General features: G+C 42.1%; 83 protein-coding genes and 2 pseudogenes. 78 read left to right on the forward strand and 7 right to left on the reverse strand.

Translation table 11 applies throughout. The features are described 5' to 3' along the window. Positions 1 to 106 precede the first annotated feature (106 nt). On the reverse strand, positions 107 to 2,410 hold the full coding sequence (locus EP58_RS02445) for a GW domain-containing glycosaminoglycan-binding protein (protein WP_036089610.1): 2,304 nt from the start codon (positions 2,408 to 2,410) through the stop codon (positions 107 to 109). A 454-nt stretch (positions 2,411 to 2,864) separates the two neighbouring features. On the opposite strand from EP58_RS02445, the gene EP58_RS02450 reads away from it, so the two are divergent. From EP58_RS02450 to gorA, 7 genes are all read left to right on the forward strand, one after another. After that, positions 2,865 to 3,782 (forward strand): diacylglycerol kinase, encoded by a 918-nt coding sequence (locus EP58_RS02450; protein ID WP_036089614.1) that lies wholly within the window; start codon positions 2,865 to 2,867, stop codon positions 3,780 to 3,782. 498 nt (positions 3,783 to 4,280) lie between these two features. Then, entirely contained in the window at positions 4,281 to 5,135 is an 855-nt protein-coding gene (fba, locus tag EP58_RS02455; RefSeq protein WP_036065624.1) for a class II fructose-1,6-bisphosphate aldolase, read from the forward strand. Between the two features lie 272 nt (positions 5,136 to 5,407). Further along, a complete protein-coding gene (locus EP58_RS02460) occupies positions 5,408 to 6,553 on the forward strand; it encodes an FAD-dependent monooxygenase (protein WP_036089618.1) in 1,146 nt (381 codons plus the stop codon). Positions 6,554 to 6,846: 293 nt separating this feature from the next. After that, complete coding sequence (locus EP58_RS02465) at positions 6,847 to 8,118, forward strand: UDP-N-acetylglucosamine 1-carboxyvinyltransferase (RefSeq protein ID WP_036089621.1); 1,272 nt, start codon at positions 6,847 to 6,849, stop codon at positions 8,116 to 8,118. 345 nt (positions 8,119 to 8,463) lie between these two features. Continuing rightward, positions 8,464 to 9,735 carry a transcription termination factor Rho gene (rho, locus tag EP58_RS02470; protein ID WP_036089624.1) on the forward strand — a complete coding sequence of 424 codons (1,272 nt, stop codon included), beginning with the start codon at positions 8,464 to 8,466 and terminating at the stop codon, positions 9,733 to 9,735. 102 nt (positions 9,736 to 9,837) lie between these two features. Next, complete coding sequence (locus tag EP58_RS02475) at positions 9,838 to 10,083, forward strand: type B 50S ribosomal protein L31 (protein ID WP_036065627.1); 246 nt, start codon at positions 9,838 to 9,840, stop codon at positions 10,081 to 10,083. A gap of 595 nt (positions 10,084 to 10,678) precedes the next feature. After that, positions 10,679 to 12,031: a glutathione-disulfide reductase gene (gene gorA, locus EP58_RS02480; RefSeq protein WP_036089627.1), complete on the forward strand. Its 1,353-nt coding sequence runs from the start codon at positions 10,679 to 10,681 to the stop codon at positions 12,029 to 12,031. A gap of 47 nt (positions 12,032 to 12,078) precedes the next feature. On the opposite strand, the gene EP58_RS02485 is transcribed toward gorA, so the two are convergent. Then, positions 12,079 to 13,455: an MATE family efflux transporter gene (locus tag EP58_RS02485; RefSeq protein WP_036089629.1), complete on the reverse strand. Its 1,377-nt coding sequence runs from the start codon at positions 13,453 to 13,455 to the stop codon at positions 12,079 to 12,081. 16 nt (positions 13,456 to 13,471) lie between these two features. Then, the gene (locus EP58_RS02490; RefSeq protein ID WP_036089632.1) at positions 13,472 to 13,903 is read right to left on the reverse strand and encodes a MarR family winged helix-turn-helix transcriptional regulator; all 432 of its coding nucleotides are present in this window, start codon (positions 13,901 to 13,903) and stop codon (positions 13,472 to 13,474) included. Positions 13,904 to 14,157: 254 nt separating this feature from the next. Between EP58_RS02490 and EP58_RS02495 the strand changes: the two genes are divergently transcribed. The 31 genes and pseudogenes from EP58_RS02495 to EP58_RS02645 all read left to right on the forward strand — a co-directional run bounded on the left by EP58_RS02495 (position 14,158) and on the right by EP58_RS02645 (position 42,682). Next, the gene (locus tag EP58_RS02495) at positions 14,158 to 15,444 is read left to right on the forward strand and encodes a homoserine dehydrogenase (RefSeq protein ID WP_036089635.1); all 1,287 of its coding nucleotides are present in this window, start codon (positions 14,158 to 14,160) and stop codon (positions 15,442 to 15,444) included. Between the two features lie 3 nt (positions 15,445 to 15,447). Further along, complete coding sequence (gene thrC, locus EP58_RS02500) at positions 15,448 to 16,506, forward strand: threonine synthase (protein ID WP_036089637.1); 1,059 nt, start codon at positions 15,448 to 15,450, stop codon at positions 16,504 to 16,506. Next, the gene (thrB, locus tag EP58_RS02505; RefSeq protein ID WP_077917801.1) at positions 16,506 to 17,372 is read left to right on the forward strand and encodes a homoserine kinase; all 867 of its coding nucleotides are present in this window, start codon (positions 16,506 to 16,508) and stop codon (positions 17,370 to 17,372) included. Before thrC ends, thrB begins: the two co-directional genes overlap by 1 nt. Positions 17,373 to 17,579: 207 nt before the next feature. Next, positions 17,580 to 18,152 carry a thymidine kinase gene (locus EP58_RS02510; RefSeq protein ID WP_036089648.1) on the forward strand — a complete coding sequence of 191 codons (573 nt, stop codon included), beginning with the start codon at positions 17,580 to 17,582 and terminating at the stop codon, positions 18,150 to 18,152. A 33-nt stretch (positions 18,153 to 18,185) separates the two neighbouring features. Beyond that, a complete protein-coding gene (gene prfA, locus EP58_RS02515; protein ID WP_036089652.1) occupies positions 18,186 to 19,262 on the forward strand; it encodes a peptide chain release factor 1 in 1,077 nt (358 codons plus the stop codon). 1 nt (position 19,263) lies between these two features. Continuing rightward, positions 19,264 to 20,109, forward strand: coding sequence for a peptide chain release factor N(5)-glutamine methyltransferase (gene prmC, locus EP58_RS02520; RefSeq protein ID WP_036089655.1), 846 nt, complete (start codon positions 19,264 to 19,266; stop codon positions 20,107 to 20,109). Positions 20,110 to 20,420: 311 nt separating this feature from the next. Continuing rightward, positions 20,421 to 21,467, forward strand: a complete 1,047-nt coding sequence (locus tag EP58_RS02525) for an L-threonylcarbamoyladenylate synthase (protein WP_036089658.1) — start codon at positions 20,421 to 20,423, stop codon at positions 21,465 to 21,467. 1 nt (position 21,468) lies between these two features. After that, positions 21,469 to 21,870 (forward strand): low molecular weight protein arginine phosphatase, encoded by a 402-nt coding sequence (locus EP58_RS02530; RefSeq protein WP_036089659.1) that lies wholly within the window; start codon positions 21,469 to 21,471, stop codon positions 21,868 to 21,870. A gap of 23 nt (positions 21,871 to 21,893) precedes the next feature. Next, positions 21,894 to 22,415: a VOC family protein gene (locus EP58_RS02535; protein ID WP_036089661.1), complete on the forward strand. Its 522-nt coding sequence runs from the start codon at positions 21,894 to 21,896 to the stop codon at positions 22,413 to 22,415. Between the two features lie 328 nt (positions 22,416 to 22,743). Then, on the forward strand, positions 22,744 to 23,985 hold the full coding sequence (gene glyA, locus EP58_RS02540) for a serine hydroxymethyltransferase (protein ID WP_036089663.1): 1,242 nt from the start codon (positions 22,744 to 22,746) through the stop codon (positions 23,983 to 23,985). A gap of 132 nt (positions 23,986 to 24,117) precedes the next feature. Next, complete coding sequence (gene upp / locus EP58_RS02545; RefSeq protein WP_036089667.1) at positions 24,118 to 24,747, forward strand: uracil phosphoribosyltransferase; 630 nt, start codon at positions 24,118 to 24,120, stop codon at positions 24,745 to 24,747. A gap of 61 nt (positions 24,748 to 24,808) precedes the next feature. Beyond that, positions 24,809 to 25,951, forward strand: coding sequence for a non-hydrolyzing UDP-N-acetylglucosamine 2-epimerase (wecB, locus tag EP58_RS02550; RefSeq protein WP_036089672.1), 1,143 nt, complete (start codon positions 24,809 to 24,811; stop codon positions 25,949 to 25,951). An 881-nt stretch (positions 25,952 to 26,832) separates the two neighbouring features. Further along, a pseudogene (locus EP58_RS02555) lies at positions 26,833 to 27,232 on the forward strand (ATP synthase subunit I). 6 nt (positions 27,233 to 27,238) lie between these two features. Continuing rightward, positions 27,239 to 27,955, forward strand: a complete 717-nt coding sequence (gene atpB / locus EP58_RS02560) for a F0F1 ATP synthase subunit A (protein WP_036089676.1) — start codon at positions 27,239 to 27,241, stop codon at positions 27,953 to 27,955. Between the two features lie 104 nt (positions 27,956 to 28,059). Further along, the gene (gene atpE / locus EP58_RS02565) at positions 28,060 to 28,278 is read left to right on the forward strand and encodes a F0F1 ATP synthase subunit C (RefSeq protein WP_036065649.1); all 219 of its coding nucleotides are present in this window, start codon (positions 28,060 to 28,062) and stop codon (positions 28,276 to 28,278) included. Positions 28,279 to 28,351: 73 nt separating this feature from the next. Beyond that, complete coding sequence (gene atpF, locus EP58_RS02570) at positions 28,352 to 28,888, forward strand: F0F1 ATP synthase subunit B (RefSeq protein WP_052164766.1); 537 nt, start codon at positions 28,352 to 28,354, stop codon at positions 28,886 to 28,888. Continuing rightward, positions 28,885 to 29,424: a F0F1 ATP synthase subunit delta gene (locus EP58_RS02575; protein ID WP_036089681.1), complete on the forward strand. Its 540-nt coding sequence runs from the start codon at positions 28,885 to 28,887 to the stop codon at positions 29,422 to 29,424. The genes atpF and EP58_RS02575 overlap by 4 nt, the downstream gene beginning before the upstream one ends. 28 nt (positions 29,425 to 29,452) lie before the next feature. Continuing rightward, the gene (atpA, locus tag EP58_RS02580) at positions 29,453 to 30,964 is read left to right on the forward strand and encodes a F0F1 ATP synthase subunit alpha (RefSeq protein ID WP_036089684.1); all 1,512 of its coding nucleotides are present in this window, start codon (positions 29,453 to 29,455) and stop codon (positions 30,962 to 30,964) included. Positions 30,965 to 31,006: 42 nt separating this feature from the next. Then, positions 31,007 to 31,870: a F0F1 ATP synthase subunit gamma gene (locus EP58_RS02585; protein ID WP_036089685.1), complete on the forward strand. Its 864-nt coding sequence runs from the start codon at positions 31,007 to 31,009 to the stop codon at positions 31,868 to 31,870. Positions 31,871 to 31,939: 69 nt separating this feature from the next. Further along, complete coding sequence (gene atpD, locus EP58_RS02590; RefSeq protein WP_036089688.1) at positions 31,940 to 33,358, forward strand: F0F1 ATP synthase subunit beta; 1,419 nt, start codon at positions 31,940 to 31,942, stop codon at positions 33,356 to 33,358. Positions 33,359 to 33,379: 21 nt separating this feature from the next. Next, entirely contained in the window at positions 33,380 to 33,784 is a 405-nt protein-coding gene (locus EP58_RS02595; protein WP_036076640.1) for a F0F1 ATP synthase subunit epsilon, read from the forward strand. Between the two features lie 156 nt (positions 33,785 to 33,940). Further along, a complete protein-coding gene (locus EP58_RS02600; RefSeq protein ID WP_036089689.1) occupies positions 33,941 to 34,180 on the forward strand; it encodes a DUF1146 family protein in 240 nt (79 codons plus the stop codon). Between the two features lie 181 nt (positions 34,181 to 34,361). Beyond that, a complete protein-coding gene (gene murA, locus EP58_RS02605) occupies positions 34,362 to 35,651 on the forward strand; it encodes a UDP-N-acetylglucosamine 1-carboxyvinyltransferase (RefSeq protein WP_036089691.1) in 1,290 nt (429 codons plus the stop codon). A 166-nt stretch (positions 35,652 to 35,817) separates the two neighbouring features. Beyond that, positions 35,818 to 36,813 (forward strand): rod shape-determining protein, encoded by a 996-nt coding sequence (gene mreB, locus EP58_RS02610; RefSeq protein ID WP_036089693.1) that lies wholly within the window; start codon positions 35,818 to 35,820, stop codon positions 36,811 to 36,813. Between the two features lie 18 nt (positions 36,814 to 36,831). Next, positions 36,832 to 37,278: a GNAT family N-acetyltransferase gene (locus EP58_RS02615; RefSeq protein ID WP_036089694.1), complete on the forward strand. Its 447-nt coding sequence runs from the start codon at positions 36,832 to 36,834 to the stop codon at positions 37,276 to 37,278. 1 nt (position 37,279) lies between these two features. Continuing rightward, complete coding sequence (gene fabZ, locus EP58_RS02620; RefSeq protein ID WP_036089696.1) at positions 37,280 to 37,711, forward strand: 3-hydroxyacyl-ACP dehydratase FabZ; 432 nt, start codon at positions 37,280 to 37,282, stop codon at positions 37,709 to 37,711. Positions 37,712 to 37,995: 284 nt separating this feature from the next. Then, a complete protein-coding gene (locus EP58_RS02625) occupies positions 37,996 to 38,364 on the forward strand; it encodes a single-stranded DNA-binding protein (protein WP_036089793.1) in 369 nt (122 codons plus the stop codon). Between the two features lie 411 nt (positions 38,365 to 38,775). Continuing rightward, on the forward strand, positions 38,776 to 39,591 hold the full coding sequence (locus EP58_RS02630) for a LysM peptidoglycan-binding and 3D domain-containing protein (RefSeq protein ID WP_036089698.1): 816 nt from the start codon (positions 38,776 to 38,778) through the stop codon (positions 39,589 to 39,591). A gap of 166 nt (positions 39,592 to 39,757) precedes the next feature. Continuing rightward, positions 39,758 to 40,489 carry a WecB/TagA/CpsF family glycosyltransferase gene (locus EP58_RS02635; RefSeq protein WP_036089699.1) on the forward strand — a complete coding sequence of 244 codons (732 nt, stop codon included), beginning with the start codon at positions 39,758 to 39,760 and terminating at the stop codon, positions 40,487 to 40,489. Positions 40,490 to 40,496: 7 nt separating this feature from the next. Continuing rightward, positions 40,497 to 41,622: pseudogene (gene menC / locus EP58_RS02640) on the forward strand (o-succinylbenzoate synthase). Between the two features lie 22 nt (positions 41,623 to 41,644). Next, positions 41,645 to 42,682, forward strand: a complete 1,038-nt coding sequence (locus tag EP58_RS02645; RefSeq protein ID WP_373862733.1) for a glycosyltransferase family 4 protein — start codon at positions 41,645 to 41,647, stop codon at positions 42,680 to 42,682. Positions 42,683 to 42,743: 61 nt separating this feature from the next. On the opposite strand, the gene EP58_RS02650 is transcribed toward EP58_RS02645, so the two are convergent. The 3 genes from EP58_RS02650 to EP58_RS02660 form a co-directional block, all read right to left on the reverse strand. Then, positions 42,744 to 43,784 carry an LCP family protein gene (locus tag EP58_RS02650; RefSeq protein ID WP_036089706.1) on the reverse strand — a complete coding sequence of 347 codons (1,041 nt, stop codon included), beginning with the start codon at positions 43,782 to 43,784 and terminating at the stop codon, positions 42,744 to 42,746. 249 nt (positions 43,785 to 44,033) lie between these two features. Next, complete coding sequence (locus EP58_RS02655; RefSeq protein WP_052164767.1) at positions 44,034 to 44,576, reverse strand: GNAT family N-acetyltransferase; 543 nt, start codon at positions 44,574 to 44,576, stop codon at positions 44,034 to 44,036. Beyond that, positions 44,577 to 45,212 (reverse strand): YigZ family protein, encoded by a 636-nt coding sequence (locus EP58_RS02660; protein ID WP_036089708.1) that lies wholly within the window; start codon positions 45,210 to 45,212, stop codon positions 44,577 to 44,579. A 411-nt stretch (positions 45,213 to 45,623) separates the two neighbouring features. On the opposite strand from EP58_RS02660, the gene EP58_RS02665 reads away from it, so the two are divergent. The 22 genes from EP58_RS02665 to phoU all read left to right on the forward strand — a co-directional run bounded on the left by EP58_RS02665 (position 45,624) and on the right by phoU (position 71,036). Then, positions 45,624 to 46,310 carry a response regulator transcription factor gene (locus EP58_RS02665; protein ID WP_036087343.1) on the forward strand — a complete coding sequence of 229 codons (687 nt, stop codon included), beginning with the start codon at positions 45,624 to 45,626 and terminating at the stop codon, positions 46,308 to 46,310. A gap of 24 nt (positions 46,311 to 46,334) precedes the next feature. Then, on the forward strand, positions 46,335 to 47,186 hold the full coding sequence (locus tag EP58_RS02670) for a DegV family protein (RefSeq protein WP_036089710.1): 852 nt from the start codon (positions 46,335 to 46,337) through the stop codon (positions 47,184 to 47,186). A 298-nt stretch (positions 47,187 to 47,484) separates the two neighbouring features. Then, a complete protein-coding gene (locus tag EP58_RS02675; RefSeq protein WP_052164769.1) occupies positions 47,485 to 48,765 on the forward strand; it encodes an ATP-dependent helicase ComFA in 1,281 nt (426 codons plus the stop codon). 145 nt (positions 48,766 to 48,910) lie between these two features. Further along, positions 48,911 to 49,444: a ComF family protein gene (locus EP58_RS02680; RefSeq protein WP_159106205.1), complete on the forward strand. Its 534-nt coding sequence runs from the start codon at positions 48,911 to 48,913 to the stop codon at positions 49,442 to 49,444. Between the two features lie 215 nt (positions 49,445 to 49,659). Further along, on the forward strand, positions 49,660 to 50,223 hold the full coding sequence (gene hpf, locus EP58_RS02685; protein WP_036089716.1) for a ribosome hibernation-promoting factor, HPF/YfiA family: 564 nt from the start codon (positions 49,660 to 49,662) through the stop codon (positions 50,221 to 50,223). 327 nt (positions 50,224 to 50,550) lie between these two features. Continuing rightward, positions 50,551 to 53,064 (forward strand): preprotein translocase subunit SecA, encoded by a 2,514-nt coding sequence (secA, locus tag EP58_RS02690; protein WP_036089718.1) that lies wholly within the window; start codon positions 50,551 to 50,553, stop codon positions 53,062 to 53,064. Between the two features lie 124 nt (positions 53,065 to 53,188). Beyond that, a protein-coding gene (gene prfB, locus EP58_RS02695; RefSeq protein ID WP_103034995.1) for a peptide chain release factor 2 occupies positions 53,189 to 54,290 on the forward strand; the annotation gives its coding sequence in 2 pieces (ribosomal slippage) (positions 53,189 to 53,260 and positions 53,262 to 54,290; 1,101 coding nt in all). Between the two features lie 9 nt (positions 54,291 to 54,299). Next, positions 54,300 to 55,169, forward strand: a complete 870-nt coding sequence (locus EP58_RS02700) for a YitT family protein (protein ID WP_036089724.1) — start codon at positions 54,300 to 54,302, stop codon at positions 55,167 to 55,169. 553 nt (positions 55,170 to 55,722) lie between these two features. Continuing rightward, on the forward strand, positions 55,723 to 56,409 hold the full coding sequence (ftsE, locus tag EP58_RS02705; RefSeq protein WP_036089727.1) for a cell division ATP-binding protein FtsE: 687 nt from the start codon (positions 55,723 to 55,725) through the stop codon (positions 56,407 to 56,409). Next, positions 56,399 to 57,286 (forward strand): permease-like cell division protein FtsX, encoded by an 888-nt coding sequence (gene ftsX / locus EP58_RS02710; RefSeq protein WP_036089728.1) that lies wholly within the window; start codon positions 56,399 to 56,401, stop codon positions 57,284 to 57,286. Before ftsE ends, ftsX begins: the two co-directional genes overlap by 11 nt. Before the next feature lie 98 nt (positions 57,287 to 57,384). Next, on the forward strand, positions 57,385 to 58,653 hold the full coding sequence (locus EP58_RS02715; RefSeq protein ID WP_036089730.1) for a C40 family peptidase: 1,269 nt from the start codon (positions 57,385 to 57,387) through the stop codon (positions 58,651 to 58,653). Between the two features lie 132 nt (positions 58,654 to 58,785). Continuing rightward, positions 58,786 to 60,156 (forward strand): murein hydrolase activator EnvC family protein, encoded by a 1,371-nt coding sequence (locus EP58_RS02720; protein ID WP_036089732.1) that lies wholly within the window; start codon positions 58,786 to 58,788, stop codon positions 60,154 to 60,156. Positions 60,157 to 60,271: 115 nt separating this feature from the next. Continuing rightward, the gene (cls, locus tag EP58_RS02725) at positions 60,272 to 61,723 is read left to right on the forward strand and encodes a cardiolipin synthase (RefSeq protein ID WP_036089735.1); all 1,452 of its coding nucleotides are present in this window, start codon (positions 60,272 to 60,274) and stop codon (positions 61,721 to 61,723) included. A gap of 12 nt (positions 61,724 to 61,735) precedes the next feature. Continuing rightward, the gene (locus tag EP58_RS02730; RefSeq protein ID WP_036089737.1) at positions 61,736 to 62,908 is read left to right on the forward strand and encodes a PDZ domain-containing protein; all 1,173 of its coding nucleotides are present in this window, start codon (positions 61,736 to 61,738) and stop codon (positions 62,906 to 62,908) included. A gap of 298 nt (positions 62,909 to 63,206) precedes the next feature. Next, on the forward strand, positions 63,207 to 63,920 hold the full coding sequence (locus tag EP58_RS02735; protein ID WP_103034994.1) for a response regulator transcription factor: 714 nt from the start codon (positions 63,207 to 63,209) through the stop codon (positions 63,918 to 63,920). Further along, on the forward strand, positions 63,917 to 65,689 hold the full coding sequence (gene pnpS, locus EP58_RS02740; RefSeq protein ID WP_036089741.1) for a two-component system histidine kinase PnpS: 1,773 nt from the start codon (positions 63,917 to 63,919) through the stop codon (positions 65,687 to 65,689). The genes EP58_RS02735 and pnpS overlap by 4 nt, the downstream gene beginning before the upstream one ends. Positions 65,690 to 65,908: 219 nt before the next feature. Then, entirely contained in the window at positions 65,909 to 66,814 is a 906-nt protein-coding gene (locus tag EP58_RS02745) for a phosphate ABC transporter substrate-binding protein (protein WP_036089743.1), read from the forward strand. A 103-nt stretch (positions 66,815 to 66,917) separates the two neighbouring features. Then, complete coding sequence (gene pstC, locus EP58_RS02750) at positions 66,918 to 67,838, forward strand: phosphate ABC transporter permease subunit PstC (RefSeq protein WP_036089745.1); 921 nt, start codon at positions 66,918 to 66,920, stop codon at positions 67,836 to 67,838. Beyond that, on the forward strand, positions 67,835 to 68,719 hold the full coding sequence (gene pstA, locus EP58_RS02755) for a phosphate ABC transporter permease PstA (RefSeq protein ID WP_036089747.1): 885 nt from the start codon (positions 67,835 to 67,837) through the stop codon (positions 68,717 to 68,719). Before pstC ends, pstA begins: the two co-directional genes overlap by 4 nt. A gap of 45 nt (positions 68,720 to 68,764) precedes the next feature. Continuing rightward, on the forward strand, positions 68,765 to 69,565 hold the full coding sequence (pstB, locus tag EP58_RS02760; protein ID WP_036089800.1) for a phosphate ABC transporter ATP-binding protein PstB: 801 nt from the start codon (positions 68,765 to 68,767) through the stop codon (positions 69,563 to 69,565). Between the two features lie 25 nt (positions 69,566 to 69,590). Then, entirely contained in the window at positions 69,591 to 70,364 is a 774-nt protein-coding gene (gene pstB / locus EP58_RS02765; RefSeq protein WP_036089749.1) for a phosphate ABC transporter ATP-binding protein PstB, read from the forward strand. A gap of 12 nt (positions 70,365 to 70,376) precedes the next feature. Then, positions 70,377 to 71,036, forward strand: coding sequence for a phosphate signaling complex protein PhoU (phoU, locus tag EP58_RS02770; protein ID WP_036089752.1), 660 nt, complete (start codon positions 70,377 to 70,379; stop codon positions 71,034 to 71,036). Between the two features lie 48 nt (positions 71,037 to 71,084). Here phoU and EP58_RS02775 read toward each other — a convergent pair whose 3' ends face one another. Beyond that, a complete protein-coding gene (locus EP58_RS02775; RefSeq protein WP_036076692.1) occupies positions 71,085 to 71,480 on the reverse strand; it encodes a helix-turn-helix domain-containing protein in 396 nt (131 codons plus the stop codon). A 235-nt stretch (positions 71,481 to 71,715) separates the two neighbouring features. Between EP58_RS02775 and EP58_RS02780 the strand changes: the two genes are divergently transcribed. The 18 genes from EP58_RS02780 to EP58_RS02865 all read left to right on the forward strand — a co-directional run bounded on the left by EP58_RS02780 (position 71,716) and on the right by EP58_RS02865 (position 90,610). Continuing rightward, complete coding sequence (locus tag EP58_RS02780) at positions 71,716 to 72,024, forward strand: ArsR/SmtB family transcription factor (RefSeq protein ID WP_036089755.1); 309 nt, start codon at positions 71,716 to 71,718, stop codon at positions 72,022 to 72,024. 18 nt (positions 72,025 to 72,042) lie between these two features. Then, a complete protein-coding gene (locus EP58_RS02785) occupies positions 72,043 to 74,130 on the forward strand; it encodes a heavy metal translocating P-type ATPase (protein WP_036089757.1) in 2,088 nt (695 codons plus the stop codon). Between the two features lie 142 nt (positions 74,131 to 74,272). Next, positions 74,273 to 74,656: a hypothetical protein gene (locus EP58_RS02790; RefSeq protein WP_036089760.1), complete on the forward strand. Its 384-nt coding sequence runs from the start codon at positions 74,273 to 74,275 to the stop codon at positions 74,654 to 74,656. A gap of 13 nt (positions 74,657 to 74,669) precedes the next feature. Further along, a complete protein-coding gene (locus tag EP58_RS02795) occupies positions 74,670 to 75,320 on the forward strand; it encodes an HD domain-containing protein (RefSeq protein ID WP_036089763.1) in 651 nt (216 codons plus the stop codon). Between the two features lie 21 nt (positions 75,321 to 75,341). Further along, complete coding sequence (locus EP58_RS02800; protein ID WP_036089765.1) at positions 75,342 to 75,584, forward strand: CsbA family protein; 243 nt, start codon at positions 75,342 to 75,344, stop codon at positions 75,582 to 75,584. 181 nt (positions 75,585 to 75,765) lie between these two features. Then, positions 75,766 to 77,742, forward strand: coding sequence for an excinuclease ABC subunit UvrB (gene uvrB, locus EP58_RS02805; RefSeq protein WP_036089768.1), 1,977 nt, complete (start codon positions 75,766 to 75,768; stop codon positions 77,740 to 77,742). A gap of 6 nt (positions 77,743 to 77,748) precedes the next feature. Continuing rightward, positions 77,749 to 80,616 carry an excinuclease ABC subunit UvrA gene (uvrA, locus tag EP58_RS02810; RefSeq protein WP_036089771.1) on the forward strand — a complete coding sequence of 956 codons (2,868 nt, stop codon included), beginning with the start codon at positions 77,749 to 77,751 and terminating at the stop codon, positions 80,614 to 80,616. 369 nt (positions 80,617 to 80,985) lie between these two features. Then, the gene (locus EP58_RS02815; RefSeq protein ID WP_036089773.1) at positions 80,986 to 82,209 is read left to right on the forward strand and encodes a DUF4097 family beta strand repeat-containing protein; all 1,224 of its coding nucleotides are present in this window, start codon (positions 80,986 to 80,988) and stop codon (positions 82,207 to 82,209) included. A gap of 71 nt (positions 82,210 to 82,280) precedes the next feature. Next, positions 82,281 to 83,567, forward strand: coding sequence for a PspC domain-containing protein (locus EP58_RS02820; protein ID WP_036089775.1), 1,287 nt, complete (start codon positions 82,281 to 82,283; stop codon positions 83,565 to 83,567). 21 nt (positions 83,568 to 83,588) lie between these two features. Next, positions 83,589 to 83,780 carry a PspC domain-containing protein gene (locus EP58_RS02825; RefSeq protein WP_036089778.1) on the forward strand — a complete coding sequence of 64 codons (192 nt, stop codon included), beginning with the start codon at positions 83,589 to 83,591 and terminating at the stop codon, positions 83,778 to 83,780. Between the two features lie 9 nt (positions 83,781 to 83,789). Next, entirely contained in the window at positions 83,790 to 84,143 is a 354-nt protein-coding gene (locus tag EP58_RS02830) for a phage holin family protein (RefSeq protein WP_036089780.1), read from the forward strand. A gap of 196 nt (positions 84,144 to 84,339) precedes the next feature. Then, entirely contained in the window at positions 84,340 to 85,278 is a 939-nt protein-coding gene (gene hprK, locus EP58_RS02835) for an HPr(Ser) kinase/phosphatase (protein ID WP_036059725.1), read from the forward strand. 30 nt (positions 85,279 to 85,308) lie between these two features. Beyond that, positions 85,309 to 86,142, forward strand: coding sequence for a prolipoprotein diacylglyceryl transferase (gene lgt, locus EP58_RS02840; protein ID WP_036089803.1), 834 nt, complete (start codon positions 85,309 to 85,311; stop codon positions 86,140 to 86,142). A 21-nt stretch (positions 86,143 to 86,163) separates the two neighbouring features. Further along, positions 86,164 to 86,814, forward strand: coding sequence for a pyrophosphatase PpaX (gene ppaX, locus EP58_RS02845; RefSeq protein ID WP_036089783.1), 651 nt, complete (start codon positions 86,164 to 86,166; stop codon positions 86,812 to 86,814). Beyond that, positions 86,814 to 87,302, forward strand: a complete 489-nt coding sequence (locus tag EP58_RS02850) for an acyltransferase (protein ID WP_036089786.1) — start codon at positions 86,814 to 86,816, stop codon at positions 87,300 to 87,302. Before ppaX ends, EP58_RS02850 begins: the two co-directional genes overlap by 1 nt. A 65-nt stretch (positions 87,303 to 87,367) precedes the next feature. Next, entirely contained in the window at positions 87,368 to 88,843 is a 1,476-nt protein-coding gene (locus EP58_RS02855; protein ID WP_052171327.1) for a tetratricopeptide repeat protein, read from the forward strand. A 67-nt stretch (positions 88,844 to 88,910) separates the two neighbouring features. Beyond that, the gene (trxB, locus tag EP58_RS02860) at positions 88,911 to 89,867 is read left to right on the forward strand and encodes a thioredoxin-disulfide reductase (RefSeq protein WP_036089788.1); all 957 of its coding nucleotides are present in this window, start codon (positions 88,911 to 88,913) and stop codon (positions 89,865 to 89,867) included. Positions 89,868 to 90,019: 152 nt separating this feature from the next. Next, a complete protein-coding gene (locus EP58_RS02865) occupies positions 90,020 to 90,610 on the forward strand; it encodes a hypothetical protein (protein WP_036089791.1) in 591 nt (196 codons plus the stop codon). Positions 90,611 to 90,717: the final 107 nt, after the last annotated feature.

The raw sequence follows: 90,717 nt of genomic DNA on the forward strand, positions 1-90,717 counted from the left end.
AAATGATACATCATATTTTGCCACAGCAAAACACCCCAAACGTTAGATTTTTGGTCTAACTTTTGGGGTGCACATCATTTTTTCGTGGATTTACTGCTTTTTTATGTTATTTCAGGTTTGCTAGTAATGTCCAACCGATAACGACATTGCCATTCTTGAGGCGGTACCATACTTTTCCTTCGATATTAGCTTGACGATCTGCGGTTAATGTTTTGCCAGCAAAATTAGCGAGCGTTCCAACTTTAATCGGAGGATCATCGACAGGGAATGAGTAGAGTACACCAGCAGTATTAGCTACTTTTTTCGTTAAGTTCACTGGTTTTTCAGCAATTGCGCCATCATAAAATTTCGTCAGGGCACTTGCATTAACCCAACCAAGAAGTTGACCGTTTGAACTGATTTGGTAGTATAAGCCGCCAGTTGTTTTGGCTTCACGCAAGATACGGAGCTTTTTACCACTGTAATTGGAAAGTGGTGCAATTTTTGAATTGATACCGTATGTGTTCGGAACTAATTTCCAGATGTATTGATTTGCTGTCGTTTTTGTTTTACCGTAAGCGGTCAATGTTTTGTCGTAAACGGGTTGGTCGTAATTAGTCGGCGTAACGCTCACTGCGCGAACCCAACCAATCGACTCTGCGCCGTTCATTAGGCGGAACCAGAGTGTACCGTTAACCGTCATTTGTTTGTGAACAGTTAGTTTTAAGTTCAGATATTTCGTCAAATCGCCTTTACGTGTCGAACTGTCAACCACTGGGAAGTAGTAAATAGAGTCTTTTGGAAGCGCGACATAACGCGGCAGATTCGCCGTTTGTTCCATACTTGGTGTATAGAAAATCGATACGGCTTTGCTGTCTACCCAACCAATCGTTTTCCCATCAATGGCAAATTGGTACCAGATGCCTTTGCTTGTTTTCGCTTCACGAATGAGTTTTAAATTCTTACCGTTATAGGTAGAGAGGGGGTTGACAACTTTGGCGCCGAGTGTTCCGCTTGGTACAGTCCAGACGTTGTTGCCAGCAGCAGTTTTGACGCTAGCATAGGTTGTAGCTCCCATTACCTTGTCATAAGCGATTTGATCAAAAGCTGTGGCGGTAAGGCTTGAAGCGCGAACCCAGCCGACTGCTTCGGAACCGTTCATTAGGCGATACCATAATGTACCGTTTAGCGTGATTTGTTTGTTCGCAAGCAATGGTTTGTTCGTATAAGACGCTAATGTTCCTTTACGCACCGAGCTGTCAATCACTGGGAAATAATAAACGGATTCAGTTGGAACGTTGACGTAGCGAGTTAGATTTGCGGTTTGTTCCATGCTTGGTGTGTAGAAAGCAGTAACGGCTTTATTTTCCACCCAACCAATGATTTTCCCGTCAATGCTAAATTGATACCACGTGCCACTTTGCGTTTTTGCTTCGCGTAATAGTTTCAAATTTTTGCCAGTGTAGGCGGATAGTGGATTCACTTCGTTGGCTCCTGCTGTATTGAAAGGTGCTGACCAAACCGTGTTGCCAGCCGCTGTTTTGACATTAGCGTAAGTTGTAGCTGCGAATGGGACATTAGAAATAATTGTATCTTTACTCATCGCGTTGTATTTCTCAGTCACGAGTGCTAGGAACTCATTATAGCTGTAGCCCCATTTGTTGAAATAACCAATCGGATCGGTATGCGTTGTGCCACCTAGGTATTTACTGACTGCATTATGTGTCCAAACAGTTCCAACGCCATCTGTTTCAGCGCTATCAATCGGCAGTTTATATTTATCTAGAATGTAGGCTGTATAATAGGCATAATTATTAATCGAACGCGCAAACTCGTCAAAAGTCTTGTGCTCTACCAGTTCGTACTGAACAAAACGAGCGTTGGCAAAACGTCCTGCTCCCCAAACACCATAATCGGTCGGGTGAATTTGAATAATATTGCCTTTATCGACAAAACTATGCACAAAAGCGTTCTCCCAATTGCCACTCATGTAGTCAATCTCATTCTGAATGGTCGAATTTGGATTAGCCGTTTCATGCAAAACAACACCTTCTGGCTTGCCATAACCATTGCGATAGTTGAATTTCGTGAATTGCGACTGAATTTGGCTACTCAACTTTGCATTTGTAAAATTATTGGATTTGATATAGTTATTCACATTTGGATAGGCTGCTTTTGCATTTAAAACTCTGCTACGATCAGGAATTGGTGCATCCTGGTCTTCATCGGCATGTAAATCTCCAGTGAATGTGCCTTCCCGTTCTGCTTTTGGTACGTAGATTGAATTATCATCAATCGTTTGCGACCCGTCTTTTGCAGTGACTGCGCTAATATTATCAGCAGGTTGTTGTTCATCAGCCAGGACAGATATCGGTAAAACAACAGTTGTAAGCCCGACCGTCACAATAGCTGATTTTAATAAAGTCTTCAATTTTCCATCTCCATTCTAAAAAGTCCCCTTTGGTATTAAAAAGTACACGGTATGAACGCGATTGCTCCCAGTCTATTCCCAATGTACACAATGAATACTCCTATTATGTAGAAAATCAAGAAGAGAGTCAATAGAGTTTCCCTATCTTGGGCGCAATTTGAGCGAATGTATCTACTGTTTATGACAAAAATAGTAAGTGGTAGCAACATCTTTAGGACATTTAACTCGAATATTGACAAATTACCTACAATTCTATGTCGAAATAGCGTCAAAAAAGTCATTTAGTAAGTAATGTTACAACAAAATATTCCTGTATGCGTTTTAACTTGAAAAGTGAGCTATTCGGTGTACTAATTTTTGCATCAAAAAAGGTGGATTCGAGGCGCCCAATTTGACAAGAAAGAAGGAAAATAAGAAACTAAGATTATCACTGCATGAGAGAAGGGGAAAACTGTTGTTAAAGCGAATGTTAATCATCTATAATCCTGTTGCTGGGCAGCGCAAGTTTCACAAATTGATGCCGGTTGCAGAACAAGTTTTGGAAGAGGCGGGGTTTGATGTTACCTTGATTCCAACGACCGACCAGGCGAAAAGTGCGACTAAAATCGCGAAGCAAGGCGTATTGGACGGTTTTGAATTTATTGTTGCGGCAGGCGGAGATGGCACGGTAAATGATGTTGTCAACGGTTTAATGCAAGCGCCAACGCAGACCATTTTTGGGGTATTACCAGTGGGAACAACGAACGATTTCGCGCGCGCACTCGGGATGGCAAAAGATCCGGTGGAAGCCTTGCATATCATTGCAACCGGCGCGACGGTAAAAGTTGATGTGGGTCAAGCAAACGATCAATATTTTATCAACAATGCGGCGGGTGGAAAAATTACCGAAATCACGTATGCTGTCAAAGAATCCATGAAAAACAAAATTGGACGCTTAGCCTATTTGGCGAGCGGTATAAAGTTACTACCAAAATTAGCTCCAAAACAAGTAAAAATCTCACACGATGAAGGCGTATTTGAAGGTGAAATCTTGTTGTTATTTGGCGCGTTAACAAACAGCGTCGGAGGTATGGAAAAACTGTGCCCACCAGCAATACTAAACGACGGATATATGGATTTGCTCATCTTGAAAAAAGTTTCGCCCGCAAAATTACTCAAATTACTTGCTTCTATTAAAAATGGTTCTCATCTCCAAAGCGAAGATGTCGTATACGTCAAAACAAAATACGCAGATATCGAATGCGAGGCGGGTTTGAACATAAGTTACGACGGCGTATATGGAGGAGAGACACCCTACAGATTGGAAGTCTTACCAGAAAAACTAGCAATTTTGGCAGATGCAGCCCGAATCGAGCACCGCATCCAGAAATAAAACGATTACATCAAAAATATCGACCTTCACTATGGTAAACCACTCACAAATCTGGTATTATTACAGTGTTAGGAAAAATAGCAATCGTTATTTTTCACAGCAGAAAATCAAATTTTGTAAGAGTCTGGAACTAAGCTCGAATGAAGCCGAAGAACTCCGAGCCCTATTTCTTTTTGGGTAGGATGAAGACTCGGCTTTATACAAATCGAGCGAAAGCGTTTGTATTCCGCAAGTTTCGCGGAAGCCGGAAGCGGAGTGTACGACTGTACATGATGACTGAAAGTAGGGAGGGAGTCATATCCCCGACCATGCGAGAAGTTAAGCGAAACTGTCCTTGTGTAGCAGAACCGGTGGATGGATTAACCGTTCACTACGTTCACGCTTATATTGGGACTGTAACTCATTACATGTCGAACAGTCCCAACAATGCGAACGCTTGCCGCCGATTTCCCCGGCTTATGCTCCACACTTTTATATTCCTGAGGAGGAAATTGTATTATGCCTATCGTTAGTATGACTGAAATGTTGAACAAAGCGTTAGCTGGTAAATATGCTGTAGGTCAATTCAACATCAACAACCTTGAATGGACTCGCGCTATTTTAGAAGCTGCAGAGCAAGAAAAAGCCCCTGTAATCCTTGGTGTTTCTGAAGGAGCAGCGAAATACATGGGTGGATTTACGACAGTAGTTAAAATGACTGAAGGACTTATGCATGACCTAAAAATCACTGTACCAGTTGCAATTCACTTGGATCACGGTTCATCTTTTGATTCTTGTAAAGCTGCAATTGATGCAGGATTCTCATCTGTTATGATCGATGGTTCTCATCACCCAATCGATGAAAACGTTGAAATGACTAAAAAAGTTGTTGACTACGCACATCCAAAAGGCGTTTCTGTTGAAGCCGAAGTTGGAACTGTTGGTGGCGAAGAAGACGGCGTAACAGGCGGAATCAACTATGCTGATCCTGCTGAATGTCTACGTGTTGTTAAAGAAGCTAACATTGATGCACTTGCTGCAGCATTAGGTTCTGTACACGGTCCTTACCACGGCGAGCCAGTTTTAGGATTCAAAGAAATGGAAGAAATCTCGAAATTAACAGGTGCTCCTCTAGTACTTCACGGTGGTTCTGGAATTCCTGAACACCAAATCAAACAAGCAATCGAACACGGTCACAGCAAAATCAACGTTAACACGGAATGCCAAATCGTTTGGACAGCCGCTGTTCGCGAAAAATTAGCTACAGATGATAAAGTTTACGATCCACGTAAAGTTATCGGACCTGGTAAAGATGCGATTGTTAAAACAGTTGTTGCTAAGATCCAAGAATTTGGTTCAAACGGCAAAGCATAATTTTATACTTAACGATGATAACGAGCCTAAATCTGGGCTCGTTATTTGTTGAGGTTGTTATGAGGCATCCCCCCAGCAGCCGAGCCAAGACAATAGACGAAACCAGCAGATATGAGGAAACTAAGACAGAGCATATACCCCAAATCAAATAAATAGCAGAAAATCAACTCCTCTCCTATTCTCCAAATACATAAATCAAAAGTCCGATACCCAATCTCCACAAAGCTTGATAAAATTAAAAGAAAACGCATACAAGAAATGAGGCGCAGAAAATGGCAAATAAATTTTTAATTATAGGCGGAGGAATCGCTGGTTTGATGACAGGAATAGCGCTTCAACAAGCCGGTTTTTCCGTAGAAATTTTTGAAAAGGCAGAGGAAGTTAAGCGGGTTGGCGCAGGGATTACCGTTGCACCGAACGGGATGGCAGCGCTTGAACAGCTCGGTTTGGCGGAACGAGTAAAGGCGATGGGAAATGTTAGCTCCAAAGGAATTGCGATTGTGGATGAGGTTGGCAAAGCTATTACAAAGCTAGACGATGAAAAATATGCCTTCCCGATTTACGCAATACATAGAGCCGATTTGCAGACAATTTTGCTAGGTGCTCTTCAAGAAAGTACATTAAAACTAGGTAGCAAATGTCACGATTTGATACAGGATGATTCGGGAGTTGTCGCTCAGATGGAGGACGGTTCTGAGGTTCGCGGAGACTACGCAATCGTTGCAGACGGGATCCATTCTATCGCGAGGAACTGTATTTTTGGCAAACAACCGCTCCGTTATGCGGGTTACACGTGTTGGCGTGGCATTGCTGAAACTTGGCCGAAAGATGCAGATCCTAAGTTATTCACAGAAACTTGGGGCACAAAAGGGCGCATTGGAATTGTCCCATTGGCAAACAAGGAAACATATTGGTTTGCGGTAGTTGGGGCGTCCGAGAATAGCATCGCCCATCAAACATATGAATTATCGCATTTAATAGAACGTTTTGGTCCTTACCACAAGCCGATTCGCGAAGTATTGGAAGCTACAAATCCAGATAAAATAATACGCGGAGATATTTTTGATTTGGAACCGATGAAAAGTTTTGCAAAAGGGCGCGTGGTTTTGATAGGAGACGCGGCACATGCGATGACGCCGAATTTGGGACAGGGCGGCTGTCAGGCGATGGAAGACGCGATTATTTTGCGGAACTGCTTGAAAAAGAATCATGATGTGGAGCAGGCTTTTGAGGATTTCAGTCTGGCTAGAGTTGGCAGAACAAAGAAAATTACAGAGCGCTCACGATTGATTGGAAAAATTGGGCAGTTGGAGGCGTCGTTTGTATGTAAGACGCGGAATATGGGAATGCGTTTGGCACCCGCGACGCTGCAACGAAAGCAGTTGGATTATTTGTATGATGTGGATTTGGATGGGTGAGGGAGTTAAGAAGCGAAGTCGAGCTGAAAATAGACCTCCAATATGCATGAGAACGAAGTGGGCATGTAATCTATGCGCCGCGTTATGTTCAGCGCCTCCGGATCTAGCTTCAAGAGCCAGCCTCTCGGAAATTTCGTGGCCTCCGCAAAAGTCAAAGGAGGACTTTTACTGCGCCCCCTAACAATTTCTGTCGAGGCTAACGGGCTCTTTCAGCTTTTCGATTTGCAAATTTCCTCAATATCAGGGATAATTAGCAACAAGTGAAATCTTTTTAATTAGAAAGAAGGAACGGTATGATTGAGAAATTAGTAATACAAGGTGGAAAAGAGCTATCAGGGACGTTGCGTGTGGATGGGGCTAAGAATAGTGCTGTGGCGCTTATTCCTGCTACAATTCTGGCCGATTCAGACGTTACCATTGAAGGTTTACCTGATATATCCGATGTACACACATTATATGCCATTTTAGAAGAACTTGGCGGAACGATTCATGCGGATACAGATGCTGTAACGATTGATCCGTCTAATTTAATTGATATGCCACTACCAAATGGCAATGTAAAAAAATTACGCGCTTCCTACTATCTCATGGGTGCGATGCTAGGCCGTTTCAAAAAAGCGGTTATCGGACTTCCAGGTGGATGCTATTTAGGTCCGCGTCCCATCGACCAACACATTAAAGGCTTCGAGGCGCTTGGAGCTACAGTCACAAATGAGCAAGGCGCTATCTATTTGCGTGCCGACGAACTAAAAGGTGCCCGTATTTATCTGGACGTCGTGAGTGTTGGTGCAACGATTAATATCATGCTTGCTGCTGTTAAAGCAACTGGTAAAACTGTCATCGAAAACGCAGCCAAAGAACCCGAAATTATCGATGTCGCAACCCTCCTTACAAGCATGGGTGCAAAAATAAAAGGCGCAGGCACAGACACCATCCGCATCGAAGGCGTTGAAAAACTTCACGGATGCCGCCACACCATTATTCCTGACCGCATTGAAGCCGGCACTTTCATGATTTTAGCAGCCGCAGTCGGTTCTGGAATCAAGGTCGAAAACATCATTCCAGCCCACATGGAAGCCGTGAAAGCGAAACTCGTCGAAGCTGGCGTATCCATCGAAATGGATGAAGATTCTGCCTATATCAGCAAAAGTGGTTCACTAAAAAAAGTAGATATCAAAACCTACGCCTATCCAGGTTTCCCAACCGATTTACAACAACCAATGACCGCATTATTAGCCGGTGCCCACGGAAGTAGCGTCGTAACAGACACTATCTATCCAAGCCGTTTTAAACATATCGATGAGCTAAAACGCATGGGTGGTCGCTTCAAACTTCAAAGTCGCGCAGCCATTGTGACAGGCCCAACGCAGCTTAGAGGAGCAACAGTTACCGCGTCGGATTTACGCGCAGGTGCCTCGCTTGTTATCGCAGGCCTTGCTGCAGACGGTGTAACAGAAATCCACGGCGTCGAACATATTGAAAGAGGCTATGGCCGTATTATTGAAAAATTAGAAGGTATTGGCGCTGATATTTGTAAGGTGTCACACGCCTCCGAAATCGTCTAGTCGTTCAGCGGAGCGACAAGCACTCATTTTTGTTGAGGTTGTTCGAAGTAAAGCGAGTTACAACCTCAATATGCAAAGGAACAAAGTGAGTTTGTAGTCCCACTATAAAGCCTGTGCGCTGGTGCTCATGTACCCAAGTACCCAAGTACATTCCGCTCCGGTACTCGGCTTTGCCTAGAATCTGAGCACTTGTCGCTCCGCTGAGGCTCGGCGGGAGATTGTGAAATGCGTAAAAACATCAGTTTCTTGAATTCGAGTTTTATTAGTAAATCATGAAAGAACGTTCTTAATCCTCAGCTCTCCTAAAATCCTCTTTACAAAAAATCCAAAAGGTGGTCAAATTATATGCCGGACATATCCATTTCCTATCTGGAAAAACTGACAATTAAAGAAATTTATGCGCTTGCAAAGGAACATAAGATTCCCTATTATAGCAAGCTCACGAAACGAGAACTCAGCTTTGCTCTGCTAAAGGCAAGTGCTGAAAAACAAGGCTTCTTCTTCATGGAAGGCGTTCTTGATATTATTGCCTCGGAAGGTTTTGGCTTCCTGCGCCCCATCAACTATTCCGCGAGTTCCGAAGACATCTACATATCAGCTTCCCAAATCAGACGTTTTGATCTAAGAACAGGTGATAAAGTTTCAGGAAAAGTCCGTCCTCCAAAAGAGAATGAACGCTATTTTGGCTTGCTTCACGTCGAGGCGGTTAACGGTGAAAATCCAGAAGTCGCGAAAGATCGTGTCCATTTTCCCGGCCTAACGCCGCTTTATCCTGATCGCCAAATACGTATGGAGATTGGTCAAGAGCCGATTTCAACGCGTATGATTGACATGATTGCGCCGATTGGTTTTGGTCAACGTGGACTCATTGTAGCCCCGCCTAAAGCTGGTAAAACGATTCTTTTAAAAGAAATTGCTAATGCGATCACAGAAAATAGTCCAGATGCAGAATTGATTGTACTACTAATCGATGAACGTCCAGAAGAAGTAACCGATATTGAACGCTCCGTCAAAGCAGAGGTTGTTAGCTCGACGTTTGACGAAGTTCCAGAGAATCACATCAAAGTTGCAGAACTCGTCTTAGAACGGGCAATGCGCCTTGTAGAGCAGAAGCGTGACGTTATTATTTTGATGGATAGCATTACGCGTTTAGCCAGAGCCTATAATCTCGTTATTCCACCGAGCGGTCGAACGCTGTCAGGTGGTATCGATCCAGCCGCGTTCCACAGACCGAAGCGCTTTTTCGGGGCTGCTCGAAATATCGAAGAAGGCGGAAGTTTAACAATCTTGGCGACGGCGCTTGTTGACACCGGTTCGCGGATGGACGACGTTATCTACGAAGAATTCAAAGGAACCGGAAACATGGAGCTTCATCTCGATCGCGCGATGGCAGAACGCCGCGTCTTCCCAGCCATTGATATTCGCCGCTCAGGAACGCGTAAAGAAGAACTCCTACTTCCAAAAGAAAACCTCGAACAGCTTTGGAAAATCCGTAAAATTATGCCGATTCAAGGCGATGCACTAGACATTTCAGAACGCTTTATTCGCTATTTGAAAAAGACGCCGACGAACGCAGATTTTTTCGAAGTTATCCAAACAGAAATGTTTAAAAAATAAGCCTTGCTAAATTAGAAAAGCATTGTTATAATGAGTTTACTGTGTGCAATTGTGCAGAAATTACTCTGTTTCAGATGATTCAGGGCGAAGGAGTTGAAAACAATGAAAGCTGGAATTCACCCGGAATACCGTCAAGTGGTATTTCTTGATACTAGTACAGATTTCAAATTTCTTTCTGGTTCTACTAAGGGCTCGAACGAAACTATTCAATGGGAAGATGGCAACGAGTATCCATTACTACGTGTCGAGATCAGTTCTGATTCTCACCCATTCTATACTGGTAAACAAAAACATGCGACAGCCGACGGACGTGTCGACCGTTTCAACAAGAAATACGGCATCAAATAAAAAAGTCACCCTCGGGTGGCTTTTTTATTTGATGCCTTGAGCCTATGCGGGGTAAATCGGAGGCAAGCGCTCGCATTGTTGGGGCTGTTCGAAATGGAATGAGTTACAGTCCCAATATGCCTAGGAGCATCGCGAATAGGCGTTCCTTCTGGAGATGTATAACAAGGATGCGGTACATCTTTACGGTTCTGCTACACAAGAGCCGTTTCGCTTAACTTCTCGCCTGGTCGAGGAAACTACTCTCTCCCTGCTTTCAGTCATCACGTACGCCAGTACACTCCGCTTTGTTGTGGTTCTTTGAAGCAAAGCGAATTAGAACCTCAATATGCAAAGGAATGAAATGAGTTTGCCATCCTTTTTCACCAAATCACCTGATTGCAATCGCTTTCGCTCGATTTGCGTAAAGCAGAATGTACGTCTTACGCAGAAAAAGAAAAAATTAGTGGACCATTGGAGAATTTTTAGTTCTTCTTTGTACAAAGCCCGAATCAAAGTGAGAAAAACATAAAACCGCGCAACAAAATCCAAACATTTTCATTTCAATCTTGCTTGGGGTAGAATTGGAGGATAGAGAAATAAATGAGGAGGTTTTCATATGGTGGAACATTATGATTATATAGCGATTGGTGGAGGTAGTGGCGGGATTTCTTCGGTGAATCGTGCGGCTAGTTATGGGAAGAAATGTGCGCTTGTGGAGCCGAAACATCTTGGTGGGACGTGTGTGAATGTTGGCTGTGTTCCTAAAAAAGTGATGTGGTACGGGGCTCAGATTTCAGAGGCGATGCACAAATATGCGCCGGATTATGGGTTCGATGTGAAACAGGAGCGTTTTGATTTTGCGAAGTTGGTGGAAAATCGGGAAGCGTATATTGAGCGGATTCATGGTTCGTATCAGCGCGGACTCGATCATAATAAGGTCGATATTTTGAAGGGATACGCATCGTTTGTGGATGAGCACACGATTGAGGTGAACGGCAAGCATTATACGGCGGATCATATTTTGGTCGCGACTGGTGGGAAGCCTGCTTGGCCGGACGTTCCTGGTGCGGAATTGGGGACGGACTCGGATGGCTTTTTTGCGTGGACGGAGTTGCCTAAAAGCGTGGCGGTTGTTGGTGCTGGCTACATTGCGGTGGAACTTGCGGGCGTATTGCAGGGCTTTGGTGTAGAGACGCATTTATTTGTTCGGAAACACGCGCCATTACGCAATTTTGACCCCTTATTAGTGGAAACTTTGGTGGAGGTCATGAAGGAACAGGGACCGACGCTTCATACGGAGGCGATTCCTAAGGAGGTCACGCAAAATGAGGACGGCTCGGTGACGCTTCATTTGGAGGATGGCCGGACGCAGACGGTGGAGAAATTGATCTGGGCGATTGGCAGAACACCGGTGACCGAGACGCTGAATTTGGCGGCAACGGCTGTGGAGCTGGATAAAAAAGGCTACATTAAAGTGGATAAATTCCAAAATACGGCGGTTCCAGGAATCTATGCGGTCGGGGATATTACGGGGCATATCGAGCTGACCCCGGTTGCGATTGCGGCTGGGCGTCGCTTGTCTGAGCGGTTGTTTAATGGGAAATTGGATGAGCATCTGGATTATAATCTGATTCCGACGGTTGTTTTTAGTCATCCGGCGATTGGGACGGTTGGTTTGACGGAACCGGAAGCGATAGAGAAATATGGGGAGACGCAAGTGAAAGTGTATACGTCCTCGTTTACCTCGATGTACACGGCGATTACAGAGCACCGCGAGCCTTGCCGAATGAAGTTGGTTTGTGCTGGTGATAATGAGAAAGTGGTCGGCTTGCACGGCATCGGAACGGGTGTTGATGAAATGATTCAAGGCTTTGCGGTTGCGATGAAAATGGGCGCGACGAAAGCTGATTTTGATAACACGGTTGCGATTCATCCGACGGGTTCTGAGGAATTTGTGACGATGCGTTAATTAGATACTTTAAAAGCGCCATTCCGAGCTGGGAACGGCGCTTTTTTTTAGGAAGCTGTACTTATTTTGACTCCGGTCACAGCGGGTGTTTTTAATTTTTTCTGGAAGGCAATGAAGAAGATAAGCCCCATCACGGCGGTTATGATTTCGGTGATTGTCATGGACCAAATGACGCCGTGGAGGCCAAGTGTTGCGTGTAGAATCAGAATCATTGGGATGTAAAGGACGCCTTGTGTGATGGACATAACCATCGTCGCTGTACCTTGTCCGGTTGCTTGGAAAAGACTGATGAATAAGCCAGTAAAGCCGTTGAATATTGCTGATACAAGCATAGCCACGAGAATGTAGGTGCCAACGCTTAGAACGCTCGGGTCGTTGGAGAATAGGTGGATAATCGGCGCCCTAAATAGGTAAACGAAGCCGACGAACGTAACGGAAATGATGCCGATATAAAGGGACGCTTGTTTCATACCAGCTTTAAATCTCGGAATATTCTTACTAGTAAAATTAAAGGCGAAGAATGGAATGAGACCAAAGAACAGTCCCATAGCTAAAAATTCTGGGATTTGAACGATGCGTAGTGCAATTCCGAATCCAGCGATAACATTATCGCCATATTGGATCGCAAAATTGTTGAGTAGTAAGGTTGTTACGATTAAAAAGGCTGATTGTAATAGTTCGGAGACGCCAATTTTATAAATTTCGAGTTGGTCTTTGATGGAGATTTTGAAGTGTTTCAGGAAGCCTTGTAAATGTTCGCTGCGTTTTTCTAGGAAGTAGAGGTAGTAAATGGCGGAACCGAGTTGGGATAAGACCATAGCTAGTGCGGCTCCGGCAACGTGCCAGCCTAGGCCTAGAATCAAAATAGGATCGAGAATGAGGCTGAGGCCGGTGCTGATGAAAATGCCGTACATGGATTCTTTGGAAGCGCCGCCCGACCGGACTAATTGTTCCAAAGCGAAGTTCAGTATGACGATGAAACCGCCTGCGAATAAGGTTAGCGCATAAGTTTTGGCGTAATCAAAGGTTGCTGCATCAGCACCGAGTAGTTGGGTAATAGGATTGATTAAAAAGAAAGCAAGGAGTGCGAGTAAAAGTCCGGCAATAATGCTGGCGTAGAATGTGTAGCCGGCGATGCGCTTGCCTTTTTCGGTGTCTTTTTGGCCATTGAGGCGGGTGATAAATGTGCCACCACCGACACCGAATACGTTACCGAAAGCCATGAGAACGGTGAAAATTGGTAAGCCGAGCGTGATCGCGGAGAGCATGCTGGTATCGTGCAGCAATCCGATGAAATAGGCGTTGATGACGTTATAAATAGTGCCGACAGACATCCCGATCATCATGGGGATCGATAAATGGGCGATGGCTTTTTTCACGGGTGCGGTTTCTAAATAATATTGATCTGAAAATTTCTTGGTCATGTTCTTTCCTTCTTCCTTATAGGCTATCTTGTACTTTTTCCAAAAGCGATTTTAATTGTTCGGCTTCGGTAGCGGTGAGGTCTTGCGTGATGCTGGCTTCGATTTCGGCAAAAATGGTGTTGAATTCTTCTATTAATGCCACGCCTTTATCTAGGACGTAGATTTTTTTTTGGCGTTCGTTGTTTTCTGGGATGACGCGTTTGATGTAGCCTTTTTTCTCGAGGCCTTGTAGCATGCTCGTGATGCTGGCGCCTTTACGGTTGAATTGGGTGGCGAGATCTTTTTGAATAACTCCGCGGTCCTGGTTCTCAAAAATATAGCCAATCATGCGTCCTTGCTGGCCGTTGAGGTCTAGTTCGCGAAGTCTGGCATCGGCGGTCATCTTGATTTTCATCCCAACGCCTCGGAATAAATCGGAATACGGGGTGTTTAGTGGTTGATTGCTCATTTTAATTCGACTCCTTATAGTTAGAATTCTAACTTAATAAAGTGATTATAATCGATAGAATTCTAACTGTCAAGTCTCTAATTTAAACAAGATAGAGATGCAGCCTTTTTTACGTTTCTCTCCCTAGATGTGATAGTCTTGTGAACATTGTCCTAAATGAATATTCTGATATGTCAAATAATCCTTTGCTTTATGATAAGAAATTGCGTATAATAAGCATAATTACATGGTTTTATAACTAAGGAGGTTGACAAGTGGAAGCGAAATTAGAAGTTGGGATTTTAGGATTTGGAACAGTTGGGAGTGGTGTCATTCATATTTTAGAAGAGCATGCAGAGAAAATTAGTCAAATGACTGGCTACCAAGTGAGCGTCAAAACGGTGCTCGTGCGCGACTTAGAGAAAAATCGTCGTTACGAGACGAAGGGATTTAGCTTGACCACGGAACCTTCTGACATTTTAAATGATCCAGCCATTTCGGTGGTTGTGGAAGTTATGGGAAGCATTGAACCGGCGCGTGAGTATGTCTTACAGGCGCTTAATGCTGGGAAACATGTTGTGACGGCGAACAAGGATTTAATCGCGTTGCACGGGGACGAACTGATTGCTGTTGCGCAGGCGAACCAATGTGATTTATTTTACGAAGCGAGCGTTGCTGGTGGAATTCCGATTTTGCGCACGATTGTGAACGGGCTCGCGGCTGATAAAATTCAGAAAGTTATGGGAATCGTGAACGGTACGACGAACTTCATGTTGACGAAAATGAAGACGGAGAAGCGAAGTTATGAGGATGTTTTGAAAGAGGCGCAGGACTTAGGTTTTGCGGAATCTGATCCAACGAACGATGTGGACGGAATCGACGCGGCTCGCAAAATGGTTATTTTGACGCGATTGTCATTTGGCATGAATGTGGACTTGGCGGACGTGGATACGGTTGGTATTCGTGGGATTGCGCCGCGGGATATGGAAGTTGCGGAGCAGTTGAAATACGTGATTAAATTGGTCGGTACGGCGGAAGAGAAGAACGGTTCGGTCGCGGTTAGCGTTGGGCCAGTGCTCTTGCCGAAATACCACCCGATGGCGGGCGTGAACAACGAGAATAATGCGGTGTTTGTAACGGGTGCTGCGGCTGGAGAGACGATGTATTACGGGCCTGGTGCTGGTGAATTACCTACGGCGACGAGTGTTGTCAGCGATATTATTACGGTTGCCAAAAACAGCAAGTTAGGCATTAACGGCAATGTATTTAATAGTTATAAACATGATACGAAGCAGACGGTACCGGAAGAAATTTTCTCGAAATATTATTTGCGGATTGTCATGGATGATAAAACGGGAACGTTCCTGAAGTTAACGCAGATTTTTGCGGAAGCGGGCGTTGGTTTTGATAAAATTTTGCAGGAACCGCTGGATGAGTTTACGGCGACGGTTGTTGTGGTGACGCATGTGACGAGCAAGGCGCAACTGGAACAAGCGATCGAAAAAGTGAAACTGGAACCGCAAATGCAAGTCGAAGCGAAATATCAAGTTGTGGAGGGATAAAGCATGTATGAAGGATTATTGAAACGATATAAGGATTATTTACCGATTACGGACAAAACACCGATGATTGGCTTGGCGGAAGGGAATACACCGCTTATTCCGTTACCGAATTTGTCGAAGGAACTTGGCGTGACGTTATATGGGAAATATGAAGGCTTGAATCCGACGGGGTCGTTTAAGGATCGCGGAATGGTGATGGCTGTTGCAAAAGCGAAGGAAGAGGGCGCGACGGCGGTCATTTGTGCTTCTACTGGGAATACGTCGGCGGCAGCGGCTGCGTACGCGACTCGCGCGGGGATGAAGGCGTATGTCGTGATTCCAGATGGCAAAGTGGCGCTTGGTAAATTGGCGCAGGCAGTGATGTATGGCGCGGATATTATCGCGATTCAAGGGAACTTTGATGAAGCTTTGGACGCGGTTCGTGAGCTTGCGGAAACGGAAGCCGTGGCGCTTGTTAACTCGGTGAATCCGTATCGTTTGGAAGGCCAGAAGACAGCGGCGTTCGAGATTTGCGAACAATTAGGTGGGAAAGCGCCAGACGTGCTTGCGATTCCGGTTGGGAACGCGGGGAACATTTCGGCGTATTGGAAAGGTTTCAAAGAATGGGACGGTCATTTTGGCGTTGGTTTACCGCGGATGCATGGTTTTGAAGCGGAGGGTGCGGCGGCGATCGTTCAAGGTGCGCCAATCAAGAATCCTGAGACGATTGCGACGGCGATTCGGATTGGTAACCCTGCAAGTTGGGGCTTGGCTGAGGCTGCGCGTGATGAGTCTAAGGGTTATATCCATTCGGTGACGGACGACGAGATTGTGAATGCTTACAAAAAAGTCGCAGCGCAAGATGGTGTGTTTATTGAGCCAGGCTCGGCGGCATCGCTTGCTGGCGTAATTCAACACGTGAAAAGTGGCGCGATCAAACAAGGCGAAACGGTCGTGTGTGTGTTCACTGGAAACGGCTTGAAAGACCCGGATACGGCGATGAGCGTGCATGAAGTTCCAATTTCGCATGTGGAAGGCGTGGACGCAATGCGTGATTACTTGCGCGGAGGCGTGACGAAATGATTAGAATCCAAGTTCCGGCTACAACAGCGAATCTTGGACCAGGCTTTGATTCGTGTGGTCTTGCGTTATCGCTTTATTTGACGCTAGAAGTTTTGGAGCCAGCAAAAGAGTGGCATATCGCGCATGATTTAGGCGACGGAATCCCGATGGACGCGTCAAACGTCATCGTCGAAACCGCGCTTAGCATCGCGCCAAATCTCGAACCACACAATTTGAAAATGCTCTGCGATATCCCAGCGGCGCGCGGACTTGGAAGTAGTTCGGCGGCCGTTGTGGCAGGCATTGAGCTTGCGAATATACTCGCGAATTTGGAGTTGACGCCAGAACGCAAAGTCGAGATTGCCGCGGAAATCGAAGGCCATCCGGATAACGTTGCCCCAGCCGTGCTCGGTAATTTTGTCGTTGGTGCAAAATTGGATGGTGAAGATTTCTACGTGAGGCATCTTTTCCCAGACTGCGCGCTGCTCGCGTTTATTCCGCAAGAAGTACTCCTAACGAGTGAGAGTCGCGGTGTTTTGCCGGATCAGCTTCCGTACAAAGAGGCGGTCAAAGCTAGCAGTATTGCCAATGTGATGATCGCGGCGCTTTTGCAAAATGATTTGAAACTCGCAGGTGAGATGATGGAACGCGATTTATGGCATGAGAAATATCGTGCCAAACTTGTGCCTCATCTGAAGCCTTTGCGTGAATTGACGAAAGCGAACGGTGCCTACGCTGCGTGTTTGAGTGGCGCGGGTCCAACGATTCTAATCTTCGCTCCAAAAACGGAAAGCGAGAATCTGATACGTGTTATGAAGGAATTCGATCAAACGGCGACGGTCCTTTCATTAACTGTAGAAGGAAATGGCTCGACGATATTTTCATGAATAAACTACAAGTAAAGTATCGTTTTTACGCTTTACTTGTAGTTTTTTTTGCCATGCGCATTTAAGAATCTTGCATAGAAAGTTACCTTCAGAATGAGGCTGTTGCTACTTTTACACATTCTCCAAAACAATACCTGTTGTCCCAAATTACGCGCTATGATAGAATGAAAAAGAGTTTTTAACATGGGAATGCGAGGTTTTGAGTGAATGGCACAGCTTTTCTTTAGATATGGTTCAATGAACAGCGGTAAAACAATTGAAATTTTAAAAGTGGCACATAATTACGAGGAACAAAATAAGCCGGTCATGATTTTTACGTCAGGTATCGATGATCGCGATCAAGTCGGCATCATTTCGAGTCGGATTGGCTTAAAACGCGAGGCAACACCAGTATTTTCAGCGACGAATCTGTATGAAGAAGTCGCAAAAATCGAGCCAAAACCGTATTGCGTACTACTCGATGAATCGCAATTTTTGGAGAAAAAACATATCCTGCAACTAGCGCAAATTGCAGACGGACTCAACATTCCCGTCATTGCTTACGGCCTAAAAAACGATTTTCAAAATGAACTTTTCGAAGGTTCCAAGTATTTATTGCTTTACGCAGACAAAATCGAGGAAATGAAGACGGTTTGTTGGTTTTGCACGAAAAAAGCAACGATGGTTTTGCGTGTGGATGAAGAGGGGAAACCGATGTATAAAGGCGACCAAATCATGATTGGCGGCAACGATCGTTACTATCCAGTATGCCGAAAATGTCACGCCAACCCATCAATTTAACGTCTTAACAACTAAAAAATGAGGTGAACTTAAATGTATGATCGTTTACAAGCGGTGGAAGATCGCTATGATGAATTGAACGAATTGCTGAGCGACCCGAACGTGGTCAGTGACGCGAAAAAGCTCCGCGACTATTCCAAAGAGCAGTCTGGCATCACTGAAACAGTCGAGACATATCGCGAGTATAAAGAAGTGACCGCGGGACTTGCGGAAACGCGCGAAATGATGAACGAGAAGCTCGACGATGACATGAAAGAAATGGTGAAAGAAGAATTTAATGAATTAACGCAAAAAAAAGCCGAACTGGAAGAAAAACTGAAATTATTGCTCGTTCCAAAAGACCCGAATGACGACAAAAACGTTATTATGGAGATTCGCGGAGCTGCGGGTGGCGATGAAGCCGCTCTATTTGCTGGCGACTTATTCCGGATGTACTCACGTTACGCCGAATCTCGCGGTTGGAAAGCCGAAGTTATGGAAGCGAACGCGACGGGAATTGGTGGTTATAAAGAGATCATCGTATTGATTAACGGCGCTGGCGCTTACTCACGTCTGAAATACGAAAATGGCGCGCATCGTGTACAACGTGTTCCAGAAACCGAATCAGGCGGTCGAATCCATACATCGACGGCGACCGTTGCGATTTTGCCAGAAGCAGAAGATGTGGAAATCGACATTAAAGATAACGAAATTCGGACGGATACGTTCGCTTCGAGTGGTGCGGGCGGACAGAGTGTCAATACGACGATGTCAGCCGTACGTTTGACGCATATTCCGACGGGGATTGTTGTTTCGATGCAGGATGAACGTTCCCAAATTAAGAATAAAGAAAAGGCGATGAAAATTTTGCGTGCTCGGATTTTTGATAAATTTGAGCGTGAAGCACGTGAGGAATACGATACACATCGGAAATCGGCAGTTGGTACCGGTGACCGTTCTGAGCGGATTCGGACGTATAATTATCCACAAAACCGTGTGACAGACCACCGCATTGGTTTGACGATTCAAAAGCTCGATCAAATTATGGAAGGCAAGCTGGATGAAGTGATCGACGCGCTTATTATGGAAGATCAAACGAGCCGACTCGACCACCTAAGCGACGGTATGTAAGATGACAATTGCCGAAATCTTGCACCAAGCAAAAGCCGAATTAAGCGCTCGCGATTTAGACCTCAACATCGCAGAAATTATCATCGAAACGCGGCTTGACCTGACACGATCCGAGCTATGGATGTCAACGAACCGCGAGCTAAATCCGAGCGAAAAAGCCCAGTTTGACAACGATTTCGCACGTTATATAAACGGAGAGCCAGTTCAGTATATTTTAGAAGTGGCTCCTTTTTATGGTCGCGATTTCTATGTCACACCGAGTGTCCTAATTCCTCGTCCAGAAACCGAAGAACTCGTGTACGCCGCCGAAAAATTTATCGAAAAAAATCCAGCGCGAATCCAGCGTATTTTGGATGTTTGCACAGGTAGCGGAATTATCCCCATCACACTAAAAGCAACATTTCCCGAGTGTTCGGTGACCGGTTCCGATATTTCCGCCGAAGCCCTCGAAGTCGCAGGACAAAATAAGACCCGCCTAAAAAAAGATGTCCGATTTATCCACAGCGATCTCGTAGACTATTTCCAACAAAATGGCGAAAAATTCGATATGATTCTGGCAAACCCGCCGTATATTGCGGATAGTGAGCGCGTGGAAATGTCGAATTACGTCTTAGATCACGAACCAGAACTAGCCCTATTCGCGCCAAATGACGGTTTAGCCATTTACGAACGGTTGATTCAGGATTTACCAGATATTGTGGATAACTTGTTTTGGATTGGGATGGAAATAGGTTATACACAGGGTTCCGCAGTAAAAAAGTTTTTCAAAAAAAGTTTTCCACAGGCAAATGTCATCATCAAGCAAGACATCAACGGGAAAGATCGAATGGTAATTTGCCATAACTAATTGATATAGAAGCATTTCTAATGAAGAAGTGCTTTTTTATTCGCATTATTTATCCACAGCATTGGGGATAAAACTTTGTGCAAAAAAATATTTTTAATCAAATCTTAATAATTAAAACCCAGTTATCAACACACTTATTCACATTATCCACAGGTTCACAATTAGTTATCCACATTGACAAAGTTATTATCCACAGTTTGGGGATAACTTCGTGGATGAAAGCCATTTTTCAAATAAATCGATCTCACACTGTAAAAAAAGCGTCAGAACCGTTAAAATAAGATTAAAGCAATGTAAAGGAGCAATTCCTAATGGAAACAAAGATTTGGCATATCACAAAGGAAAATGAAATTCAGACGTACCTCGAAGCCGCGAAACTTTTGCAAGCGGGAGAAACTGTGGCTTTCCCAACCGAAACGGTATACGGTATCGGTGCGGACGCTACAAACGAGCAAGCCGTCGCTAAAATATACGAAGCAAAAGGCAGGCCATCTGATAACCCGCTCATCGTCCACATCGCGGATCAGTCTCAAATTCATGAATTCGTCCAGAAAGTTCCGAGCAACGCCAAAAAACTGATGCGGGAATTTTGGCCGGGACCGTTAACGATTATCTTGCCATTACAGCCTGGTCGATTAGCTACCAATGTGACGGCAGGCCTCGATAGTGTGGGTGTACGCATGCCGGAACATCCTGTTGCACTTGGTCTTTTAGCGGTAGCGGGCATTCCTGTGGCAGCTCCAAGTGCGAATCGATCGGGAAAACCGAGCCCAACATCTGGGGAACACGTCGAGGAAGATTTATCGGGACGAATTGCGGGTATTGTTTTTGGTGGGAAAACTGGCGTTGGTCTGGAATCCACGGTGATTGACTGCACACTTGAAATCCCAGCCATTTTGCGACCAGGCGGCGTTTCACAAGAGGAAATAGAAGCGGTGATTGGTTCCGTTATTTCAGAAGCGAAAGAAGTCGCGCAGCAAGAAGCCCCGAAAGCGCCCGGAATGAAATACACGCACTATGCCCCGAAAGCCCCTGTGGCCATTATTGAGGGCGATGCAGCATTTTTCCAAAAACAGATTGACTTGGCCGAAAAACGCGGAGAAATCGTCGGTGTGCTCGTTTCAGATGAGCTAGAGGCGCAGTTGCGAAAGTCAGATTATATGGTGGGGCTTGGCAGTAAGGCTTATCCGGAAGAAGTCGCCTACCGCCTATACGACCGATTACGCCATTTTGACCACACACCTGTGACGCTAATTTACGCCGAGCCTTTTGCAAAAACGGGTATCGGAGAAGCGGTAATGAATCGTCTTGATAAGGCAGCAGGCGGACATTATATTAAGCAAAGCGAGGAACGTTAGAATGAATATCTTATTTGTGTGCACTGGAAATACATGCCGAAGCCCAATGGCCGAAAAAATGTTACAGTGGTTCAAGCCAGAATGGGAAATCCGCTCTGCCGGACTTGCAGCACAGACCGGCGCACCAATGTCGATACAATCAAAAGAAATATTGCAAGAACATGGCTTACCGACCTATCATCTTGCAAAATTGCTAACCCCTGACTTAGTAGAAGAAGCCGACAAAATTTTTGTGATGACAGAACAACATCGGCGCACCCTTGTGGATAAGTTCCCAAACAAAAAAACAGAGCTGATTTCCCCATACGATTTTGATGTGGCCGATCCGTACGGTGGGAGTAAGGCGGATTACGAATATACGTTTGCAGAGTTGGAAGAGATGATTGCGCGACGATTTTTGTGAAATAATCGGAGGAGGGAAATAGTATGACAAAGCCAAACGTTCCTAAAGCACCAGAAGGTTATCAAACGGTGAATTCATTTATCATCACGAAAGATGCCGAAAATGTGCTCCAATTTTTAAGAAAGGTATTCCATGCCAAAGAGCTAGTTGACGCTAGGACGGTGGATACAGATGGTCTGATACTACATTCTGAGGTGATCATTGGTGACTCTATTGTAATGGTTGCGGATAGAAAAGCAGATTGGCCATACACTCCAAGTTTGCTTCGTGTATATGTGGAAAACATGGAAGAAACACTAAGAGAAGCACAGCATTTAGGTGCGAAAATTGTAACAAACCCGACTGATTTTTATGGCGATACATTGTCTCGAATACAAGATAAATGGGGAAATGTTTGGTGGATTTATGAGCATCAAGAGCAGGAAGTTTCATGGGAAGCAAGCGAGGATTCTGATGAAAGTTGGGATTTTGAGCCAAGCGAGGAATTAACGTATATTCATGATAGTTTGTTGACCACAATGCGAAATCTAAAAGCAGAGGAATAAGTCTAGCATTGGGACGGGATACGCCGAAAAATAGCTGATTCCGTCTTTCGTCTAGTCCTATTAGCCAGCCTTTCGGAAATTGCTGTGGTTGTTAGGAAGTTAAAACCTCAATATGAGTGTGAAGGCAGTGAACATTCGTTCCTCGCCCCCTAACAATTTCTGTCGAGGCTAACGGGCTGACTCCGCTTTTCGTTCTTGTGAATTACCTCACTATTTAGAATTAAGCTAATCTTGCGCGAAAATACTTGCAATTTAAGCTGGAATGAGAGATTATTAAACCATGTACGAAGCTTTACTAATCATTTGAGAAAAGGATGGGGATCCACACATGGTTTATCTACAAAAGCACGACAAGGCAGTTTTTGATGCAATTGAGTTAGAGTTAGGCAGACAACGCAGTAATATCGAGTTAATCGCATCGGAGAATTTCGTAACCGAACAAGTTATGGAAGCGATGGGATCTGTTTTAACGAACAAATACGCAGAAGGTTACCCTGGCAAACGCTATTACGGCGGTTGTGAATATGTTGATATTGTAGAAAACTTAGCCCGTGATCGCGCGAAACAATTATTTGGCGCCGAATATGCTAATGTTCAACCTCACTCTGGTGCACAAGCAAACATGGCGGTTTATCACGCTACGCTGAAACCAGGAGACGTCGTTCTTGGAATGAATTTATCTCATGGTGGGCATTTAACACACGGCAGCCCAGCTAATTTTAGTGGTGAATTGTATAAATTCGTGGCTTACGGTGTGGATGAAGAGACGAAACAAATTGATTATGACAAAGTTCGTGAAATTGCCCTAGAACATAAGCCAAAAATGATCGTGGCGGGAGCAAGTGCTTATCCACGTGCCATTGATTTCGCTAAATTCCGTGAAATCGCGGATGAAGTTGGCGCATACTTAATGGTTGACATGGCCCATATCGCCGGTCTTGTTGCAACAGGTCATCATCAAAACCCGGTTCCATATGCAGACTTCGTAACGACGACAACGCATAAAACCTTGCGCGGTCCACGTGGCGGTATGATTTTAGCAAAAGCTGAATGGGAAGCGAAACTAAACAAAGCCATTTTTCCAGGAATTCAAGGCGGTCCATTAATGCACGTTATCGCGGCAAAAGCAGTTGCATTTGGCGAAGCATTACAACCCGAATTCACAACATACAGCGAAAATATCTTAAAAAATTCCAAACAATTGGCGAAAACATTGCAAGAAAACGACGTAACAGTCTTAACTGGCGGTTCCGATAATCACTTGCTACTAATCGACTTGAAACCACTGGGCTTAACTGGAAAAGCAGCAGAAGCAGTGCTTGACGATGTCGGCCTTACTGTAAACAAAAACACCATTCCATTCGAAACAGAAAGTCCTTTTGTAACGAGCGGTATTCGTGTTGGTGTTGCAGCAGTAACAACGCGTGGTTTCGATGAAGAAGCTATTGCTAGAGTCGGAAAACTGATTGCAAAAGTGTTGCATAACTTAGAAGACGAGGCTGTTCTTGCAGAAGTGAAACAAGAAGTAGCTGAAATCACAGCGGAATATCCATTATATCCATCACTATAAACAGAGAAAGCCTTGCTAGCAATTTAGTAGGGCTTTTTTTGTAGCATTTTTTACGAAACGATTTAATACTTGCACAAGCGCGATTCTCTGATACAATAAGAGAAGGAAATTTACCTTAAAGGAGCGAATACAATGGCAAAAGTACACGTAATAGATCACCCATTAGTTCAGCATAAATTAACAATTATCCGCGACAAAGACACAGGAACGAAAGCATTCCGTGAACTAGTAAACGAAGTCGCGACATTAATGGCGTATGAAATTACACGCGACGTCGAGCTAGAAGACACATTTGTTGAAACACCGCTACAAAGAACACCCGCAAAAACAATCGCAGGTAAGAAATTAGGCGTGGTTCCAATTTTGCGCGCAGGTCTTGGCATGGCAGACGGAATTCTAACACTAATTCCCGCTGCAAAAGTGGGGCATGTTGGGCTCTACCGCGATCATGACACATTAGAACCAGTCGAGTATTTCGTGAAACTACCATCTGACGTGGAAGAGCGTCTATTCATCGTAGTTGATCCAATGCTTGCAACTGGTGGTTCCGCAATCATGGCCATCGACTGCTTGAAGAAACGTGGCGCGAAAAACATGAAATTCATGTGTTTAGTTGCCGCTCCAGAGGGAATTAAAGCATTACAAGAGGCACATCCAGACGTGGATATTTTCGTTGCCGGCTTAGATGAAAAACTCGACGAACACGGCTACATTATTCCAGGCTTAGGCGACGCTGGTGACCGCTTGTTTGGTACAAAATAATAGAGATTCAAGAACGGGGAAGCAGAGGTTTCCTCGTTTTTTCAGAAAGGGTTGGGGAACGATGAGTAAAATTAAAGTAATGAGTGTTTTCGGAACACGACCAGAAGCAATAAAAATGGCACCACTAGTTTTAGAATTTGAGAAACAAAAAGAGTTTTTCGAGTCCCGCGTAGTCATCACCGCGCAACATCGCGAAATGTTAGACCAAGTGTTGGATATTTTCAACGTGCAACCCGACGTAGATTTAAACATCATGCAAAAACAACAAACGTTAACCGACATTACAACACGCGCGATGCAAGGTTTGAATGAAGTAATCGCCGAAGAAAAACCAGATATCGTCCTAGTTCACGGCGACACGACAACAAGTTTTGCGGCGGCACTGGCAGCTTTCTACAACCAAACAGCTATTGGACACGTAGAGGCAGGCTTGCGGACATGGAATAAATACTCACCATTTCCAGAAGAGATGAACCGTCAATTGACAGGCGTTATGGCGGATTTACATTTCTCGCCGACGTCACAATCGAAGCAAAACCTGCTAGATGAAGGTAAGAATCCTGATACTATTTTTGTCACAGGTAATACCGCGATCGATGCACTGAAAACAACAGTTCAAGAAGACTACCATCATCCAATTTTAGATGGGCTAGGCGATAACCGCTTAATTCTAATGACGGCACATCGTCGTGAAAATCTAGGGGCACCGATGCAAGGTATTTTTGAAGCCGTTCGTGAAATTGCCGAGTCGCGCGAAGACGTTGAAATCGTATACCCAATGCATATGAACCCTGCCGTTCGTGAAAAAGCAACGGCAATTCTTGGTGGGCATCCACGCATCCATCTCATCGAGCCACTAGACGCAATCGATTTCCACAATTTCTTGAAAAAATCGTATCTTGTCTTTACCGATTCAGGTGGCGTACAAGAAGAAGCGCCTGGAATGGGAGTTCCCGTTTTAGTGCTACGCGATACAACCGAGCGTCCAGAAGGCGTGGAAGCAGGAACGCTGAAACTTATCGGCACGGCCAAAGAAGACCTGAAAAAAGAAGCGTTCGATTTACTGGACAATAAAGATGCCTATCTTAAAATGGCGAATGCAAGCAATCCATACGGAGACGGCGAAGCATCCGCACGAATTTTAGAAGCCATCAAGTTCCATTTCCAAAAAACAACTGAACGCCCATCAGACTACACCGTATAAAAAAGAATCCGATCATCTTTCGTTTCAAAATTTTACGCGAAAGATGGTCTTTTTATTTTCTATGAATAATCCGTTTTATTACGCCTAAAAACCTATGAAAAAACAAGAAATCCCAATGGAAGCGCATCATTATTACAGATATATTACGAGGCAAGTTTTCGCTAGAGCTTTACAGCGGATTGTGTTAAGATGAACAATGTTATTACAAAAGAGCATGAGATTTAGCTGTTCATGAAATGCGTAAGGGATAATTGCTGCAAGTCAGCACTGTCTCAATCCCGCCGACGTCCGAAAATAAGGGCGTGGACAGAATTGACCCAAGTGTGCTGGGTAATTATAACTTCATATTCAAGTCATACGTGTCTAGCTATTTTTTTCACTGGAAGGAGCTTTCGCAAACACGTATCTTGCCGAAAGTCTTTTGCCAAGTCAGGTGAGAGCTTTTTTTGTACAATTTATGTGAAAGTCTAAACAACATCTAAGCTTTCTAAGGAATATGGAGGTGTAGCGTGCGATAAACTACTCTGAAATCAAATCCAAATAATGCCTGTACTAGCGAAATCAGAGCAACCTATATGATTTTTCAAAAAAATGTTAAAAATCAATTCGCATTATTTCCTTGAAGCAGTGTTATTGTGGTAGAATTGTTATCAAGTAGGTACGGAATTTGTGAAAAGATATTGACTTTTTACTTTTGCCTATTGTATGCTAAAAACTAACGCACTGATAAGGCTTACAGCTGTGTTTAATTTTTTGTTAGCAAACGGGTAATGTGTAAGAAATCACAAACTCCAAGCTTACTTCTGTCTTAAAATCCGAGTCACATTTTACAGACGGGGAGCAAGAAATACCAATAACATTAAGAAAGGACATCTGCCGGAATGTTAGAATCACTAATAGGAATGTATCATCGTCATCAGAAATACATCATTGCTTTTGTTGGTATATGTGTAGCTGGATGGTTACTAACCCCACATGTACATATTTTTTTGGGGCTAAAACTGGGGATTATTGTAGGTTGGTTTAACTACTGGCTGTTGATGAGACGTACACAGGCCATGACGAAAGCGATTGCCGAGAAGCGAACCTTTTATGGCATGGGCACAACAGCAAGAATGGGAAGCGTTCTACTTGCAACAATCATTGCGACACAAGTACCGGATTTCTTTCACGTTTATAGTATGGTGATTGGTTTGGGCATTGTTTATTCCGTGGTTTTCTTGGATTTTGTTATCTATTCCATCTACCGGAAGAAAAACGCTTAAAAAGAGAGAGGGGTGAACCAAATTGGAAGAGGAATTTCCAATATGGTACTTAGGGAAATTAGCATTTAACTTGTCTAATGTCCTGATGATCACAGTCACATGTGTTATCGTACTGTTTATTGCAATCTTTTGTACGAGAAAGCTACAAATGCGTCCCACAGGAAAACAGAACTTTATTGAATGGGTAATGGACTTTGTTAAAGGCATTATCAACAGTAATATGGACTGGAAAACTGGCGGGAGATTCCACGTATTAGGAATTACGCTGATATTCTTTATCTTCGTAGCTAATATGTTAGGATTGCCAATGCAGATAGCTGTTGGTGGCGAAGTATGGTGGCGTTCACCTACTGCCGATCCGATTGTAACACTAACCTTGGCCGTACTCATTATCGGGTTGACTCATTATTATGGAATCAAACTTAGAGGAGTCAAACATTACGTTGTTGGAACTTACTTTAGCCCAATGAAATTTTTATTCCCATTGAAGCTAGTGGAAGAATTCGCCAACACATTGACACTCGGTTTGCGTCTATACGGTAACATTTTTGCAGGGGAAGTATTGCTAAGTATTATCGCAATACAATTAGCACATATTAACCCAGTAGTTGGCGTATTTGCAATCATTCCAGCTGTGGTTTGGCAAGGGTTCTCCGTATTTATCGGTGCTATCCAAGCCTACCTATTCACCGTGCTGACCATGGTTTACATGTCGCACAAAGTAAGTGACGAACACTAAGCAACACTCGCCACACCTAAGTTAAGTCAGAGCTATGAGGCAAAACTCATAATCTTTTTATAAACAAAAATAATTTAGAAGATAATTCGAGGAGGATATTTATTATGTCATTAGGTGCAATTGCAGCGGCTATCGCCGTAGGTTTAGGAGCTTTAGGAGCAGGTATTGGTAACGGACTTATCGTATCAAAAACAGTTGAAGGTGTTGCTCGTCAACCAGAAGCACGTTCTATGCTACAAACAATCATGTTCATTGGTGTTGGTTTGGTTGAGGCCCTTCCAATCATCGCTGTTGTTATCGCGTTCATGGTAATGAATAAGTAATTAGAAAACGTGGCGGGGCCAACTCGCCATTCCTTTATGTGTCAAAAAACATGAAACGATAAAAAGCGAATGTATGGAAAGGAGTGAATCGAACGTGCTAGGATTTAATATTGCACTAGGTTCAGCCGTTTTTACAGCTGGTGATTCTATTTTTACCGTCGTAGCATTCTGTATTTTGTTAGTCCTAATCCGTATTTATGCTTGGAAACCTTTGATGAATATCATGAAGGCCCGCGAAGAGCACATCGCATCGGAAATCGACTCTGCAGAAGAAAGTCGTGTACAAGCAGAAGCCCTGTTAGCCGAACAAAAAGAAGTTCTTCAACAAGCTCGTTTAGAATCTCAAACAATGATTGAGAACGCTAAACAACTTGGTGAAAAAGAACGCGAAGAAATCATCAAAGTTGCGCGCGCTGAAAGTGAACGCATTAAAGAAGAAGCCAAAAGCGACATTACTCGCGAAAAAGAAGATGCTATCAAAGCGCTTCGTGAACAAGTCGGCTCCTTGTCTGTGCTAATCGCATCCAAAGTTATTGAGAAAAACTTGGACGAAGAAGCGCAAACAGCACTTGTACAAGAGTATATCGGAAAGTTAGGCGATGACAAATGAGCAAAGATTTCGAAGTTGCGAATCGTTACGCCGTAGCACTTTTTGAAGTTGCCAAAGACGAGCAATTGATCGACCAGTTCGATACGGAGCTCGCGGTTGTGAAGGAATCGATAGAACAAAATACCGATTTCGCCACACTAATCGAAAATCCAACGCTCACAGATGATGCTAAGAAAAATATGATTGCAACTGTTTTTAGTGGTTTAACGCCAGTATTACAAGATTTCATTTTTCTGCTAATCGACCGTGGACGCGAGGATTATCTAGTAACTATCATTGATCGCTATCTACAAAAAGTAAAAGACGCTCGTGGCATTGCTGACGCCGATGTATATTCCGTAATCCCGCTTTCTGAAGCAGAAGAAGCAGAATTATCCAAAGCGTTTGCAGCAAAAATGGCTAAAAACGAGTTAAATATTCATAATCATATCGATCCGTCCCTTCTTGGAGGCGTGCGGGTAGTTATTGGAAACCGTATCTATGACGGCAGTCTAAAATCTAAACTAAGAGACCTGGAGCGACAAATTAAATTGTAGGCTTTCAGTGTAACAAGGGGTGAATTTGATGAGCATAAAAGCTGAAGAGATTAGTTCTCTCATAAAGCAACAAATTGAAAATTATCAATCGGAGCTAAAAGTTAGCGATGTTGGAACAGTTACCTATATTGGTGATGGTATCGCGCGTGCTCACGGATTAGATAACGCAATGGCTGGAGAGCTTCTCGAGTTCTCAAACGGCGTTATGGGTATGGCTCAAAACTTAGAAACCAATGATGTTGGTATCATTATTTTGGGACCTTATACTGAAATCCGTGAAGGCGATGAAGTTCGTCGTACAGGAAAAATCATGGAAGTTCCAGTTGGCGAAGGTCTTATCGGTCGAGTTGTCAACGCACTTGGACAACCTGTCGATGGCTTAGGTCCAATTGAATCAACGGGTACACGCCCAATCGAAGCAATTGCACCAGGCGTTATGCAACGTCAATCCGTTAATGAACCACTTCAAACAGGAATTAAAGCTATCGATGCCTTAGTACCAATCGGTCGTGGTCAACGTGAGCTAATCATCGGTGACCGCCAAACTGGTAAAACAACGGTTGCTATCGATACAATCCTAAATCAAGCAGACCAAGATATGATTTGTATCTACGTGGCTATTGGGCAAAAAGAATCAACAGTTCGTACAGCAGTTGAAACATTGCGTAAACACGGAGCGCTTGATTACACAATCGTTGTAACAGCATCCGCATCTCAACCAGCTCCATTACTATACTTAGCTCCATACGCTGGTGTCGCGATGGCCGAAGAATTCATGTATAACGGCAAACACGTTTTGATTATCTATGATGATTTATCGAAACAAGCTGCTGCTTATCGTGAACTTTCCTTGCTACTTCGCCGTCCTCCAGGTCGTGAAGCATATCCAGGGGATGTATTCTACTTGCACTCCCGCTTATTAGAACGTGCTGCAAAACTAAATGATTCATTAGGTGGCGGCTCGATCACAGCCCTACCGTTCGTAGAAACGCAAGCCGGAGATATCTCTGCTTACATTCCTACAAACGTTATCTCGATAACAGATGGTCAAATTTTCTTGCAATCCGATCTATTCTTCTCTGGTGTTCGTCCCGCAATCAACGCCGGGTTATCCGTATCCCGTGTCGGTGGATCAGCACAAATCAAAGCCATGAAAAAAGTTGCCGGAACGCTTCGTTTAGATTTAGCATCTTACCGTGAGTTAGAATCCTTCTCACAATTTGGATCTGATCTTGACGCAGCGACACGCGCGAAACTAGAACGTGGTAAACGTACAGTAGAAGTCCTAAAACAAGATTTACACAAACCACTAAAAGTTGAAAAACAAATCCTAATTCTATACACATTAGTTCACTCCTTCTTGGATGATATTCCTGTAACAGATGTGTTGCGTTTCGAAAGTGAAATGAATACGTGGTTCGATCACAACCGTCCAGAACTTCTGGAAACGATCCGCACGACGAAATCATTGCCTGACGAAGCAGAGTTAGATAGTGCGATTAAAGAATTCAAAAATACATTTGTTCCTTCAGAAGCCTAACCCGTTTTTGACCGACAAACGAAACAAAGGTGGTGAAAATCTTTGGCATCTTTAATAGATATTAAACAGCGAATCACTTCTACAAAGAAAACCAGTCAAATTACAAAGGCCATGCAAATGGTTTCTGCATCCAAACTCGGTCGTGCAGAAGAAAAAGCAAGAGCCTACGCACCCTACGTAGAAAAAATTCGAGATGTTGTAACCCATGTTGCTTCTGGTAACAGTGCAGACCATCCGATGCTAGTAACGCGAGCAGTCCACAGAACGGGCTATATCGTAGTCACTTCGCATAAAGGTTTGGCAGGCGCTTATAACAGTAATGCTATCAAAGAAGTGTACAAACAAATTCAAGAAAAGCATACTTCCAGCGATGAATATGCAATTATCGCTTTGGGAAGAGCTGGCGCAGACTTTTTTAAAGCCCGCAGTATGAATGTTGTTTTAGAGGTACCAAGTATTTCGGATCATCCAATTTTTGCTGAGATTAAAGATGTTGCGCGCAATACGGTTCAAATGTTCGAAGATGGCGTTTTCGATGAAGTATTCATCGTCTATAACCACCATGTGAACTCAATTTCTCAATCGATAAGAAACGAGAAATTGCTGCCACTGACAGAGTTTCATGAAAATGAGACAGAACACGATTTGACGACATATGAATTCGAGCCTTCAGAAGGTGAGATTTTAGAAGTATTGTTACCGCAATATGTTGAAAGTTTGATTTTCGGTGCTATTTTGGATGCTAAAGCCGCGGAACATGCTGCTCGTATGACAGCGATGAGAAGCGCGACTGACAACGCAACCGATATTATTGATGATCTGTCATTACAATATAACCGTGCTCGCCAAGCTGCGATTACGCAAGAAATAACTGAAATTATTGGTGGTGTAGCGGCTCTTGAATAAACATTTAAGAGCGCGTCTATCCACCCCTAAAGTTCCCAATCAGGGAAAGCAAGTGAGGAGGAAAATCGCATGACTGAAGGACGAATAATCCAAGTTATGGGTCCCGTTGTAGACGTAAAGTTTGATAATCACTTACCTGAAATCTACAACGCGCTTAAAGTTGAATATAAAGCACTATCCGAAGAGGAAAAAAGTGTGGAACTTACGCTTGAAGTAGCTATCCATTTAGGCGACAATGTCGTTCGTACCATTGCGATGGCTTCGACAGACGGTGTTCAAAGAGGCATGACAGTAATTGATACTGAAAGCCCAATCACAGTTCCAGTTGGAAATATAACTCTTGGACGTGTATTCAACGTACTTGGAGATACAATTGATTTAGACGAACCGATCGCGAGTGACGTTCAGCGCAATAAAATTCACCGTTTAGCCCCAACATTTGATGAACTTTCCACTACGACTGAAATCCTGGAAACAGGAATCAAAGTAGTTGATCTTTTAGCCCCTTACGTTAAAGGTGGTAAAATTGGATTGTTCGGTGGTGCCGGTGTAGGTAAAACAGTACTTATTCAAGAGCTCATTCATAATATTGCCCAAGAACACGGCGGTATTTCGGTATTTGCCGGCGTAGGTGAACGTACTCGTGAAGGTAATGACCTTTACTTTGAAATGAAAGACTCAGGCGTTATCGAAAAAACAGCCATGGTATTTGGACAAATGAACGAGCCACCAGGCGCACGTATGCGTGTTGCTTTAACAGGCTTAACAATTGCTGAATATTTCCGTGATGTAGAGCATCAAGATGTGCTGCTATTCATCGATAACATTTTCCGCTTTACACAAGCTGGTTCAGAGGTTTCTGCCTTGCTTGGTCGTATGCCATCTGCCGTAGGTTACCAACCAACATTGGCAACTGAAATGGGACAATTGCAAGAACGTATCACATCCACAAACGTTGGATCCGTTACATCTATTCAAGCAATCTACGTTCCAGCCGATGATTACACCGATCCAGCACCAGCAACAACATTCGCCCATTTAGATGCAACAACGAACTTGGAGCGTAAATTAACAGAGCAAGGTATTTACCCAGCGGTAGATCCACTTGCATCGACTTCACGTGCACTTGCGCCAGATATCGTTGGTGAAGATCACTATGAAGTGGCAACGCAAGTACAACAATTATTACAACGCTATAAAGAATTACAAGATATCATTGCGATTCTAGGTATGGATGAATTATCTGATGAAGATAAACAAGCTGTTGGGCGTGCTCGTCGCGTACAATTTTTCTTGAGTCAAAACTTCCATGTTGCCGAACAATTTACTGGTCAAAAAGGTTCTTATGTACCAGTCAAAGAAACGGTAAAAGGATTCCAAGATATTCTTGCAGGTAAATACGATCATCTTCCTGAGGATGCATTCCGCTCGTTAGGACGCATTGAAGAAGTTATCGAAAAAGCCAAAAGCATGGGCGTTGAAGTTTAATAAAAACAGGAGGAGGTACACATGGGCATTTTAAATGTAAGTATTGTTACTCCAGATGGTCCTGTTTTCAGCGGTGAAGCGAGCATGGTTATCGCAAGAACAAAAGCCGGCGAATTAGGTATTTTACCTGGCCATGTTCCTTTAGTAGCCCCTCTCAAAATTGATGTGGTGCGTTTAAAGCACGATGGCAAAGAAGAATGGGTTGCAGTAAATGGCGGCTTTATGGAAGTAAATGGTGAAGAAGTAAACATACTAGCAGACACTGCAGAGCGAGAAGAAGAAATTGATATCGTTCGCGCAGAAGCTGCTAGACAACGTGCAGAAGATGAACTGAGAGAGGCGAAGAGCAAGCAAGTGGACGAACTAAAAGCAGAGATAGCTCTTCAAAAAGCAGTAAATCGAATTCACGCTTACAACAAAAAGTAAGACAGAATGAGTTTGGAGTAAACCATTTTAGAATGGATATGACTCCAAGCTCATTTACTTCATTCTCTGAAAAGAAACAATAAAAGCATATAAAATTGTTATTCAGCGATAATACTGGTAGAATGATAGAGGCTGATAAAATTTTGGAGGTAATAGATGTATACAGTTATTGGACAACAAGCAATTATTGTTATGGTTTCACATTTACTTTTCATCGTTATTGCTTTTTGGGCACTCCAAGCACTTCACTTTGAAAAACTAATACGCCGAGATCATGTGATACAAGCAAGAATATTATATTTACTCCTTGCTGTAGCCTTAGGAGTTACAATTAGTAATTTCTTTCTAGACTACTTTATATCAGCGAGACAACTAGGTAATTTGTTCGGAAATTGATTAAAAATGTTTATACATGTTCGCAATTGATATAACTCTCTTAAAATTAGTGTTGAAATGTAGTAGGCATTAATGGTAAAATGTTCAGAGTATGAGTAAAGATAAGAATACATTTCAGGATTAATTTTAAGCGATGTATATCAAATAGGAATAGAGTAATTAATACGCGGAGGGGTTCGTTTTGGAAAAAATTATTGTCCGTGGTGGGAATAAATTACAGGGAACAGTGAAAGTAGAAGGCGCCAAAAATGCTGTTTTACCTGTTATAGCCGCTACCTTATTAGCTAGCAAAGGAACAAGCACGTTAAGAAATGTACCACGTTTATCTGATGTCTACACAATTAATGAAGTGCTAAAATACTTAAAAGCAGATGTATCTTTCGAAGATGATGTTGTTACTGTGAATGCTACAGGAGATATCTTATCGGATACACCATTTGAATATGTTCGTAAAATGCGTGCTTCCATCGTTGTTATGGGGCCACTTTTAGCTCGTACAGGTTCAGCAAGGGTAGCACTTCCAGGTGGTTGTGCAATAGGTTCACGCCCAGTAGATTTACATCTAAAAGGATTCGAAGCGATGGGTGCAAACGTAAGAATTGAGAATGGCTACATTGAAGCGACTGCTGAGAAATTAGTAGGAGCTAAAATATATTTGGATTTCCCAAGTGTTGGAGCAACTCAAAATATTATGATGGCTGCAACATTAGCTGAGGGCACAACTGTTATTGAGAACGTTGCAAGAGAACCTGAAATTGTTGATTTAGCTAACTTCTTAAACCAAATGGGTGCTCGAGTTATTGGTGCAGGGACTGAAGTTATTCGCATAGAAGGCGTAAAAGAGCTCACCGCAACAGATCACTCTATTATTCCTGATCGAATTGAAGCCGGAACATTTATGATTGCAGCGGCAATTACGGAAGGAAACGTGTTTATTGAAGATATGGTTCCAGAACATATCAGCTCACTTATTGCTAAATTAGAAGAGATGGGCGTTAAAATCATTGAAGAAAACAATGGCGTGCGTGTTATTGGACCTAAACATTTGAAGGCTGTCGATGTGAAGACTTTACCTCACCCGGGATTCCCGACTGATATGCAATCTCAAATGATGGTTATCCAAATGTTGAGTACAGGTACTAGTGTTATGACAGAGACTGTTTTTGAAAACCGATTTATGCATGTTGAAGAAATGCGTAGAATGAATGCAGATATGAAAATTGAAGGCCATTCTGTTATCATTTCTGGTCCAGCTAAGCTTCAAGGAGCTGAGGTAGCTGCAACTGATTTACGTGCAGCAGCAGCATTAGTTCTTGCTGGTTTGGTGGCCGATGGATACACACAAGTAACTGAACTTAAATACTTAGATAGAGGCTATCATAATTTCCATGTTAAGCTTAAGGCTCTAGGCGCAGATATCGAACGTGTGGCCGATTCTGAACAAGTTAACGTAAAAGAAACAACAAAATAAATGAACGAACTAGGTCTTAACTGATCTAGTTTTTTATTTGTAAAAATATTTTTCTTACTTAGAATTAGGGAAAAGATATATATGTTAAAAGAAATATGCTATAATGCAAAAGAGGTAGTATGAGGCAATACATATGAAACAACACAGAAAGGGGTCATTGTAAATTATGGCGAAAGATGTTGGGATAGATTTGGGTACTGCGAATGTCCTGATTCATGTGAAGGGGCAAGGTATTGTATTAAATGAACCATCTGTTGTAGCAATCAATAATATTACAAATGAAGTTTTAGCAGTTGGGACGGAAGCACGAAATATGGTAGGGAGAACTCCGGGTAATATAACTGCAATTAAACCAATGAAAGACGGTGTGATTGCTGATTTTGATATTGTTCAAGAAATGTTACGTATTTTCCTACAAAAACTAGATTTAAAAGGATTTTTCTCTAAGCCAAGAGTTTTAATCTGCTGTCCAACAAATATAACTTCAGTGGAGCAAAAAGCTATACGACAAGCAGCTGAGCAAAGTGGCGGGAAACAGGTATTTATGGAAGAAGAGCCTAAGGTAGCTGCAATTGGTGCCGGTATGGATATTTTCCAACCAAGTGGAAATATGGTTATTGATATTGGTGGTGGCACAACAGATATAGCGGTTCTTTCTATGGGAGATATTGTTACCAGTAAATCTGTGAAACTTGCAGGGAACCAGCTGGATGGCGACATTCTACAATATATTAAGCGCCAATACAACCTTCTAATAGGAGAGAGAACATCAGAAGAATTAAAAATCAATGTTGCAACTGCATCAGCGGGAACAAGACAAGAATCCATGGATATCCGAGGACGTGACTTAGTTACAGGTCTACCTAAAACGGTAACAGTAACCAGCGAAGAAATTGAGTTGGCCCTAAGAGAGTCTGTTCATGTTATTGTTCAAGCCGCAAAACAGGTATTAGAGCAGACACCGCCAGAACTTTCAGCTGATATTATTGACCGCGGAATTATCATGACTGGCGGGGGAGCTTTGCTTCATGGCTTAGATGAACTATTAGCTGAGGAATTAAAAGTCCCAGTTTTGCTTGCTGAAAATCCTTTAGACGCTGTTGCGATAGGAACAGGAATACTTTTGGAAAATACGTCACGTACTAAGAAAAACTGGCTTTAAAAAATTTGAGGTGATAGTTTGTCTATCAGAATAGAGCTTGTAGACAGATCAAATTGGGAAGATGTTATTAATCTGACTGTAGATTCAAGCCAAATGAACTTTATTGAATCAAATGTTTGCTCTATCTTAGAGTCTCATTACGTGGCTGGTTGGTATCCTATAGGTCTATACTCTGGAGAAATATTAGTTGGTTTTGCAATGTACGGTTGTTGCGAAAATGATTCCATTTGGTTAGATCGTTTCATGATAGATGGAAGGTATCAGGGGCAGGGCTTTGGCCGGAGCTTCTTAGTTTATTTATTAGAGCACATACAGGCTCAATTTAAAATCAGAAAAATATTGTTAAGTTTCACACCTGAAAACCAATATGCTAGAAGATTGTATGAAAGGCATGGTTTTATTAACACAAATGAAGTCGATTCGAAGGGTGAATTAATATTCATGTACAATTGTTCGGAGGTATGACATGTTAGATATTAGTGAAATAAAAAAAATATTACCACATCGTTATCCATTTTTATTGGTAGATAGAGTAATAGAACTCGAAGATAAGAAAGTAGTAGCTATTAAAAATGTGACAGCAAATGAAGAGTTTTTTAATGGGCATTTTCCAGGCTACCCCGTCATGCCAGGAGTCCTCATCGTAGAGGCCTTAGCTCAGGCAAGCGGGATAGCTATGATGCAAGTAGCGGGAAATGAAGGGAAAATTGGTTTATTTGCTGGGATTGATGGATGTAGGTTCAAGCGCCAAGTAATTCCAGGAGATCAACTTCGCTTAGAAGCTGAGATTCTTCGCTTACGTGGGTCTATTGCTAAAGCACATGTAAAGGCAACAGTTGAAGGAGAGTTAGTCTGTGAGGCGGATATCATGTTCGCTTTGACAGATATAGCTGAATAAAAGAGGAATGGCCGTGATATTGTATCGCGGCTTTTCCGTTTGGCCTATAACTAGCTTGAGTTACAGAATAACAGACTATGAGCATAAAATAAAGGGCAATAAAATTGTGACTTAACATTGAATTTCGTATTTTGAATACTGTTTAGAGATACAGTTTCTCTTTTTTTCTAAGAGAAAAACTTGTTTTGGGCAGACTAAAACATAGAAAAAAATTTTTTTATGTATTTTACAGATTGGAAGTGAGGAGGTATGCTGATGGTACTAAAAAAGAAAAGAGTGATAATATGATTAATCAGGTAACATTAGTTGGCAGATTGACTGAGGATCCAGAAATGCGCTTTACATCAGAAGAAAAGGCAGTTGTGAATGTTACTGTGGCTTTGAACCGATTCGGAAGAGGTAGTAGGCTAGATCAAGAAGCAGACTTTATTCCTTGCGTGATATGGGGAAAACAGGCAGAAAATACAGTGGAATACTGCAGGAAAGGAACACTAGTTGGGATAAATGGAGAACTACAAACGAGAAACTATGTAAATAGGGAGGAGAAGAAGATATATGTTACGGAGGTTTTAGTAGATAAAATAAGATTTTTGAGTAAAAATAAGGAGCAAAAAGCAGACGATTCGGAAATGACAGTAGAGGAAAGTAGCTAAAAATAGAGATAACAATTGTAATCTACTGTTATATTTATAGATAGATACTAAAAAAATAGTCCAAAAATGCTGCTATTTTTGCCAAATTTCATTGTTTGAATACTATTTTTGAAATGTTTAAATTTGCTAAATATCATATATTGATATAAAGAAGTTCTGTTTCTTAACTATTTCAAAAAATAAAGCGATGTAAGAACATGTTTGTGGGAGAACGCTTGTCTCAATTAACTAGGTATATTAAATCTGAAATAAAATAATAAGAAAATTCATTCAAATGAGTTTATTAACGAATGTTACGCATAATGGGAGGATTTCAAGAGGTGTGTTACGTAGCCTTAATGGTTTAGTAACCTAATGCCTTCTCCCATATGATACGATTATTCTCGAAGTTATCAAGGAGGTAATTATTACATGAAGAAAACAGTAGCTACTATTGCAGCAGGTATAGTCCTGGCTGGAATTGGATCAACTCAGGTTAGTGCGGCAGAATACACGGTGCAATCAGGAGACTCACTATGGAAAATTTCGAATGAAAATAACATCTCCATAGATCAATTAAAACGAGTTAACAATTTAAGTTCAAACGTTATTTATCCAAATCAAAAATTAGAAGTTGCGACAGTTAAATCATCCACAAACACAGGTACATACAAAATTGTACCAGGCGACACTCTAAGTAAAATTGCTCAAAATCACAATGTTACAGTTGCTCAATTAAAATCTTGGAATTCTCTATCATCTGATTTGATTATTGCAGGTGAGACCTTAAATATTGGAAGTACGCAAACAGAAACTACGGCTCCTGCATCAGAAACACCGAAGCAAGAAACGAAATCGGATACGCCAGTAGTTCAAAAAGAAACAACGCAAAAACAAGAGGCGGCAACTAGTACGCCGAGCAAACAAACGCAAAGTTCAAGTAAAAGCACATCTAAAAGTGTAGCTAAAACCGTAACAGTGACTGCGACCGCTTACAGCAAAGCAGAACCTGGCATGGGGCATGTGACAGCATCTGGTATTGATTTAAATGACAATCCAAGAGTTATAGCTGTGGACCCGTCTGTTATTCCACTAGGATCTAGAGTCTATGTAGAAGGATACGGAGAAGCTATCGCTGCCGATACTGGCGGTGCCATCAAAGGTAATAAAATTGATGTTCATTTAGATAGCGTGCAAGCTTGTTACAATTGGGGCGTTAAGACTGTAAAAGTTCAAATTCTAAACTAAGAATAAGTTAGTGAAATTCGTGATTGGTAATTATATCAATCACGAATTTTTTTGCGTTGTTTTCCCAGTTACATAATGAGATAAGGAGAGAATATATAATTTTAGCATAGGAAGAATCGGATATTTATGATAAACTTAGAGATATGAGAAATATAGGAGTGAACATATGAAACGGACGGTTGAGATTCTAGGTATTCCATTTTATAATGTTTCTCAGAATGCTTTTGTAGATGAATTGATGGACGCTGCTTTGAATAAGAAGCGTAGGTTTATTGTGACGGCCAACCCCGAGATAGTTATGCATGCACAACAAGATTTGGAATTTAACCAAGTGATTCGGCAAGCCGATTATGTTGTCGCGGATGGCATTGGAGTGGTTAAGGCTGCAAAGAGTATTGGGAAGCCGCTTAAAGGAAGAGTAACTGGATATGATACAATGTTGGGGCTTCTTGAGAAAGCAAATGAAATGAACCTGAGAGTATATTTTATTGGAGCTAAACCAAATGTTATAGAAAAGCTAAAAGAGCATGTTAGTGTGAAGTACAGTCATATTGAAATTGTAGGCGCACGTGATGGTTATTTTGAAACTTCTGAATCAGAAGCAATCGCAGAAGATATTTTAATGAGTCAAGCGGATTTTGTATTTTTAGCCCTTGGGTTTCCGCGACAAGAAAAATGGATATCAGCATACTTAGATAAATTTGAAAAAGGTGTATTTATGGGTGTTGGTGGTAGTTTTGACGTCCTTTCGGGGTGTACGAAACGCGCACCTAGTTTTTGGGTGAAATTTAATTTAGAGTGGCTGTATCGCATTTTATCGCAACCTAGTCGCTGGAAACGAGCATTGGCCATCCCTCGATTTATGTTAGCCATGAAAAAACAAAGAAGGCAAGGGTGATTTTTATATGGTTATCGAGGAAGCTGTTATATATCATCTTGTTATGCCTCTTAGAGAGACGTTTAAGACTAGTTACGGCTCTATGAAGGATAAACACCTATGCATCATTAAAATCGTCTCAAACGACGGATTAGAGGGTTATGGTGAGCTCGATGCGTTTGCTGCACCGTGGTACACAGAAGAAACAACAGAGACTGCAGCATTGATCATTAAAAATCACTTACTACCTATGCTGAAGAACGTTAATCTCACCAATCCTGATCAAATAAATCAAATTTTTCAAGTTATCCGGGGAAATGAGATGGCAAAAGCTGCTGTTGAAACGGCTGTTTGGGATATTTTCTCAAAAATGTCGGAACAACCGTTAACGACTTACTTAGGTGGTCAAATAGGCAATATCCCTGTTGGAGTTAGTATAGGAATTAAAAAAAATCTTGACGAGTTGGTGCATACTGTATCTAACTATGTTAACGATGGGTATTCGCGAGTAAAGCTCAAGATTAAGCCGGGGTTTGATATAGGGCCAGTCGAGCGAATCAGACGCGATTTCCCGAAACTATCATTGATGGTAGATGCTAATTCTGCATATAGTAAATCAGATATTGCTGTACTCAAGCAATTGGATCGATATAATTTAGCTATGATAGAGCAGCCATTTGGTGTAACGGATTTTGTGAATCACGCGTGGTTGCAAAAACAGCTACAAACGCCAATTTGTCTCGACGAAAATATTCGATCTTTAGAGGATGTAAAGCAGGCAGCTGAACTAAATAGTGCTAAGGCAATTAATATTAAAATAGCTCGTGTTGGTGGCTTAACAGAAGCGCTTAAAATAGCTACATTTTGCTATGAAAACGACATGATTGCTTGGTGTGGTGGCATGTTCGAAGCAGGTGTTGGTCGTGCGCATAATATTGCTTTAGCCTCTCGAACGGAATTTAGTTTTCCAGGGGATATCTCAGCCTCTAACCGATACTTTGAGAGGGATATCACGAAAGAAGAATTCAATATTAAGCAAGGGAAAGTAACGACTCCATCGGGGTTGGGAATAGGTGTGGAGATAGACCAACAAAGTCTAGATTCCTACTGCAAACGACGAGAATATATCGTTTTAAACTGAAGGATGGAGCTGAAATTAATTTGCAAATATGGATTATGATTATTTGCTTTCTAATTGGGATTTTGATTATCCCATTAGTCCGCAAATTTGCTTTTTTTATCAATGCAGTTGATGAGCCTCGTGAAAGGCATATCCACACAAAAATAACACCAACACTAGGCGGCTTAGCCATATTTTTGGCGTTTACTGTAGGAATGTTACTACTAGCTGTCGATAAAAGTGACTTTTTACCAGTTTACATAGGTGCAGTGATTATTGTCGCGACTGGATTCATTGATGACATTATTGAATTATCACCTAGATGGAAATTAGTTGGTCAAATCAGCGCGGCGCTTTGTGTTGTGCTATGGGGACAGATAACCATCGAATTTATTAATATTCCCTTTATGGGGCCGTTATATTTCGGAGTATGGGCAATCCCGATTACCCTTATTTGGATTGTAGCTATTGTCAATGCATTGAACCTTATTGATGGGTTAGACGGCTTGGCTGGCGGTGTTTCCATTATAGCTTTACTAACGATTGCTGGGATGGCATTATTACTGCAAGACGTTTTTGTGGCACCAGTAGCATTTATGTTGATTGCTTGTATTTTGGCTTTCCTTGTTTATAATTTCCCGCCTGCAACTATTTTTATGGGGGACACGGGCTCTTTATTTTTAGGGTATATGATTGCAGTACTATCCTTGATGGGCTTTAAAAATGTGACTTTTATCTCTATACTGGTGCCTTTAATTATTTTAGGCGTGCCGCTTTCTGATACTTTTTTTGCAATCATAAGGAGGTTAAAAGCGAGGACACCAATTTCAATGGCCGATAGATCGCATATCCACCATAGACTGATGGCATTAGGTTTTTCGCAAAGGCAGACTGTATTACTGATTTATTGTATGGCTATTTTGTTTTCGATAACGGGTTTTGTATTCTCGTTTTCGACTACATGGGGAGCCGTTATTCTATTAATATTATTAGCATTTTGTATAGAAATTATCGTAGAATTTATTGGTTTAATTGGAGAAAACTATCGTCCGATTTTGAATATACTATCCAAAATTAGAAGGAAAAGACCATAGCAAAAAAAAGGCGCTAAGTAACTGGGGAGAATTCTCCTAGATACTTAGCGCCTCTTATTATTTAATTCTCTTCGCTGTACGGTAATGCGTTAGGGAATGGCTTATTGACACCTTGAAGTTGCCCAGCAAATTCATTAGCAACACTCTGCACAGAGTTCTCGTCTAGTTGGTAATAATAGACGCCATCTTGCGGGGCATCTGCTCCTTTAAGCGAGAGAGATTTCATGTCAATATCATTCGTCATACCATATTTAGCAATGGAAAGCATCTGTGAAAAAGTCATATTTGTTTTCATGTTGTCTCCAACAGCTTTAATAACATCGGAGTACTTATTTATGGAGCCGATAGAGGTGGACTTATCAATAATTGCCTTCATAACGAGCTGTTGTCGCTTGCCGCGCTCGATGTCATTATCGATATGTCGTGTTCTAGAAAGCGCTAATGCTTGCTCTCCATCGAGTTTTTGCTTTCCTTTTTTCAGTGTAATAGTACCAGCTTGGTCTTTTGAGTTTTGTTCCGTGAAATCAACGGGAACATCAACTTCAACACCGTCCAGAGCGTCAACTATTTCCAAGAAAGCGTCGAAATTGAAGCGAACATAGTAATCGACAGGAACTTGGAACAAATCTTCTACTGTTTTCATCGTTAGCTCAGGACCACCATACGCATGAGCAGCGTTTATTTTTGTATATCTGTCAGTTTTACCGTCTTTGCTTTCTATATGGACGTAAGAGTCACGAGGAATACTTGTCATCTCGAGTTTGTTATCTTTTACATTGAGCGTTGCTAAGATAAGTGCATCGCTACGAGGATTACCGCCATTATTCGCTTGTCGTTTTGTACTATCATCTACACCGATAATTAGAAAAGAAAAGCTGTCTTTAATCGGGTCAACATCTTTATTACGTAGAGATGATGCCTCTCCGCTTCTCACGTTATCGTAGGAATTATCTACAGCAAGTTTTGCCGAACTGAACAAATATGTAGCATATCCAGCACACGCAAGTACGATTAGCATCAATGGAATCAGGACTGAAAAAAGTACCAGTCGGCGGCGTTTATACTTCGCGCTTCTTGGAGCTGGGCTTTTGTTTATAGGCATGAATTATTTTCTCCTTATAATTAAATTTCTAGCTAAATCCCGAAGTAAAGTATTTGCATATGCAATAGATGCAATTGTACCATGATAAGAAGCTTGGTTTGTTACAGTAAATTTACGTTTGCTTTAAAGTTATAGTAAAGAACATTGCAAAACAAAGGTGCTTTTTTCTATTATACATAAGTAAGGCGTAAAAGAACATTAAAATCATCATAAATAAGGCAAAATAAGTCGTATGTAATAGCATTTTAGTTAAATTATTCCACGACTATACTGTTTTATAGCTTTTAAGGTTTTTGTACTCATATCCAATTCTGATACCGTTTTTTCGAAGTGAAACCCTAATTTTTCTAACAATCTGATAGAAGCTTCGTTTTCTGGAGCTACTTTTGCTGTGAAAATAAGAATGTTGCTTGTTGATTGGACTATTTGCATGAATGCTTGGAGAACCTCTGACATAATGCCAGACCCCCAGTATTTTTTCTTCAGTTCATATCCAACCTCAGCAGTCATTGTATCAATGTACAACTCATTAATGCCAAAAGAGCCGATTATTTCACCACTGGTTTTATCCATAATAACATACCTGTTAGCTGCTTTTTCTTGAAGTATAGCCAAGATAATTTCGCGCGCTTGCTCAACTGTGCTAAATGTCTCAATATTCATAAAGCGTGTTACATCTTCATCTGACCATACCTGTAGCATTTGATCGGCATCATCGAAAGTCATCCTCCTATTTTGCGTGCGCGTGGTTTCGAATTCGGTAGGTATTTTTCGCAATATATCTACTAACATTTAGCTAACATCCTTTTCACGATATTTTTTCCCAGTTTCATGCATTTCCACCTGCCCATTTGTTAAGTTTGTAGCCCACTCTTGAAATAAAGCGACATCATTACTATCAACATAAACATCAAGAACAACTTTATCAGTGAAGGCTGTACCGGCGATTTGGTACCCTTTTTTCTCCAGCGCGTTTTCAAATTTTGCGTGGGAGGAGTAATCAAGTGTGCATGAGATAATAATAGCAAGCGAACGCTCTACGATGCCTAAAGTGCTACAAGTTTCGCTAACCGCATTACTATATGCGCGTACAAGACCACCAGCCCCTAGTTTGACGCCACCAAAATATCTAGTGACAACAACAGCAACATCTTTTAATTGTTTCTTCTTTAAAACTTCAAGCATCGGCACACCAGCTGTACCGCTTGGTTCCCCATCATCATTAGCTTTTTGATACTGATCACGCTCGCCAAGCAAGTAGGCAGAGCAGTTATGACTAGCATTCCAATTTTTCTTTTTGACATTAAGAATGAATTCTTGCGCGGATTGCTCATCTGTGGCTCGAATAATAGAGCAAATAAATCTAGATTTTTCAATAATTATTTCATGTTGCCCAGCTACCTTAATTGTTAAATATTTTTCTAGCATATAGGCCTCCAATAGTTAATTTAATGATCTTATTTCACATTCTAACGGAAAAAAGGAAGCGTGTATAGTTAGAAAATGTGTTTGTAGCATATTTGAAAGGTGAAGTGGGAGCAAATTCATGGTATAATGAATGTCGTTGTTACTTTCGATAGATAAAATTTTTATCGTCTAGGCATTTTTGTGGGAGACTCGAAATATATCAAGTGATAATCTCTCACGGATTGTATAGGAAGTAATTGGCGAACATAACATAATTATGAGAACGATGGCTTCTAGAAAAGCATGAAATGATACAGAGAAAAGCTATAGGAATATAGTCGATAAATTAATCTGAGTGGTCTTTAGAGCTACTAAAGGGATAAAAATGGGAACGAATATGAAAATAAGAATTTTGAAGGAGGATTTCTCATTATGACTGTAAAAATCATGATTGTAGACGATCATCAATTATTTCGTGAAGGTATAAAGCGTATACTAGAACTAGAAGATTCATTTGAAGTAGTTGCAGAAGCCGAAAATGGAAAAAATATAGTTGCTAAGGTGCGCGAATATCGACCAGACATCGTGCTTATGGATATAAATATGCCTACTGTAAACGGTCTGGATGCCACAGAAATGCTAGTGAGACAATTTCCGAGTATAAAAGTGGTGGTGTTGACTATTCATGATACAGATGAATTTGTTACAGAGGCTCTGCGCGCTGGAGCAGTGGGCTATTTACTTAAAGAAATGGACGCTAAAGATCTTGTTGATGCTATCAAGACAGTGGAAGATGGTGGGGCATATATCCACCCGAAAGCTGCTATCAAATTAGTTCGTGAATATCGTCATTTGGCTAGTACTAATAATGCACAGGGCGCGTATGGTTATCAGCAACCGGAAGTCAAGATGCCATTACATATTCTCACGCACAGAGAATGTGAAGTTTTGCAGCTATTGACGGATGGTAAAAGTAATCGTGGCATTGGAGAAACACTTTTCATTAGTGAGAAGACTGTTAAAAATCACGTGAGTAGTATTTTACAAAAAATGAAAGTAAACGATCGTACGCAAGCTGTTGTGACTGCAATCAAAAATGGCTGGGTATTCATCAGATAAAATCGTTAAATTTGAGGTGACTTTATGGGGGAGAAAATTGCTATCGTGACTGACAGTACTGCTTATTTACCCCAAGCAGTAATCGATAAGTTTGAGATTTATAGTGTGGCGCTTTCTGTGACGATTGACGGGAAGTCTTATGTGGAGAATAAAGATATCGATGAAAGCAACTTTTATGGCATTGTGAAGGCGGCTAAATCCTTTCCAACAACGTCTCAACCAGCGCCAGGTGATTTTGTTCTTTTATATGAAAAATTGCGGGACAAGGGCTTTGATAAAGTTATTAGCGTCCATCTTAGTAGCGGGATTAGCGGTACCTATCAGAATGCTGTATCGGCTGGAGCAATGGTAGAAGGCATTCACGTTACGGCGTACGATTCTGAAATAGCGTGTATGGCTATGGGAATGCTAGTGGAGAAGGCTGCAAAATTAGCAACTACAGGAGCTGAATTAGACGTCATTTTGGCGCAATTGGATGCTATGCGTGATGCTATGGGTGCTTATTTCATTGTGGATGACTTAAATCATCTTGCAAGAGGTGGTAGGCTTTCCAATGCTCAAGCGATTATTGGGAGTGTTCTCCAAATTAAGCCAATCCTTCATTTTGAGGAGGCAAAGATTGTTCTGTTCGAAAAAATTAGAACACAGAAAAAAGCATTTCGCAGAATTGAAGGTCTTTTAGCTGAGGCTGTAGAAAATGGTCAAGCGCAACAAGCATACATTGTTCATGGCAATTGCTATGAAAAAGCAGAGAACTGGAGAGCGGAGTTACAGAAGGCACATCCTAATGTAGATTTTAATATCAGCTATTTCGGCCCGGTTATTGCAACGCACCTTGGTGAAGGTTCGTTAGCTCTCGTATGGACAATAAAATAAATATTTTCAGCCTCCTATTAGTTTAGGAGGTTTTTTACTAGTATAGCGCACAAACAAGAAAAAATAAAAAGCATAAAAAAGTTCAAACAAACCATAAAAAGTCTGAGAAAAGGCCGAAAAAGTAAATATTACTCTAAAATGTATGCCAATAAAGCTGTAATCAGGGATGAAAATCGGAATATGGCAATTGGCAAACATTTTTTATTTCGTGTATAAATGGGTATACGAGGTGAGGATATTGCAGAGAAAAATAGAGGGAAGGCTATTTTCAGAAGAAGAAACCCTTGATAGTAAAGGCATGCAACAAGTTAAAGCGATTCAAATCAATGAGAATAAGAAATTGTGTTTTAGATGCGGAAATAATCAAGAGACCCTGTTTTTTAAATCTCCTTGCAGTCATTGTGGTAGTGAAGAATGTTGGTATTGCAGAAACTGTATCATAATGGGGAAGATGACGGCGTGTGCCAACCTTTTCTTTTTACCTAGCGTGATGAGTACCTCACATCAAAGAGATACTTACTTGGCTTGGAAAGGAGAATTATCCCCAGGTCAACGAGTGGCATCCGATAAAGTGCATCAAGCCGTAAAGGATAGAGAAAACCTACTTTTATGGGCCGTGGCTGGTTCTGGGAAGACAGAAATGATGTTTGAAGGGATGAATGAAGTGCTGGTCAACGGTGGGCGTCTGTGTGTGGCTTCACCCAGAGTAGATGTTTGTTTGGAACTATTTCCACGGTTGCAAGAAGTGTTTCCGGACGTGGATATGGTTTGTCTATACGGCGATTCGACAGATGTTTACAATGGGGAACGTTTTGTAGTAGCGACAACCCATCAACTCGTTAGATTTTATGAAGCGTTTGATGTTGTTTTTATAGATGAGGTGGACGCCTTTCCGTATGCTAAAGACCCATTTTTGGAATACGCTGTTAAAAAAGCACAATTACGAACAGGTTGCTCCATTTTTATTACAGCAACGCCAGACAGAAAATGGCAAAAAGAATGCGGTAATGGAAAGCGTAATTTTGTGAAAGTCCCGGCGCGTTACCATAGAAAATCGCTTCCTGTTCCTCAGAAAATATGGGTAGGGAATTGGAAAAAAGAATTACAAAAACAAAAAATTCCTAGCAAGATACACCAATGGATGAGACAAAAGCTGAGCGAGGATTGTCCCGTCTTACTGTTTTTTCCGGAAATCAAAGTCATGCTAGAGGTGGCAAGCATCCTTGAACATCTAAACTTCGAGCCGCTTTTGACGGTTCATTCGGCGGATCCAGAGAGGAAAGAAAAGGTGCAACAAATGCGAGACGGAACGATTCGATTATTACTTACAACGACAATTCTTGAGCGTGGAGTAACCTTTACAAATGTGCAGGTAGGCGTCTTCGGAAGTGAAGGGAGAATTTTCACGGAATCAGCCTTGGTCCAAATATCAGGTCGCGCTGGACGGAAATTTGATTATCCAAGTGGAGATGTGTTATTTTTTCACAATGGTGTTTCTAAAAATATGGCATTGGCGATTTCGCAAATAAAAATGATGAATCAACTTGGAAAGCGTCAAGGGTTGTTAGATGAAAACTAAGTGCCTCCTATGTGAAACAGAGTTGATATCGGAAGTTTCTTGGGGAAGTTTATTTAAGTTAGAAAAAGAGCGTGTAATCTGTATCAGGTGCGAATCTAAGTTATATCGTATTGATAATGCTACCTGTAGCAAGTGCGGTAGACAGATGGCGGATCCTGATGAAGCGTTAATTTGCGAAGATTGCCAAAAATGGGCGAAAAAAGAACGGCAAGGCTATTTACACAAAAATATGGCTTGTTACACATATAATGAATTCGCTAAGGATCTAATGGCTCTCTATAAATACAGGGGAGATTACGCGATTGCAGCAGTTTTTGCAGAGCGATTGAAAGCAAAGTGGACAGAAATGAATAAAGAGGTCACAATACCGCTACCAATCAGTTCGGAGCGGAGAAAAGAGCGCGGATTTAATCAAACAGAAGGACTCCTTCATTTTGCAGATATTCCATTTGTGACAGAGCTAAAGAGAGAGCACACCGAAAAGCAATCTAAAAAAACACGCAAAGAAAGAATCGAGCAGGAGCAGTTCTTTTTTGTAGAAAACAAAATGGTCATTCAATCCAAAGAAATAGTACTAGTCGACGATATCTATACAACCGGAGCCACGTTGCATCTGGCCGCAGAAGCCCTTGTGAAAGCAGGTGCTAAAAGCGTATCATCACTCACTATTTTCCGTTAAAGCAAAATTTTCAATTATTTTAGGTTTGTATTTGAGGATTTGTGGAATGAATAGAGTAACAGCATCATACTTACAGACTATGTAAGCAGTTGGAATATAGTAATTTTGCTCTGTGTAAATGTTTGCAAAATACTACATTATAACGTAGACTGTATCTAAGAAGTCATTCACTTCTTGCAAAGTATGATTTGTTTTATTTCAAAGGAGGAATTGCTATGCTAAAGTATAACATTCGTGGCGAAAACATTGAAGTAACGGAGCCAATTAGAGAGTATGTTGAAAAGAAAATCGACAAATTAGAGCGCTATTTCAGCGAGGCTCCAGATGCTAATGTTCATGTGAATCTTAAAGTTTATTCCGATAAGAATGCAAAGGTTGAAGTGACCATTCCTCTCAAAAATTTAGTGTTACGTGCTGAAGAAACGAGCGGGGATTTATATGCAAGTATTGATTTAATTGTAGATAAATTAGAGAGACAGATTCGTAAACACAAAACAAAAGTGAACCGTAAATTCCGTGATAAAGGCGCTGAGCATGATTACTTTGCTTTTTCAGAAGTAAATGGCAGTGCTGCAGCAGATGAATTTGAAAATGACAGCGAGCTAGACATTGTTCGTACAAAGGAATTTTCTTTGAAACCAATGGATAGTGAAGAAGCTGTACTTCAAATGAATTTATTAGGCCATAGTTTCTTTGTATATACGGATGCAGAGTCAGACGGCACAAATATTGTGTATCGTCGTAAAGATGGTAAATACGGTTTAATTGAAACCAATTAACTTAGACTGTCCTCTAAAAGCCGGGATCCAAAACAAGGGGATCTCGGCTTTTGTTGTCAATACCTAATTAAAAATAAAATAGTGAATGACGAAAAACGGAGTTAAGAAGATATTTTTTTATTTAAATAAATCGCATAGCCTAGGCTTTTATACAGAATCAAAGGAAATGCGTCGAAATGTTCACAGGAAAACAGGTTGTAAAAGACAGGCGAAAGATGGTAGAATTGTCTAGTGTGCCTGTGATAAGGCAGTTGCGTCAGAAAATGGGAAGAGCGCGACGATTTCAACTTCAGGGAAAGTATAGAAACAGTAGAGGAGAATAAGATCATGGCAGGTTTATTAAAAAAGATATTTGAATCTGGTAAAAAAGATGTTAAGTATCTAGAGAAGAAAGCAGATCAGATTGAGGCACTAGCTGAAGAAACGGCGAAGCTTTCTGATGATGAGATACGTGCGAAAACAGAGGCATTTAAAGAGCGGTATCAGAATGGAGAAACATTAGATTCTCTTTTGGTAGAGGCTTTTGCTGTTGCGCGTGAAGGAGCAAAGCGTGCACTAGGTATGTTCCCATTCCGTGTTCAATTAATGGGTGGTATCGTACTACACGAAGGTAATATTGCAGAGATGAGAACTGGGGAAGGTAAAACGCTGACAGCAACACTACCTGTTTATTTAAATGCGCTCTCAGGCAATGGCGTGCATGTTGTTACAGTCAATGAATACTTGTCGCAACGTGATGCGGAAGAAATGGGCGTTCTATATAATTTCCTTGGTCTTTCAGTTGGACTGAATCTAAATGCGCTTTCCAGTGAAGAAAAACGTGAAGCATATGCTGCTGATATTACGTACAGTACAAACAATGAGTTAGGGTTTGATTATTTACGTGATAACATGGTTGTTTATAAAGAGCAAATGGTTCAACGTCCGCTTTCTTATGCGGTAATTGATGAGGTCGATTCCATTCTTGTTGATGAAGCGAGAACGCCGTTGATTATTTCTGGTCAAGCAGAGAAATCGACCATTCTATACGTTCGTGCTAATTCATTCGTTGAGACATTGACAGTGGAGAAAGATTATACAGTTGATATTAAGACGAAATCAGTATACATGACCGAAGAGGGTATGACAAAAGGTGAGAAGTATTTCGACGTCGAGAATTTATTTGATATTGAAAGCTCTACTTTATTGCATCATATTGCGCAAGCTTTGAAAGCAAACTATACTATGCATCTTGATGTTGATTATGTTGTGCAAGACGATGAAGTATTGATTGTAGACCAATTTACTGGTCGTATTATGAAGGGCCGTCGTTTCAGTGAAGGTTTGCACCAAGCGCTTGAGGCTAAAGAAGGCGTTACAATCCAAAATGAATCACAAACAATGGCGACTATTACATTCCAGAACTATTTCCGTATGTACAAGAAACTATCTGGTATGACTGGTACGGCTAAAACGGAAGAAGAAGAATTCCGCGATATTTATAACATGCGTGTTATCGAAATTCCGACGAATAAGCCAATCGTTCGTGATGACCGTGCGGATTTAATCTACACATCGATTGATGCGAAATTTAATGCTGTGGTAGAAGATATCGCTGAGCGTTATGCGAATGGGCAACCAGTACTAGTTGGTACAGTAGCCATCGAGACGTCTGAGGTTATCTCCCATAAATTAAAACGTAAAGGTGTACCACATAGCGTTTTGAATGCGAAACAACATGAAAAAGAAGCTGAAATTATCCAGTTTGCTGGTGAAAAAGGTTCTGTAACTATCGCGACAAATATGGCTGGTCGTGGTACGGATATTAAACTTGGCGAAGGTGCAATCGAAGCAGGCGGTTTAGCTGTTATTGGTACAGAGCGTCATGAATCAAGACGTATTGATAATCAGTTACGTGGTCGTGCAGGACGTCAAGGTGATCCAGGCGTGACACAATTCTATCTTTCAATGGAAGATGAGTTGATGAAACGTTTCGGTTCAGATAACATGAAATCGATGATGGAACGTTTTGGAATGGACGACGAAGCTATCCAAAGTAAGATGGTTAGCCGTGCCGTTGAATCTGCTCAAAAACGTGTCGAAGGAAATAACTTTGATTCGCGTAAACAAGTACTGCAATACGATGATGTTTTACGTCAACAACGTGAAGTTATTTATAAACAGCGTTATGCAGTTATTACTGCAGAGAATAACTTGCGCTCTGTGATCGAACCAATGATTCAAAACGTCGTGAATTTTGTGGTACAGTCTAATGCACCAAGACAAGAGGATCGTGAAGAATGGAATCTGCAAGGAATTATCGATTTCGTGGAAGCGAACTTGCTACCAGAAGACGTAATTAGCGTAGATGACATTAAGAATATGGAGTCTAATGACATTCAAGATTTCATTTTAGAAAAAGTGAATGAAGCATACAATGAAAAAGAAACATTGCTACCAGAAGAAGAATTCAATGAGTTCCAAAAAGTAGTATTGCTACGTGTAGTAGATACGAAATGGGTAGATCATATCGATGCAATGGATCATTTACGCGATGGTATTCATCTACGTGCCTACGGTCAAATCGATCCGCTACGTGAATATCAATCAGAAGGCTTTGAAATGTTTGAAGCAATGATTAGTTCGATTGATGAGGAAGTTGCGCGTTATATTATGAAAGCTGAAATTCGTCAAAATCTTGAGCGTGAACAAGTGGCGAAAGGTGATGCTATCGATCCAAACGAAGGCAAACCGGTTGCTAAGAAACAACCAGTTCACAAAGATCAACACATTGGTCGTAATGATCCGTGTCCTTGTGGAAGTGGCGAAAAGTATAAGAACTGTCACGGAAAAGAGAAATAGTAAGATGCAAAAAGCCAGGATTTTTCCTGGTTTTTTGTTTGGAATCGCAGTTTCTCTCTAAGTATGCTATATTATTAAGGGTGCATTTATTTGATGCATGAAAATTGAAAAAGAGGTGTTGAGAATGGAATTAGCTGAAATTCGCAATGAACTAGAAAAGACAACCCAACAAATCAAAGACTTTAGGGGGTCTCTTTGACTTAGACAGCATAGAAGTTCGGATTGCTGAGTTAGAGGATCAAATGTTGGACCCAGAATTTTGGAATGACCAGCAAGCAGCGCAGAAAGTCATCAATGAAGCGAATGGCTACAAAGAGACGTATAATGCGTTTCATGAGTTAGAAGAGGAGCAAGAAAATCTAGAACTCAGTTTGGAACTTTTGCGTGAAGAGGCAGATGAAGAGTTGCAAACAGAACTAGAAACAGAATTAGAGACATTTGTGGCGAAGTTAACAGATTTTGAATTGAAATTGATGTTAAGCGAGCCTTACGATAAAAATAACGCGATTTTAGAGTTACATCCAGGAGCTGGCGGAACGGAGTCGCAGGATTGGGGCTCCATGTTACTGCGCATGTACCAGCGCTGGGCGGACAAGAAGGATTTCAAAGTCGAAATGCTGGATTACCAAGCAGGAGACGAAGCGGGCATTAAGAGTGTCACATTGCTCATCAAAGGACATAATGCATACGGCTACTTAAAAGCGGAAAAAGGCGTTCACCGTCTCGTCCGTATTTCGCCATTCGATTCTTCGGGACGTCGCCATACATCGTTCGTATCCTGTGATGTGATGCCGGAAATGGATGACGACATCGAAATCGAAGTGCGCCCTGAGGATTTAAAAATCGACACGTATCGCGCGACCGGTGCCGGTGGTCAGCATATCAATACGACCGACTCAGCTGTGCGGATGACGCATATACCATCCGGAATTGTTGTAACATGCCAATCCGAGCGTTCGCAGTTGAAAAACCGTGATCAAGCAATGAAAATGTTAAAAGCGAAATTATACCAAAAAGAGCAAGAAGAAAAAGAGAAAGAACTTGCGGAACTTCGCGGTGAACAAAAAGAAATAGGTTGGGGAAGTCAAATCCGATCCTACGTATTCCATCCATATTCCATGGTAAAAGATCACCGTACAAATGTTGAAACAGGAAATACACAAGCAGTGATGGATGGCGATATTGATGAGTTTATCAATGGCTATCTGCGTTCGCGGATTGATTAAGGTGAAAAAATGAGCGAAATAAAACCAGTCAAACGGCGTAAACTTCCGCCTAAATTAGCGAAAGCGATGGAGTATGTCTATGTTATTTTAGGCGCTTTCATTATTGCTTTGGCTTTCAATGTTTTGCTACTGCCAAATCATGTTGCTTCTGGCGGCGTGAGCGGGATTAGTACGATTATTAATTATTTAACGGGATGGACACCGGCTTACATTCAGTGGGCTTTTAATATTCCGTTATTCTTTGCAGGCGTATTTTTCTTGGGCTACCAGTTTGGAATCAAGACTTTTGTTGGCACGATGATTATGCCACTATTTGTTTATTTGACAGCAGATTGGACGGTTTGGACGCATGAACCACTCGTTGCCGCATTGTTTGGCGGTGTGTTGGTTGGTGTTGGGCTAGGCATTGTTTTTCGCGGCAAAGCATCGACTGGTGGTACAGATGTTATCGCCCAAATTTTGCACAAATTCACGAATCTTTCGCTAGGTATTTGTGTGGCTTTGATTGATGGGTTTGTCGTTATTGCGGCTATGTTCGTCTTTGATATCGAGTCGGGATTGTACGCGCTTATCGGACTTTTCGCTACGAGTAAGACGATCGACCTCGTTCAAGTGGGGCTCAATCAGTCAAAAACCGTGCTTATTATTTCTGAAAAGCAAGATGAGATACGCCACGCCATCCTTTATAAAATTGACCGAGGTATTACGCGTCTATCGGCAAAAGGCGGTTATACAGAAGATGACAGGCAAATATTGCTCTGTGTCATTGCCCAGTCCGAATTTTCAAGGTTAAAAGGCGTCATAAAAGAGATTGACCCAAACGCATTTGTCGTCGTTATGAGCGCAAGTGAAGTGATGGGAGAAGGCTTCAACTTATAATAAGAATGCAAAACGAGCAGCATTGACCAATCAAGTTAATGTTGCTTTTTTGTAATACAGTTTTAAAATAGCGCATCGTTTGTATAACAGTTGTGTAACAAGAAGCTCATTCAGAGTAAGTGGGAAGGTATTTGCTTACAAGAAGTGGTCTATTCCAATTGATTTCACTGTAACTATTTTTAATATCCCTGTAATGTTAATTCACTGGAAAACGCGGTACAATAGGAGAGTAGTAAAACAGTGCGGAAATTCGGGCACGTTTTTTTATGGTCTTTTTACAGAAAGAGAATAACGTAAAATAGTTAACAATGAAAATGAATGTAAATAGGTATGTTGCGAATAAAATAAAACTTGTCATTGGTTGAAATATAACTGTAACCTAATTAACCCATGGCTGAAAAATTGAAGTGTTATAATTGTATTATGCGTTGTGACTTCAAGTACTTCAGCAAAAATGGTGAGCCTTGTTTGAGACTTCACTGCACAGATTCGGGTTATCTTACATGTTATATCATTCCAACTTGATTTAAGAAAGGCATAGTTAGGTGATAAAATGATTGTTATGGAAGATGTCTACAAGAAGTATCCCAATGGTATAACAGCCGCGAACGGATTGAACATTCGGATCGATCAGGGAGAATTCGTTTATGTCGTAGGGCCGAGTGGTGCTGGTAAATCGACTTTTATCAAAATGATATACCGCGAAGAGCGAGCAACAAAAGGAACGATTAACGTGGGTAAATTTGATTTACTCCATATGAAGAATCGAGAAGTCCCATTTTTAAGAAGACATGTCGGCGTTGTTTTTCAGGATTTTAAGTTGCTACCGAGCAAAACCGTTTATGAAAACATTGCGTATGCGATGGAAGTAGTAGAGGAAGATCCGAAAGTCATCAAAGACCGTGTCATGGAAGTGCTAGACCTAGTTAATTTGAAACACAAAGTCAGAATGCTACCAGATGAGTTGTCTGGCGGGGAGCAACAGCGGATTTCGATTGCTCGCTCGATAGCAAATATGCCACAGGTTTTAATTGCAGATGAACCAACTGGAAACCTCGATCCTGATACTTCATGGGAAATCATGAATATCCTTGAAGAAATAAGTAATCGCGGAACGACAATCGTTATGGCGACACACAATAAAGAGATTGTTAATACTCTGAAACATCGTGTAATCGCTATTGAAAACGGTAGAATCGTTCGGGATGAACAGCAAGGAGATTATGGCTATGAAATTTAGAACAGTAGGTAGACATTTTAAAGAGAGCTTTAAGAGTCTCTATCGTAACGGTTGGATGACATTCGCTGCAGCTAGTGCGGTAACAGTAACTTTGATTTTAGTCAGTGTGTTCTTCGCAATTATGATGAACATGAACAAGTTAGCAGATGATGTTGAGAATGACGTTGAAATTAACGTGCATATCCAACTTACTGCGACCAAAGATCAACAGGATGAATTAAAAGCCAATATCGGAGAGCTAAACGGCGTCGATAGTGTCACATTTTCTTCCAAAGATGAGCAAATGGAGAAGTTAGTCTCTACATATGGTAAGGATTTCGAGTTGTTCGAACAAGATAATCCACTTTACGATGTGTTCATTGTTCAAGCGAAGGAGCCGAGTGAAACGGCGAAGGTTGCATCCCAGATCGAGAAAATGAAATATGTCGCAAAAGTGAACTATGGTGAAAAAACAGTAGATAAATTGTTTAATGTCTTGAAATGGGGACGATATGCTGGTATCATATTAAGTGCTGGTCTTTTATTAACAGCCATGTTCCTAATTTCCAATACGATTAAGATTGCGATTTACTCGCGTCGAACCGAGATTGAGATTATGAAATTGGTAGGAGCGACAAACTGGTTTATCCGGTGGCCGTTCGTGTTAGAAGGCGCTTGGCTAGGTCTATTAGGATCTATTGTGCCAGTCATACTAACATTTGTGGGTTACATCAACACATATAACCTTGTCAACCCAAGACTTGGAGAAGGCACCAACCTTTCCTTATTATCGCCAACCCCATTCATGTATGAAATATCAGGGTTAATCATTGCTATTGGAGTATTGATTGGTATATGGGGAAGCGCAATTTCCATCCGTAGATTCTTGAAAGTTTAACAATTAAATGCGTATCAGAGAAACGAACGCATTCTAAAAAATAATAAAAAAATTCAATGAAAGAAAAGCCTAGGGAGCTTTTTAGGAGGTAAAATCTTTTGAAAAAAAATACTTTAATCGCTGCGTCAATGGCAGCTGTAATCAGTTTATCACCGGTTTTTACAACAAATGCATTTGCGGACGTTAACACAGACATCCAACAGAAAGATGCTAAGCTAAACGATCTTAAATCTAAGAAAGCTGATTTACAAGCTGATCTATCATCTCTAGTAACAAAACTAGAAACAGCGCAAGCAAAATCTAAAGAGCTACAAGCGAGCTTCAACAAATCAGCAGAACAATTAAAGAAATTAAACGCTGATATCGCGGCAATCAATGCCCGCATTAAAGAACGTGAAGGTGTCCTTAAAGAGCGCGCTCGTTCTATGCAAGTAAACTCAAATTCAAACGTATATCTTGATGTTGTCTTAGGAGCAAATAATTTCAGCGATTTAGTAGACCGTGTGTCTGCTGTAAACACAATTGTTGATTCTGATAAAGCTATCCTTGATGAACAACAAAAAGACGAAGATGCTTTGAAATCAAAATCTGCATCTGTTAAAAAAGAGCAAGAAAAACAACAAAAAGCAATCGCTAGTTATGAAGAACAACAAAATAAAATCGAAGCTCAAAAAGCTGAGAAAGAAGCTGTTGTAGCACAATTAGCAGCGCAACAAGCAACAACAGAACAAGAAAAATCTACTTTAATCGCGCAACGTGATAGAGAAGCAGCAGCAGCGGCGGCTCGTGCGGCAGCAGCGAAAGAAGCGACAACTGTTCAACCATTAGCAGCTACGGAAACGAAAACAGAATCATCATCGTCGAATGCAAGTTCGAATGATTCTTCATCTACAGCGTCATCTTCTAATGACAACAGTTCTAAATCTGAAAGTACTACAGCGAAAAAAGCATCATCAAATAATTCAGGTTCAACAAACAATAATATCCCAACACCAACAGGTTCTGGTTATGATGCAATGATTTCAACTGCTTACGCACAATTAGGTAAACCATATTCACTAGGAGCAACTGGACCAGGTTCATTTGACTGTTCTGGATTCACTTCTTACTCATTCCGTGCAGCAGGAATTTCTCTTCCAAGAACTTCAGGTGCTCAATATGCAGCATCTACTAAAATTAGTTCAAGCCAAGCAAAACCAGGTGATTTAGTATTCTTCAGCTATGGTAGCGGAATCGCTCACGTTGGTATTTACATTGGCGGAGGCAAAATGATTAACGCGCAAAACGACGGTGTTAAAATCGATAGCCTTTCAAGCGGCTTCTGGGCACAATCTCTTGTAGGTTTTGGCCGTGTAGCTAACTTTTAATCGTAAAATATAACAAGCGTTTTTGAAAATAGAAAAGTACCTTTGTATGATTATTTACGAGGGTACTTTTTTTCTAACCTAACGCATGGAAAAAATAGTAATATATGAATCTGATCTAGGAGGAATTAATACATGGCATATAAGAAATTACTCGTAAATAGCCTTGCAATAACTGTAGCAGTTGGCCTTTTTAGTACAGTGCCAACCAATGTAAAGGCTGCTGACTTAAATGAACTACAGAAACAACAACAAGCAATTCAGCAACAACGTTCTACTATAGATAATCACATTGACGAGAAAGATCATGAAGTATCCGTTCTTGAAAGAAAGCAACAAACGACGGCTGCTGAACTGGAAAGTCTCGTAAAAAGCATTACAGAAACCAATAAAAAGTTACAAAAGCAGCAACAAGAAGTAGCGGTAACGAATGCAGAAGTAAGTAAGTTAAAAAATGAAATCGTCGTGTTACAAAAAAGTATCGATGATCGTCTTAATTTACTAAAAGATCGTGCACGTGCTATCCAGGTGAACGGAAACGGACAAGAGTACATGAATGTAATTTTAGCGTCGGATAACTTCAGTGATTTTATTGATCGCGCAACGATGGTATCGACACTTGTTAATGCGGATAAAGATATTATGAGTGACCAGAAGAAAGATGAGGACACTCTTAACTCTAAGCAAAAGCAAACAGAGACTAAGTTGGCAGGATTGAAGAAATTATCTACTGAAATCGCGCTATCAAAAAACAACTTAGAAAGCCAAAAAAGTCAAAAAGATGAGTTAATCTTGGCAATCGCGGCTGAAAAAGACTTAACGCAGCAACAAAAGAATGATTTATTAGCGCAACAAGGTGAATTGGCAGCGAATGAACAAGCAATCGCTGGAAATATCCAAGCGGAGAAGAACCGCCAAGCGCAACAACAATTAGTAGCAGCGCGTAAAGCGAGCGAAGAACGGGCAGCAAGGGAAGCGCGAGAAGCCGCGGCACAGGCAAGATCTAAGGTCGTTACACAGACCGAAACTGCGGCAGCCGCAACGACAACACCAGATACACCAGCAGTTTCGATTCCTTCGATTAGTGCTGGTTCCCAAACAGGCATGTTCATTAAACCGGCAGCTGGAATCCTGACGTCTGGATTTAGCGATAGAACAAACCCGGTGACTGGTCAACATGAATCGCATAAAGGGCAAGATATCGCCGCGGGTGGTAGTGTGCCAATTTATGCAGCAGCAGGTGGAACGGTTGTTTTCTCTGGTTTCGGCGCTCCAGGTAGCGGTTATGGTGGCTACGGATATGTTGTTGAAATCGATCATGGAAATGGCTACCAAACACTTTACGGTCATATGAGAGCAGGAAGCTTGCAAGTGGTTGCAGGACAAAGCGTTTCTCAAGGACAAGGCATCGGCATGATGGGCTCAACTGGGCAATCGACTGGGCAACATCTTCATTTTGAAATTCATAAAAATGGTGTTCCAGTAGATCCATCACCTTATATTTAATATCGAACTCGGCTAGCCACTTTTGGTAGCCGAGTTTTTGTGTGATACTAAGGCAATACTTCACCTCTGATTTATGATATGATAAAAAGGTAGCATTATTATTGGGAGGTACATTATGGGGATTATCGCGGGATTACTGATTGTTTTGCTAGTCATCAATCTATTTTTCGCTGCTGTGATGGTGTTTTTAGAAAGACGAGACACATCAGCAACGTGGGCTTGGCTGCTAGTACTAACATTCATACCTGTTATTGGATTTGTTATATACTTAATATTTGGCCGAAAGCTCTCCCACCGCAAAATTTTCGACTGGAAGGGACAGGAGAAAATTGGATTGCGAGAGTCGACGGATAATCAGATTAGCATGATTAGGCAGCAGGAGTTTCCGTTTAGCGATCGAAATGTAGCAAAGCATCGGGATTTGATTTATTTATTGTTGGTGAACGATGGCGCAATTTTGACGCAGGATAATGAAGTGACGATTTTCACAGATGGGCATGAGAAGTTCGATGCGTTGATGCGGGATATTGAGATGGCGACGGACCATATTCATTTGATTTATTATATTATTCACTCGGATATGCTGGGAAATCGTTTGCAGAAAGCGCTGATTAAAAAGGCAGAAGAAGGCCTCGATGTTCGGGTGATTTATGACGCGATGGGATGTCGAACCACGAAAAAGGCTTTTTGGAATAAGTTAAAGCAAAATGGCGTCAAAGTATGGCCGTTCTTCCCTTCGAAATTACCGTTGATAAATTTCCGATTGAACTACCGTAATCATCGTAAATTGGCGATTATTGATGGTGAAATTGGCTATATTGGTGGATTCAACGTGGGGGATGAGTATTTAGGGCTTGATGATAGTTTTGGATACTGGCGTGACACGCATCTTCGGGTTCGTGGAAAAGCGGTTTTTGCGATGCAGACGAGATATATTATGGACTGGAATTCGGCGGCATCCGCTAGTCAAAAGCTGGATTATCAAACGCGCTATTTTCCGAGTTTTCACGGTAAGGGACAGACGAGTATGCAGATTGTATCCAGTGGACCGGATTCGGAATGGCAGCAAATTAAGAATGGTTACATCAAAATGATTAACTCGGCGAAGAAATCGATTTATTTGCAGTCGCCGTATATTATTCCAGATGCGAGTTTGCTAGAGGCGCTTAAAATCGCGTCGCTGTCTGGTGTCGATGTGCGTTTGATGATTCCGAATAAGCCGGATCATGCCTTTGTTTACCGGGCCACGACGAGCTATTGCGGGGAATTGATTGAGAGTGGTGCAAAGGTTTATATTTATGATAATGGCTTTATTCATGCGAAAACGCTTGTTGTGGACGGAGAAATTGCTTCGGTTGGGACGGCAAACATGGATTTTCGCAGTTTTAGACTGAATTTTGAAGTGAATGCGTTTATGTATGAAAAGAAAATAGCTCAAAAACTAGAAGATATTTTTTTACAGGATATTTTGAAATCGTATCAGCTGACGGAAGAATTGTATGCAGAGCGCTCATTTTGGATAAAAGTGAAAGAGGCGGTGTCGCGGCTACTTTCTCCGATACTATAAGAGGTGAATGGAATGGAGACAATAATAGTAGAAATTGTAAAAGGAATTGGCAGTATATTGGTACAACCGGCGTTATACGTGTCGATATTGATAGCGATTATTGCTGGCTTTAATCGAATAAAATGGGAACGGAAATCCTTTCATGTACGGATACATTCACCTTGGCAGGAGCTAAAAGGATTCTTCGGTTTAGGTATCGTTTTTGGTGTGGCGATTTCGATTATCATGGTTTTTGTAGGTTTTACGCTGACGATTGGATGGATCGCGATATTTAATGCCGTGCTGATTGTGTTGTTGCTCGTCGGGATGTTTAGGATGACTTCCACGGCGTATACGATTGGGATTACCAGCCTCGTTTATTATGCGGTCTACTATTTCGACTGGCAGTTGGCGCCGTTTGAAGACCGGATGTTGCCGATTCGCGATTTGTATATTGATAATTTCATGATTGTTATTGTGTTTGTATTGGCATTATTGCTTGCGGTAGAGGCGTTTTTGATTCAATTTACCGGGGCCAACCAAGCCTCACCAATGCTTCGGAAAAGTGGGCGCGGAAAATGGGTTGGAGCATTCCAGTTACGCCGTTTATGGTTATTACCACTTGTATGCTTTATTCCAGGACACGGTTTTGCAGCATTATTTGACTGGTGGCCTATTTTTCAAATCGGGAATCAGACATTTTCCTTGATGGTATTGCCGATTGTGATTGGTTTTCAGCAACAAGTCCAGTCTCAGTTGCCAGCACAAGCGACGCATAAAATTGCCGTCCGAGTGACTAGTTTATCTATTCTGATCGCGCTACTTGGCGTAGTTAGCATCGTGATTCCAGTTTTGAGCTTACTCGCATTTATCGTGGCAATCGCAGGCCGATTTTGGATTTCCTATCGTCATCGTAACGAGGAACGGGATTCTGCCTTTAAGTTTACACCACAAGTGGATGGCATTATGGTTCTAGGCGCACGGGAAAATACGCCAGCTAGCCGAATGGACATTTTGGCGGGAGAGGTCATCATGGAAGTAAACGGGATACCGGTGATGGATCGCGAAGATTTGTACGAGGCGCTAAATGAAAACCGAGCCTACTGCAAACTAAAAGTCCGTGACAACAACGGCGAACCACGAATTGTCCAAACCGCTATCTATGAAGAAGACTCATTTGAACTAGGTTTATTCATGGTAGAATAGTTTGACTCTATTTGAACTTCGAATAGTAAAAAAACGCCTCAGGGCTGCTAGAACTGCCCAGATCCTAGGCAAAAGTGAGTACCGACACGGAATGTACGATTTGTACATGAGTATCGGAACGGAACTTTTAACGACGAAAATGGGTAGTTCTCGCAGCCCTGACTTTTAAGATTGTGTTAAGAGTGACCGTTTTCTACCCGAAAAAGGTAAATTCGTGCTATATTTTAGTGGAAGAATACATAACAAGTTGTGGCGGGATTGTAAAGGGCTGCGCGTTATGAATGGGGAGGAAAGAGCATTGACCAAGATTTTAGTAGTGGATGATGAGTCTTCTATTGTAACTTTACTGCAATTTAACATTGAAAAGGCTGGCTTTGATGTAGTGACGGCAGAAGATGGTAGGACAGGGTACGAGCTTGCTTTGTCGGAAAAACCGGATTTGATTGTACTCGATTTAATGTTGCCTGAGATGGACGGGATTGAAGTGTGTAAGCAGTTGCGCCAAGATAAGGTGGAGACGCCGATTTTGATGTTAACGGCAAAAGATGACGAATTGGATAAAATTATTGGTCTGGAGCTTGGTGCGGATGACTATTTGACGAAACCGTTTAGCCCGCGTGAGGTTGTGGCGCGAATCAAGGCAATTTTGCGACGGAGTGCTGGGAAAGCGACGGATGTGGAACCGGAGGAGTTGCCAAAAGAGAAGGCGCTGCAAGTTGGTGAGTTGAAGATTCTGACGGAGAGTTATGAGGTGTATTTGCAGGATGAGTTGCTGGATTTGACGCCGAAGGAATTCGAGTTGTTGCTCTATTTGGCGAATCACCGGGGCAAGGTTTTTTCGCGAGATCAGTTGCTGGATGCGGTCTGGAATTATGATTATATTGGCGAAACGCGGATTGTGGATGTGCATGTGAGCCATTTGCGCGATAAAATTGAGGCGGACACGAAGCAGCCGCGCTATATTAAGACGATTCGTGGTTTTGGCTATAAGATGGAGAACGTGAAATCATGAAAAAATTATGGCTGAAAATAGGACTGTCTTTTTTTATCTTATTTTTTATTGTCATGGTGATTGTGGGCTTTTTCTCAGGGGAATTGATGAAGAGTGTTTACTTGCATATGAAGGAAAGCCAGTTGCAGGATGATGCGAAGATATTGTTGACAACGACGAAGCTAGAAGATGTTGATTTGGACCAGGATGCGGATAAAATTCAGTCGAGCTTAAAACCGCTAGAGGATAAAATTGATGCGCGGATTACGGTCATTGATCAGACGGGACATGTGGTCGCTGATACGAAGGAAGATCCGCACAGTTTGGGCAGTCATATGGATCGTCCGGAAGTGCAGGAAGTCCTTGAGCAAGGAAAAGATGTGGGGATTGCTACGCGAAAAAGCTCTACGCTTGGTTATAGTATGCTGTATGTGGCTGTTCCAATTACGCATAACGGTGTAACGGATGGTGTGTTGCGAATTTCGATTTCACTGGAATCGGTGGAAAAAGCGGTCCATCAATTATGGCTCAGCCTCACCTTGATATTTGGCTTGGCGCTAGTATTTATTGGCTTTATCAGTGCGGTGATTGCGCGACGGATTACGCGACCGGTCAACGAGATTATCGACGTGTCGATGGATTTGGCGAACCACCGTTATTACAGCAGAATTACAGGGAAAACGAGCGGCGAATTGCAGGATTTATCGCTAAGTGTGAACCAACTGGCGCAAAGTTTAGAGAAGCAAATGCAGGAAATCGAGCTTAACCAGCAGCGACTAAGCGGAATCGTGCAGAACTTGGTCAGCGGTGTGATGCTGATTGATCAACGAAAACTGATTGTGATGACGAATCCAATGATGGAACAAATTATCGGTGAAAAAGAACTGACAGGAAAAGCGTATTATGAAGTTTTGAAAAGTTTTGCTTTGACGCAGCTTGTCGATCAGTGTTTAGATCAAAAAGCTTTCCAACAAGAAGAGATTACGATTTATTTCCCGAGGGAGCTTATTTTAGACGCCAACGTTTCGCCAATTTTATCAAAAACGGGCAATATAACAGGCGTGATTTTGCTGTTGCATGATATTACTGAAATTAGAAGACTGGAAAATGTGCGTTCGGAATTTGTCGCGAATGTGTCGCATGAACTGAAAACACCAGTTACCGCGCTGAAAGGCTTTGCGGAAACGCTACTTGATGGCGCGATGTACGATGAAGCGCTACTCAAGAAATTCCTCACCATTATAAAAGAGGAAAGCGATCGTTTGCACCGCTTAATCATGGATATTTTAGAGTTGTCGCGAATTGAGCAGAAGCATGTGTCGATGAATTTGGAGCAGGTGGACGTGGAGGACGTGGTGATTACGACGATGGATACGGTTCGCTCGATGGCGCTTGAAAAAGGGATTCAGCTTGTGTCGCCGAATTTAGCGTCGCCGGTGATTATCCAAGCAGAGCGTGATCGGTTGCAGCAAATCTTGATTAACCTCATTTCAAACGCGATTGTGTATACGCCACAAGATGGGACAGTATCGGTCGGCGTGACGGAAAACGAGGCTAATGATACGATTGCTATCACGGTCACCGATAATGGAATCGGCATACCAGTCAAGGATATCGATCGGATTTTTGAACGTTTTTATCGTGTTGATCGTGCTCGTAGCAGGCATTCCGGTGGCACAGGACTTGGACTTTCCATTGTGAAACATATTGTGGAGAGCTGCGGCGGTCAGATTCAAGTCGAAAGCATCGAAGGTTCAGGCACAACATTCACCGTAACACTTCCAAAATAAAAAGGTAACGCAAGTCGTGATTTTAGCGGCTTGTGTTTTTCTTTACATAAGATCCAGCTCCAAACCGCCCAATCCGCGGTCTTTTTGTCATTTCCTGATAAAGAAATTTACAGAATCATCATCTTTACATTCTCTTAACATTAGCTACACATCCCCTTAATCCAGAAGAGGTATAGTAGGTTTGTAAGTTAAATCGAAAAAAAAGGTGGTTTACAGTTTATGAAGAAGAGATTTTTAGGAATAGTAGCTGTTATTGCAGCATTCACAATGATTATAGCAGGATGTGGAAATTCGGATACATCATCAGATAAAGCAAACGGAAATGCAGATAGCAAGGAAGTTTCTGGTTCGATCACGGCGGTCGGCTCAACAGCACTACAACCTCTTGTCGAAGCTGCTTCAAAACAATTTACAGCTGAGAATCCTAAAGCACAAATCAACGTGCAAGGCGGCGGATCTGGTACTGGCCTAACGCAAGTGCAACAAGGCGCAGTGGATATCGGCAACTCGGATGTTTTCGCTGAAGAAAAAGACGGCGTTGATGCTTCAAAATTAGTAGACCACAGAGTCGCAGTAGTCGGCATGGCACCAGTCGTGAACAAAGACGCTGGCGTGAAAAATATTTCGAAACAACAATTAATCGACATCTTCACTGGCAAAATTACAAACTGGAAAGATGTTGGCGGTAAAGACGAAAAAATCACGATCATCAACCGTGCAGAAGGAAGCGGAACACGCGCAACTTTTGAAAAATGGGGCTTAGATGGCGCGACTCCAGTAAAAGCACAAGAACAAGATTCCTCAGGTACCGTTCGTAAAATCGTAAGCGAAACACCAGGAGCTATCAGTTACCTAGCCTTCTCTTACATTGACGATTCGATCCAAGGACTTTCCCTTGATAATGTAGAGCCGAAAGAAGAAAACGTAGCAACAAACGATTGGAAAATTTGGGCTTACGAGCATATGTATACAAAAGGTGAAGCGACAGGACTTGCGAAAAAATTCCTAGCTTACATCACGAGCGAAGACGTTCAAAATGACTTGGTGCCACAACTTGGTTACCAATCGATTCACTCGATGAAAGTAGAACGCGACGCTAAAGGAAATATCACAGACGTTAAATAAAAAATATATTGGGGAAGGCGTCTACTTCTAAGTATAGAAGTGGGCGCAAACCCGTTTGTTGGGTATAAAAATAAGAGCCCAGCATCGGAAAGGAGTCTACGCAGTGGAAGCACGAGAAAAAGCATTAACGCAAACTTCCAAAAAGGCCCGTCTTGAAAAGAGAGGGAAAATCATAACGTTTATCTGCATCAGCATCATGGTTATTGCAGCGGCATCCATTCTTTTCTTTGTCATCTCGAAAGGACTGGCTACTTTTTTTGTCAATAATGTTTCGTTTGTTGACTTTATTACAGGAACAGATTGGAACCCTTCCAAAACAGATGCGGCTGGAAATCCACTCGTTGGCGCCTTGCCGATGATTCTTGGTTCTTTTGGTGTGACATTACTCGCAGCTTGTATTGCTGCACCGCTCGCGATTGGCGCAGCTATTTTTATGGTGGAAATATCGCCGAAGTTTGGTAAGAAAATTTTGCAACCTGTTATGGAGTTGCTCGTTGGGATTCCGTCCGTTGTTTACGGGTTTATCGGGCTCAGCGTCGTTGTTCCATTTATTCGGGAACATATTTCAGGAAGTGGTTTTGGGATTGCAGCGGCGACCGCGGTTTTGACCGTCATGATTTTGCCGACTGTGACCAGTTTGACAGTGGATGCGATTCATTCGGTACCACGTCATTATCGTGAGGCTTCGCTTGCGCTCGGTGCAACGCGGTGGCAGACGATTTGGAAAGTAATTCTGCGCAGTGCACGACCAGGTATTTTGACAGCCGTTGTTTTCGGAATGGCGCGCGCGTTTGGTGAAGCACTAGCTGTACAAATGGTTATTGGAAACTCCGTGGTTATCCCGACTTCGTTATTCGAACCGGCATCCACGTTAACAAGTATTTTAACAATGGGAATGGGAAATACCGTCATGGGGACGCTTGATAATAACGTGCTTTGGTCACTAGCGATGGTGCTACTGGCAATGTCACTGTTCTTTATCATTATGATCCGCTTCATCGGCCGTAGGAGGAAAGTCAAATGAATGTAAAAACAAAGGATAAGATCGCGACCTCCGTTTTCTATTTGATTGCGCTACTCATCGTCGTTATTTTGGCAGGATTACTCGGCTATATCTTAGTTCGAGGCGTTCCTCATCTGAGCTGGCATTTCCTAACTTCGCCACCCGAATCATTCAAAGCAGGCGGCGGGATTGGCCCAGAAATTTGGAATTCCTTCTACATGCTACTTATCACAATGATTTTATCCGTTCCAATTGCGCTCGGAGCAGGCATCTACATGGCAGAATACGCCCGCAAAAATTGGATCACAGACTTTATCCGCACAACCATTGAAGTCTTGTCTTCGCTACCGTCGATCGTGGTCGGTTTGTTCGGCTTCTTAATTTTCGTGTTGCAGATGGGGTGGAGCTTTTCGGTTATTTCCGGGGCGCTGACGCTGACCATCTTTAATCTACCGCTACTCATTCGCGTTATCGAGGAAGCGCTCAATGCTATTCCAAATACGCAACGAGAAGCAGGACTTGCATTAGGCTTGTCGCGCTGGGAAACCATAACACGGGTGCTAGTTCCAGCCGCGCTTCCAGCAATCGTGACCGGGGTTATTTTAGCCGCAGGACGCGTGTTTGGTGAAGCAGCCGCCTTAATCTACACTGCTGGGCAAAGTACACCGACACTAAACTTCGGAGACTGGAATCCAATGAATCCAACATCACCACTGAACATCTTCCGTCCAGCAGAAACACTTGCCGTTCACATTTGGAAAATTAATGGGGAAGGAATCATGCCTGACGCCGCAGCCGTATCCGCGGGAGCGTCCGCCGTACTCATTCTTTCCGTGCTACTTTTCAATATTTTAGCCCGCATTCTAGGAAAATATGTATTCAAAAAGATGACGTCTTCCTGATTTGGCGGACAAAAGGAGTTTTGTAAAATGATGGCAACTACTAATATGTCGTTCGCGATAAACGAAGCAAAAGATGAAATCGTGACAACTGGCGCGCCTGCGATGGCAACCAATGATTTGCACGTCTATTATGGCGACAACCACGCGATTCAAGGTGTCGATTTAGAATTCCATGAAAACCAAGTGACGGCGCTCATCGGCCCATCTGGATGCGGAAAATCGACCTACCTTCGCGCACTCAACCGAATGAATGACGAAATCGATGGCTGTCGAATGGAAGGCGAAATTTTATATAACGGCATCAACATTAACCGCAAAGAAGTGGATTTATACAACGTTCGTAAAGAAATCGGGATGGTGTTTCAAAAGCCGAATCCATTTACGAAATCGATTTTTGAAAATATTGCATTTAGCTTGAAACGTCACGGCATGAAAAATAAAGCCGAGCTCGCAGAACGTGTCGAGAAAAGCTTGCGTAGCGCCGCGCTTTGGGATGAAGTCAAAGATGATTTAGGCAAAAGTGCCTTATCATTATCTGGCGGACAACAACAACGCTTATGCATTGCCCGCGCGATTGCGATGCAGCCAGAAGTGTTGCTACTCGATGAACCAGCCTCCGCGCTCGATCCGATTTCGACGAGTAAGATAGAGGATTTAATCCATGAACTGAAGAAAAAATACACGATTATTATCGTGACGCATAACATGCAACAAGCCGCCCGCGTATCCGATCACACCGCTTTTTTCTACCTTGGAAAAGTAGTCGAAGTGACCGATACAGGGACGCTGTTTACGAATCCGTCTAATAAGCAGACGCAAGACTATATATCTGGTAATTTTGGATAATAAAAAGAAGAAAGGAGCCACCCAAATGTCAACCATAACCGACACGGAATTTGTCATCGAAACAAGAGACGTAGACCTATTCTACGGGCAAAAACAAGCGCTAAATAAGATAAGTCTCAACTTCAAAAAAAATCGTGTGACGGCGCTTATAGGTCCATCTGGATGCGGAAAATCGACTTTTCTGCGCACGTTGAATCGAATGAACGACTTGATTCCAAACGTTACAATCAAAGGCGAGATCAAAGTTGCCGACGAAAACATCCAAAGTTCCAAAATCGATACAGTTAATTTGCGCAAAAAAGTCGGGATGGTGTTCCAGCAACCAAACCCGTTTCCATTTTCAATCTATGATAACGTCGCTTACGGTCCAAGAACCCACGGCGTCAAAAATAAGAAAAAACTAGATGAAATCGTGGAACGAAGCCTGCGACAAGCGGCACTTTGGGATGAAGTGCACGATCGCTTGCACAAATCAGCGCTCGGCATGTCTGGCGGACAACAACAACGGCTCTGCATCGCCCGCGTTTTAGCGGTACAGCCAGAAGTTATTCTAATGGATGAGCCAACTTCCGCGCTCGACCCAATCTCCACAGCAAAAATGGAAAATCTGATTTTAGAGTTGAAAAAAGATTACACGATTGTTATTGTGACGCATAATATGCAACAAGCATCGCGTATTTCTGATGAGACAGCCTTTTTCCTCAACGGAGAAATCATTGAATTCACTGATACAAGCACCATTTTCACGAATCCAGCAGAACAACAAACGCAAGACTATATCTCAGGAAGATTTGGATAAGGAGCGAAGCATATGCCAGTTAGAAAAATTTTTAATGAGCAGTTAAACGAGTTGCACCAACATTTACTCGAGATGGGAATGCTAGTCAACGAGGCGATTTACAAAGCTGTTAAGTCTCTTGTTAATCGGGATCATGAACTAGCGGAAAACGTCATTGCAAGCGACCGAGCCATCAATAATATGGAATTGGCGTTGGAACAAAGATCCTTTGAACTCATTGCCCTCCAACAACCGGTAGGCATTGACCTTCGCAAAATTGTCACGGTTTTAAAAGCAAGTTCTGATTTAGAGCGAATCGGTGACCACGCCGTCAGCATCGCTAAAACAACGATCTTAGTCGGTCGTACCAAAGTCGTGAAGCCAATCCCAGAAATTCAAGAGATGGGCGATATCGTCAAAATAATGGTACATGACGTTCTAAAAGCTTATCTGGCGGAGGACGAGGAGGCAGCGCGTGAAATAGCATCGCGAGATAATGAAGTCGATAAACTGCAACGCGTCATTTATACAAAATGTATCCATTTCATGCAAGAAGATCCTGATCATTTAGAAGAAATTTCGTACTTACTTCTTGTCGCGCAATATTTAGAGCGGATTGGTGATTATGTAACAAACGTCTGCGAATGGATTGTCTATTTGAAGAGCGGCGAAATTGAAGAACTGAATAACTGATACACGAAAAAACTCTGTCACGTTGCTGTGGCAGAGTTTTTCGATGTATCAATTATTTAATTTCCGAGCTTGTTTCAAAGTGAATTCAAGGGAATCCATAATAAATTCCGTCGTTTCTTCCTGTAAGTACTCCCCGTTTAAATGTTGATGTTCCTCGTAACGCAAATCCTCAATTATTTTCTCGATTCGTTTTGCAATGTCGTTCTTTTCTTTTGTTGTGACCGGTTTATATGAGGGTTCACTATTTTGGCCAATTAAATAATCTACCGAAACATCAAATAACGTTGCAATATGGCGAACCGTATCCAAATCCGGTTCTCGAATACCATACTCCCAGTTACCGTATGTAGAAGGGGCCTTCAGTCCGAGTCTTCTCGCTGTTTCGGCTTTCGACCAGCCTTGCTTTTCCCTTAAAACTGTCAATCGTCCGCTTAAATCTGGCATGCTATCACTCCTTTGTGTAAATTATATCATGATTTTGCGGATTGAGCTCTTTTTTTACATAAATAAACTCATTTTGTACATAATGATTGAAATACTTGCAATTTTATCGAATCTATATTAATATATGTGTATATAAACATATATTAAAAATTATCCCATTTAAACCTTGCTAAGTTTCCTTTTTTGGTCTATTATATGTGTATATGAACATATACGAGAATTGGAGTGATAAGAGATGGAACAAAGCAAGCAACTATTAGGCGAAGAAACACTTTTTGGTGTGACACAGATTTTTAAAGCATTGGCAGATCCGACGCGCGTGCAAATTTTGAACCTCGTGCAAGATCAAGAGTATTCGGTGAACGATATTGCGCGGACGCTAGGTTTCAATCAGACAACGGTTTCCCATCAATTACGCTTTTTAAAGAATTTACGCTTGGTAAAATCAAGACGCGAAGGTACAACGATTTATTATACGCAAGACGACAACCACGTTCTGGAACTGCTCTCACAAGCGATTAGGCACGTGGAACACACAAATTGAGAAGGGACGAGGAGGACAATGGCAGAGTTCAAATTAACCGGGCTTTCCTGTGCGCACTGTGCGCAAGAGATGGAAGCCGAGATGAAGAAGTTGAAGCACGGCAAGGATGCGAAAGTACTCTATAACTCTGGGAAAATGGTTATTTCGAATAAGATGGAAATGGTGGATGTGGAGAAAATATTGAAACAAGAAGGTGTTTCTGTCGTGCAACCAGATGGAGATCACGATCATGACCATGACCATAGCCACGGTGACACAAAACTCATTGTTCAGATTGTCATTTCAACGTTGCTATTCTTCCTCGCCTTTTTTACAGATAAATATATGCCAACCTGGGGATCGTTCAGCATTTATTTCGTTGCGGCGGCACTCAGCGGATACCAAACGTTTTTCAAAGGACTTAAGAACTTATTTCGTTTGAAGTTTAACATCGATACGTTGATGACGGTTGCGCTAGTTGGTGCTTTTATTATCGGGGATTGGCGCGAAGGAACGGTTGTCGCGATATTATTCGGAGTGAATGAGTATCTAGAAGGCTTCGGCATGCGGCAAGCACGCAAATCGATGGCAGAATTACTCAAAGTCGTGCCAAAAACGGCGAACCTTTTAAAAGATGGCGTTGCAACGGAAGTACCAATTAATGACTTACAGCTCGGTGATATTATTTTGATAAAAGCCGGTGGAAAAGTACCGTCTGACGCTGTAATTGTGGACGGGAAAAGTTCTGTAAACGAAGCCGCAATAACTGGTGAATCGATGCCGGTGGAAAAACAAATTGGTGACGCTTTGTTCGGCGGTTCAGTCAATAACGAAGGAACGCTAAAAGCTGAGATTACAGCGGTTTACGAGGATTCATCGCTAGCTAAAATTTTGCATTTAGTAGAAGAAGCGCAGGAAACGAAGACACCGACGGAACTATTCATCGATCGATTTGCCAAATATTACACACCGATCATTATGCTATTCGCCGTATTAGTGACTATCGTGCCACCACTTTTCTTCGGAGGAGCTTGGGGTCACTGGGTTTACGAAGGACTCGCAGTATTAATTATCGGCTGTCCGTGCGCGCTAATCCTTTCCTCGCCAGTCGCGATTGTATCTGGCATTACGCGCAGTGCCAAGAATGGTGTTTTGATCAAAGGCGGCGTTTTCCTAGAGCAACTCGCTAAAACGAAACAAATCGCGTTTGATAAAACGGGCACACTGACAGAAGGAAAACCAGCTGTCGAAAAAGAAATCGTGTATGATGAAGCGAACTTTTTCCGAATTTCCAGTATGATGGAACAGAGCTCAGGGCATCCAATCGCAGCAGCAATCATCGCTCGCATCGGTGCGGTTGATGCAGAAATGGACAATTTAACAACGGTCGGCGGAAAAGGACTCATCGGCACATTCGAGGGCAAGCAATATTTCTTGGGCAATGAGCAACAAATCCCAGAATCGAGTTGGACAGACGCGGCTAGAACAGACGTTAACGCATTGAAAGAAGCAGGCTATACGGTCGTTATTACCGCATCAGAAACCGCGATTCTCGGCATGTTTGGTATTCAAGATGCTTTGCGCAAAGAGAGCAAGCAACTCGTGACCCAGCTCCATCAAGCAGGTATGACCAATATCATCATGCTAACTGGCGACCACGAAAAAACCGCTGAAAAAGTAGCAAAAGAAATCGGCATCGACCACTACTACGCCAGTTTGCTACCAGAAGATAAGCTGACAAAAATCGGCGACCTTCAAGCCCAAAACGGCAGTATTGCAATGGTTGGCGATGGCATCAACGACTCCCCAGCCCTTGCAACCGCAGACCTCGGCATCGCGATGGGGAAAGGAACAGACAGCGCGATTGAAGTAGCAGATATCGTACTCATGCAAGACCATTTAGGCAAATTACCAATCACCGTAAAAATTGCTAAAAAAGTAAGGTTCGTCGTAGGATTCAATATCGCCTTCGCGTTAGGCCTCAAAATCGTGGCGCTCCTACTCGCGCTAACAGGCTATCTAACTCTATGGATGGCAATCATGGCAGATATGGGCGCTACCATCGTCGTAACCATCTTTGGACTCTCCATCTTATTCCGAAGTAAAGTCGAAAAAGAAATCAAATAAGCAAGCAAAAACAAGGAGTAGCAATGCTTCTTGTTTTTCTTGAAATAAACCGATAAACCGCATACCATCAAGTGTTTTAGGTTGCTATCAACACGTATCCTCGTTATACTAGTAAAAAAAGAAAGCCATTTGGGGGAAGAACATGAAGCAACTATCTAATAGCAAAAAAATTATCGTTATTTTAGGCATCATAGCTCTACTCGCCGTCTCTGTTGCAGCAGTGATGTTCAACGATGACCTAATATCCGTCATCATCATTTCCATCGTCCAATTCATTTTGATCCAAGCGGTTTGCTATGTCGGCATTTATTCCGTTATGAAAGTTGGCGTCACACGCGGGCACAAATTATTCACATGGGGAATCTTGACGACACTTATTTTTATGGGACTCATCTATATTTTTGCAGCAGATAATTTCAGGCAATATTCGGCGGCTATTATCGCCTTACTTGGCTTCAGTTCAGCGTTAATCATGCGTGAAGTAGAAAACACGCATCCAGATAATAAAAAACAAGAAGAACAATGAGGAGTGAAACAAAATGGGAATCCATCAATATTTTCGTAGTTTATCAGATTTAGAGAATATTTATCGCTGTCCAGGCAAGTTCAAATACCAAGAACACTCAGTCGCGGAACACTCATTCAAAGTCACCCAAGTCGCACAGTTTCTAGGCAATGTAGAAGAACAAGCTGGACAAACCGTCAATTGGCGCGCCTTATATGAAAAAGCGCTGAACCACGACTATCCAGAACTGTTCATTGGAGATATCAAAACACCCGTCAAATATGCGACCGCAGAACTTCGCGAAATGTTGTCAGAAGTAGAAGAAACGATGACGCGAAACTTCATTAATAATGAGATTCCACAAGAGTTCCAAGCCATCTATCACGTGTTGCTTAAAGAAGGCAAAGACGACACGCTAGAAGGCCAAATTTTGGCGGTGGCAGATAAAGTAGACCTACTTTACGAATCATTCGGCGAAATCCAGAAAGGCAACCCAGAACCAACATTCACAAAAATTTACAGCGAGGCATTAGAAACCATTTACCAATTCCGCGACATGAACTGCGTCCAGTACTTCTTACGTGAAATATTGCCAGATCTACTCGCCGAAAAAGGTATTGAAAAAACAGATTTACCAGCTTTAACAGATGAAATTAAAGCACGCGTTTTAAAAGCAGACAGTTAAAAAAGAGGGAGAGCGAAGCCTATGTGGGATCAGCTAATTTCGGCGTTAATTTTTCCAGGATTGTTGGTTATTATATTATCTCGAATGACGTACCAACGCTTTGTAGGTTTAGGACTCACCGTGATTTTAATAGCTGTTTCCGCTCGCATGGGTTTCACGAACACCTGGTGGCTCATATGTTTAGACGCGATTTCGATGACCCTCGGGTTCTTCCTAGCAACACGAATGCTTGGCAGATTGCGTCAAGCAGATAAAGAAGCGTAAAAAAAGACGCATATTATGATGAAAAGGCTTTGCTTAACGGCGGAGCCTTTCGTACTACACGAATGCGAAAATATGTTCGCTTTTTGCTAGCGGATTTAGTCAGATTATGATAAAATGAATACAAGTGATGAGTCTGGGATTTGCCTAGACTCACTTTCGTTTTGCTAAAGGAGGAAAAAAGGTGAAGGATACATTTCAACTAGTTTCGAAATATACGCCACAAGGGGACCAACCGAAAGCAATCGAGAAATTGGTTGCCGGCCTTAGAAGTGGTATAAAACATCAGACCTTACTTGGAGCAACGGGAACGGGGAAGACGTTTACGGTTTCTAATGTGATTCAAGAAGTTAATAAACCAACGCTCGTCATTGCACACAATAAGACTTTGGCAGGGCAATTATATAGTGAATTCAAAGAGTTTTTTCCGAATAATGCGGTAGAGTATTTCGTGAGTTACTATGACTACTACCAACCGGAAGCTTACGTACCGCAAACAGATACGTTCATAGAGAAGGATTCCAGTGTGAACGATGAAATTGATAAATTGCGACATTCTGCAACAGCATCCTTGTTTGAGCGGCGTGATGTCATTATCATAGCCAGTGTTTCCTGTATTTATGGCTTGGGTTCGCCGGAGGAATATGGCGCTATGCTCGTTTCCTTACGACCTGGAATGGAGATTAGTCGCGATCAGTTGTTGCGCGATTTAGTAGAAATACAGTATGATCGCAATGATATTGATTTCCAGCGAGGTCGTTTTCGTGTCCGCGGCGATGTGGTAGAGATTTTCCCAGCATCCCGTGATGAACACTGTATGCGTGTGGAGTTTTTTGGTGATGAAATTGAGCGAATTCGTGAAGTAGATGCGTTGACGGGTGAAATCATCGGGGAGCGAGAACACGTTTCTATTTTCCCAGCATCCCACTTTGTGACGCGCCCAGATATTATGCAAAAGGCGATCGTGAATATTAAGGCGGAGCTAGAGGACCGTTTGAAAGTATTGCGTGCTGATAATAAATTGTTAGAGGCGCAACGTTTGGAGCAACGTACGAATTATGATATTGAAATGATGGAAGAGATGGGCTATTGTTCAGGCGTTGAGAACTATTCACGTCATTTAGGCTTGCGAGAAGCTGGCTCTACACCTTATACTTTGCTAGACTTTTTCCCAGACGATTTTCAAATAGTAATTGATGAATCCCATGTCACGATGCCGCAAATTCGAGGTATGTACAACGGGGACCAAGCGCGTAAACAAATGCTAGTAGATCACGGTTTCAGGCTGCCCTCGGCGTTGGATAATCGTCCATTACGCTTGGAGGAATTTGAGAAACATGTCAATCAAATTATGTACATCTCAGCGACACCAGGACCGTATGAACTGGCTTTAAATCCGGATGTGATTCAACAAATCATTCGTCCTACCGGTCTTCTCGATCCGATTATCGAAATTCGACCAATCGAAGGACAAATTGATGATTTGATAGATGAAATAAATGAGCGTATTAAGAAGAATGAACGCGTCCTGATTACGACGCTGACGAAAAAAATGTCAGAGGATTTGACGGATTACTTGAAAGAAACGGGTATCAAGGTACAATACCTGCATTCAGAAGTTAAGACGTTGGAACGGATTGAAATCATCCGAGACTTGCGACTAGGCGTATATGATGTACTTGTCGGAATCAACTTACTGCGTGAAGGAATCGATATACCTGAGGTTTCATTAGTTACGATTCTTGATGCAGACAAGGAAGGTTTTCTTCGCTCTGAGCGTTCTCTCGTTCAAACAATCGGTCGTGCCGCGCGTAATCAGAATGGTAAAGTTATTATGTACGCAGATAAGATGACCGACTCGATGAAATTTGCGATTAGCGAAACAGCGCGTCGCCGTGAAATACAAGAGGCTTACAATTTAGAGCACGGCATTACTCCACAAACGATTATTAAAGACGTTCGAGGTGTCATCGCCACAACAACTGCTGCTGAAACAAGAGAAGCTGAGCACTTGAAAGACCTTAGCAAGATGAACAAGAAAGAGCGAATGGCATTTATAGAAGAATTAGAACATGAAATGAAAGATGCGGCAAAAGCACTTGACTTTGAACGTGCAGCGCAACTTCGCGATACCATACTCGAGTTAAAAGCGGAAGGATGATTAGAGTTGGAAAAAGATAAAATTGTGATACAAGGCGCGAGAGCCAACAATTTAAAAAATATTGACGTCGAAATTCCAAGAGATAAGCTTGTTGTCATGACAGGCTTATCTGGTTCGGGAAAATCGTCGCTAGCTTTTGATACCATTTATGCAGAGGGACAACGACGTTACGTGGAATCGCTATCTTCTTACGCACGCCAATTTTTAGGTCAAATGGACAAGCCAGATGTAGATTTAATAGAAGGTTTATCTCCAGCAATTTCCATTGACCAAAAAACAACGAGCCGAAATCCGCGATCGACAGTAGGAACGGTAACGGAAATTCATGATTATTTGCGCTTAATGTATGCCCGCGTGGGACATCCAGTTTGCCCGAATCACGGCATTGAGATTTCATCGCAAACCATTGAACAAATGGTGGATCGTGTTTTAGAGTTGCCAGACAAGACGCGGATTCAAATTTTGGCACCTATTGTTTCAGGCAAGAAGGGTGCGCACAAGAAGACTCTAGAAGGTATCAAGAAAGAGGGCTATGTCCGCGTTCGCATCGATGGAGACATGTATGATATCGGAGACGAAATTGAACTTGAAAAGAACAAAAAACATTCCATTGATATCGTGATTGACCGTATTGTTGTGAAGGAAGGCGTGACCTCTCGTTTGTTTGATTCTATCGAGTCCGCCTTGAGATTGGCAGATGGTTACGCTGTTGTCGATGTTATTGGTGATAAGGAATTACTATTTAGTGAACATTACGCTTGTCCGTATTGCGGTTTTTCTGTCGGTGAATTAGAGCCAAGAATGTTCTCGTTCAACAGTCCATTCGGTGCGTGCCCAACATGTGATGGTCTTGGAACGAAGCTCGAAGTAGATATCGATACAGTCATTCCAGATATGAGTCTATCGCTTAATGATGGCGCGATTATTCCCTGGAAACCAATCAGCTCGCAATACTATCCAAAAATGCTGGCTGCGGCTTGTAAAGAGTTCAAGATTGATATGGATACACCATTAGAAGGTTTACCGAAAGAACACTTAGATATCATTCTGAATGGTTCAAATGGCAAAGAATTCTATTTCGAATATAAAAATGATTTTGGAATGACGCGCGAAACAAATATACCATTTGAAGGAATTATACCTAATGTGGAGCGCCGCTATCGTGAAACCAGTTCGGATTTCACGAGAGAACAAATGGCACAATATATGACGGATTTACCATGTCCATCTTGTAAAGGCTATCGTCTTAAAGAAGAAGCATTAGCCGTCAAAATTAACAAGACGCATCTTGGTGATGTGAGCAATTTCTCCATCATTGAAGCGCTGAACTTTTTCGATGAAGTAACACTATCTGAAAAAGAAACACAGATTGCAAAGCCGATTTTGAAGGAAGTAAAACAACGCTTAGGATTCTTGAAGAATGTTGGATTGGATTATTTAACATTGAGTCGTGCTGCCGGAACACTTTCGGGAGGAGAGGCACAACGGATTCGATTAGCGACACAGATTGGCTCACGTTTGACAGGCGTATTGTATATTTTGGACGAGCCTTCGATTGGGCTACATCAGCGTGATAATGATCGACTTGTTCATACACTGCAAAGTATGCGAGATATTGGGAATACACTAATTGTAGTGGAGCACGATGAGGATACTATGCTCGCGGCGGACTACCTAATTGATATCGGACCAGGTGCCGGTGAGCATGGCGGAGAAGTTGTGGCTGCTGGAACACCAGAAGAAGTGCGGAATAATAAGAATTCTATTACTGGAGCCTATTTATCTGGGAAGAAATTCATTCCGATTCCTTCTGAGCGTCGCAAAGGTAGTGGTAACAAGCTCGAAGTCATCGGAGCCAAGGCGAATAACCTCAAAAACGTAAGTGCAACCTTCCCATTAGGAACTTTTACATGTGTAACAGGCGTTTCCGGATCAGGGAAAAGTTCGCTAGTTAATGAAGTATTACGCAAAGCTTTATCCCGTCATATTAACCGGGCGCACGCGAAACCAGGTGAGCACAAAGAGATCAAAGGATTAGAAAATCTAGAGAAAATTATTGATATTGATCAATCACCAATTGGGCGCACGCCGCGTTCTAATCCAGCCACCTACACAGGCGTATTTGATGATATTCGGGATCTTTTTGCATCCACAAATGAAGCCAAAATTCGTGGCTATAAAAAAGGTCGCTTTAGCTTCAACGTAAAAGGCGGTCGTTGTGAGGCATGTAAAGGAGATGGTATCATCAAAATAGAGATGCATTTCTTACCCGACGTGTATGTACCGTGCGAAATTTGTCACGGAAAACGGTATAACAGTGAGACCTTAGATATCCGTTTTAAAGGCAAAAATATCGCAGAAGTACTGAATATGACTGTGGAAGAAGGCTTAGAGTTCTTTAAAAACCTTCCTCGTATAAGCCGTAAACTACAAACAATTGTAGATGTAGGGCTCGGATATATACGATTAGGGCAACCTGCAACGACACTATCAGGTGGAGAAGCGCAACGTGTGAAACTAGCTTCGGAACTTCACAAACGCAGTAACGGTAAGTCGTTCTATATTTTGGATGAACCAACAACTGGTTTGCACGCGGACGATATCGCACGCTTACTAAAAGTACTACAGCGTTTGGTAGATGAAAATGGCGACACTGTTCTGGTTATCGAGCATAACTTAGACGTTATAAAACAAGCCGATCACGTCATTGACTTAGGACCAGAAGGCGGAGATGGCGGCGGTCAAATCATTGCGAAAGGTACACCAGAACAAGTCGCAAAAGTAGCCAAATCCTACACCGGGAAATACCTAAAGCCAATTCTAACTCGCGACAAAGCCAGAATGAAAGAAAAAATAGCAAGCAAAGCAGACTAACAAAGATAAACTCAAACTAATTCTAAATAAGCCGAAGAGCGCCCAACCCTATTTTTTCGGGTAGGACGTAAACGAAGCTTTACACAAATCGAGCGAGAGCGTTTGTAATATGGGCGTTTCGTGGACTTCTGGCGGGGTATGCTTCGCTTCCAGATTCCACGAAACGCCCGAATTGCGAATGCTTGCCGCCGATTTTTTTTGCGTATACACTAAATCCAAAGTGACAAAAGTCTAAAGAAATAATCATACTCTGGTTGTATGACAGAAATGGTCTTGTCGGTCATAATAGAGTTATCAGTTTAGAAGCCAAGCATTTATTTTACAAATACTTAATGGATATCGCTATATTTCCACGAGGAGGAAAAAAACATGGAAAACGAACGCAAACGAATTTTAGAACTAGTGAAACAAGGTATTATCTCTACGGAAGAAGCGCTAACGTTACTTGAAAATATTTCAAAAAAAGAAGGCAAAAGTGCAGCAGCGGAGGATATCCGCTCTTCGGAAACAGTGGAAGACGTGCAAGAAGAGATCGTTAAAGAAGAATACGATTATTCGCAAGGTTGGAATACGAAAGAAAATCCATACCGTGGTGGTGCTTCTTACAAGAAACGCCCGCAGCCGAAACAAAAACCAGAAGCTGGTCAAGAGAAACAACAAGATACTGGTCGCCAAATCATGGATGAGCTTTCTCAAGCAGGAGAAAAGTTCGGTAAATTCTTGAATAGTGCTTTTGAGCAAGTGAAGGATATGCCGATTCCGTTCTTGACGTCGACGAAATTAGAACGTGATTTTGTTTACCATGATACAACTTTATCGATTTTAGAGTTCGAAATTGCGAATGGTAATGTGGAATTCAAGACGTGGGACAGCAATGATGTGAAGGTGCACGCGAATATCAAGCTTTTCAAAGAGTATCCAGAAGACGAAGCATTGCAAATTTTCTTTGACAAAACGACATTACGTGTGGATGAAGAGACTTTGCGCTTCCAATCACCATCTAAACAAGTGGTAACGAACTTGACGATTTACTTGCCAGAGCGCGAATATGATTATGTATCGATCAAGATTTTGAATGGTAATCTTCATATTGAAGGGTTGACAGGTCGCGATATGTTCGCCAAAACAACGAATGGTAATATCAGTGTTGGTACGTTGAATACGACGCTAACAGAGATCGAATCTATCAATGGAAATGTTCGTGTAAATAGTGGTACGGTGCGTGATTTATCGCTAAAAACATTCCACGGCAACGTTTCTGCTAAAGGTGCATTTGACTCAACGAACCTGCAAACGAAAACAGGAAACATCTCATTCACATTGACGAACCATGATTCTAGCTTCTTGAAAACAAAAACTGGTGTTGGTAACATCGATGTTCAAGTGCCAAGCGAGCTAGGTGTGGATGGTAAATTGCATACGAATCTAGGTAAGATTAACCTTGGAATCTCGGATGCTGATGTGCTTGATGAAACATCTGACTCTGTTAACAAAACAATTCTTTTCACAAAATTACCAAAATCAAATGAAGCTGTTTTGAAAATCGAAGCAGAAGCAACGACTGGTAACGTGAGAGTAAAAGACGTGAAGTAAGATGGCGCGCTATCGCTTTCGAGGGATAGCGCGACTGGTTACATATTTATGAATGAAAGGAAGGAACAATGATGGACAAAAAATTAAGGAGATCCAGATCAGATCGTAAAATAGGCGGGGTTTTTGGTGGATTATCCGAATATCTCGGTATCGACGCCAACGTTTTACGTATTATCTATGTTGTACTTATTATTATTTCTTGGAAAACGATGATCGGGGTTATTGCTTATATTATTGCCTTGTTTATCATCCCTTCCGAAGATACAAGCTACGATGAAGTGATCGATCGACATAACCAAAAAATGAAAGATAAATACGATCGCCACGAAAGAAAAATGCAATCAAAAAGCGAGCGCATCAAACAAGCGCAAGCGACACACTCAGAACGCGCAAAAGAAATGCAACAACGCCATATCGAGCGTGCTAGAGAAATGCGCGGACGCCACGGACAACATCGCCAAAACCGCATGAATCAGCGTATGAATATGGAGAATAATATCCACGGCAATCAAAAGACTGCGCGTCCAAGACCAATTCGTGAATTTGAGTTTAACAATACGACTTTCCGCACGATGGAATTAAAAATCGCAACTGGTGACATCATTATTCGTGCTTGGGACAAAGATGACGTGAAGATGCGCACGGTACTTTCTGTGCACAATAAGGCTAGAGCAGTCCAACAACTGAGCGAAGAGAAACTGTGGGATTATTTCTTTAGCCAAACAACGCTTGATATGTCTAATGACCGTTTTGTTTTTGAATCGAAGAATGATGCATTGAAAACAGATATCGTGTTGACTATTCCAAAACGGACCTATGAGCAAGTGAGAATTCAATTGTTGAATGGTAACTTGAAATATGACGATATGGAAGTTGACGATAGCACGCTAAAAGTCCGTCATGGTGATATTAGATCAACTGGAACGGCAGGTAAATTCCTCGTTGCTAGCACGGAGGACGGCGAAATTCTATTCAAGAGCGGTAAAGTTGAAAACATCGATTTGCATACGACAAAAGGAGATATCTCTATTACAGGAGATTTCCAAACAACCGTTGCCGTTGCTGAACATGGTGATGTAGGCTATATTCTTCAAAATGATCAAGCAACAGCAGCCGACTTGAAGGCGCCTCACGGTGATCTTCGTATCCAAATTCCAGCAACATGGAATGTGAATGGGACACTTGGAACGAAACGCGAAAAAATCTATTTTGACCTAAAAAATGCAAAAGTCTGGGATGAGTCTAATAAGTCCCTTGTGTTCACGCAAAATTCAGAAGAGATGAGTGTCGCAACATTGCAAGCCGCAGTGGACAACGGCATCATTAAAATTACCGAATTAGAAGAAAAACAAGTATAATCTATCTTAGGAGGAACTAACATGAGAAAATTAACGAAATCATCATCACAAAAAATGCTAGCAGGTGTATGTGGCGGAATTGCTGAATACTTCGGATGGGACGTTACGCTGGTTCGTATTGGTTGGGCATTATTAACCCTATTTTTCGGAACAGGAATACTCATCTATATTATTTTAGCCATTCTTATGCCAGCTAATTCAAGTTGGGAGTGATCCAAGTAAATGCGTTGGATAGCAGGAGTTTTAATTAATGCGATATTATTTGTCGCTCTATCTGGATTCTTTGAAAGTTTCCATGTAGAAGGATTTACAGGTGCGGTGATTGCAAGTTTTGTATTGGCGATTTTGAATATGTTGGTGAGACCGATTCTCCTCATTTTGACATTGCCGATCAATATTTTCACACTTGGGTTATTTACTTTCGTCGTGAACGCGATGATGCTAGAATTAACGTCATTCTTCCTAGATTCGTACATTCAAATTGAGACTTTTGGGACGGCATTATTAATTGCGTTACTGATGTCGCTTGCCAATATGGTTATCAATTCGGTACTTTGGAGTAAAGAACCACGATGAGATGAGACCTCGAAATAGCAGGACTTCGCTAAATGAAGAATCGCTTCCTTTCGGGGTTTCTTTTCGTATGTACAAAAATAGGTAGCCTTAAAAATGAGAAAGTGCTAAAATGAGATATAGATTGCAGACAAAAAGGATTGGCGGGATTGGGCTGTGTTTTGAGCTTTGTGCCTGTTGACTTAATGGAGGTACTTTCATGACAAAATCAGTAACGGTGAAAGATTTAATGGAACGTCTAAATTTGGAATTGATTTGTGGGGAAGAGGGATTGGAACGACCAATCTTGACGAGTGACTTATCACGCCCAGGCTTAGAATTAACAGGCTTCTTTTCTTATTACCCGGAGGATCGGGTGCAGCTTTTTGGAATGACGGAGATTTCTTTTTCGGAAGGGATGTCGAGTGATGAGTGTTTGAAACGGTTCCGCCAAATGTGTACGAATCGGACGCCGGCATTTGTTGTGTCGCGCCATTTGGAAGCGCCGAAAGAGTTGGTGCAAGCGGCGACGGAAGCTAAGATACCTGTTTTGCGTTCGAAACTGAAGACGACGCGTTTGTCGGTATATGTGACGAATTATTTGGAAAGTAGATTGGCACCTGTGATTTCGATGCATGGTGTGCTGGTCGATATTTATGGCCTCGGTGTGATGATTATGGGGTCAAGTGGTGTCGGTAAAAGTGAGACGGCGCTTGAGCTTGTGAAGCGTGGACATCGGCTGGTTGCGGATGATAATGTGGAGATCAGACAGGAAGATGAGTTGACGCTTATTGGACAGTCGCCGCCGATTATCGAGCATCTTCTGGAGATTCGCGGTTTAGGAATTATTAACGTGATGACGCTATTTGGTGCTGGTGCTGTGCGTTCTAGCAAGAAAATTACGATTGTGGTTCACCTTGAAAGTTGGGATCCAGACAAGCATTATGACCGCGTTGGATTGGATGAAGAGAAGATTCGAATTTTTGATATTGATGTGCCAAAAATTACGGTACCGGTTCGTCCAGGGCGTAACTTGGCGGTTATTATTGAAGTTGCGGCAATGAATTTCCGCTTGAAAAACATGGGGTACAATGCAGCAGAGCGCTTCACACAAGATTTAAATAACCTTATTGGTCAAAATAGTAGTATGACAGATTGAGGCTAGTCTGTTTTAGAAAGTAGGGGCATGATGAACTTGAATTTTGCGGCGCTGGATCCAGTGGCCATTCAATTAGGTGGAATATCGATACGCTGGTACGGTGTTATTATTGCGACGGCTGTTGTGGTGGCGCTACTTATTGCGTTACAGGAAGCGACGAAACGCAATGTAGATAAAGAAATATTGGTGGATTTGCTTATTTGGGCGATTCCGATTGCGATTATCAGTGCGCGTATTTATTATGTGTTGTTTGAGTGGAGTTATTACAAGGATCATTTGAACGAGATTATCAAAATTTGGCATGGCGGGATTGCGATTCATGGGGCGTTGATTGGTTCTGTGTTGACCGCGATTATCTTTTCTCGCATTAAGAAAGTTTCGTTTTGGCAGTTGGCGGATATTGTAGCGCCGAGTTTGATTATTGCGCAAGCGATTGGACGTTGGGGCAATTTTATGAATCAAGAGGCTCATGGTGGGCCAACGACGCGTGCTTTTTTAGAGAGTTTGCATTTGCCTGATTTTATTATTAATCAGATGTATATTGATGGTGTGTATTATCAGCCGACGTTTTTATATGAGTCGATTTGGAATGTGATTGGCTTTATCGTGTTGCTGGTATTGCGTCGGACGCGAATTTTGCGTGGGGAACTGTTCTTGTCTTATGTTATTTGGTATTCGGTTGGGCGCTATTTTATCGAAGGTTTGCGGACGGATAGTTTGATGTTGACGGATACGCTTCGGATGGCGCAGTTTATTTCGATTGTGCTTGTGGCGCTTTCAGTGGCATTGATTGCTTATTTCCGCGTGAAGCGTGATCGCCCGTATTATTTGGAAGATAAGTATGGTATCGCGAAGAAGAAATAGGGTTTTAGAGAGGAAGTACACATGACTGGGAAAATTACGACATTGTTGTTTGACTTAGACGGGACTTTGATTAATACGAATGAATTGATTATTAAAACGTTTCAACATACGCTGGGGGCTTATTTTCCGGAGCGGACGTATGAGCGTGAAGATATTTTGCCGTTTATTGGGCCTTCGTTGATTGATACGTTTACTGGGCTTGATCCGGAGCGTGCGCAGGAGATGGTGGATCATTATCGGGCGTTTAATAAATTGCATCATGATGAATTAATTTTGGAGTATGATGGGGTTTATGAGGCGATTAGAGCGCTGTATGAGGAAGATTATAAATTGGCGATTGTGTCCACTAAGATGTACGATATGATTCTTAAAGGGCTCAAGACGACTGGTTTGGATAAGTATTTCCAAGTGGTGATTGGTCTGGATCAAGTGGCGTCGCCGAAACCGGATCCGGAAGGAATTAATATGGCGCTGAAATTGCTGAATTCGACGGCGGATGAGGCGATTATGGTTGGCGATAATTATCATGATATTGAAGCGGCACATAATGCGAACGTGAAAAGTGCTGGTGTTTCTTGGGCCATTCGTGGTGCGGATTATTTAAGAGGTTATGATCCAACGTACATTTTGGAATCGATGGGCGATCTTTTGGATATCGTGAGGGAAGATTAGTGCGCCGAACGAAACGGTTTGAGACGAAGAATGGTGTTAATCCGCTTTGGAATGTATATAAAACCGTGTCGTTTGGCCGTACGTTGAAGAATACGCTTGTGATTGAATGCGGGCGTATTTTTCCTTTTATGCGCGGAAAACGGTGGCTTTACCGGCATGGATTGGGAATGAAGATTGGTGAGAATACATCGATTGCTTATAAAGTGACGGTGGATCTTTTTTATCCGGAGAAAATTACGATTGGGCGGAATTCGGTGATTGGCTTTAATACGACGATTTTGACGCATGAGTATTTGATTCAGGAGTACCGGATTGGTGAGGTCGTGATTGGTGACGAGGTTATGATTGGCGCGAATGTGACGATTTTGCCGGGTGTTAGTATCGGCGATGGTGCTGTAGTTGGTGCTGGTGCGGTCGTTTCGAAGGATGTCCCAGCGCGGAGTTTTGCCAGAGGAAATCCGATTGTTATTAGTGAATTAGAAAAGTAACGCCCCTTATTGTCTCATTTTATGGTATACTCAACTTACTTGGAAAATGCGCGGAGGTTAAAAATTTGAAAAATAGTAAAGAAGATAGTAACAAAATTTATCCGTTTAGGCCGAATGGTGAGTTTTATTTTCAGCGAGGTATTGAGGCTTTTCGTAATCAGGAGATGCCGGAAGCGTTGCGGTATTTGGAACGGGCTGCTTTTTTTGAACCGGATGAGCCTGTGATTATGTGTCAGCTGGCGATTTGTTATACGGAGCTAGGTCAGTTTGATAAGTCGAATCAGATTTTGCGTCGTGTTTTGGATGAGGCGGATGATATTCATTATTGTTACTATTTCATGGCGAATAATTATGCGTACATGAAGGAGTTTAAACAGGCGTTACAGCATGCAAATAAGTATTTGGCGCTCGTTTCTGAAGGGGAATATGTCGAGGAAGCGAAGGATTTGATCCAGCTTATTATGGAAGAAGCGCCCCTTGCGAGTTTTGGTGTGAGTGATATGTCAGAAATCGAGAAGGCGTCTTTTGCGTTCAAAGCGAAGGTAGACGAGCTTGTTTCGGAAGATAAATTGGATGAGGTTAGCCAGTTTCTGATTGCTGAAATCCAGGATAATCCTGTTTTTTGGCAGGCTTATATTGAACTTGCGGGCATTCGTTTTAAAGAGGAGCGGTTTGCTGAAGGACTGGCGATATTGGAAGATGTGTTGGCACGAGACCCAGGAAATTTCATGGCGTTGTGCGAGCTTTATTTGTATGCTTATTATCAGGCAGAGTGGGAGCAGGCAGATGCGGTTTTGAAGGAGCTTGGAAAAGTGGAGCCGTTTATGTCGTCGCAACGGGAGAAGCTGGCGCGGATTTGTGCGATGTCTGGGGATTACGAACACGCGGATCATTTGTTTGCAAAAGTGGATCAGCTGGAAATTCTGGATCGATATGCGTATTATTATTATCAGGCCGAGACGGCGTTCTTTTTGGGGCGTTTGGGTGAGGCTCGAGATTTTTGGCAGCATTTTAAGCAGATTGATGGGGAAGAGCTTGATTTTCCGTGGGATTATCCTGATTTGCTGGCGAATGATGAGCGTGCGGTTTTGGAGAAATTGGCGAGTGATGATCGGGCGGAGCACTTGTTTGGTGTGTATTTGTTGACGGTTTCGGATAAGCAGCCAGCGCTGATTATGTTCAATGATTATTTCGATATGACGGGTTGGGACTTTTTTGAGCATTTGATTTTTTCGGAGTTCGAATTTTTGCCGGATAGTCGAGATGCGGCGAATTGCAATGCTGCGGTTGCGATTCTAGGCCGTTTTGAAGAGCTTGATTTCCCTGCAAAAGTGGAGACGGCTTCGATGTATGTGTTTGTGCTAGATTTTATGAAGCGTTCGATTGATCAGAAATATGATTTACGGATGAAAAATTTGGACGGAGTGGCTGCGGCGATTTTGTATCGATATAAGTTTGGAACGCAGAAAGTGGTTGCGGATTTATTTGATATTTCGGTGGCGACGCTTCGTAAATATACGCTTGAGATCGAGAATTTTTGAGCAGATAAATGGACGGAAAATGCGTGAGGGTTTACGATAGTTCTAGAGTTAGATTGGAGGAATAACAGTGAGTGAAGAGAGGATTTATGACGTTATTATTATCGGTGCTGGGCCTGCGGGAATGACTGCGGCGCTTTATACTTCCCGTGCTGATTTAGATACTTTAATGATTGAACGCGGTGTTCCAGGTGGTCAAATGGTGAACACAGCTGATATTGAGAATTATCCTGGTTTTGACAGCATTCTCGGACCAGATTTGTCGGAAAAAATGTTTTCTGGTGCGAAACAATTTGGTGCGGAATACGCGTATGGTGATATTAAATCGGTCGAAAATGGCCAGGAATATAAGACGGTTGTCGCGGGTTCTAAGACGTTCAAAGCGCGCTCGATTATTATCGCGACAGGCGCCGAACATCGCAAGTTAGGTGCAGAGGGCGAAGATAAGTACAGCGGTCGCGGCGTTTCTTATTGTGCGGTGTGTGATGGTGCTTTCTTTAAAAATCGCGAGCTAATCGTTGTCGGAGGCGGGGATTCAGCTGTGGAAGAAGGCGCGTATTTGACACGATACGCAAGCAAAGTAACGATTGTGCATCGTCGCGATAAATTACGTGCGCAACAAATTTTGCAAGATCGTGCTTTCAAAAACGAGAAAATCGAATTCGTTTGGAATAGTACGGTGGAAGAAATTGTTGGCGACGACATGAAGGTGACTGGTGCTCGTCTTGTTTCGACGGTTGATGGCTCTACATCTGAAATAAGTGCGGATGGTGCGTTTATCTACGTCGGCCTTGTACCGCTTTCGAGTGCTTTTAAAGGACTTGGAATTCTGGATGATGAGGGTTATGTTATCACGGATGAGGAAATGGAAACATCGATTCCAGGAATTTTTGCGGCAGGAGATGTTCGCGTGAAGTCATTGCGCCAAGTAGTTACAGCAACTGGTGATGGTGGTTTAGCGGGACAAAATGCACAAAAATTTGTGGAAGAATTAAAAGAAGCTTTAGTAGAAAAAACACAATTATAAGGTCAAAAATAGAGAACAGCTGACTAAATCTAGTTTTTAGATGGAGTTGGCTGTTTTTTCGCGCGCTATTTTTGCTAACTATCATATTTTAGTGATTTCGGTTTACAGAGAGAACATGATATAATGGCTAAAAATGAAGGTAGGGAGTAGTTTTGGCAGATTGGTTTATGATTCTAAAAGAGATAGTTTCCATATTGGCTGAGGCTACGACGATACTTGGAGTTATCGCCTTGGTCTATACGGTTCGCCAATTTAAGCGTTCAGAAGTTCAGCGGGATATGGATGTTAGGATGCAAAAAATTGAGTACTCTGTGGATTTATTACATGCTTTTTCGAAAGATATTATACCTGCTATAAACACATATATCAGGCGAGTTCAGGCTGAGTTAGATATAGCCAAATTTGGTAGTGTGGGGCAGGATAAAAAGGGAGAAATTATTGTCGCAGTTAAGATACAATGCGGAGGATTAGAAATTTTGAATGCAATGGAGCATATTTGCGTCTATGTAAAAACCGAGATAGTCGAAAATGATATTATTTTTGATCCAATTAGCGGTGTTTTCTGCGATTTTATGAGTCAAAATGAAGACTTGCTAGAAAGTGCTCTGCAATATGGACCATTTAAGAATATCAGATACGTTCAAAATTTGTGGACAACAGAAAAAATACTAGCGATTACTAATCAGCAAATGGAGGAACTAGCGATGAAAAAAGAAGAGTTGTTAAGTCGGAGAATGACTTGAAAAAAGAGAAAGAAATGGTATAATGAGAGGTGAGTCTAGTGGTAGTAAGTCAAGTGAAAAGGAGTAGTTATTCGAGTAAAAACTTCGTTTTAAGACCGAACAAAACT

It is taken from the genome of Paenilisteria newyorkensis, assembly GCF_000766145.1.
GTDB classification, from domain to species: domain Bacteria; phylum Bacillota; class Bacilli; order Lactobacillales; family Listeriaceae; genus Listeria_A; species Listeria_A newyorkensis.

Coding starts and splice junctions, on each gene's coding strand:
- fba (WP_036065624.1), top strand. CDS start 4,281: ATGCCTATCGTTAGTATGACTGAAATGTTGAACAAAGCGTTAGCTGGT.
- EP58_RS02460 (WP_036089618.1), top strand. CDS start 5,408: ATGGCAAATAAATTTTTAATTATAGGCGGAGGAATCGCTGGTTTGATG.
- EP58_RS02465 (WP_036089621.1), top strand. CDS start 6,847: ATGATTGAGAAATTAGTAATACAAGGTGGAAAAGAGCTATCAGGGACG.
- rho (WP_036089624.1), top strand. CDS start 8,464: ATGCCGGACATATCCATTTCCTATCTGGAAAAACTGACAATTAAAGAA.
- EP58_RS02475 (WP_036065627.1), top strand. CDS start 9,838: ATGAAAGCTGGAATTCACCCGGAATACCGTCAAGTGGTATTTCTTGAT.
- gorA (WP_036089627.1), top strand. CDS start 10,679: ATGGTGGAACATTATGATTATATAGCGATTGGTGGAGGTAGTGGCGGG.
- EP58_RS02485 (WP_036089629.1), bottom strand. CDS start 13,455: ATGACCAAGAAATTTTCAGATCAATATTATTTAGAAACCGCACCCGTG.
- EP58_RS02490 (WP_036089632.1), bottom strand. CDS start 13,903: ATGAGCAATCAACCACTAAACACCCCGTATTCCGATTTATTCCGAGGC.
- thrC (WP_036089637.1), top strand. CDS start 15,448: ATGTATGAAGGATTATTGAAACGATATAAGGATTATTTACCGATTACG.
- EP58_RS02510 (WP_036089648.1), top strand. CDS start 17,580: ATGGCACAGCTTTTCTTTAGATATGGTTCAATGAACAGCGGTAAAACA.
- prfA (WP_036089652.1), top strand. CDS start 18,186: ATGTATGATCGTTTACAAGCGGTGGAAGATCGCTATGATGAATTGAAC.
- prmC (WP_036089655.1), top strand. CDS start 19,264: ATGACAATTGCCGAAATCTTGCACCAAGCAAAAGCCGAATTAAGCGCT.
- EP58_RS02525 (WP_036089658.1), top strand. CDS start 20,421: ATGGAAACAAAGATTTGGCATATCACAAAGGAAAATGAAATTCAGACG.
- EP58_RS02530 (WP_036089659.1), top strand. CDS start 21,469: ATGAATATCTTATTTGTGTGCACTGGAAATACATGCCGAAGCCCAATG.
- EP58_RS02535 (WP_036089661.1), top strand. CDS start 21,894: ATGACAAAGCCAAACGTTCCTAAAGCACCAGAAGGTTATCAAACGGTG.
- glyA (WP_036089663.1), top strand. CDS start 22,744: ATGGTTTATCTACAAAAGCACGACAAGGCAGTTTTTGATGCAATTGAG.
- upp (WP_036089667.1), top strand. CDS start 24,118: ATGGCAAAAGTACACGTAATAGATCACCCATTAGTTCAGCATAAATTA.
- wecB (WP_036089672.1), top strand. CDS start 24,809: ATGAGTAAAATTAAAGTAATGAGTGTTTTCGGAACACGACCAGAAGCA.
- atpE (WP_036065649.1), top strand. CDS start 28,060: ATGTCATTAGGTGCAATTGCAGCGGCTATCGCCGTAGGTTTAGGAGCT.
- atpF (WP_052164766.1), top strand. CDS start 28,352: ATGGAAAGGAGTGAATCGAACGTGCTAGGATTTAATATTGCACTAGGT.
- EP58_RS02575 (WP_036089681.1), top strand. CDS start 28,885: ATGAGCAAAGATTTCGAAGTTGCGAATCGTTACGCCGTAGCACTTTTT.
- atpA (WP_036089684.1), top strand. CDS start 29,453: ATGAGCATAAAAGCTGAAGAGATTAGTTCTCTCATAAAGCAACAAATT.
- atpD (WP_036089688.1), top strand. CDS start 31,940: ATGACTGAAGGACGAATAATCCAAGTTATGGGTCCCGTTGTAGACGTA.
- EP58_RS02595 (WP_036076640.1), top strand. CDS start 33,380: ATGGGCATTTTAAATGTAAGTATTGTTACTCCAGATGGTCCTGTTTTC.
- EP58_RS02600 (WP_036089689.1), top strand. CDS start 33,941: ATGTATACAGTTATTGGACAACAAGCAATTATTGTTATGGTTTCACAT.
- mreB (WP_036089693.1), top strand. CDS start 35,818: ATGGCGAAAGATGTTGGGATAGATTTGGGTACTGCGAATGTCCTGATT.
- fabZ (WP_036089696.1), top strand. CDS start 37,280: ATGTTAGATATTAGTGAAATAAAAAAAATATTACCACATCGTTATCCA.
- EP58_RS02625 (WP_036089793.1), top strand. CDS start 37,996: ATGATTAATCAGGTAACATTAGTTGGCAGATTGACTGAGGATCCAGAA.
- EP58_RS02630 (WP_036089698.1), top strand. CDS start 38,776: ATGAAGAAAACAGTAGCTACTATTGCAGCAGGTATAGTCCTGGCTGGA.
- EP58_RS02635 (WP_036089699.1), top strand. CDS start 39,758: ATGAAACGGACGGTTGAGATTCTAGGTATTCCATTTTATAATGTTTCT.
- EP58_RS02645 (WP_373862733.1), top strand. CDS start 41,645: ATGATTATTTGCTTTCTAATTGGGATTTTGATTATCCCATTAGTCCGC.
- EP58_RS02650 (WP_036089706.1), bottom strand. CDS start 43,784: ATGCCTATAAACAAAAGCCCAGCTCCAAGAAGCGCGAAGTATAAACGC.
- EP58_RS02655 (WP_052164767.1), bottom strand. CDS start 44,576: ATGTTAGTAGATATATTGCGAAAAATACCTACCGAATTCGAAACCACG.
- EP58_RS02660 (WP_036089708.1), bottom strand. CDS start 45,212: ATGCTAGAAAAATATTTAACAATTAAGGTAGCTGGGCAACATGAAATA.
- EP58_RS02665 (WP_036087343.1), top strand. CDS start 45,624: ATGACTGTAAAAATCATGATTGTAGACGATCATCAATTATTTCGTGAA.
- EP58_RS02670 (WP_036089710.1), top strand. CDS start 46,335: ATGGGGGAGAAAATTGCTATCGTGACTGACAGTACTGCTTATTTACCC.
- EP58_RS02675 (WP_052164769.1), top strand. CDS start 47,485: ATGCAACAAGTTAAAGCGATTCAAATCAATGAGAATAAGAAATTGTGT.
- EP58_RS02680 (WP_159106205.1), top strand. CDS start 48,911: ATGGCGGATCCTGATGAAGCGTTAATTTGCGAAGATTGCCAAAAATGG.
- hpf (WP_036089716.1), top strand. CDS start 49,660: ATGCTAAAGTATAACATTCGTGGCGAAAACATTGAAGTAACGGAGCCA.
- secA (WP_036089718.1), top strand. CDS start 50,551: ATGGCAGGTTTATTAAAAAAGATATTTGAATCTGGTAAAAAAGATGTT.
- EP58_RS02700 (WP_036089724.1), top strand. CDS start 54,300: ATGAGCGAAATAAAACCAGTCAAACGGCGTAAACTTCCGCCTAAATTA.
- ftsE (WP_036089727.1), top strand. CDS start 55,723: ATGATTGTTATGGAAGATGTCTACAAGAAGTATCCCAATGGTATAACA.
- ftsX (WP_036089728.1), top strand. CDS start 56,399: ATGAAATTTAGAACAGTAGGTAGACATTTTAAAGAGAGCTTTAAGAGT.
- EP58_RS02720 (WP_036089732.1), top strand. CDS start 58,786: ATGGCATATAAGAAATTACTCGTAAATAGCCTTGCAATAACTGTAGCA.
- cls (WP_036089735.1), top strand. CDS start 60,272: ATGGGGATTATCGCGGGATTACTGATTGTTTTGCTAGTCATCAATCTA.
- EP58_RS02730 (WP_036089737.1), top strand. CDS start 61,736: ATGGAGACAATAATAGTAGAAATTGTAAAAGGAATTGGCAGTATATTG.
- pnpS (WP_036089741.1), top strand. CDS start 63,917: ATGAAAAAATTATGGCTGAAAATAGGACTGTCTTTTTTTATCTTATTT.
- EP58_RS02745 (WP_036089743.1), top strand. CDS start 65,909: ATGAAGAAGAGATTTTTAGGAATAGTAGCTGTTATTGCAGCATTCACA.
- pstA (WP_036089747.1), top strand. CDS start 67,835: ATGAATGTAAAAACAAAGGATAAGATCGCGACCTCCGTTTTCTATTTG.
- pstB (WP_036089800.1), top strand. CDS start 68,765: ATGTCGTTCGCGATAAACGAAGCAAAAGATGAAATCGTGACAACTGGC.
- pstB (WP_036089749.1), top strand. CDS start 69,591: ATGTCAACCATAACCGACACGGAATTTGTCATCGAAACAAGAGACGTA.
- phoU (WP_036089752.1), top strand. CDS start 70,377: ATGCCAGTTAGAAAAATTTTTAATGAGCAGTTAAACGAGTTGCACCAA.
- EP58_RS02775 (WP_036076692.1), bottom strand. CDS start 71,480: ATGCCAGATTTAAGCGGACGATTGACAGTTTTAAGGGAAAAGCAAGGC.
- EP58_RS02780 (WP_036089755.1), top strand. CDS start 71,716: ATGGAACAAAGCAAGCAACTATTAGGCGAAGAAACACTTTTTGGTGTG.
- EP58_RS02785 (WP_036089757.1), top strand. CDS start 72,043: ATGGCAGAGTTCAAATTAACCGGGCTTTCCTGTGCGCACTGTGCGCAA.
- EP58_RS02790 (WP_036089760.1), top strand. CDS start 74,273: ATGAAGCAACTATCTAATAGCAAAAAAATTATCGTTATTTTAGGCATC.
- EP58_RS02795 (WP_036089763.1), top strand. CDS start 74,670: ATGGGAATCCATCAATATTTTCGTAGTTTATCAGATTTAGAGAATATT.
- EP58_RS02800 (WP_036089765.1), top strand. CDS start 75,342: ATGTGGGATCAGCTAATTTCGGCGTTAATTTTTCCAGGATTGTTGGTT.
- EP58_RS02815 (WP_036089773.1), top strand. CDS start 80,986: ATGGAAAACGAACGCAAACGAATTTTAGAACTAGTGAAACAAGGTATT.
- EP58_RS02820 (WP_036089775.1), top strand. CDS start 82,281: ATGGACAAAAAATTAAGGAGATCCAGATCAGATCGTAAAATAGGCGGG.
- EP58_RS02825 (WP_036089778.1), top strand. CDS start 83,589: ATGAGAAAATTAACGAAATCATCATCACAAAAAATGCTAGCAGGTGTA.
- EP58_RS02830 (WP_036089780.1), top strand. CDS start 83,790: ATGCGTTGGATAGCAGGAGTTTTAATTAATGCGATATTATTTGTCGCT.
- hprK (WP_036059725.1), top strand. CDS start 84,340: ATGACAAAATCAGTAACGGTGAAAGATTTAATGGAACGTCTAAATTTG.
- lgt (WP_036089803.1), top strand. CDS start 85,309: ATGAACTTGAATTTTGCGGCGCTGGATCCAGTGGCCATTCAATTAGGT.
- ppaX (WP_036089783.1), top strand. CDS start 86,164: ATGACTGGGAAAATTACGACATTGTTGTTTGACTTAGACGGGACTTTG.